The organism is Streptomyces sp. NPDC031365, from assembly GCF_055569765.1.
On record NZ_JBVIIM010000010.1, the window covers coordinates 146,709 to 254,486 of the forward strand.

Consider the following 107,778-nt stretch of genomic DNA (forward strand, 5'->3'; position numbering starts at 1 on the left):
CTGGACCTCTTCCGGCGTGCTGTTGTCCGAGGTCTCCTTCTGGATAGCGGCGTTGGCCGACTTGATCTTCGCGGCCTGCGGCTGCACCGAGTCGCAGACCTCCTTCGCCCAGGCGTCGAGCTTCTCGTCGCTGTCGTCGCCGCCGCATCCCGTCAGCGCCAGTACCAGTACCGCACCGCCGGACAGTGCGACCGCGAGCTTCTTGTTCACCGGATTGGTCCCTTCCATGGCTCTCGGCCCCGGAACATACACGCCAGATGGACTACATCCACCCGTCGAACGTCCGTTAAGACACTTTTGAAGCCATTTGAACCAAGCGAGAGAAGGCTCACGGAAGAGGCACGGAGACCGTGCTGAGGGCGGACGGCACGTCAGCACGCGCCGCCCGCCACCAGCCTGACTTGGTGTTCGCGCTCCGCTCCTAGGAAACCACCGCCGGATCAACCGACTTGGGCTCCGGTTCGGGGTCGTCGTCATCGTCGTCCATGGCGATCCCGCGCCGCTTGGACACGTACACCGCGCCGACGATCACGAGCAGTGAAAGGACCGCGATGAGCACCCGCATCCCGATGTTCTTGTCGGCGCCGTAGGAGAACTGGATGACCGCGGGCGCGATGAGCAGCGCCACCAGGTTCATCACCTTCAGCAAGGGGTTGATCGCGGGTCCCGCGGTGTCCTTGAAGGGGTCGCCGACGGTGTCGCCGATGACGGTGGCCGCATGGGCTTCGCTGCCCTTGCCGCCGTGGTGGCCGTCCTCGACGAGTTTCTTGGCGTTGTCCCAGGCTCCACCGGAGTTGGCGAGGAATACCGCCATCAGGGTGCCCGCGCCGATCGCGCCCGCGAGGAAGGCGCCCAGGGGGCCGACGCCGAGCGTGAACCCGATGAAGATGGGCGCCGTCACGGCGAGCAGTCCGGGCGTGGCGAGTTCGCGCAGGGCATCCCTGGTGCAGATGTCGACGACCTTGCCGTACTCCGGTTTCTCCGTGTAATCCATGATCCCGGGCTTCTCGCGGAACTGCCGCCGCACCTCGTAGACCACCGAACCCGCCGACCGCGACACCGCGTTGATCGCCAGCCCCGAGAAGAGGAAGACGACCGCCGCGCCCGCGATCAGACCGACCAGGTTGTTGGGCTGGGAGATGTCCATCATCAGGCTCAGCGGTGCGCCCTCACCACTGAGTTGTTCACCCACGTCCCGCGCGCCGGTGGTGATGGCGTCCCGGTACGAGCCGAACAGCGCGGCCGCCGCCAGTACCGCCGTGGCGATCGCGATGCCCTTGGTGATGGCCTTGGTGGTGTTGCCGACCGCGTCCAGGTCGGTGAGCACCTGGGCACCCGCGCCCTCCACATCGCCGGACATCTCGGCGATGCCCTGAGCGTTGTCGGAGACCGGGCCGAAGGTGTCCATCGCGACGATCACACCGACCGTGGTGAGCAGTCCCGTGCCGGCCAGCGCCACCGCGAACAGCGCCAGCATGATCGAAGCACCACCGAGCAGGAACGCCCCGTACACGCCGAGACCGATCAACAGGGCGGTGTACACGGCGGATTCGAGACCGAGGGAGACACCGGAGAGGATGACGGTGGCCGGGCCGGTGAGCGATGTCTTGCCGATGTCCCGCACGGGACGCCGGGTCGTCTCCGTGAAGTAGCCCGTGAGCTGCTGGATCAGGGCCGCGAGCACGATACCGATGCCCACCGCGACGAGTGCGAGGATCCGCGGATCGCCGCTCCTGCCCAGGATCGCCGTGTCGGTGACGCCGTCGAGACCGGCATACGACGACGGCAGATAGACGAACACGGCGATCGCGACCAGGATGAGCGAGATCACCGCGGAGATGAAGAAGCCCCGGTTGATCGCGCTCATGCCGCTGCGGTCGGTGCGCCTCGGTGCCACGGCGAAGATGCCGATCATGGCGGTGAGGACACCGATCGCCGGAACGAGGAGCGGGAACGCCAGCCCGGCGTCACCGAACGCGGCCGAGCCCAGGATCAGCGCGGCCACCAGCGTCACGGCGTACGACTCGAAGAGGTCGGCCGCCATGCCCGCGCAGTCGCCGACGTTGTCGCCCACGTTGTCGGCGATGGTCGCGGCATTGCGCGGATCGTCCTCCGGAATGCCCTGCTCGACCTTGCCGACCAGGTCGGCGCCCACGTCGGCGGCCTTGGTGAAGATGCCACCGCCGACCCGCATGAACATCGCGATCAGCGCGGCCCCGAGACCGAACCCCTCGAGCACCTTCGGCGCGTCGGCCGCGTACACCAGCACCACGCAGGAGGCGCCCAGCAGGCCGAGGCCCACGGTGAACATGCCGACGACGCCACCCGTACGAAAAGCGATCTTCATCGCTTGGTGCGAAACGGCGGTGAGATCCTTTTCCGGCTCACCCTCGGCCGGAGTGGCTTCGCGCGCCGCCGCCGCGACCCGCACATTGGTGCGTACGGCGAGCCACATACCGATATAGCCGGTGGCTGCCGAGAACGCCGCTCCGATCAAGAAGAACACCGACCGTCCGGCACGCTGATTCCAGTCGTCCGCGGGCAGCAGCATGAGCAGGAAGAACACGGCGACAGCGAATACGCCGAGCGTGCGCAGCTGACGGGTCAGATAGGCGTTGGCACCCTCCTGGACCGCCGCGGCGATCTTCTTCATGTTGTCGGTGCCCTCGCCGGCCGCGAGTACCTGGCGCACCAGGGCTCCCGCGACCACGAGCGCTGCCAGCGCGACGACCCCGATGGCCACCACGAGCAGGCGGTTCTCGTCGGTCAGCACGGCAGCTGCGAGGGATGTGGGTTGGCCCGACTGATGTGGGATGGAAAGCCCCGCCATTCGTCCTCCTTGACGCTTGGGCTGAGCTCAAGATGTGGACGGGATTGTAGGTACCGGAACCTGATCAAAACAGAGCACGGGAAATGTAAATGGCTTGCATGCACTCTTCCACGATGATCGCCGGGTGGCCAGTCACCCGAAGTCGGTAATGCCTTTGAAGCATTCACGTGATCGCATTTCCAGGGCGCGGATCGATCGTGAACGAATTCACGCGATCAACCGCACGAGACCACTGTAAGGGCGGTCACCGACACCCGCACATGACGAAGGGCCCCACAAGGGGGCCCTTCGTCGAAAGAGTCGCCGTCCGGGTGAACCGGGTCAGGCGAGGAGGGTGGCCGGCGGCACGGTGGGCCACCTCATGCGGATCGATCCGCCGTGTTTCCCCGCACTGACCTCGACGTCGTCGACGAGGCCGCTGATGACCGCGAGGCCCATCTCGTCCTCCTCGGTCTCCACGTCGGTGTCGGGCCCGTCACCGGACGCACGTCCGCCCGGGGGCGTATGAGGCGCCTCGTCGCCGACCTCGATGGAGAACTGCTTCTCCTCCTCGATCAGCAGCACCTTCACGGGTGCCGAGATGCCGCCGTGCTGGTGCAGTCCCACGGCCCTGCTGCACGCCTCACCGACGGCGAGCCGGACCTCGTCGAGGACGGCCTCGTCCACTCCGGCCCTGCGCGCCACCGCCGCCGCCACGAGACGGGCGGTCCTGACATGCTCGGGCAGCGCGCTGAAGCGGAGTTCAACGGTGGCCATGCATCCCCCTCGCAACTACGGGCGTGCTGTGGAGAGGCCGGGCCGCCGAACGCCCGGCCCTCCTCATGTTCCTCTTCTGCCGCCCGGACACCGCGGCCCGGGAGCGGGGCGGTCAGTCTGTGGCCGCGACCGCTTCCTCGACCGAGGTGTGAATCGGGAACACCTTGGTGAGGCCGGTAATACGGAAGATCTTGAGAATGCGCTCCTGGTTGCAGACCAGGCGCAACGAGCCCTCATGGGCTCGCACACGCTTCAGGCCGCCGACCAGCACGCCGAGTCCGGTGGAGTCGAGGAAGTCCACACCTTCCATGTCGACGACAAGGTGGAAACTGCCGTCATTCACCAGCTCGACCAGCTGCTCGCGCAGCTTGGGCGCGGTATATACGTCGATTTCGCCACCGACCCTGACGATCGTGCGATCGCCCATGGTCTCGGTCGACAGGGACAGGTCCACGGATCCTCCAGCACCTAGCTATCGAGCGGTCGCCCTTGGGGCATCTCGGCTCAGCCCCCTGGACGGTTCGCCAGCCGCGATGGCATTCAATCACTTACCGGCAGGCGTGCACGACGCCTTGGCCCCATTGTCCGTCACGCCAGTGACACACTCGGTGCCGATGGCCGAGAATCACCGATCCGATCGACCCCCGACGGACACCCCGTCCAGGACCACGCCGGGCATGGTCCTGGACCGGCTCATGTCCGGGCCGAGCCGGGCTTCGCGCGTTACTCATACGGAGCACTTGCCCCCGCGCGCGGGTCGCCATGCCGTCTGGCCGGACCGGATCCGCGCGGAGGTCGTCGCCGCCGTGCAGGCCGCGGGCATCGACCACCCGTGGGCCCACCAGGCACGCGCCGCCGAGCACGCCCTGGACGGCGAGTCCGTCGTGGTCGCCACCGGTACGGCGTCCGGCAAGTCCCTGGCGTATCTCACGCCCGTCATGTCCACGCTCCTGGACGGAGCCGAGGCGCCGAACGGCCGCGGGGCGACCGCCCTGTATCTCGCGCCCACGAAAGCCCTCGCCGCGGACCAGTGCCGGTCCGTGAAGGAACTTTCACAACCGTTGGGCCATTCGGTGCGCGCGGCGGTCTACGACGGGGACACGCCGTTCGAGGAACGCGAGTGGATCCGCCAGTACGCCAACTACGTCCTGACCAACCCGGACATGCTGCACCGGGGCATCCTGCCGTCCCACCCCCGCTGGTCCTCCTTCCTGAAGTCGCTGAAGTACGTCGTCATCGACGAGTGCCACACCTACCGGGGGGTGTTCGGCTCACATGTCGCTCAGGTGCTGCGCCGACTGCGGCGCCTGTGCGCCCGCTACGGCGCCTCCCCCGTGTTCCTGCTGGCCTCGGCGACCGCCGCCGAACCCGCGGTCGCCGCCCGCCGCCTCACCGGCCTTCCGGTGGTGGAGGTGGCCGACGACGCCTCACCACGCGGTGAACTGGTGTTCGCCCTCTGGGAACCGCCGCTCACCGAGCTGCACGGCGAGAAGGGCGCCCCCGTCCGCCGCACGGCCACCGCGGAGGCCGCCGATCTGCTGACCGACCTCACCGTGCAGGGCGTCCGCTCGGTCACTTTCGTGCGCTCCCGGCGTGGCGCCGAGCTCATCTCCGTGATCGCCCAGGAGCGCCTCGCCGAGGTCGACCGCTCCCTGGCCCGGCGTGTCGCGGCGTACCGGGGCGGCTATCTCCCCGAGGAGCGCCGCGCTCTCGAGCGCGCCCTGCACTCCGGCGAGCTCCTCGGCCTGGCGGCGACGAACGCCCTCGAACTCGGCGTGGACATCTCCGGTCTGGACGCCGTGGTGATCGCCGGCTACCCCGGCACCCGGGCCTCTCTGTGGCAGCAGGCCGGCCGCGCGGGCCGTTCCGGGCAGGGTGCCCTCGCCGTCCTGGTCGCCCGCGACGACCCCCTGGACACGTTCCTCGTCCACCACCCCGAGGCCCTCTTCGACCAGCCGGTGGAGTCCACCGTCCTTGATCCCGACAACCCCTACGTGCTTGCCCCGCATCTGTGCGCGGCGGCCGAGGAACTGCCCCTGACGGAGGAGGACCTGGCCCTGTTCGGCCCGGCCGCCGGGGAGCTGCTCCCGCAGTTGGAGGCCGCGAAGCTGCTGCGCCGGCGGACGAAGGCCTGGCACTGGACCCGCCGCGAGCGAGCCGCCGATCTGACCGACATCCGTGGCGAGGGCGGCCGCCCGGTGCAGGTCGTCGAGGCCGGTACGGGCAGACTGCTGGGCACGGTCGACGCGGGCGCCGCGCACACGAGTGTCCACGAGGGCGCGGTCCATCTGCACCAGGGCCTCACGTACCTCGTCCGCTCCCTGGACCTGGAGGACTCCGTCGCCCTGGTCGAGCGGGCCACCCCGACCTACACGACGGTGGCCCGGGACACGACGTCGATCTCCGTGCTGGAGACGGACACCGAGATCCCGTGGGGCGACGGCCGCCTGTGCTACGGCTCCGTCGAGGTCACCAACCAGGTGGTCTCCTTCCTGCGCCGCCGCCAGATCACCGGTGAAGTGCTGGGTGAGACGAAGCTCGACCTCCCTCCTCGTACGCTGCGCACCCGCGCGGTGTGGTGGACGGTCACCGAGGACCAGCTGGACCGGTCCAGGATCAACCCGGAGATCCTCGGCGGTGCCCTGCACGCCGCCGAGCACGCGTCCATCGGCATGCTGCCGCTCTTCGCGACCTGCGACCGCTGGGACATCGGTGGTGTCTCCATCCCGCTCCACCCCGACACCCTGCTGCCCACGGTCTTCGTCTACGACGGCCACCCGGGCGGCGCGGGCTTCGCGGAACGGGCCTTCCACACCGCCCGCTCCTGGCTCACGGCCACCCGCCAGGCCATCGCCTCCTGCGAATGCGACGCCGGCTGCCCCTCCTGTATCCAGTCCCCCAAGTGCGGCAACGGCAACGACCCTCTGCACAAGCGGGGCGCGGTACGGCTGCTCACCGTGCTGCTGGACGGCGCACCGGCGGAAAAGACGGGGGAGACGGAGGTGGTCGGCATGGCCGAGGAGTCCTCTGCTGCGGAACCCGGGCGGCCACCGGCGGCCGAGGCGGACTCCGGAGCCGAGGGCTGATCCGGGCCCCCGCGAGCCAAGGCCTCCCGAGCCGGGACCTCCCCAACCAGAGCCTCCCGAGCCGGGACCTCATCCGGATCCCGGGTCGACATCGGCGCCGGGGCCGGGGCGGACTCCCGGGGCTGGGCGCGCACTGACGCCGGCGCCGAATCCGCACCCTGCACCCGGGTCCTCATCCCCATCCGGAGCCGGCCGGCCCGGGGCACCCGGAGCCCGCCCGGGACGGGAGTCGGCTCCGGGGCACGCCCCGCCGGGAACCGGGTCCGACTCCATGGCCCCGACCGTCACGGGCACGAAGCCGGCCCCAAAGCCCCGGCCAACCGCGCCCCGGCCCGAGGGCCGCCTCGGAACCACGACCGGATCCTGGGCCGGAACCTCCGTCGGCGGTTCCACTCCGCCGGCGGGCCCCGCCCTCGCCCTCACCTCCACCGCGAACGGCCCTCCGCTCGAAACCACCGACACGTCCGAGACCTCCCCGGTGATCGCGCACCGCACGAGCCGCATGTCCCGCGCTCGGGCCACCCGCTCCGCCCGCTCGCAGGCAGCCGTACCGCCCTCCATCCAGTGGTCGGCCGCCGCGAGCGCCGCCAGATCCGCGCCCCCTGCCGCCCGGTGCCGGACCACGACGGCGTGTCCGAGGGCGAGAACGATGCCGAACACCACACACAGCACGGCGATCGCACCGACACTCCACACCGTCGCCGATCCTCGGTCGGAGCCCCGCGCGCGCCTCAAGAAACCGCGCTTCCCGCCCTCACGACCGGGCCTGTCACTGGACACCCCGTGGACGGGGTCTTCGGGCCGCTGCCCGGCCGGCCTCCGGCCGGTGCCGCGAGCAACCCCTCGGCCCTCCACGGGCCACCGCTCGCAGGACCGGGATCTCACGCTCCCACCCCCACCGTCTCCTCCACCGCCGCAACGGCCTCCTCCCGCAGTTCGAACGGCAACCCGTGCAGCACCGGGGGCCTGGCCACGACGACCACCCGGACGTGCTCCGCCCCCCGGCTCACCGTGACCCGCGCGCCGGGCGGTGCCGCCTCGCGGGTCACCTCGACCACCGCGTCGGGCGGATCCTGCCGGGCCGCCGCGCGGGCGCCCGTGTACGCCGCGTCCACGCACTGGATCCGCGCGGCGACCACCAGCAGGCCCCAGACGAGTGCCATCGCGAACATCACCAGGACGGGCAGCACCATGGCCGCCTCCGCCGTCACGAACCCACGGTCCGCGCGCCGCTCACATCCGGCCATCAAGTGCCTGCTGCACGATGTTCCGCAGTGCCGTGCTGACCGGTCCGCTGTTGACCACCTTGTAGAGCACCACGGCGAAGGCCACCGCCGCCACGATTCCCATGGCGTACTCCGAGGTCACCATTCCGGCGTCGCTCCGTGCCGTACGCACCTTCCACACCAGGGCACGCAGTCGTGCCCGTACCGCCTGATACATCTCAACCCCCGTAAGGAGAAAGTCGCATTGATCCTGTGGGTACTGCTCGTTCTGCCGGTCGTACCTCCCGTCACACACCACCTCCTTCCAGAACTCCACCCGCGAGCCCGATCACCACGGGCACCACACCGATCGCGATGAACGCGGGCAGGAAGCACAGCCCCACCGGGGCGCTGATCATGACGGCCGCCCGCCGTGCCCGTGCCGTCGTCTCGCGGCTCCACTCCGCGCGGGCCTCGGCGGCGAGCCGGCCAACGGGGGTGGCCAGGGGAAGCCCTGACACATCGGCCCGTTCCAGCAACCGGGCCAGCCGCAGGGCGCCCTTCAGCACACCCAGCCGGCACCACGCCGCACCCGGTTCGCCGCCGAGACGCACCTCCGCCGCGCCCCGCGCCAGCGCGTCCCCGACCGGCCCGCCCAGGGCCTCCCCGACGGCCTGCGCCGCCAGGACCGGCCCGGCGCCGGCGGCGATACAGGCAGACAGCAGATCGGCGGCCAGGGGGAGTTGACGTGCCGCCTCGGCACCGGGGGTCTCCCCTGCGCGCACAGCGGCCGCTGTCTGCCGCAGCCGCCACCGCCACAGCCCGGCCGCGGCGGCCAGTCCCACCACCCATCCGGCGAGGCCGCCCACCAGCCCCCACCCGGCACATGCCACGCCCACGAGCGGCAGCGCACTCCGCGCAGCCCTGAGCAGCCCTGCGCGAGAAGCAGTCACCGTCCGTGCCGGTGGCAGGACCTCGGCCAGTCGTCGCCGTGCTCTCCGCTCGCACCGCGTGCGCTGCCACCACCCCGCCGACCAGGCGAGCGCCGACATGATCCCCACAACGGCCCCCAGCCTGTGGACGACGTCCCCGCTCATGCCGTCACCTCCTCGGCACTCCGCATGATCCGCAGCGCCCACCACAGCCCCAGGCCCTCCAGCGCCCCGCCGGCCGCCAGACAGGCCAGTCCCGACGGCGTGTGCAGGAGGATGCGCAGTGGGTCCGCACCGAGCGCCGCGCCGAGCGCCAGGCCCACGACCGGGAGCCCGGCGAGCATCACCGCCGTGGCGCGGGCACCGGCCAACTGCGCGCGCAGATCGGCCCGCTGGTCCCGTTCCGCGCGCAGCGCCGCCTCCAGCCGGTCGAGGCCTGCGGCGAGCCCGGCTCCCTGGTCCACCGCCACCCGCCAGCACGCGGCGAGTCCCCGCAGCCCTTCGGCACCCGAGCGCCGTGCCGCCGCCGCGAGCGCGTCCGGAACGTCCCCGCCGAATCGCGCCGCCGCCAGTACGGCCGCCTGCGTATCACCCAGCCCGCCGGAGTCCCGCGCGGCCGACAGCAGAGCCTCACCCGGCTGCCGCCCGGCACGCACCTCCCCGGCGAGCGCTCCGCACAACGCGATCACCGCATCCCCACGCTTCTCCCGGGCCCGGCGCTCCCCGGCGGCCCGCCGCACCCGCCGCAGCAGTGGCACTCCGGCCGCCCCCGCGAGGAGCGGCAGCACCGACGTGCCCAGCGACGCCAGCACCACCCCGGCGGCCAACGACCACCACTCGCCCCGCAGCCGCCCTCGGACCCGGCCCCACTCACGGATCACCCAGGGCCACTCCGGCGGCCCGCTCCCCACCGTGCCCGCACCGGCCAGCAGCAACCGAGCCCGCCTGGCCCCGGCATTCCCGCCGCTCAGCAACCAGGCTGCGGCCACCAGACAGGCGACAGCCGCGGTCATCGATACCTCGGTCGTCCCGTTCATCCCCCGGCCTCCTGCCAAGGTCCGCCACCACTCGCGTCGCGGAGCAGTTCCCGCAGCCGCTCCCAGCCCCGCTCGCGGACGAACGCCTCCGGTCCCCAGCGCAGCGCCGGCACCGTCCGCACCAGTCCCGACGGGTCCCGCTCCAGCACATGAACCTCCGCGATCCGCCGTCGGCCGCTGCGGTCACGAACGAGATGCAGCACCACCGAGAGAGCGGCCGCGAGCTGACTGTGCAGGGCGAACCGATCGAGTCCCGCGGCCGTACCGAGCGCCTCCAGCCGGGCCGGCACGTCGACGGCGGCGTTGGCATGGACCGTGCATGCGCCGCCTTCATGGCCCGTGTTGAGGGCGGCCAGGAGATGGGCCACCTCGGGGCCGCGGACCTCGCCCACGACCAGCCGGTCCGGTCGCATCCGCAGCGCCTGCCGTACCAGGTCCTCGAGGGTGACGAGTCCCGCACCCTCCTGGTTGGCGGGCCTGGTCTCCAGACGCACGACATGGGGATGGTCCGGACGCAGTTCCGCCGAATCCTCGGCCAGGACGATCCGTTCATCCGGCCCGACCAGTCCCAGCAGCGCGCTCAGCAGGGTTGTCTTGCCGCTGCCGGTCCCCCCGCTCACCAGGAACGACAACCGTGCGTCCAGCAGTGCCCGCAGCACGCGGTCCCCGCCCGGCGGCACCGTCCCGGCCGCCACCAGTTCGCCGAGTGTGAAAGCGCGCGGCCGTACGACCCGCAGCGACAGGCAGGTGCAACCCACTGCCACCGGGGGGAGCACCGCGTGCAGCCGTGTCCCGTCGGGCAGCCGTGCGTCGACCCACGGCCGGGCGTCGTCGAGGCGCCGACCGGCCACGGCGGCGAGCCGCTGAGCCAGGCGCCGGACGGCCCTCTCGTCCGGGAAGGCGACCTCGCTGAGCTCCAGCCCGCCGCCCCGGTCCACCCAGACCCGGTCCGGCGCCGACACCAGAACGTCGGTCACCGACGGATCAGCCAGCAGCCGTTCGAGCGGACCGCTGCCGACCAGCTCGGACCGCAACTGCTCGGCGGCACCCAGAACCTCGGCGTCCCCGAGCACCCGGCCCTGGTCGCGCAGCGCCTGCGCCACCCGCGCCGGTGTCGGCTCGGCCCCGCTCTCTGCCAGCCACCGCCGCACCCCGTCGAGCAGACCCGGTGCCATCGCCGCCCCGCTCACCGCCGGTCCCCTCATACCGCCCTCGCCTCCACCAGCGCGCGCTCCCAGAACTCCCTGCAGAAGCGGGCCAGCGGGCCCCTGCCGGACGCCCCGGGGGGTCGTCCCGTGTCGTACGGGCGTTGCAGGGCGGGCTCGACGGGCACGTCTCCAGCAAGCGGCAGTCCCAGCAGCCTGGCCACCTCACGGTCGTCCAGGCCCGGTGCGTAGGGCCCGCGTACCGCCACCCTCAGGTCGCGCAGCACCATGCCCATGGCGGAGGCGACACGGCCCGCCGCCGCGAGTGCGCGCAGTTCCGCGGGGACCACGAGGAGGCCGAGGTCGAGTTGGGCGAGGACTTCGGCCACCCCGTCGTCGACGCGGCGCGGCAGATCGACCACGACGGTCCCGCCCCCGCGCCGGGCCGCGGCGAGCACCGCCCGTACGGCCCTGGGCGGTACGGCGAGGCAGTCGCCGCGGTCCCAGCTGAGGACCCGCAGCGAGTGCAGTTCCGGCAGTGACTCTTCCAGGGCCCCTCCGCCGACCCGCCCGCGTGACGCGGCGAACGCGGGCCAGCGCAGTCCTTTCGCCGTCTCCCCGCCGAGGGCCACGTCGAGTCCGCCGCCCAGGGGGTCCGCGTCCACGAGCAGCGTGCGCAGCCCCTCTCGCGCAGAGGTGACGGCGAGCGCACACGCGAGCGTGGACGCGCCGGCGCCGCCTCTGCCGCCGATGACTCCCACGGTCAGCGCGGGCCGGCCGACACCTTCGGCCACGTCGGCGATGCGGTCGACCAGCCACTGCTCACCGTCGGGCAGCATCAGCACATGGTCGGCGCCGATCTCGACGGCCCGCCGCCAGACACCGGAGTCGTCCTGGTCGCGCCCGACCAGCACCACTCCGGGCCTGCGTGCCGCCCCGCGCACTCGTCGTGCGGCGTCATCGCCGACCAGGACGAGCGGTGCCGCCTCCCAGCTGCCTCTCGACTCCGGCAGCCCATGATGGACTTCCGGTGTGGCGCCGGCCGCCGCGCACAGGCGCAACAGGTCGTCGAGGAGTCCGGCGTCCTCGGTGACGATCAGCGGTGCGCCCTGCCGGCCTCCTCCGGAGGCGGGCGGCGGGTCGTACGTGATGGTTCCGTTCATGTTCGTCCCCCTTTGCTGTATCTCTCGCGCAGCCTCTGCGGCCCCGCGGTTCGCAGGTGTGTGAAGAACCGGCGAGTGGTCTTCCGATGAGCGGCCGGCGGAAACCGGCCCAGCACGACCCGGCAGTCCGAACCGGGCATGAACTCGCGGCGAGCGTCGTCGCGCTGGAATCACGGTGCAGCGATCCGGAAAAACATGTGGATCTTGGTGGATTTCTGTGGACGGGGCAGCCGCTGTGAATATCGCGGTCACCCATACCGGTGAGCCCTACGCACCCTTTGCGCGAGCTCCGCCGAGCAGCCCCACGGCTACCATGAGTGACTTAGCGTGCGCATGACAAAGGACCCCACAGACGCGGTCAACGGCGCCTGAAGCGCGGGCTGAGTGGAGAAAATGCGTCCGGACATGCGACGACCCCCGCCGGGGGGGAGAGCGGGGGTCGTCCCCACGGCCGACTCGGGGGGGGAGGAGTCGGACCGGGTTAGACACGGTCGCGAACGATCCGTGACTTCCATGGTGTACCCGAGAGCTCTCTCAGGCAAACCCACACGCCCCACCTTACGCCGAATGGGCTGCGCCTATGCTCAGGGATGTGGAAAACCACTCCTTGCCCCGCGCAGCCGCCTTCTTCGACCTGGACAAGACGGTCATTGCGAAGTCGAGCACGCTCACGTTCAGCAAGTCGTTCTACCAAGGCGGTCTGATCAACCGCAGGGCGGTCCTGCGTACCGCTTATGCCCAGTTCGTGTTCCTCGCCGGCGGCGCGGATCACGACCAGATGGAGCGGATGCGCAAGTATCTGTCGGCCCTGTGCCGCGGCTGGAACGTCCAGCAGGTCAAGGAGATCGTCGCCGAGACGCTGCACGACCTGATCGACCCGATCATCTACGACGAGGCGGCCACCCTCATCGAGCAGCACCACACCGCGGGCCGCGATGTCGTGATCGTGTCCACGTCGGGCGCCGAGGTGGTCGAGCCGATCGGCGAACTCCTCGGCGCCGACCGGGTGGTGGCCACCCGCATGGTGGTGGGGGACGACGGGTGCTTCACCGGCGAGGTCGAGTACTACGCGTACGGCCCGACCAAGGCCGAGGCGATTCGGGAACTGGCCGCGTCCGAGGGCTACGACCTGGCCCGTTGCTACGCCTACAGCGATTCGGCGACCGATGTGCCGATGCTGGAGTCCGTGGGCCACCCGCACGCCGTGAACCCGGACCGCGCGCTGCGCCGCGAGGCTCTCGCGCGCGAGTGGCCGATCCTCGAATTCCACCGGCCGGTACGCCTCAAGCAGCGCTTCCCCGCGTTCTCCGTACCACCCCGCCCCGCACTGGTCGCGGCGGCCGCGATAGGAGCCGCAGCGGCCACCGCGGGCCTCGTCTGGTACGCCAGTCGCCGCCGCGCACCGGCGGCCTGAGCGCCTGCCCACGGGCCGCGCGGACGGCCGGCGGACCTACTCGCCATTCCGCGCAGGGCGCCGCGCGGACGGCCGGCGGATCTGCTCGCCATTCAGCGCCCGTTCGGCCGTTCGGCGCGCCTTTGAACGTAAAAGTAAAGAAGCAGGGCTGGGACTTCCGCTTGCTTCGAACCCGGAGTACAAAGGACGTAACGGCCCGCGAGACCAAGGACATCCGAGAGGATCACCTTCACAACGCATTCGGCCCCACGGACCGCGCATGAACACCGGGCACCCACGCGACGTCGACCCGTCGAATACGGGCCAGCCGCACCAGGAGACGGGCAAAGTTCCCGGCCTGATGGGCATATATCGAGGACGCTTGGTAACGCGGTGAACATGCCAGCGGCGGTACGAGTATTCGTACCGCCGCATCTCCGCGCAGCCCGTTGTGCGGCCCTTCGCTCACGCCGCCCCGCGCTGTAGTGCCTCGCACACCGCCATCGACTCGCGTGCCCCGAGCCCGATCGCCCGCCCGCAGTGGGCGATCCACGCGGCCACTCCCCCGGGGGTCCCGGAGACATAGCCCTCCAGCGCCTGCAGATAGGCCTCCCGCCCCAGTTCGGCGTGCCCGACCTCGGCGGCACAGACCGACTTGGGATCGAGCCCGCTGCCGACCAGGACGATGCGTTCAGCCGTACGCGCGACCAGACCGTTGTGGGAGGTGAACGGGCGCAACGCGAGGAGCTCGCCATGCACGACGGCGGCCGTCACCAGCGCCGGCGCGGAACCGCCCGAGATGATCAGTTCCGACAGCCCTTCCAGCCGGCCGTGCGCCTCCGCCGCGCCCGGCAGCGGGAGTCCGATCAGCGGCTCGTCGACCGGCTCGGCCTCGCGCCGGGGCCGCCCGACCTGCTCGGTGTTGTCGGCCGCCGCGACCAGGTGCAGCCGGGCCAGCACCCTCAGCGGCGACTGCCGCCAGATGGACAGCAACTGGCCCGCCTCCGCGGTCAGGCGCAGGGCCGCACCGATCGTGCGCGCCTCGTCGTCGCCGCTGAAGTCACTGCGTCGGCGCACCTCCTCCAGTTCCCAGTCCGCGCCCGACAGCGCCGCGGAGCCTCGGGCGCCGCGCAGCGCCGCCTCGAAGGTGATCTCATTGCTGCGCCGCCGCATGACCCGGTGCCCGTAGACCCGGTCCACGGCCTTGCGCACGGACTCCACGGAGTCGGCCACACCGGGCAGGGCACCCAGGGCCGCGAGCGGGTCGGCGGTCGCGCCTGTCGTACTCATGAGTACGACATTACGCACCCTGGGAGCCCACCCCACGGTGGAGTGGTCTTCTTCACGCCCGGCGGGCACTCATGGTCACTCGTTCATCACGTCTGGTGAGGAGGCGGGAGAGACCGGGGGTCGGCCTGGCAGCCAGGTCGACCCCACTTCCGTGCTCGGCGAGAACGTCACGGCGCCCGCCTGACGCTCACTCCTTCGCCGCCGGGGACCCCGGTGCCCCCTTGGGAGCCGGGGCGGGGCCGCCGGGCAGGAAGGACGTCCAGTCCTTCGCCGGGGCCTCACCGACGCCCAGCGTGCGCAGTTTCGCCAGGGTCGCCGGGTTCTGGGCGTCCAGCCAGTCCACCAGCTGCCGGAAGGAGACACAGCGCACATCGGACTTGTTGCACACTCTCTCGATGACCTCCTCGACGGCCCGCATGTAGGTGCCGCCGTTCCAGGACTCGAAGTGGTTGCCGATGATCAGGGGCGCCCTGTTGCCCTGGTAGGCCCGTTCGAAGCCCTGCAGCAGGCCGTCCCGCATCTGGTCGCCCCACAGCTCGTGCTTGGCGGGGTCGCCCTGGGTGGTGGTGCCGGACTGGTTGACCATGAAGTTGTAGTCCATGGTGAGCTGTTCGAAGGAGTGCCCGGGGAAGGGCACGAGCTGCATCGACAGGTCCCACAGTCCCTTCTTCTTCTTCGGCCACACCTGGTTGTTGACTCCGCTGGTGTCGTAGCGGAAGCCCAGTTCACGGGCGGCCTTCATGAAGTTCTTCTGCCCTTCCAGGCAGGGAGTGCGGGCGCCGATGAGCTCCTTGTCGTAGTCGAAGGGCAGGGGCGCCGAGTTCTTCATTCCGGCGTTGGTCTTCCAGGTCTTCACGAAGCGCTTGGCCTGGGCGATCTCGTCCTTCCAGTCCGCCACCGACCATTCACCCACCCCGCCTGCGCTGCCGCAGAAGTGCCCGTTGAAGTGGGTGCCGATTTCGTTGCCCTCCAGCCAGGCCAGCCGCAGTTGCTTCACGGTGTCGGCGATGCCCTGCTGGTCGTTGAAGCCGATGTCGGAGCGGCCCGGGGAGTGCTGCGGCGGTCTGTACAGGTCACGCTTCTCCTCGGGGAGCAGATACACGCCGCTCAGGAAGTACGTCATGGTCGCGTTGTTCTGCTTGGCGACCTTGCGGAAGTGGGAGAAGAGCTTCTGGCCGTCTTCGCCGGCACCGTCCCAGGAGAAGACGACGAACTGCGGGGGCTTTTCGCCGGGCTTCAGCGGCTCGGGCCGGGGCAGGTGGGGCTGTGACCCGGTGTACGCGGTGGATCCGTCGCCGATCAGCCGTACGACGTTCTTCGGTGCGGGCGCCGGCTTGGCCTTCTCCCGGTCCAGCGCCGGTTCGCCGGCGCTGTCGGTGCCGGTTCCGCAGGCGGCGAGCGAGGCGAGGCAGACCGCGGTGATCACGGTGCCCGTGGCGATCCTGTGGGTGGCGGCCATCCGCCCACCTTCTTCCTTCTCTCGGGCCGAGCTCGACGAGGGCGTTGTCTGGTGCTGTGCCGGTCCATGCCGACAGCGCCGTCAACGTCGCACGGAATGAAGAAGGAATTAATACGACAAGCCGATGAAATGGCCACTTCACTCGCTGGAGTGATTGACTCCTCCATTTGCCCGGAAAGTCTATGCCAGCACTTTACTCGGAATTACGATCTGTTTACTGATTGTTGTCACTTCCCACCGTTCTGGGGCCGTGCCCCACGGTCGCGACCGCCCCGCCGTCGAGCGGGGCCGCCCGTCACGTGACCGCCCAGACCTGAAGGAGACGGGACACCGTGTCAGCCTGCGTTCCCGCCCGCGCCGCCGATTCGAACCACACCGAGCGCGCCCACCCGCCCCACAGCCCGCCACCGCCCGGACCCCGGCGTTTCCGCATCGCGAGCGCCGATGTGTCGGCCGCGGTCGCGGTCTTCCTCATCACCCTTCCGCTGTCCCTCGGCATCGCCCTCACCACCGGCGCGCCGCTCCGGGCCGGACTGGTCGCCGCCGCCGTCGGCGGACTCGTCGCCGGGCGGATCGGCGGCCCTCCAGGTCAGCGGTCCGGCCGCCGGACTCACCGTCGTCACCGCCGACCTCATCCAGCACTACGGATGGCGGACGACCTGCGCCATCACCGGCCTCGCGGGCCTCACCCAGCTCGGACTGAGCTGCCTGCGGGTGGCGCGCGGCGCGCTCGCCGTCAGCCCGGCGATCGCACACGGCATGCCCGCCGGTATCGGCGTCACCATCGCCGTCGCCCAGCTGCCCATCGTCCTCGGCGGCACCCCGCAGAGCTCCGCTCGGCGGCACCCCGCAGAGCTCCGCCCCCGACAACCTCCGTGCCCTTCCCGCCCAGTTGGCGAACTCGCACCCCGCGGCGCTCTCGGTGAGCCTGCTGACTCTGACCCTGCTGCTGCCCACGAGTCGGTGGCCCGGGCGCTGAAGGACGGGGCACTGGAGCTGCACGGGCTGTACTTCCATGTGGGGAAGGCCCAGGCCTACCTCCTCACGAGCGGGACGATGCACCAGTCTTCGACCGGGTCCGGGACGCGGACCTGGTGATGTGAGAGGCGCGCCCGGCTGTGAGGGGCGACACCCTTTGAACCGGCTTGCTCCGGGGCCCGTGGGAAGGAGTGATACACATCGCGCCATGCGATCCCGACAGGTCTAAACCAATTTTCCGTCGGCCCTTGTCAGCGCACCCTCGGGTCTGATGAGCTGTGGCCTGGGACACAACGGACACCCTGGGAAAGGCAGATGCCGTGAGCAATGAAAGCCTGGCCAACCTTTTGAAGGAGGAGCGTCGCTTCTCGCCCCCCGCCGACCTGGCCGCGAATGCCAACGTCACGGCGGAGGCGTACGAACAGGCCAAGGCTGACAGGCTCGGCTTCTGGGCCGAGCAGGCCCGCCGGCTGACCTGGGCCACCGAGCCCACCGAGACCCTGGACTGGTCGAACCCGCCGTTCGCCAAGTGGTTCAAGGACGGCGAGCTCAACGTCGCCTACAACTGCGTGGACCGCCATGTGGAGGCCGGGCACGGCGACCGGGTCGCCATCCACTTCGAGGGCGAGCCGGGTGACAGCCGCGCCCTCACCTACGCCCAGCTCAAGGACGAGGTGTCCAAGGCCGCCAACGCCCTGCTGGAGCTGGGCGTGCAGAAGGGCGACCGGGTCGCCGTCTACATGCCGATGATCCCCGAGGCCGCCGTCGCGATGCTGGCCTGCGCCCGGATCGGCGCCGCGCACTCCGTGGTCTTCGGCGGCTTCTCGGCGGACGCGCTGGCCACCCGTATCCAGGACGCCGACGCGCGTGTCGTCATCACTGCCGACGGCGGCTACCGGCGTGGCAAGCCCTCCGCGCTCAAGCCGGCCGTGGACGAGGCCGTCGCCCGTGTGAAGAGCGTGGCGCACGTCCTCGTCGTCCGCCGCACCGGCCAGGACGTCGCCTGGACCGAGGGCCGCGACGTGTGGTGGCACGACATGGTGGAGCGGCAGAGCGCCGAGCACACCCCGGAGGCGTTCGAGGCCGAGCACCCGCTGTTCATCCTCTACACCTCGGGGACCACGGGTAAGCCGAAGGGCATCCTGCACACCTCCGGCGGCTTCCTGACCCAGACGGCGTACACGCACTGGTCGGTGTTCGACCTCAAGCCCGAGACCGACGTGTACTGGTGCACGGCCGACGTCGGCTGGGTCACCGGGCACTCCTACATCGTCTACGGCCCGCTCGCCAACGGCGCCACCCAGGTCATGTACGAGGGCACCCCGGACACTCCGCACCAGGGCCGCTTCTGGGAGATCGTGCAGAAGTACGGCGTGACGATCCTGTACACGGCGCCCACCGCGATCCGGACGTTCATGAAGTGGGGCGACGACATCCCCGCGAAGTTCGACCTGTCCTCGCTGCGGGTGCTGGGCTCCGTCGGTGAGCCGATCAACCCCGAGGCGTGGATCTGGTACCGCAAGAACATCGGTGCGGACCGCACCCCCGTGGTGGACACCTGGTGGCAGACCGAGACGGGCGGCATCATGATCTCCCCGCTGCCGGGTGTGACCGACGCCAAGCCGGGCTCCGCCCAGACCCCGCTGCCCGGCATCGCCGCGACCGTCGTCGACGACGAGGCGAACGAGGTGCCCAGCGGCGGCGGCGGTTACCTGGTCCTGACCGAGCCATGGCCGTCGATGCTGCGCACCATCTGGGGCGACGACCAGCGGTTCATCGACACGTACTGGTCGCGCTTCGAGGGCAAGTACTTCGCCGGTGACGGTGCCAAGAGGGACGACGACGGCGACATCTGGCTGCTCGGCCGGGTCGACGACGTGATGCTGGTGTCCGGGCACAACATCTCCACCACGGAGGTCGAGTCCGCCCTGGTCAGCCACCCGTCGGTCGCCGAGGCGGCCGTGGTGGGCGCAGCGGACGAGACGACCGGCCAGGCGATCGTCGCCTTCGTGATCCTGCGCGGAACGGCGGCGGAGACCGAGGACCTCGTCGGCGAACTCCGGAACCACGTGGGCACCACACTCGGCCCGATCGCCAAGCCCAAGCGGATCCTGCCGGTGGCCGAGCTGCCGAAGACCCGCTCCGGCAAGATCATGCGCCGTCTGTTGCGCGACGTCGCGGAAAACCGCCAGCTCGGAGACGTCACCACGCTGACGGACTCCACGGTCATGGACCTCATCCAGGCCAAGCTGCCCCAGGCGTCCGCGGAGGACTGAGCGGACCCGGCTGATCACGAGGCGGGCATCCGGCGCACCCGTGCGCCGGATGCCCCGGGCCTGCTGATGCCCCGGGACCGCCGGTGCGGCTCCGGGGCACGTTGGCTAGGGTGGGCTGAAAGCTGTTGTCTCATGGAGCGCCGGGAAGTCTGGTCGGCACACGATTCGTGCTGCCCGTCGACCAGAGGAACACTCCGTGACCGCGCCCCGCACCCCCGGCCCCCGCAAAGCCTTCGGGCATCTCTCCCTGCCCGAGCGGTCGTACGTCGCGGACGCACTGCGCACCGAGACGGTCGGCGGTGTCCTGCTCCTCCTCGCCGCCGTAGCCGCGCTGGTCTGGGCGAACATACCGGCAGTGCACGACAGCTACGAAAGCGTCAGCGACTTCCACTTCGGCCCCACGGCCCTCGGGCTGAACCTGTCCGTGGCGCACTGGGCAGCCGACGGGCTGCTCGCGGTCTTCTTCTTCGTCGCCGGGATCGAGCTCAAACGCGAACTCGTCGCCGGCGATCTGCGTGATCCCAAGGCCGCCGCGCTCCCCGTCGTCGCCGCCCTGTGCGGCATGGCCGCACCGGCGCTGGTCTACGCGGTCACCAGCGGCATCGGCGGCGGCTCCCTGGCCGGCTGGGCCGTGCCCACCGCCACCGACATCGCCTTCGCGCTCGCCGTGCTCGCCGTCATCGGCACGTCCCTGCCGAGCGCACTGCGCGCCTTCCTGCTCACCCTCGCCGTCGTCGACGACCTGTTCGCGATCCTGATCATCGCGGTCTTCTTCACCTCCGACCTGAACTTCGTGGCGCTCGGCGGCGCGGCCCTCGGCCTGGCCCTCTTCTGGCTGCTGCTGCGCAAGGAGGTACACGGCTGGTACGTGTACGTGCCGCTGGCGCTGGCCGTGTGGGGGCTGATGTACAACAGCGGCATCCACGCCACCATCGCCGGTGTCGCCATGGGCCTGATGCTGCGCTGTCACCGTCGCGAGGGCGAGGAGAACTCCCCCGGTGAGCACATCGAGCATCTCGTGCGGCCCCTGTCCGCGGGTCTCGCGGTCCCGTTGTTCGCCCTGTTCAGCGCCGGTGTGGTCGTCTCCGGCGACGCACTCGCGGAGGTGTTCACCCAGCCCGAGACGCTCGGCGTGGTGCTCGGCCTCGTCGTCGGCAAGATGCTCGGCATCTTCGGTGGCACCTGGCTGACAGCTCGATTCACCAAGGCCTCACTCAGCGACGACCTCGCCTGGGCGGACGTGCTCGCGGTGGCGACCCTGGCCGGTATCGGTTTCACCGTCTCGCTGCTCATCGGTGAACTCGCCTTCGAGGGCGACGCGACGATGACGGACAGCGTCAAGGCCGCCGTCCTGACCGGATCGCTGATCGCCACCGCCGTCGCGACCGTCCTGCTGAAGCTACGGAACGCCAAGTACCGCAGGCTGATCGAGGAAGAGGAGCGCGACGAGGACCTCAGCGGCATTCCCGACGTCTACGAACAGGACGACCCGGCGTACCACCTGCGCATGGCCGACATCCTTGAACGCAAGGCCGCCGAACACCGGCGACTCGCCCGGGAGAAGGCCGCCGAGCAGGACGCGCTTGCCGAAAGGGCGGGCGGGGCAGGCGACGGGCACGACGGTCCGGCATGATCTGACGAGACGGTACAAAAGACTGGACCGTACGCGCAGGCACGAGGAACGTACGCCAGACGTACGCAGGAGAGGGAGACCGCGATGAGCGCACCCGACGGCAGCCCGGTCGGCGCCGAACGCAGCATCGGCCAGCTGTTCGCCTCGGCGACAGCCGACATGTCGGCGCTGGTGCACGACGAGATCGCGCTGGCGAAGGCGCAGCTCAGGCAAGACGTCAAGCGGGGTGCGACCAGTGGCGGCGCGTTCACGGCGGCCGGAGTGCTGCTCCTGTTCTCCCTGCCGATGCTGAACTTCGCCCTCGCCTACGGAATCCGCACCTGGAGCGGCTGGAACCTCGCGCTCTGCTTCCTGCTGTCCTTCGCGGCGAACGTGCTGATCGCCGCGGTCCTCGCACTCATCGGCATCACCTTCGCCAAGAAGGCCAAGAAGGGCCGCGGCCCGCAGAAGGTCGCCGCCTCGATGAAGGAGACGGCGGGCGTCCTGCAGAAGGCCAAGCCGCACCCGCGTCCCGCCCTGCCTCAGGACCGGGTCCCCCAGGGCATCGAGGCTGTGGCACGCTCGTCCTCATGACGGACCCCGCCACCACCCCTTCGGCGCACCCCTCTTCGGCCGTACGCCTCGACATCCCCGGCGGCACGGGGCTCATCCACCGGGACGTCGCCGCCAACGGCGCACGTTTCCACATCGCGGAGCTGGGCGACGGCCCCCTGGTGCTGCTGCTGCACGGCTTCCCCCAGTTCTGGTGGACCTGGCGGCACCAGCTGCCGGCGCTCGCCGACGCCGGTTTCCGGGCTGTCGCCATGGACCTGCGGGGCGTCGGCGGCAGCGACCGTACGCCGCGCGGTTACGACCCGGCCAACCTCGCGCTGGACATCACCGGGGTGATCCGCTCCCTCGGCGAGCCGGACGCCGCGCTGGTCGGACACGACCTGGGCGGATACCTGGCGTGGACGGCGGCGGCGATGCGCCCCAAGCTCGTACGACGGCTGGCGGTCACGTCCATGCCGCATCCACGGCGCTGGCGGTCGGCGATGCTCTCCGACGCCAGGCAGTCGGCCGCTCTGTCCCACATCTGGGGGTTCCAGCGGCCCTGGATCCCGGAGCGGCAGCTCACCGCGGACGACGGGGCACTGGTGGCGAAGCTCATCCAGGACTGGTCCGGGCCGCAGCCGCCCGACGACAAGGCACTGGAGATCTACCGGCGGGCCATGTGCGTCCCCTCCACGGCACACTGCTCGATCGAGCCGTACCGCTGGATGGTGCGCTCCCTGGCCCGCCCGGACGGCATCCAGTTCAACCGCAGGATGAAGCGGCCGGTGCGGGTGCCGACGCTGCATCTGCACGGCTCGCTGGACCCGGTCGTCCGCACGCGCAGTGCCGCGGGTTCCGGGCAGTACGTCGAAGCGCCGTACCGCTGGCGGTTGTTCGACGGGCTATGCCACTTCCCGCACGAAGAGGACCCGGTCGCCTTCTCCACAGAACTGATCAACTGGCTGAAGGATCCCGAGCCCGACCGGTAACCGGTCGGACGCTCTCCGTGCGGCTTCCGGTCCCCGCATTCTGAACACTTGTCCGACGAACGCCAATTGCCTGCCGCATAGGCCAAATGCAGGCCCCTGAGGCGGTTATCGACCATGAGGCGGGGGCAAACGTCGGGGTATGGGCTGGACGCACGACTACAGTGACGCAAGCCGCAATCGCCGTACGGCGGGCGGTGTGGGTTCCCATCAGCGAGGCGGTGCACCACAGATGGCGGCAACGGACCTCAGGGTGGGAATCCCGCGCATCCTCCGTCGCCGGGCCCGCTGGGTGTCCGTACGCCTGCGTCATCCCCGCGGCTGACGCCCACTCACCTCACAGCGCGCAGCTGTCGCTGTCCACCTGCCGGTTCACGGTACGTCCCTTGGCGATGTCCTCCTGGATCTCGTCCACGGTGAGCGCGTATCCCGTCTCGGCATTGTCGCGGGACTTGGCGAAGACCACGCCGTAGACCGTGCCCTCGGTGCTCAGCAGCGGGCCGCCGGAGTTGCCCTGACGGACGTTCGCGAACAGGGAGTACACATCGCGCCGGACCGTGCTCCGGTGGTAGATATCCGCGCCGGTGGCCGTGATGCGGCCGCGTACGCGGGCGGCCCGCACGTCGTACGCCCCGTTCTCGGGGAAGCCGGCGACGATGGCGCCGTCACCGCTGCTCGCGTCCTCGGTCGCGAACCGCAGTGCCGGTGCCTTCATGTCGGGGACGTCGAGGACGGCGATGTCGCGCTCCCAGTCGTAGAGGACGACCCGTGCGTCGTACTTCCTTCCCTCGCCGCCTATCTGCACGGTCGGTTCGTCGACGCCGCCCACGACATGCGCGTTGGTCATCACGCGGCGGTCGGCGAAGACGAAGCCGGTGCCCTCCAGGACCTTGCCGCAACTCTCGGCGGTGCCCATGACCTTGACAATGGAACGCTGCGCGCGGTCGGCCACGGGACTGCTCGCGAGAGCCTGGTCCGGCGGCCGTACGTCGTTGATCGGCTCGCTGGCGAACGGGCTGAAGACCTGCGGGAATCCGTTCTGCGCGAGGATGGAGGAGAAGTCGGCGAACCACGTGTCGGCCCGGTCGGGCAGCACCCTGGAGACCCCGAGCAGCACTTTGGAGCCGCGGACCTCCCGGCCCAGTGTGGACAGTGTCGTACCGGCGAGGGCCGAGCCGACCAGCCAGGCGACCAGGAGCATCGCGACGACGTTGACCAGGGCCCCGCCGGTGGCGTCGAGAGCGCGGGCCGGCGACCAGGAGATGTAGCGGCGCAGCTTGTTGCCGAGATGGGTGGTCAGGGCCTGGCCGACGGAGGCACAGACTATGACGACGACGACCGCGACGACGGCGGCGGTCGTGCCGACCTCGGCACTGTCCGTCATGGCGTCCCAGATCACGGGCAGCACATACACGGCGGCGAGACCGCCGCCGAGGAAGCCGATCACCGACAGGATGCCGACGACGAAGCCCTGGCGGTAGCCGACGACCGCGAACCACAGGGCGGCGACCAGCAACAGGATGTCCAGCACGTTCACCGCTTCAAGCCTCGCCTCGTCGTACCCAGCACGGCGACCACCCTGTCATGACCCCCAGTCCAGGGGGACTCGCTTGTCCCGATCCCAGGGGCGCTCCCACCCGGCGAAGTGCAGCAACCGGTCGATGACCCCCGCGGTGAAGCCCCACACAAGGGCCGATTCGACCAGGAATGCCGGTCCCTGGTAACCGCTGGGATGGACCGTGGTCGCACGGTTGTCCGGATGGGTGAGATCGGCCACGGGAACGGTGAACACCCGCGCGGTCTCGTTCAGATCGACGGCGTCCACCGGACTGGGGACGCGCCACCAGCCCAGCACGGGTGTGACGACGAAGCCGCTGACCGGGATGTAGAGCTTCGGCAGTACGCCGAAGAGCTGGACGCCGGACGGGTCGAGCCCGGTCTCCTCCTCGGCCTCGCGCAGAGCCGCCCGCAGCGGTCCGTCACCCTGCGGGTCACCGTCCTCGGCGTCCAGGGCGCCACCGGGGAAGGACGGCTGGCCGGCGTGCGAGCGCAGAGAGCTCGCCCGCTCCATGAGCAGCAGCTCCGGACCGCGCGCGCCGTCACCGAAGAGGATGAGGACGGCCGACTGGCGCCCCGCACCGTTCTCCGGGGGCAGGAAGCGGCTCAACTGTCTCGGCGCCACCGTCTCCGCGGCGTGGGCCACCGGACCCAGCCAGGGAGGCAGCCCCTCCTGGCTGAGCGTCACCCGGCCGCCCTGGGCACCACTCGTCCGCGTCATCGCCACCCCCCTCGTCCGACCGCGTCCCACGGATCCAACGCCCGGCGACCCGGGGAACGTTCCGCCGGCCGCCACCGCGTGCGCCGCTCCGTCATCCGGCCCCCAGCGGCGGGGCGGGCCTGCCCCCGGCGTCGAGGTAGGACTGCGGGGGGTTCAGTCGCTGTCCCGGGAGGCCGCCCTTCTCGTACTTCAGGAGCTTCCGTGCCTTCTCCGGATCCGTCTCGCCCTCGCCGTACGCCGGGCAGAGCGGCGCGATGGGGCAGGCGCCGCAGGCGGGCTTGCGGGCGTGGCAGATGCGGCGGCCGTGCCAGATCACGTGGTGGGACAGGTCGGTCCAGTCACTCTTGGGGAAGAGCGCGCCGACGGCCGCCTCGATCTTGTCGGGGTCGGTCTCCTCGGTCCACTGCCAGCGGCGCACGAGACGCTGGAAGTGGGTGTCCACGGTGATGCCGGGGCGGCCGAAGGCGTTGCCGAGCACCACGAAGGCGGTCTTGCGGCCCACGCCGGGCAGCTTGACGAGATCCTCGAGCCGGCCGGGCACCTCACCGCCGAAGTCCTCCGTGAGCGCCTTCGACAGGCCGATCACCGACTTGGTCTTGGCCCGGAAGAAGCCGGTGGGGCGCAGGATCCCCTCCACCTCCTCGGGATTGGCCTCGGCCAGGTCCTCGGGGGCGGGGTACTTCGCGAAGAGGGCGGGGGTCGTCTGGTTGACGCGCAGGTCGGTGGTCTGGGCCGACAGCACGGTGGCGACGACGAGTTGGAAGGGGTTCTCGAAGTCCAGCTCCGGGTGGGCGTACGGGTACACCTCGGCGAGCTCACGATTGATCCGGCGCGCCCGCCGGACCAACGCGGTGCGCGACTCGGCCCCGGCCGGCTTGACCACAGCCTTCGCGGGGGCGGCCTTGACTGCCGCGGTCGCCTTCTTGGGGGCGATGAGCTGCTTCTTGGGGGGCGGGGCCTTCTTGATGGGGGTGACCTTCTTGGCGGAGGAGGTGGATTTTCCGGCGGAACCGGCCTTCTTGGCAGGCGTCGTCCTGCCCTCGGTCGACGTCCTGCGCTCGGTCGTGGCCTTACGGGCGGTCGTGGCCTTGTCCGCGGTCGCCGGCTTGCGGGCAGGCGCGGCCTCGTCGTTCGCGGCCTTCCCGGGCACGTCCTTGCCGGACGCTGCCTTCTTCGATGCCGCCTTCTTCGACGCAGCCCGCTCCCCCGGCGCACCCGTCCCGCTCACGCGGGCAGCCGCCGGCTTCGTCTCCGACTTGTTCTCCGGCTTCCTCGACGGCGACCTCTTTGCCGTTTTCGCCGTTTTCCTACCGCCATCGGAGCCCTGTTCGCCCACAGCGGAATCGCGACGTACCACCACTCGCGCAGCCCCCTCGGCCTGTGCTCTCACCGGCGATTTGGACACCCGGCCAGCCTACGACCCGGTACCGACATCCGCCCCGGCCCCTGAGGTCCGGCGTCCAATTGGACCCCTGCCGCATACCCCGACCGGCCCGTACGGCATCCTTGTGACAGATCACACTGTTTGGACCGTCCGGCAAAATGGGCACCACGGTCCCCTGGTACGTGGGGAACAAGATCCCCTGAGCAGGTCGACAAGGAGAGAACTCGTGGACGACGTTCTGCGGCGGAACCCGCTTTTCGCGGCGCTCGATGACGAGCAGGCCGCGGAGCTTCGCGCCTCCATGAGCGAGGTGACCCTGGCACGGGGCGACTCCCTGTTCCACGAGGGCGACCCCGGAGACCGCCTGTACGTGGTCACCGAGGGCAAGGTCAAGCTGCACCGCACGTCCCCCGACGGCCGCGAGAACATGCTCGCCGTGGTGGGTCCGAGCGAGCTGATCGGTGAGCTGTCCCTCTTCGACCCGGGCCCGCGCACCGCGACGGCCACGGCGCTGACCGAGGTCAAGCTGCTCGCCCTGGGCCACGGCGACCTCACGCCCTGGCTGAGCGCCCGTCCCGAGGTCGCCACCGCGCTGCTGCGGGCCGTCGCGCGCCGGCTGCGCAAGACCAACGACGCGATGTCGGACCTGGTCTTCTCGGACGTCCCGGGCCGTGTCGCCCGCGCCCTGCTGGACCTCTCCCGCCGCTTCGGCGTGCAGTCCGAGGAGGGCATCCATGTGGTGCACGACCTCACGCAGGAGGAGCTGGCCCAGCTGGTCGGCGCGTCCCGCGAGACGGTCAACAAGGCCCTGGCGGACTTCGCCCAACGCGGGTGGCTCCGCCTGGAGGCCCGCGCGGTGATCCTCCTGGACGTCGAGCGCCTCGCGAAGCGCTCGCGCTGACCTTTCGCACGACCCCGCGACGGAGCCCCGCTTCCCCGAAGGCGGGGCTCCGTCGCGTCCGCGTACGGGCCGAAAACAACGTGCCCCTGACGTCTCCGCGCGGCACAGTGACCCGTATGGCCGAAGCGGTGGAACGCCCCGGACTGGACGCGCGGGGGTACCTCAGGCGGGAGGGCTCCCTCGCGCGGGTGCCGCCTGTCTTCCGCCCCGTTGTGGCCGCCGCGCGGGAGCAGCTGACCGCCGTCTTCGGGACGCGGCTGAACGGCGCGTATCTCTACGGGTCCGTTCCGCGTGGCACCGCACACGTGGGCCGCAGCGACCTCGACCTGCTGGTCGCCCTGCACGGTGAGCCGACCGACCGTGACCGGGACGCCGCGCGTGCGGTGGAAGGACGACTGGACGGCGGGTTCCCGCAGATCGACGGCGTCGGCACACTGCTCTACGCCCGGGAACGGCTGCTGAGCGAGCGGGAGAGGTACGACCTGGGGTGGTTCGTCTCCTGCCTGTGCACGCCGTTGTCCGGCGAGGACCTCGCCGGGCTGCTGCCGCGCTACCGGCCCGACTCGCTGCTCGCCCGCGAGACCAACGGCGATCTGGCGCTGCTCCTCCCCCGCTGGCGTGAACGGATCGCGACGGCCGGCAGCACGGAGGACGCACGGCGGCCCCTCGTCCGTTTCATGTCCCGCCACCTCGTGCGCACCGGTTTCACCCTCGTGATGCCCCGCTGGAACGGCTGGACCAGCGACCTGACGGAGATGGCCGGTGCTTTCGGCGCGTACTACCCGGAGCGGGCGGCGCCGATGCGGGCGGCTGCCGCCCTCGGACGCGATCCGACCGGTGATCCCGTCGTCCTCGCCTCGTACGTCGACGATCTGGGACCTTGGCTCGCCGGGGAGTACGCGCGCGTACACGGCGTGAAGGCCCTCCGGCCTGGTTCACTCCCGTGACTCCAGCGGGCCCGGTTGCGCCGGACGCAGAGCCGGAACCGGAACCAGAACCGGAACCAGAGCCGGAGCCGATCCCGCACGCGGCCCAGGACCCGACCCGCGGACCCTCGGCCCGGTGACACCCTGGCCCGCCACGAACCCAATCCCCCGAGCGGAACCCGGACCCCGACCCGGAGTCAGACCTCAGGCCAGAATCCGAACCAATACCCCGGACCGAGACACCCCGGACCGAGACCCCGGACCGGAATACGGACCGGAATACGGACGCGGCCCCGAGCCCGGCCCCCTACCCTGGCGGGCTAGATGATGCCGTGCTCCCGCAGGTACTCCAGCTGGGCGCGTACCGACAGTTCCGCGGCCGGCCACAGTGAGCGGTCGACGTCGGCGTAGACGTGGGCGACGACCTCGGACGGAGTGCGGTGACCGTCCTCGACGGCCGTCTCGATCTGGGCGAGGCGGTGGGCGCGGTGGGCGAGGTAGTACTCGACGGCGCCCTGGGCGTCCTCAAGGACGGGCCCGTGGCCGGGGAGGATCGTGTGAACACCGTCATCGACGGTGAGCGACCTGAGCCGGCGCAGCGTGTCCAGATAGTCGCCGAGGCGGCCGTCGGGGTGGGCCACGACGGTCGTACCGCGGCCCAGGACGGTGTCACCCGTGAGGACCGCCCGGTCCGCCGGGAGATGGAAGCACAGCGAGTCGGCGGTGTGGCCGGGGGTCGGTACGACCCTCAGCTCCAGGCCGCCGACGGTGATGACGTTCCCGGCGGCCAGCCCTTCGTCGCCGAGCCGCAGCGCCGGGTCCAGGGCCCGCACCTTCGTGCCGGTCAGCTCGGCGAAACGCCCGGCACCCTCGGCGTGATCCGGGTGACCGTGCGTCAGCAGGGTGAGGGCGACACGCTTCCCGGCCCGCGCCGCCGTGCCGATGACGTGACGCAGGTGCCCGTCGTCCAGCGGGCCCGGGTCGACCACGACCGCCAGGTCGGAGTCCGGTTCCGACAGGATCCAGGTGTTGGTGCCGTCCAGGGTCATCGCCGACGGGTTGGGGGCGAGCACGTTGACGGCACGCGCGGTGGCGGGGCCGGATGAGACGCCACCCCGTGGCCGCCCGGGCAGGGTGCTTGCGTCCGTCATGCGGGGGCTCCCCCGGTCGGGATGTGCTGGGTGAACTCGTCATGCCCCGGCCAGGAGAGGACGATCTCTCCGTCCACCAGACGCGCGGTGGCCAGTACCGGTGTGAGGTCCCGCTCGGGAGCCGAGTCGAGCGCTTCCGCGGCCGTGGCGTACGCGGCGAGCTGGCGCAGGGTCGCGATGGTCGGGGGCATCATCAGCAGCTCGCCCCGGTCGTAGCCGTCGGCCGCCCCGCGCGGGGTGATCCACACCGTGCGGTCGGCCTCCGTGGAGGCGTTGCGGGTGCGCTGCCCCTCGGGGAGCGCGGCGACGAAGAACCAGGTGTCGTAGCGGCGGGGTTCGAACTCGGGGGTGATCCAGCGGGTCCAGGCGCCGAGCAGGTCCGAGCGCAGGACCAGCCCACGGCGGTCGAGGAACTCCGCGAAGGACAGCTCCCGCGCGACGAGCGCGGCCCGGTCCGCCTCCCAGTCCTCGCCGGTCGTGTCACCGACCACGGAGCCGGAAGCGGGCCCGGCGAGCAGCACCCCGGCCTCCTCGTACGTCTCCCGTACGGCGGCGCAGACGATCGCCTGGGCCCCCGCCTCGTCGACTCCGAGCCGGTCCGCCCACCACGCGCGTGTGGGGCCCGCCCAGCGGACGTGCCGGTCGTCGTCACGCGGATCGACGCCGCCTCCGGGGTAGGCGTAGGCGCCGCCCGCGAACGCCATGGACGTACGCCGGCGCAGCATGTGCACAGCCGGGCCGTCGCCGGTGTCCTTGAGCAGCATGACGGTGGCCGCCCGCTTGGGCGTGACCGGCGCGAGGCCGCCACCGGCGAGCGCCCGGATCCGCTCCGGCCACTCCGGCGGGTACCACTGACCGTCTGCCTGCGCGTTCGCCATGGCCGGAGGCTATCCCGTGACGCCCTGATGTTCGAGTGCCCACGGAACGGCCGGGGCGTACGGGCCTGGGGCGGGCGACGAGGGCAGGACGACGGGTGGCGGGGCTCGGCGGCTACGCCCGGCGCCCTGGCGCGGTGCGCAGCCGGCCGACGGGCCCCGCCACGCCGATCCACCGTGCGCCGGGACGGCACGCCCGGCCCAGGCCTACGCCTGGGTGAGCTCCACCTGGACCTCGATCTCCACCGGCGCGTCCAGCGGCAGCACCGCGACGCCCACCGCGCTGCGGGCGTGGACGCCCTTGTCGCCGAAGACCTCGCCCAGCAGCTCGCTCGCACCGTTGACGACGCCCGGCTGGCCCGTGAAGTCCGCCGCGGAGGCCACGAAGCCCACGACCTTCACCACGCGCGCCACCCGGTCCAGGTCCCCGGCGACGGACTTGACCGCGGCGAGGGCGTTCAGCGCACAGGTACGCGCCAGCTCCTTCGCCTCCTCCGCGGTGACTTCCGCGCCGACCTTGCCGGTCATCGGGAGCTTGCCGTCCACCATGGGCAGCTGGCCGGAGGTGAAGACGTACTGCCCCGACCGCACGGCCGGCTGGTACGCGGCCAGCGGAGGCACGACCTCCGGCAGGCTCAGGCCCAGTGCCGCCAGCTTCGCACCGACGGCGCTCATGCCTGCTTCTCGCGCTTCAGGTAGGCCACCATCTGCTCGGGGTTGTTCGGCCCGGGCACGACCTGGACGAGCTCCCAGCCGTCCTCGCCCCAGGTGTCCAGAATCTGCTTCGTCGCGTGGACAAGCAGCGGCACAGTCGCGTATTCCCACTTGGTCATGCGGCCGACTCTAGCCGCTGCCGCCGCCGGTCCCGGTGGCCGCACCACCCCGGCGCACCGGTCGGCCGAGGACCGCGTATCCGCCCGCCGTCGTCCCGGCGGCTCCGGGTAACTGCCACCCGGAGCCGCCGGGACGCACGGCAAGCATTTAGGCTCGAAGACGTGAGCAGGCTCCAGGTCGTCAGTGGCAAGGGCGGAACCGGCAAGACCACGGTGGCCGCCGCCCTCGCGTTGGCCCTGGCCACGGAGGGGAAGCGGACGCTCCTCGTCGAGGTCGAGGGCCGGCAAGGCATCGCACAGCTCTTCGAGACGGAGGCGCTGCCGTACGAAGAGCGGAAGATCGCCGTAGCACCGGGCGGCGGGGAGGTGTACGCACTCGCCATCGACGCCGAACTGGCCCTTCTGGACTACCTCCAGATGTTCTACAAACTGGGCGGCGCGGGCCGGGCCCTGAGAAAGCTCGGCGCGATCGACTTCGCGACCACCATCGCCCCCGGCGTCCGGGACGTCCTGCTGACCGGCAAGGCCTGCGAGGCGGTCCGGCGCAAGGACAAGACCGGCCGGTTCGTCTACGACTACGTCGTGATGGACGCCCCGCCGACCGGCCGCATCACCCGCTTCCTCAACGTCAACGACGAGGTCGCCGGGCTCGCCAGGATCGGCCCGATACACAATCAGGCGCAGGCGGTCATGCGGGTGCTGAAGTCGCCGGAGACGGCCGTGCACCTGGTGACGCTGCTGGAGGAGATGCCGGTCCAGGAGACCGCGGACGGCATCGCGGAGCTGCGCGCCGCGCGGCTGCCGGTGGGCAGGGTCATCGTGAACATGGTGCGGCCGCAGTTGCTGGACGACGCCGCCCTGGAACTCGTGGCGGCCGTCCCTCGTTCCACTGTCGCGCGGGCCCTGTCGTCCGCAGGCCTCGGCGGCGCCCGGCGCGGCGGCCACGCCGAACGGCTGGTGGAGCCGCTGCTCGCGCAGGCGGAGGAGTACGCCGAGCGGTACGCGCTGGAGGCGGAGCAGCGTGCCGTGCTGGCCGACCTCGACGTGCCGTTGCACGAACTTCCGCTGCTCGCGGAGGGCCTGGACCTGGCCGGCCTGTACGCACTGGCCAGGAATCTGCGCGAACAGGACGTCGCATGACCCACCGTGCCCGTGCGCCCCGGCCGTTGCCTCGCCCCCGCCACCCCCGTACCAGTACCAGCCCCGTCACGAGTCGGAAGCACCGGAAGCAGGGGAAGCCATGAGCCGTCGTCCGGAACCGGCGCAGACCCACGACCCGGCCCCTCACCACCTCTCCCCCACGCGCACGCTCGACATCGACCCGCTGCTCGAGGACCCGGACACCCGGATCGTGGTGTGCTGCGGCTCGGGCGGGGTCGGCAAGACGACCACCGCGGCGGCACTGGGCCTGCGCGCGGCCGAGCGGGGACGCAAGGTGGTGGTCCTGACCATCGACCCGGCGCGCCGGCTCGCCCAGTCCATGGGGATCGACTCGCTCGACAACACCCCGCGCCGGGTGAAGGGCATCGACGACTCCGCGGGCGGCGAACTGCACGCGATGATGCTCGACATGAAGCGCACCTTCGACGAGATCGTCGAGGGGCACGCGGACCCCGAGCGGGCCGCCGCGATCCTGGGCAACCCGTTCTACCAGTCGCTCTCGGCGGGCTTCGCGGGCACGCAGGAGTACATGGCGATGGAGAAACTGGGCCAGCTGCGGTCCCGGGACGAGTGGGACCTCATCGTGGTCGACACCCCGCCCTCCCGGTCCGCGCTGGACTTCCTGGACGCCCCCAAGCGGCTGGGATCCTTCCTCGACGGCAAGCTGATCCGGGTACTGCTGGCCCCGGCGAAGGTCGGCGGCCGCGCGGGGATGAAGTTCCTGAACGTCGGAATGTCGATGATGACCGGTGCGCTGGGCAAGGTGCTCGGCGGGCAGCTGCTGAAGGACGTCCAGACGTTCGTGGCCGCGATGGACTCGATGTTCGGCGGCTTCCGTACGCGCGCGGACGCCACGTACAAGCTGCTCCAGGCGCCCGGGACGGCCTTCCTGGTGGTGGCGGCCCCCGAACGGGACGCGCTGCGCGAGGCCGCGTACTTCGTGGAGCGGCTGGCCGCGGAGGACATGCCGCTGGCCGGTCTGGTGCTCAACCGCGTCCATGGCAGCGGCGCGGACCGGCTGTCGGCCGAGCGGGCGCTCGCCGCCGCGGAAAATCTTGAGGACTCCCGCATTGTGGATCAGGAGGGCGGGAAAGCTGGACTTCGTAACTCTCCCGAAACGTACGGCAGTTCAGAATCGCCCGCTTCATCCGCGACCGTCGGCACACCAGCTCAGGACGTCCCCGGGGAAGGCTCCCCCGCCACCGCGGACGACACGGAAGCAGCCGCGGCCCCGGACGCGGAGCGGTCCGTCGACCGGCTCACCGCGGGCCTGCTGAGGCTGCACGCCGAGCGGATGCGGCTGGTCTCGCGCGAGCAGCGCACGCGTGACCGCTTCACCGCCCTCCACCCCGAGGTGGCGGTGACCGAGGTGGCCGCGCTGCCCGGCGATGTGCACGACCTCACAGGGCTGCGGGACATCGGCGACCGGCTCGCGGCCGCCCGGCCGGAGCTGCCCGAAACGCCCTGACCGGGGCACCGGTCGTGACCAAGGACCCCCCGAGGGCCCTCAGCTCACCGCGGCGTAATTCTCGTACACCTCGTCGTCGCTGAGGGGCACGACACCCGTACCCCGCTCGTACTCCGAGCGCGCGGTCTCCAGCAGCCTGCGCCAGGAGGTCACGGTCGGCCGCCGGCGCAGCAGCGCACGGCGCTCACGCTCCGTCATGCCTCCCCATACGCCGAACTCGACGCGGTTGTCCAGCGCGTCGGCCAGGCACTCCGTACGCACCGGGCATCCGGTGCACACCGCCTTGGCCCTGTTCTGTGCTGCTCCTTGAACGAACAGTTCATCCGGATCAGTAGTGCGGCAGGCAGCCTGCGCACTCCAGTCGGTAACCCAGCCCATACCGGCGCCGTCCTCTCCCGAATCGAGGCTCCCCCACGGCGGCAGCGGCATATTCACCGCCGCCAGTTGAGGACGTTACGGAAGGTGGGCACAGCGCAACACCCCCAGCGGGCCCAATCTTGAATGGTCCGAACGGACTATGGGTAAGCGGCAGATCACCCGGGGGAGTGAGGGGGCGACATGCGTGACAAAGGGGGCGTTTCGGGTCAGTTCAGTTGCGCCACAACGGGCACCGCAGGACACACAAGGCGGTTCCGGACACGAGCTCAACACCCTTCAACGAAACTCATATGAAGAACATCGAAGAGATCCGGAACGATTCGGGGTCGCCGGACGTATTGATACGTGGCCTCACTGCTGTGACAGTTGAGTGCAGCTTAGGCCAAGGCATATACGCTTGTCCGGCGAATGAGAACGTAGGCTGCTCCCATGCCAAAGAAGCGCTCGGGCGGTGGTCTGTCCTCCACGCAGCAGGCCGCCAAGTTCCTCGGAGTCAGTGTCCTCGCGGGGGCCGTCATGGCCGGCATCGCGCTGCCCGCCGTGGGCGCGCTGGGCCTCGCGGCCAAGGGGTCGGTCGAGAGCTTCGACGAGCTTCCGGTCAACCTCAAGACTCCGCCGCTCAGCCAGCGCACCACCATCCTCGACGCCGACGGCGGCACGATCGCCACCGTCTACTCACGCGACCGCACGGTGGTCGACCTCAAGGACATCTCGCCGTACCTGCAGAAGGCGATCGTCGCGATCGAGGACTCGCGCTTCTACGAGCACGGCGCGGTGGACCTGAAGGGCGTGCTGCGCGCGCTCAACAAGAACGCGCGCAGCGGTGAGGTCTCCGAGGGCGCCTCCACGCTCACGCAGCAGTACGTGAAGAACGTCTTCGTCGAGGAGGCGGGCGACGACCCGACGAAGGTCGCGCAGGCCACCCAGCAGACCATCGGCCGCAAGATCGCCGAACTCAAGTTCGCGATCCAGGTCGAGGAGGAGCTGGGCAAGAAGAAGATCCTCGAGAACTACCTGAACATCACCTTCTTCGGCCAGCAGGCCTACGGCGTCGAGGCCGCCGCCCAGCGCTACTTCTCCAAGCCCGCCAAGGACCTCAACCTCCAGGAGTCCGCCCTCCTCGCCGGCCTCGTCCAGTCACCGAGCCGCTACGACCCGGTCAATGACGAGACGGAGGCGAAGAAGCGGCGCAATGTCGTCCTCCAGCGGATGGCCGCGGTCGGCGACGTCTCGCAGGAGCAGGCCGCCAAGGCCGCGAGCTCCCCGCTCGGCCTGAACATCAGCAAGCCGAAGAACGGCTGCATCACGGCGGTCAACGACGCGAGCTTCTTCTGCGACTACGTGCGCGAGGTGTTCCTGAGCGACCCGGTCTTCGGCAAGACCCGGGAGGCCCGGTCCAAAATCTGGAACCAGGGCGGTCTGACGATCCGGACCACGCTCACCCGGCAGGCGCAGGCGTCGGTTCACGACTCTCTGGACGACCACGTCAACAAGAGCGACTCGGTCGCCGCTGCGGTCACCCTGGTGGAGCCCGGCACGGGCAAGATCCTCGGCATGGGCCAGTCGAAGCCGTTCGGCTACGGCAAGAACGAGACCGAGATCAACTATTCGGTCGACCACGGCATGGGCGGATCCAACTACGGCTTCCCGACCGGTTCGACCTTCAAGCCCTTCGTCGCGGCGGCCGCGCTCGAGGAGGGGCGGCCGGTCACCCAGGAGTACTCGTCGCCGTACGAGATGCCCTACCCCGACCCGGTGCAGACGTGCAGCGGGAAGCCCTGGATGAACCAAGGCAATGAGACCGTCCCCAACGAGAGCAGGTCGGAGGTGGGCCCGTACCGGCTGAAGGAGGCGATGGCCCTCTCGGTCAACACCTACTTCGTGCAGATGGTCGCCGACATCGGCCTGTGCCCGGTGGTGAAGATGACCGACGGGCTGCACGTCGTGCAGGGCAACGGCGACAAGCTCCCGGAGGTGCCCGCCGTCTCCCTCGGTTCCAAGGGCATCTCCCCGCTGACCATGGCGAGCGCCTACGCCGCCTTCGCCTCCCGGGGCATGTACTGCACGCCGATCGCCATCGAGTCGATCACCCAGAAGATCGGTGAACGGAAGAAGTCGCTGGAGGTGCCGAAGTCGACGTGCTCACGGGCGATGAGCGAGAAGACCGCGGACACGGTCAACACCCTGCTGCAGGGTGTCGTCGACTCCGGTACGGGTCAGGAGGCCGGTCTCACGGACCGCGCCAACGCCGGTAAGACCGGTACCACGGACGAGCGCAAGAACGCCTGGTTCGTGGGCTACACGCCGAACCTGTCGGGCGCGGTCTGGGTCGGCAGTGCCACCCAGCAGGTCAAGATGGTCAACATCACCATCGGCGGTGTCCCCCACGCCAAGGTCTACGGCGGCTCCGTGCCTGGCCCCATCTGGCGCGACGCCATGACCGGCGCGCTGTCGGGCAAGGAGGCCCCGTCCTTCAACCTCGTGAACATCCCGGAACCCAAGGACCCCGACAAGGACCGTGACCGTGACGACGACGGCAACAACGGTGACGGCGGTCTCATCGGCGGCCTGATCGGCGGCGGCAACGGCAACGGGGGCGGCAACGGCGGAGGCGGCCCGGGTGGCAGCGAGCCGGACCCGACCTTCTCCATCCCGGAGGGCTTCATCCAGGGGCCGGGGAACGGGCCCGGAGGGCGCGACTGACCTGGCCGGTCCGACGGGGATACGTCGAACGGCCCCCGCAGCGCGCCACATGGGCGCACTGCGGGGGCCGTTCGACGTCGCACTCGCGGCGATGTGACCGGACGGGCCTCACCTTGGCCGTGCACGGCGACGCACTGGGAGGACCGGCCCAGCGACCGGCCCAGCTACCGGCATCCCGGGTACCGACCCGGCGGCCGTACGCGGTACCGACCCGGCGGCCCTACGCGGTACCGGCTCGGCGGCCCTACGCGGTATCGGCCCTGAAGGCGCCGGTTCTGCGGCCGGCGCCGCCGTACCGTCCGCTCAGTCGGCCAGCAGCTTCTTCACCGCGGCCGCCACGCGGCCGCCCTCCGCCTGCCCGGCCACCTTCGGGTTCACGATCTTCATCACGGCGCCCATGGCCCGCGGGCCTTCCGCCCCCGCCGCCTTCGCCTCCTCCACCGCCTGGGAGACGATCGCGTTCAGCTCCTCGTCGGACAGCTGCTGGGGCAGGTATTCGGCCAGCACCTCGCCCTCCGCCTTCTCCCGCGCGGACTGCTCGGGGCGCCCACCCTGTGCGAAGGCCTCCGCGGCCTCGCGGCGCTTCTTCGCCTCGCGGGTGATCACCTTCTGCACCTCGTCGTCGGAGAGCTCGCGCTTCTCCTTGCCCGCGACCTCCTCCTTGGTGATCGCGGCGAGCGTCAGCCGGAGCGTCGAGGAGCGGAGCTCGTCGCGCCCCCTGATCGCGGCGTTGAGGTCTTCCTGCAGCTTCGACTTGAGCGTGGTCATGACCTGATTGTCGCAGGTACGGGAGCAAGGACGCCTGCCCATTTAAGGCACCCCGAACCCACGCACCGGCCGTTCGGCGGGACCTCGGGAGTCTGACACGATGGACGCATGCGCGCGCGATACGGAATCCCCCTGGGAATCACGGCGGCCGGCGCCGCCGGACTGCTGTACGCGGCGGGTTTCGAGGCCCGCTCCTTCCGTCTCCGACGGGTGACCGTCCCCGTCCTGCCCTCCGGGCTGCGCCCTCTGCGCGTGCTGCAGGTCTCCGACATCCACATGGTCCGCGACCAGCGCAAGAAGCAGCGCTGGCTGCGTTCCCTGGCGGGTCTGCGCCCCGACTTCGTGATCAACACGGGTGACAACCTGTCCGACCCCGAGGGCGTCCCCGAGGTCCTCGACGCACTCGGCCCCCTGATGGAGTTCCCGGGCGCGTACGTCTTCGGCTCCAACGACTACTACGGCCCCAAGCCGCGCAACCCCGCCCGCTACCTGTTCGAGAAGGCCCAGGGCCGCCACGGCCTCAACGGCAACGCCCCGGTGGTCGGCGCGGTGCACAACCCGTGGGAAGACCTCCGGGACGGCTTCGACTCGGCGGGCTGGCTGAACCTCACCAACACCAGGGGCACGCTGAAGATCGAGGGCGCGTCGATCGAGCTGACCGGCCTGGACGACCCGCACATCAAGCGCGACCGCTACCCGGAGGTCGCGGGCGGCCCGTCTGCCTCGGCAGACTTCTCGATGGGCGTCGTCCACGCCCCCTACCTGCGCGTCCTGGACTCCTTCACCGCCGACGGCTACCCCCTGGTCCTGGCCGGCCACACCCACGGCGGCCAGCTCTGCATCCCCTTCTACGGCGCCCTGGTCACCAACTGCGACCTGGACACGGACCGCGTGAAGGGCCTGTCCGCACACACCTCGCAGGGCCGCTCGTCCTACCTCCACGTGTCGGCGGGCTGCGGCACCAGCCGCTACACCCCGGTCCGCTTCGCCTGCCCCCCGGAAGCGACGCTGCTGACCCTCGTCGGCCGCGACCAGGTCGGCGCCCGGTAACCCGTCCGGCCCACCCATATCGCCACACACCACACCTCCGCTCACCCTGGGGTGCATGACCGCCCCGATACCCCGGGACATCCCGGACCTCCCCGCCCTTCCGCGCACGAGGCCCCGGCTACTGCCCTCCGCCGTCCCCGCCCGAGCCGTCGTACCGCTGGTGCGGCGCCCGGTGGCGGCGGCGTACCGCCTGACCCTCGCGCTGGTGGCCACGGGCGCGGCGCTGACCGAGATCCTCCTCGGCAGCCCGGCCCGGGTCCTGAGCTACTTCGCGGTCCAGAGCGCGGTCCTGCTGGCCGTGGTCATGCTCGCCTCGGCCCGCCGCGCGTGGCTCGCCCGTCATCCCCTGCCGGGCGCCCTCACAGGAGCGGCCCTGCTGTACGTCGTCATGGCGGCCCTGGTCCACCACCTGCTCGTCGCCGACGCCACCCCCCACTTCTCGATGACGGCCGCCTCCGCAGGGCCTTCCTGGCCGGCTTCCCTCGCCGCCCACACCCTGCACACGGTGCTCCCCATCGCCGCGCTGCTGGACTGGCTGCTCCTCTCCCCACCGGCCCGCATGCACCTCCGCCGGGCCGCGACCTGGCTGCTGTACCCCCTGGCCTACCTGGCCTTCAGCCTCGCCCGCGGCGAACTCCTCCCCGGCTCCCCGGCCCGCTACCTCTACCCCTTCCTCGACGTCGCCCGGCACGGCTACAAGAGCGTCCTCGCGAACGCCCTCCTCCTCGGCCTCTCCTTCTACGCCCTGGCCGTCCTCCTCGTGGCCCTGGACCGCGTCCGCCCGAGCCCGGTCCGCCGCCCCTCGAAAACCGGATTTCGTCTCTAGCCACCGGTGGGCTAAAGTAAACGTCGTCGCCGCGACAGCAGCGACGATCGGGGTGTAGCGCAGCTTGGCAGCGCGCTTCGTTCGGGACGAAGAGGTCGTGGGTTCAAATCCCGCCACCCCGACAGTGAAGTACCAGGTCAGGGGCCTGATCCGCAGTGCGGGTCGGGCCCCTGAGTGGTTTCTGGAGATCGCTTGGGAGGAATCTGGGAGAAGATCTCGGTCGGCGTCTCCCAAGAGCAGTCTCCAGTGCCGCAGGAACAGCGGCGCTCGCGCGCCCGATGACCTGCGCATACCTCAACCTGGCGCCCGCCCCGCCGCGGCGACCCACCGCTCCTGGCACACCAGCCAGGTTTTCCGCGGCAGCCCACGCCCCGCCACGACGTCCTGATCGCCTGATCGCCGGCCGCGCACCAGTGGTAAGGAGTGCGGCACCGAGAGTATGGTCTTTTGTATGGCGACGAAGAAGGTAACCGTAACGATTCCCGCGGATCTCCTGGACGAGATCCGCGGGGACGTGGCAGAGCGGGGCCTGTCGGCGTACGTCGCCGAGGCGCTGCGCTTCAAGCGCGACCGGGACCGGCTCCTGGAACTGGTCGACTGGCTGCAGGAAGAACACGGCCCGGTTACTGAGGACGAGCGTATGGCAGCCCTCGACGAGTTGGAGGATCTCGACGCCGAACACGAGCGGCGCCGCGCCTCCGGACAGCGCAACGCCGGAGAGGCTGCGTGAAGAAGCGAGCCGGTGAGCACGGGCAGAGGCCGCTCCGTGTTTTCGTCCTGGACTGTGAAGCCCTGTCCCTGGCGGTGCGCGGTGATCGGAAGGTGATCGCCTGGCTCGATCTCGCGGCGCGAGGGGAGGCCGAGGTGGTGACGTCGCCGATGACTCTGGTCGAGGCATACGACGGCAGAACGACCGAACAGCGCTGGGACTGGGTGCTGTCCCGGCTCCAGGTCGCCGACATCGGGAAGGACGAGGCCCGCCAGGCGCGCCGGCTCCTGGCCGACACCAAGTTGCACGGCCACAAGTACGCGATCGACGCCGTGCTGGCCGTGATCGCGCGACAGCAGAAGGGACAGGTCACCGTCTTCACCTCAGACGTCGACGACCTGGAGAAGCTGGTCCCGGACACGATCGTCGTCAAGAAGGTGTGACCCGAACCCACGCCCCTCAAGGGCCCGCAGCCGGGATGGCACCAGCCCAGGAGTGGGACATCCGCACGGCTTCAGACCCTGGATCCTGGCCAGCCAGGACGGACGCGGCATTCGCCCTACCCAACCGGGCTCTCATCACTCAATGTCGCGACAGCCTTCGCGGCCTCGGACTCGGCGCGCTCCCGTGCGTCCTGCGCATGGTCTGCTGCCCTTCTGCTCACGGCCAGGAAACCGAAGAGCGCTGCCGTCAGGTGCCGTTGGTCTGCCGGCCGTTACTACCGGCGCCCTGGCCGAGGCTGTCGTGTGCGGAAGATCTCGAAGGTCCACCAGGAAGCGCCCATATCGGCTCCATGGACCGGGTCGGTGCGGCCGGCGACAACGCGGCAATGGTTTCGTCGGTGCCTCACCTGTTCCCTCTGCGTGTCTACCGGATCCCGCATGTCTGCGGCCGCTGAGGGTCAGTACCGGGGATTGCGTCCATGACCAGGGGTCCGGGCTGGAGCGTCTGGGTCGTTCAGCCGGTCTCTCGGTGGCTGACTTCCGGCGGACCGACTGCGATGCTACGACGATGGCGAACATCGGAGCGATCGTGATGAACGTGGCGGACATCCGCCGTGCGTCGAAGTTCTGGAGCCGGGCTCTCGATTATGTCCCTCGCGAAGGTGACGAGGCGGTGCTGGCACCCTCGAGCGGCGAAGGTCCACTTCTGTGGTTGGACGAGGAGGACCGGACGCACATCGAGCTGTGGACGGCCCATGCGGAGGAGCAGCGGGCCGAAGTCGAACGACTCATCTCGCTCGGCGCCAAGCGGGTCGACTGGACCTACCCGGATGATGCCAACTTCGTCGTGCTCGCCGATACCGAGGGCAACCTGTTCTGCGTGATCAACGCTGACGACAGCACGGCGTAGACCTCGCCCAGGACGGCATCGATGCGATCGCACGGCTGGAACTCGTGCGCCCACTGAGCGAGTTGGGCGCCCAACTGGGGGAGATCCGTCGACTGGCCGACGGGGGGACCATCCTGCACGCGCGAGGAGGGCGGACGGCACCCTCGGCGACACGGTCGGCCACATCATGCGGGAGACCGGGCTCGCCGCCCGGAGGGGGCCGCAGTGCCCATGACGCGGGTGCCCGTGCCGGTTCCCCGGCTCAGTGCATGCCGCGTTCTTCCAGGGCTGTCCTCAGGCTGCGCAGCGCGTAGTAGACGCGGGACTTCACCGTGCCCTGGGGGACGCCCAGGGCCGCGGCCGCCTGCTGGGTCGTGTGGTCGGCGATGTAGGTGGCCTGGAGGGCTTCACGATGTGCCGGGGTCAGGGCCAGAAGGGCGTCCCGGAGCACGATGGACGACAGCATGCGCTCGATGTCGTCCGCCTCGGCGCCCAGTTCGGCGAGCCAGGCCGCGCCGCCGATCTCCGCCGGCCGGGCGGCGCGGGAACGGTGCGCGTCGATGACGATGTTGCGGGCGACACGGAACATCCAGGGGCGTACGGCCATGCCCTCGTCGTCGACCAGGTTCTGCTTGGCCCAGCAGCGCAGCAGTGTCTCCTGGAGGACGTCCTCCGTGCGGTGTGTGTCTCCGCCCAGCATGCGCAGTACGTACGCGTAGAGCGCTGGGCCGTGTTCCACGTAGAGGTCGCGCATGGCCCGTTCCTCGGGCGAGGTGGCGCTCGCCGATCCGATGACCGTCACGTTCATGGTGTGCTCCTGCTCCTTGGGGTGACCGCATCCGGTCCTGTCGGACCGGATGCGGAGCCTCCGGGCGAAGAGTGTTCCTGGGAACGTTCCACATTCATTTGACGGGCGTTGTACAGCGCGTACATCGGGAGCGGGGCTCGGGCCGGTCGTGCCTTCTTCTGACGTCGTACCGTCGTGGTCGAGCCGCATGTTGGTGCTGTCCGGCGGGCTCGACAGTAGGCAACGGGCCGCGATACGAAGTGGTTCAAACCAGTGGGGCTACTTCTGTTCGCGGCCCGTACGGTCGTCGACATCCCTCTGTCGGGGCGGCGGGCCCCAGCGCCCCGGTCGGTGGCGACGGTGGCAGGAGCAGCGGCAGTGGCAGCGGCAGCGGCAGCGGCAGCGGAAGTTGAACCGTCCTCACCTGTCGCCCGTTGTACGGGTGCCTGGCCGCTGCCGCCCCCCGTGCGGCGGCCGGGCCCCGGTCGGAGAAAGCACAGGGAAGCGGAGGGAAGCGGAGGGAAGCAGACGGAGCAGAGAATGGACAAGGCAGGCTGAAGCAGGTCGACGGAAGAGTCAGTCGAGCCGGGCGAGTCGCTCACGGATCTTCTCGGCGTCCGCGTGGTCGCAGCCCGAGAAGATCGCCAGTGCCTCCGTCCAGCTGCTGCGTGCCGCCTCGGGTTCCCCGGCACCCATCTGGGCGTCGCCGAGGTTGCCGAGGGTGTGGCCCTCCCCTCCACGGTTCCGGGTGTCCCGGTGGGCCTTGAGCGCCTGGCGGTAGTAACCGACCGCCTCGTCGTAGCGGTGGAGGCGGCTGTGGGCCGTGCCGATGATGTCGAGAGCGACGCCTTCGACCCAGCGGTTGTCGTGGACGCGCAGGAGGGTCAGTGCCTGCTCCAGACAGCCGACGGCGTCGTCGAACCGGCCGAGCCGCTGGTACGCGTCGCCCAGATTGGTCAGCGTGATGCCCTCGCTCCACGCATTGCCGGTGGCCCGTGCGATGACCAGTCCCCGGCGCGTGTACTCGACGGCCTTGCGCAGGTGACCGGTGAGCAGGTACGCGTCGCCCAGATTGGCCACCGCCGACGCCCTGCCTCCGGTGTCCCCGAGTTCCCTGAAGAGGGCCATGGCCCGGTGCAGGGGGGCGATGGCCTCGTCCAGCCTGCCGGAGTCGCGCAGCGCCGCGGACGTGTCGGCGAGTCCCTGGGCCTCGCCCGCCCGGTCACCGGCGGCACGCGCGGCGGCCAGTCCCCTGGTGGTGGTGTCGAGCCAGTCGTGCTTATGGCTGCGGAGGTAGAAGAACCCCCACAGGACGGCGGGCAGTCGCCAGGCGATGCCCGGCTGCCCGGACGCCGCGGCCTGGTGGACCGCGCCCACCAGGTTGGCCCGTTCCGTCTCGCACCACTCCAGGGCCTCGTCACGCGTCGAGAACTCCAGCGGCCGGCACCCGGCAGGCAGCGGTTCGAGCGGGATGCGGCGGCGGTTGGGGGTGATGTGCGGGTACGCGGCGTCGGCGGTGTGCAGGTACCAGGCCAGCAGCCGTTCGACGGCCGCGTCCCGCTCCCGCGCCGTCTCCTCGGCCCGGGCCCGTTCCGCGGCGTAGACGCGCAGCAGGTCGTGCAGGGCGTAACGGCCGGGGAAGTGCTCCGTGAGCAGATGGGCCCGGGTGAGCTCGACGAGCACACCGCGGGCCTCCCGGGGCGGGATCCCGGTCAGCGCGGCCACGGCGTGCGCGGAGATGTCCGGCCCGGAGTTCAGGCCCAGCAGACGGAACACACGCGCGGCCGGGGCGGACAGCGCCTTGTACGACCAGGAGAAGACGGCACGTACATCGGTGGTGATGTCGTCGCCCCCGACGAAGGCGTCGAGGCTGCCGTGGCTGTCCCGTACCTCCTCGGCGACGGCACTGAGCGGGAAGCCGGGGCGGGCGCCGGCGTGGGCGGCGACGATGGCCAGCGCCAGGGGCAGCCGGCCGCACCGCGCGATGATCTCGCCGGCCGCCCGTGGTTCGGCCGCCAGCCGGTCGGTGCCGAGCCGGGCGGCCAGGAGCTCGAACGCCTCGGTGGGCGTCATCTGGTCCAGGGTCAGCGGATGCGCCCCCTCCCCGGCGACCAGGCCCGCCAGCCGGTTGCGGCTGGTGACGATGACCAGGGAGCCGCGGGAACCGGGCAGCAGCGGACGGACCTGCTCGGTGTCGCGCGCGTTGTCGAGCAGGACCAGCATCCGTCGCCGCGCGAGCATGCTGCGGTACAGCGCCACCTGGGCGTCGACACCGGCGGGAATCCGCATCGGTGGAACTCCGAGCGCGTGGAGGAAGATACGGACGGCTTCGTCGGGTCTCATGACCGAGCCGGTCGGGGCGAAGCCGCGCAGGTTGATGTGGAGCTGCCCGTCGGGGAAGCGGTCGGCGACCTCGTGGGCCCAGTGCACGGCCAGGGCGGACTTGCCGATGCCGCCCATGCCGCCGATCGCACTGATCACCAGCGTCGCCGGAGGACTGCCGTCCTGGGGCAGCAGGGCGCGCAGCCGGTCGAGTTCGGCCTGCCGGCCGACGAAGGCCGGCAGGTCGGCGGGCAGCTGCGCCGGCCGGGCGGCCGGGCGGCCGGCGACTTCGGGACAGCCCTGCCCGGCCGGGGCGCCCGGCGGCGAAGACGAGGGCCGGGCGGCGGCTTCATACGGAGCGGCAGCCTCATACGGAGCGGCGGCCTCATACGGGACGGCGGCCCGATACGGATCCGCGAGCCCGTGCGGGGCGGCGGCCTCGAACGGATCCGCGAGCCCGTACGGGGCGGCGGCCTCATACGGATCCGCGGCCGGTGGCGATCCGGGGAGCAGGGACCGGTCGGCCGCCAGGATGCGGTCGTGCAGATCCTGGAGCGAGGTGCCCGGTTCGACTCCCAGCTCCCTCGCCAGCGCACCGCGTGTCCGTTGATAGGCCGCCAGCGCCTCGGCCCGTCTCCCGGACCGGTACAGCGCCAGCATGAGCAGCCGACACAGTTGCTCGCGCAGCGGGTGCCTGCGCGTCAACGCGAGCAGTTCGGCAACCACGATGCCGTGACGTCCCCGTGTGACATCGATGTCGAGCCGGGTCTCCAACGCCACGAGCCGTTCCTCGTCCAGCCACGAGCACTCCGACTCCGCCAGCGGGCCGGGCAGTCCGGCCAGGGCCGCTCCCTGCCACGCGCCGAGCGCGGTGTGCAGCAGTTCGGCGGCGGCGGACAGCTCGCCTTCGGCGTACCGCTTCTTCGCCTCCGCGACCCCCTGCTCGAACACGGCGAGGTCCAGGGCCTCCTCCCGGATCCGGATCAGGTAGCCGTCGCCGACCGAGACGAGCAACCGGGGCGGCTCGCCCGGGTCCCGCCCCGCTTCCAGCACCTTGCGCAGGCGCGACACATAGGTCCGCACCACCGACACGGCGGCCGTCGGCGGCTCCTCACCCCAGACGGCATGGACGAGTTCCCCGAGAGCGAGAGGGCGCCCCCGGTTCAGCAACAGGGCCGCGAGTACCACACGTTGCTGCGGCGATCCCAGTTCCAGTTCCTGTTCACCGCGCCACGCCCGGACCGGTCCCAGCACGGAGAATCGAACCGAAGTTTCATCAGCAGGCACATTCGGACTCTATTGACCGGCCACTGCGCCGTAGCCGCTTTGCCGGAACGCACCGTTCCGTCCCGAACGTCGCCTTCATGGCTTCTGAGGCGTTTGCCGCAGGTCCCCTTGTCCCTCGTCCGTTGTTCCGGCAAGGGAGTTGAACCGCTTCCGTGTCCGCCCGTTGCGGTACGCGAATCCTCGGGACGCCTCGACGCCGCGATCCCCGACCCGCTGGACGGGTACGCACGCGACCGGGGCACATCCGTCCGCGGTCGGGGCCGTGGCAGCGGCGCCCCCGCGCTGAGGGGCAGGGGAGAGGGTGACGCGGGCCGGATTACGAAGAGCTGCCGGAGTGCCGTATGGTGCCGTCGGTCATGGCCCGCAGGAACACTCACATTTTGCAGGGGGACGGTCATGGGCGGCGCCGCACGCATGGGGCACACGCCGTTGCCGGGAATCGGTGTGCGGTACGACCTGGCCACGCGGGAGGGGCGGCGGCTGTCGGTGATCGCGCATCTCGACGGGTCCCGGACGCTGAGCACCTACCGCACGGACGATCCGGACGCCGCCGCGCTGTCCCTGCGGATGACCGCCGACGAGGCGGGGGCTTTCATCGACGCGGTGATGCCCGCCCACCACAGCCCGAACCTGCTGGCGACCGCCGAGCTGGGGCTGGTCGCCGAGCGGCTCGAGCTGCCCGCGGCGTCGCACTGGAACGGACGGCTGCTGGGCGACACCCGGATGCGTACGGAGACCGGCGTGTCCGTCGTCGCCGTACTGCGCCTGACGGAAGCGATCCCTTCCCCCGGGCCGGACTTCCGGCTGGCCGGCGGTGACACCCTGATCGTGATCGGCACTCATGAGGGTGTCGGGGTCGCCGCGGAGATCCTCGGCCGGAGCTGATCCCCTGCCCCGGCCGGAGTGCGCGGCGGTCAGGCGTCGGCATGGGCCGGTGCGGACCGGTCCGTGTCCAGGGGAGCCGGGGGCGGGGCGGCGGGCCGGCGGGTGAGACGGCTGGCCAGGGGCTCGGTCCAGCGGGCGGTGAGCGGGCCGATGACGACCAGGATCAGGACGTACGCCGTGGCCAGGGGGCCGATGCGGGGCTCGGCTCCGACGGCGAGACCGGCGATGACGATGGAGAACTCACCCCGCGCGACGAGGGTGCCGCCCGCGCGCCAGCGGCCCGCGCTCCGGATCCCCGCGCGGCGCGCCGCGTACCAGCCGGTGGCGATCTTCGTGAGCGAGGTGACGACGGCGAGGAGCAGGGCCGGCAGCAGGACGGGCGGGATGTCGGCGGGATCGGTGGACAGGCCGAAGAAGACGAAGAAGACGGCGGCGAACAGGTCCCGCAGTGGGGTGAGGAGACTGCTCGCGCCCTCGGCGACCTCGCCGGACAGGGCGATGCCGACGAGGAAGGCGCCGACGGCGGCCGAGACCTGGAGCTCCTGGGCGAGCCCGGCGACCAGGAGGGTCAGGCCGAGGACGACCAGCAGCAGCATCTCCGGGTTGTCGGAGGAGACCGCGCGGCTGATGAGCCGTCCGTGGCGCAGTGCGACGTAGAGGACGGCGCCGACCGTGCCCAGCGAGATCAGCAGGGTGACGGAGCCGCCGGCCAGGCCTGCGCCGGCCAGCAGGGCGGTGAGGATCGGCAGGTAGACGGCCATGGCGAGGTCCTCGATGACGAGGACGCCGAGCACCACGGGGGTTTCGCGGTTGCCGACCCGGCGCAGATCGCCGAGGACCTTGGCGATGACGCCGGAGGAGGAGATCCAGGTGACACCGGCCAGCGCGACGGCGGCCACCGGCCCCCAGCCCAGGATCAGGGCCGCCACGGCGCCGGGCACCGCGTTGAGGACGAAGTCCACCGCGCCCGAGGGGTATTGGGTCTTGAGGTTGGTGACCAGTTCGGAGGCGCTGTACTCCAGCCCGAGCAGCAGCAGGAGCAGGATGACGCCGATCTCGGCGCCGGTGGCGGTGAAGTCCTCGCTGGCCTGCAGGGGCAGGATGCCGCCGTGTCCGAAGGCGAGTCCGACCAGAAGGTAGAGGGGGATGGGTGAGAAGCCCACCCGTCCGGCGAGGCGGCCCAGCAGGCCCAGGGCGAGAATGATCGCGCCGAGTTCGATGAGCATGGCGGTGGTGTTGTGCACGGGCGTCGGTCCTCCGGGTCGGTGACGGCGGCGTCAGTGCCTTCAGGCGGCAGGGCGCGGCGGCGGGCGAGCGGGCGGATCGCGGCAGGCCTCTCGGCGGTGAGAAGGCGTTACCGGTGGGATGAGCTGGGGTGCCGTCGGCGTCCGGGCGGGAGAGGCCCGACATCCGGTGGGACGGGCCCGTACCGACTGCGCGGCGGTCCCGCGTCCGGGCGGGGAGCGCCTGCGTCGCGGGAGGGACCGGGGATCAGACGCCGAGTAGGGCGGGACCCGGTTCGGGGACGCTGTCGCGAGCGGTGTTGTCGATGCGCACGGGCCGGTTCATGTCACGTCGATGCATGTCACGCTCCCCCGTCGCATCCGGAATTCGCTTCCCACAAACTGAGCACTCGCCCGCTCAATGGAGCGGCAAGGCTCGGTAAAGTTTACCGCACGACAAAATACCTATACATCGCGTATGCAGGGTTATCCGTCGGAAACGCTCGGAGACCCCTGTTCACCGTGCCAGCGGGCCAGTTTGCCCTGACGGCCGATGGCACGCAGTCGGCGCTCCGTCGCATCGCGGGTCAGCGGCGTCGTGATGAGCAGGAGTTCGTCGCCGGCGCGCAGCACGGTGTCCCGGTCCGGGACGAGGGTGGTGCCGCCGCGAATGATCAGGGTGACGACGGTCGGGGACGGCAGACGCAGCTCGAAGACGGCGACGCCGTGCAGCCGGGAGCCCTCCGGAATACCGACGGTGAGCAGGTCGGCGTCCAGGACGTCGAGGGGAGCGGTCTCCACCTGGATCTCGCGCAGCGCGCCCGTACGGACCAGCCCCAGGCGCCGGGCGACGGCGGGCAGGGTGGGGCCCTGGAGGAGGGTGAACAGGACCACGAGGACGAACACGATGTTGAGGACGTCGCGGGCGCCGGCGATCCCCGCGACGATGGGGAACGTGGTGAGCACGATCGGCACCGCGCCGCGCAGGCCCGCCCAGGAGATGAACGCCTGCTCGCGCCAGGGGACGGGGAAGGGCAGCAGACAGAGCATGACCGAGATCGGCCGGGCGACCAGCAGCAGCACCGATCCGACGACGAGGGCCGGGACGATCGCGGAGGGCAGTTCGCTCGGATCGACCAGCAGGCCGAGCATGACGAACAGGCCGATCTGGGCCAGCCAGCCGACGCCTTCGGCGAAGGATCGGGTGGCGGCGCGGTGCGGCAGCTGGGTGTTGCCCAGCACCAGGCCGGACAGGTAGGCGGCGATGATGCCGCTGGCGTTGACCGCTCCGGCGGCCGCGAAGGCGATGATGCCGAAGCCGACCGTGGCCAGCGGGTACAGCCCCGTCGCGGGCAGGGCGATGTGCCGCAGCGCGGTGGCGCCCAGACGGCCGGTCAGCAGGCCGAGTGTGGCGCCGACCGCGAGCTGGTAGAGCAGGTTGAGCACCAGCGGCCCGGGACCGGGCAGGTCGGCCGTGGCGGTGGCGAAGACCATGACCAGGATGATGGTCGGGGCGTCGTTGAAGCCGGACTCGGCTTCCACCAGCCCGGTCAGTTTCTGTGGCAGCGGCAGGGCGCGCAGGACGGCGAACACCGCGGCGGCGTCGGTGGAGGAGACGATCGCCGCGAGCAGCAGTGCCAGCTGCCAGTCCATGCCCAGCAGCCAGTGCGCGCCGGCGGCGGTCACCACGACCGAGAGGGCCACACCCACGGTGGCGAGGACACCGGCGGGCGCCAGCTGGCGCCGGACGTCCTCCCACCGGGTGCTCAGACCTCCCTCGACGAGGATCAGCCCCAGTGCCGCGGTCCCCAGTGCCTGCGCCAGCTGGGCGTCGTCGAACTCCAGACCGAGACCGTCCTCACCGGCGACCACACCGACCGCCAGGAACAGCAGCAGGCTCGGCAGACCGACGCGGTGGGCGGTGCGGGCGGCGGCGATGCTGGCCAGCAGGACGGCGCCACCGATCAGCAGCGTCACATACAGCTCGGACAGCGTCATCGACCGGTCCCCGTGCCGTCCGCGGCCCCGCGTTCAGACGTCGCGCCGCGGCAGGGTGCGGCGGCTCCGCACACTGCGGTGCGGGTCGAACATCTCCCCGGCGACTCCGGCCAGGACCAGCCCGGCGGCGATGAGCAGCCCGTGGGCCAGGGCGATGCCGGTACCCAGCACGGCCAGCGCGACGGCGAGCAGCAGCCAGGCCCGGCTGTAGCGGTACTCGCGCGGCCGGCAGGGGCGGCCGTGTCCGAGGCCGCGGGCGAAGCGGGGATCCTCGTGGTGCAGACGGGCCTCGATCTCGTGGAGCCGTTTGTCATCCGGTCCGTCCATCGCCCTCTCCTCGGCCGCCCGCTCGCGGCAGGGGGCGGGGGGAAGGTGTCGTCGCGGTCGCCGGTGTGGTCCATCTGCTCTCCTTGCGCGTCCCGTGCCTCACGATCACACCAGGACGCAGTAGCGCAGCCACACATACGCGGCCGCGACGGTGACGGTGACCGCGGTGACGGTCAGTCCGTAGCGGCTGAACTGCCCGAACGAGGTGGGGTGGCGCTCGCGCCCGGTGATGCCGATGACCACGACATCGGCCGAGGACGCGATGATCGTGGCGCTGCCGCCGAGGTCCGCGCCGAACGCGAAGGCCCGCCACCGCGTCCCCGCCTCGTCGGCGCCGCCCGAGGAGGCCACGACCTCGCTGACGACCGGGCTCGCCGACGCGACGAAGGGGATACCGGCGGTGATCGCGGAGGGCACGGCGGAGCCGAGCACCAGCGCCCGCGCCGTTCCCGGCGGAATGCCGCCGGTGGTCTCCGCCGCCATGTCCCCCAGGTCACCGGTCACCCCGGTCCGCACCGTCGCGCCTGCCAGGACGAACAGTCCGGTGAAGAACGCCGGCGTTTCCCACTCCACGTCCTCGGCCACGCACCGGGGCTGAGCCGGGAGGCGGCCCGCAGCGGCCCGCAGCTGACGGCCGCCACCGAGGGCTCCGGATGCGGCACGGAGTGCGGCACGGTGCGCGGCACGATGCACGTCATCGCGGCGGCGATCACCACACCGCTGACGAGGGACGGCCGGACGCCCTTGACGGCTTCCCCGGGGTCCGGCTCCCTGACGGACACGGCGCGCTCGGGACCGTGGCGGAACGCCTTGCGGGACATCACCCGGATCACCGGGACGACCAGCACGCTGCAGGCGGCGAAGACCGCCACCGCCGGCGCGTGCCGTGATACTCACCGCGCACCGCTCGGCGCCGTTCCCACCCTTCCGGTGGCCTCGGGCCGTCGTTCCCACGCGGCTGCCGAACGACACAGCAACAGCGCCAGCGGGGCCGGGACGGACACCTCGTCGTTGCGGCCGGTTCGCTGCGTCGCTGCCTGCATCAGGGCGCGGGCTCCTCTCGTGATCCGGCAGCCCGCGCGGTCCGTTCTCGAGCGCTACCTCTGAGGCAGGACGGGGCGGGGCGGGCCGGGAAGTGTGCTCACCACACCCTCACCCGCCACAAGCCGTACGCACCATCGGGGACGACACCCAAATGGGGAGGGGGCGGACCCGTACGGGATGCGCGCATCGTGGGTGTTGTCCCTGACGTCCGCCCTACGGGGTGTGCGCCAGGCTAGTCAGCCGCCCGGCTCCCGTCCGCGCCGGCCGGAGTGGCCCACTCGACGAGCTGGACGACGATGCCGTTGGGGTCGGTGACCTGGAAGAGCCGCTCGCCCCACGGCTCCTGCCGCAGCGGCATGGTGATGGCAGCCCCCTGCTCCCGCAGGCGCCGCTCCTCGTCCTCGATGCCGGTGACGGTGAAGGCCAGGATGACCCCGGCCGCGTGCCGGTCGCGCTGGTCGGCAGGGAGCACCTCGGTACCGCGGCGCAGCAGGACGATGTCGACGGCGGCGCCACCGCGGGTCAGGGAGGCGAATCCGTCGGCGGCGGCGATCTCCTTGTATCCGAGGTGAGTGGTGAAGAACGCTTGCGAGGCGGGCACGTCGTCGACGGTGAGCGACACGGTGGAGACGGTGATCTGCACGGGCTTCTCTTCTCTCTCGGGACGGTCGGTTCTCTCAGGGGCGGGAGGGCGAGGTCGCATCGTGACGGCCGGCAGGGGAGGCGGGGGTTGCCGGTGCGGACAGTTCGCGCAGGATCCGGGTCAGGTGGGCCGGCGCGGCGGCGAGACGGACCGGAGTGCCCGCGTCGTCCAGTTCGGCCACGTGCCAGCCGCTCGGGATCGTGTCGGCGTCGTTGCCGCGGGCGCGGCGTACCCGCTCGAGGGTGAGTCGGGAGACCGGGACCGGGCGGGCCGCGAACCGGCCGGGACCGGAGTGCGGGACCACCGCGGGCGGGCCGTCGCCGCCCACGACGATGTGGGTGCCGAAGCGGTGCGGGTTGTAGTCGGTGACCTCCAGGAAGCGGGCCGGCAGGAACACCTCACCGTCCCCCTGCCCCGCGGGCCGTTTCCCGATCTCCCCGGCCGACCCGGTCGTCTCCCCGCTCACCCCGCTCACCCCGTTCTCCCCGCTCACCCCGTTCTCCCCGTTCTCCCCGGGCGATCGGACCAGGGTGGTGGCCCGCCATGCCCCTACCAGCAGCGCGAGCGTGGTCAGGGTGCCCAGCACCGTCCACGCCGTCGTCGTGGGTGAGGTGAACGGTGCCGTGGGGTGCAGGTAGCACAGGGGCAGGAGCCACAGTGCCGTGACGAGGAGTGCCCCGGCGAAGGGCAGGGCCGTCGGCAGCACCTCGTCGTCGGGGCGGTGCCGGCCGCGCACCTGGAGCAGTATCCGGGCGGCCGGGTAACCGGCGCCGAGGACCAGTCCGGCCGCGAGCATCACGAAGTCTCCGGCGCCGGCGGTGTGGTCGCGCCACACATGGCGATCCCCCGCGACCTCCTTGACCTGACCGCGCCAGAAGGTCAGCCGGATGCGGTCACCGGCGCGGAACTCCCTGGCCGCCTCCTCGGTCACCGTCAGCCGCTCCAGCGGGCGGTCGCCCGCGAAGTACAGCCGGCTGGGCTTCTTGGAGCGGTTCGGATCCGTACGTTCGATCACGGCCGGGACGTGGCTGAGACAGTCACCGCGCTCCGCCGCAGGCGTTCCGGGCGTGCAGGGAGCCGCCGACGCCCACGCCCGCTCCAACTCACCGGCGTCCGGTGCGGCCGCCAGGGCCAGGGCCGCGCCCGCCAGCAGCAGCACGCAGGCGGCGAGGGAGCCGAGCCGGCCGCGCCCCGTGGTGCGGCCCGAGATGACGGCGAGGCGGGCCGGCTCCGAGGTCCGGGCGGGACCGTGCCGGCGGTGCAGTGCGCGCAGCCCGCCCAGCGCCGCGTCGAACTCCCCGGTCCGAGGGGTCCAGGCGTGCGGCAGGGGCAGCTCCCAGCGGCGACCGTCCCGGAGCAGCACGCTGACGTGGTGGCTCTCCTCGCCGCGGGCCAGGTACGCGTACTTCACGCGTAAGCGCAGATCCGCGACCTCGGCCCAGGACACGCTGCGGCGGCGCAGCAGGGTGCGGGAGCTCAGCCCGTACGCGTCGCCGCGCACCCGGGCCGTGGCCCTGTACAGGGCGGCGAGGCCCGCCAGGGCGGACAACAGGCCCGGGAGCAGCCAGACATCCACACCTGTGGACGCCCGGAGCACCACCGCCGACACCGCCCCGGTCGCGCCGGTCCCGGACAAGAACCACAGGACGCGCGTCCACCGGGGGCGGCAGCTCACTTCCCGGACATCGCTCACACGAGAAGACTGTCAGCCGCTGTGCCACGCTCGCTTGTGCAGGGTGCGGCAGTGTTGCGGACGGTCACGTTGCCGACCGCCCTCACCGTCTGATGGGGTGGTTCGAGGGGCCGAGGCCAGGGGAAGGATCGACGACATGATCATTTTTGGTACCAAGGGGTATCTGCACCAGCTCGCGATACTGACGCTGGTGTGCGCGCAGTGCGGCAATCCCGCCGCGCACACGCTCAGGAAGCGGGTCACGAAGTTCACGCTCTTCTTCGTGCCGCTCTTCCCGGTCTCGACGAAGTACGCGACACAGTGCACCTTCTGCGGCGCCGAGCACAAGGTGACCGGGGAGCAGGCCGAGCAGCTCCAGGCGCAGGCCCTCGGCGGTGGCCGGGACGGGCAGGGACACGGCCGGCCGCACCAGCAGCAGCCCTACCAGTCCTAGCCGCGGTTCCGGCGCGTTCCGCCGTGTTCCGGCGCGTTCCGGCCCCGGTGCGGTCCTAGCCGTTCCACGCGTCGTCGTACGGGTCCGGCGGGGCCGGGACCGGTTCGGCGCGGGTGACCTCGATGTACGGCACCGGGCCACCGTTCACCGGGTCCTCCGTACGGCGGGGGGTGTAGGTGCCGGTGATCCTCAGCCAGGTGTCCGGCCGCAGGACCGGGGGGATCTCGCCGGTCAGGGCGATCTTGACCGGCTGGGCGTCCGCGGCGCAGCAGTTGAGGCCCATGCGGACCAGATACGGGGCGTCCGTGCCATTCGTGGCCACGAAACCGGTGATGCTGATGGGGCGGTCGGCGAGGTGTCGGCCGTCGTCGTAGACCGCGCGGGCCGCGTACTCCCCGACACCGAGGCGCAGCGGTCCCCGGGCGGGGAGGTCCGGGAAACCCAGGGGCTTTTCCAGCGCCGTACCGGTGTGGGTGGCGCTGTAGGAGCCGAGGGCCGGCGGGGCGACCAGGATCAGGGCGAAGAGGGGGAGGGTGAGGAGCCAGGCGATCCGGGGCTCCCGGTGCGACTCCCCCGGACCCGGCGGGCGCCGCCACTCGTACCAGACCGTCGCCGCCGCCGTCGCGATCAGTACCGCGCCCGACACCAGGAGCAGCGGACGCAGGCCCGCCTTGACGTAGCGCAGGTGGAGGTCGGTCAGGCCGGCGTGCAGCACGGTCGCGCCGAGCAGGAACAGCAGCGCCGCCTGGGCCTGGCCACTCAGCCGTGTCCTCACAGCAGCACCGCTCCCGTCAGGGCCGATCCCACGACGGCCAGGGCGAAGGTCGCGGGGGCGAAGCGCAGGGCGAAACCCCGGCCGAACGTGCCCGCCTGCATGGCGAACAGCTTCAGGTCGATCATCGGTCCCACGACCAGGAACGTGAGCCGCGCCGTCAGTGAGAACTGGGTCAGCGACGCCGCCACGAACGCGTCCGCCTCCGAGCAGATCGACAGCAGCACGGCCAGGGCCGCCAGCGCCAGGACCGACAGCACCGGATGGCCGGCCGCCGCGCTCAGCCACTGCGCCGGAACCACCGCCTTCAGCGTCGCCGCCGCCATCGCGCCGACCACCAGGAAACCGCCCGCGTGCATCACGTCGTGCCGTACCGACCCCCAGAACGCCGCCCCCTTGCTCTGGCCGTCGTACGACGAACGAGCGGGTGGGCGCAGCCAGTCCGTACGGCCGAGGCGCTGCCACAGCCAGCCCATCGCACACGCCACCAGCAGGCTCGCGACGAAACGGGCGAGGACCATCTCGGGGTTGTCCGGGAAGGCGACCGCCGTCGCCGTCAGCACGATCGGGTTGATCGCGGGGGCGGACAGCAGGAACGCCAGGGCCGCCGCCGGGGCCACTCCCCTGCGCACCAGCGCGCCCGCCACCGGGACGGACGCGCACTCGCAGCCCGGGAGCACCGCCCCGGCAGCACCGGCGACCGGCACGGCCAGCGCCGGCCGCTCGGGCAGGGCGCGGGCGAAGAACGACGGCGGCACGAACACCACGATCGCCGCCGACAGCAGGACGCCCAGCACCAGGAACGGGAGCGCCTGTACGACCACGGCCACGAACACCGTCATCCAGCTCTGCATCACCGGGGCGGCCAGCGCGCCGCGGACCGGGCCCTGGAACATCACGGCCGTGAGCAGGAACAGGGTGAGCAGGAGGGAGGAGTTGAGGTGGCGGGACTCCTCGGGCGGTGGCTCTTCGGCGGTCGCCCCGGGGGGCGGTGGGCCGGGCTCGGGTCCGCCGGTTCCGCGCGCGGGTGACGTGGTGGTGGCCACGGGCCGGATGCACCTCCCAGGACGCGCGCGAAAGAGCGGGGCCACTCGGGTCCCTGCCCCTTGGTACGGGAGACGGGGGGCGGGCGTTCAGGTGCCGCCTGGAACCACCCGGCGTGATGAGGCAGTCTCTTCGACCGTGGTGAGTCTCCTTCCGAACCCCGCCCCGCCGAGCGACCCGTCCGCGCACATGGTGGTGTGCGGCGACGACGGGCTCGCGCACCGGCTCGCCGCCGAACTCCGCGGTGTGTACCGCGAACAGGTGACCCTCGTCGTGCCGCCGGCCGCCCGCGGCGTACGACAGCCGATGGCAGGGCGGGCCCGTGCGGCCTCCGCGGCCCTGCTCGACCGGGTCGTAACCGCGGTCAACCGGGGCAACGGCGGGTCCGACGACACCCTGGTGCCCGGCGAACGGGTGGTGGAGGCCGCCGAGCCGGCCGAGGCCGTGCTCGCCGAGGCGGGCGTGGAGCGGGCCGCCGCGCTGGCGCTGGTGTACGACGACGACGAGACCAACATCCGGGCCGCGCTGACCGCCCGTCGGCTCAACCCGCGGCTGCGGCTCGTGCTGCGGCTCTACAACCGGCGACTCGGGCAGCACATCGAGGAACTCCTCGATCAGGCCGCCGCTTTGGCGGGCGGAACGGCTCCGGGGCGCGCGAGCGCGGGGGCCGACAACGCCACGACGGTGCTGTCCGACGCCGACACGGCCGCGCCCGCGCTGGTCGCCACCGCGCTCGTCGGCACGAACAAGGTCGTCGACGCGGAGGGGTTGCTGCTGCGGGCCGTGGAACGCCGGCCCCCGGGGCCGGGGGAGGTGGCCGACCCGGGCCTGTGCACACTGGCGTTGCTGTCCGCCACGAGCAACGACCCGGCCGGGGAAGAGGGTTCGGAGGACAGCGGCGAGCAGGGGCCGCGACTGCTGCCCGACGCGGCGGCGGTGGCGGCGGCCACCGGACGGGGCACCGTGGTGCTGGAGCAGTTGTCCTACTCCGGACCGCCGTTGCCGGTGCGGCGGGGCGGTCCGCCGTTCGCCTCACTGTTCTCGCGGCGGTTGCGGTGGTCGCTCACGGGGCTGGCGGCGGCGGTGATCGCGCTCGCCGTGGCACTGACGGTGGTGACGCAGGACAATCCGCTGCACGCCACCTACGTCACACTGCTCGACCTCTTCGCGATCAACGAGCCCGCCCATCACGAGTCGACCGGGCGGCAGGTGCTGCAACTGCTCTCCATGCTGGTCGGACTGCTGCTGCTGCCGGTGCTGCTGGCGGCGGTGCTGGAGGCGCTGGGGACGTTCCGTACGGCGTCGACCCTGCGGAAACCGCCGCGCGGGCTGAGCGGGCATGTGGTGCTGCTCGGACTGGGCAAGATCGGCACACGGGTGCTGACGCGGCTGCGGGAACTGCACATCCCGGTGGTGTGCGTCGAGGCGGATCCGGAAGCGCGCGGGATGGCGGTCGCGCGGCGGTTGCGGGTGCCGGTGGTGGTCGGGGACGTCACGCAGGAGGGCGTACTGGAGTCCGCGAAGATCCATCGCGCGGATGCGCTGCTCGCGCTGACCAGCGAGGACAGCACCAATCTCGAAGCGGTGCTGTACGCGCGGTCCGTACGGCCGGATCTGCGGGCCGTGCTGCGGCTGTACGACGACGACTTCGCGAAGGCGGTGTACCGGACGCTGCGGACGGCGCACCCGGGTGCGCTGACGCGGAGCCGCAGTGTGACGCATCTGGCGGCGCCGGCGTTCGCCGGGGCGATGATGGGGCGGCAGATTCTGGGGGCGATTCCGGTGGAGCGGCGGGTGCTGCTGTTCGCTGCGGTGATCGTGGACGGGCATCCGCAGTTGGAGGGGCGGACGGTGGCGGAGGCGTTTCGGGCGGGGGCGTGGCGGGTGCTGGCACTGGATACGGCGGTGCGGGGGGATGGGGGCCTCGCAGAGGCGCCGGGGGCGGGGCTGGTGTGGGATCTGCCGGACACGTATGTGCTGCGGGCGGGGGACCGGGTGGTGCTGGCCGCTACTCGGCGGGGGCTGGCGGAGGTGCTGGGGCGGCGGGCGCGGAGCGGTGCGTAGCGGGTGCCGGTCACTTGACCGGTGATTCTGCGGGCGCCCGGCGTGGGGCTGGGGCGGGGGTGGGTTCACTCACCCCCGCTTGCGGGGTGCCGGTGCGCCCAGCCGTGCCGCCCTGGGGGTACCTCCCAGGTCATTGAGGCACTGGGAGAGGCACGACTGCCGCAGCTGGGTGCGGGGTTACGCGGGGAGGTGTCTCGTGGCGAAGTCGAGTTCCAGGTGGATCTGTTTGATGCGTTCGTCGACGACCAGGGAACCGTGGCCCGCGTCGTAGCGGTAGACCTCGTGGACGGCGTTGCGGGACTCGAGGCGTTTGACGTAGTTCTCGATCTGCCGGATGGGGCAGCGGGGGTCGTTGACGCCGGCCGAGATGTAGACCGGGGCCTTGACCTGGTCGACGTAGGTGAGGGGGGACGACGCCTCGAAGCGGTCGGGGACCTCTTCCGGCGTGCCGCCGAGCAGCGTGCGGTCCATCGCCTTCAGCGCTTCCATCTCGTCGTGGTACGCCGTGACGTAGTCGGCGACCGGAACCGCCGCGATGCCCATCGCCCACGCGTCGGGCTGCGTGCCCAGGCCGAGCAGGGTGAGGTAGCCGCCCCAGGAGCCACCGGTGAGGATCAGCCGAGCGGGGTCCGCCAGGCCGGAGGAGATCGCCCACTCCCGCACCGCGGCGATGTCCTCCAGCTCGATCAGGCCCACCCTGTGCTTGAGGGCGTCGGTCCAGGCGCGGCCGTACCCCGTGGAGCCCCGGTAGTTGACGCGGACCACCGCGTAGCCGTGGTCGACCCAGGCCGCCGGGCCCGCCGCGAAGGAGTCGCTGTCGTGCCAGGTGGGGCCGCCGTGGATGTCGAAGACGGTGGGGAGCGGGCCGGTCGCGCCGGACGGCTTCTGCACCAGTGCGTGGATACGGCCGCCGGGCCCCTCCACCCACACGTCCTCCACGGGCACCGAGCCCGGCGACTTCATCCCGGGCGGGTCGAGGACCACTCCCCCCGCCGTGGAACGCACCGCCGGCGGCTGCGCCGCCGACGACCACAGGTACTCCACACTGCCGTCGGGGCGGACCGTCGCACCCGAGACCGCACCGCGCGGGGTGGGGATCTCCACCAGCCGGCGCTCGGTCAGGTCGTAACGGAACAGCTGGCCGCGGGCCTCGAACCCGTGTGCGATGAGCAGCCCCGTGCCGTCCGGGTACCACTCCGCGCTGACGTCGCCGGGCAGCTCCAGCTCCAGGTCCGTCTCCCGGCCCGTCGCCACGTCCCACACCAGGGGCTCCCAGCGTCCGCGCCGCTGATGGCCGATCAGCAGCCGGGTGTCGCCCTCGACCGGCGCGAAACCCAGCACCTCCAGGCCCAGCTCCTTCGTGCCGCCCGCGGTGTCGTCGAGTTCGGCGACCGTCGTCCCGTCGGGGCGCATCACGCGCAGTGCGGAGTGCATGGCGTCACCATGCTCGGTGTGCTCCACGGCGATCAGCGAACCGTCGTAGGAGAGGTCGCCGACGCCTGCCGACTCGCGGTGCCGGTACAGCTCCACCGGCGCCTCGCCGGTGCGGGCCAGGTGAATCGTCGTGCCGTCCTCGTCCGTGGAACGGCCCACGACCGCCGTACGGCCGTCCCTGCCCAGCGCGAGACCGGCGGGGTACGACGGGTCCAGGCCCGGGGCCGCGAGCTCGTCCTCGCCGCCGCTGAACCGCTGCCTGCGCCAGACACCGAACTCGTCGCCGTCCTTGTCGTCGAACCACCAGATCCACTCGCCGTCCGGCGAGAGCACGCCGTCCGTCGTGCCGTTGGGCCGGTGCGTCACCTGACGCTGTTCATCCGTCGACCGGTCCCACGCGTACAGCTCGTACGTCCCCGTCGCGTTCGACACGAACAGGGAGCGCTCCGGCGCGTCCTCGGCCCAGTCGGGCAGGGACACCCTGGGCGCCCGGAAGCGCTTCTCCCAGTCGGGCATGCCCGCGCCCTGTTCCACTCGCTCGTTCTGGTGGTCCGCCCGGCCCGGCGCGTCGGACCCGTTGCTCTCAGTCATGACCCCATACTGCCCGTCCGGCGGGCATTCCATCGACACAGTCTCCAGCCCTGTGGACAACCTCCACCGGATCTGTCACCGTCCCGGCACACACCGCCTCCCTTCGCAGGTCGGGGCCGATGAACCCGGCCGCCCGGAGTGATTGTCAGTGGCGGGGTGCACACTGCGCCCATGACCGATCTGCGAAAGAACGTCGAGCGCTTCTGGACCGCCGCCGAGGCCCGGGACTGGGCCACGTTCGCCGACACGCTGACCGAGGACGTCGTCTACACCTTGCCGCAGACCGGGGAGCGGATCAGCGGCCGGGAGCGGTACGTCCGGTTCAACCGCGAGTACCCGGGCGACTGGCATGTGCGGACCGAGCGTGTCGTCGCCGGGCCGGGCCAGGTGGTCACCTGGGTCCGGTGCGCGGTCGGCGCGGAGGAGGCGCATGCCGTCTCCTTCTTCACGGAGGACGCCTCCGGGCGGATAGCCACGATCACCGACTTCTGGCCCGAGCCGTACGAGCCGCCGGCGGGCCGCGAACATCTGGTCGAGCGGTCGTAGCGGCGGCGCGGGCGTCCACGCGCAGGGGCCGACCCCGCGGGCGGGCAACGGTCCGCGGACCCGTACCGTTGAGGGCGTGTACCGGTTTCTGCTGACGCCCCGCTGGTGGGGGATCAACGTCTTCCTGCTGCTGTCCATCCCCTTCTGCATCTTCATGGGGTCCTGGCAGCTGGGCCGGTTCGAGGACAGGGTGGACAGCCACCGCGACGCCGAGGAGCGGGTCGTCTCGGACCAGCGGGACGAGGCCGGGCCGCTGGACGGCCTGCTGCCCGTGACCAAGGCCACCTCCGGCAAGCAGACCACCGCGAGCGGCCGGTACGACACCCAGCTGCTCGTCCCCGACCGGGCGCTGGACGGCAGGGACGGTTACTACGTCCTGACCCTGCTGCGCACCGACACCGGCCGCGCGCTGCCCGTCGTACGGGGCTGGCTGCCCGGTGCCCCCGACCCGGCGAAGGTGCCCGCGGCGCCCACCGGCCGGGTGACCGTCACCGGTGCGCTCCAGGCTTCCGAGACTCCGGGGAGCAACGGCGTCAGTGCCCGCGGCGGTCTGCCCCAGGGCCAGACGGCCGCGATCAGCTCGGCCTCGCTGGTGAACCTGGTGCCGTACGACGTGTACGACGCCTGGGTCACGCTCAACCGCGGGGACTCGGGGATGCGAGCGGTACCGGCGTCCGCGCCGGACGGCACCGGCCTGGACCTGAAGGCGTTCCAGAACCTGGGCTACACCGCCGAGTGGTTCGCCTTCGTGGGGTTCGTCATCTTCATGTGGTTCCGTCTGCTGCGCCGCGAGGTGGAGCTCGCCCGCGACGCGGAACTGGGCCTGGCCGCGGAAGAGGATGAGGCCGGGGACACCGGCGACGACATCCCCCGTCAGCCGACGGGCGTCAGCAGCCCCGTCCAGTAGACCGTTCCCGCGCAGGCGTTGTCCACCGTCGCGGTGGCCGAGCCCGATCCGGTCGACGCCGTGTACGTCACCGCCACGCTGCCGTCGGCCCCGCCGTCCTCCTGGACCAGCTGGGTGTCCATGCCGGTGTCGGTGCCCGCGGACGCGCCGCTCGTCGTCGGCGGCGGGGTGCTGGGTGACGGGTCGGACGAGGGTCCGCCGGTGCCACCGCCCGTGGGGTCACCCGGGGTGGGGCACGTCTCGGAGGGCACCCAGGCGAACCGCACCTCGTAGGCCGCCCCCGGCCCGAGCACCGGCTGCGCCTCCTCCTGGGAGGGGTCGGGCAGACCGGCCGCCGCGTCCCCCGCCACATGCCGCGCCGCGCCCACCTTGGCGGTGGAGGCCGCACCCTGCGGAGTCACGCTCACGCCGCCGACCCCGTCTACCGTGCAGGCGGCGGTGGAGACGTTGGCGACCCGGAAGGAACCGTAGACGGCGCCCGTCGAGTCGGGAGCGGCACTGCTCGCGATCGCCGGGCCGAGCTGGGCGGCGGTGCAGGCGGGCGCGGCCGCGGGGGCACCCGCCGAGGGTTCGGCACCCTCGGTCGCACCCGTACCGGAGCCGGTGCTCGTGCCGCTCTCGTCCTCGTCCTTCTTGTCGCCCTTGGCGCCGCCGTCCACCTGGTCCGAGGAGCCGCCGGCGGTGCTCTCGCCGCCCTCCGGTTCCTCGCCCTGGCCGGTGCCGCCCTGCGCCTGCGAGGCGTGACCGACGGCGGACGGGTTGGCGTCGGAGCCGGAGGTGCTGGAGACGTGCACGAGGGCGGGGACGCCCGTGCCGAGGAAGAGCGCCGCGGCGGCCATGCCGACGACGGCCTGACGCTTGCGTGCCCGGCGGGCGGGGACGGCCCGGCGCAGGTGGTCCAGGGTGCCGTCGCCCGGCTCCACGTCGCGCACCGCCCGGTGCAGCAGGGTGCGCAGTTCCAGCTCGTCCGAGTCGAGCCCTTCGGGGCCTCGGTCGTCCAGGCCGTGGTTCACAGTTCCGTTCCCAGCGTGCGTGTGCTTCGGCTCTTGTTCCTGCGGCGCCACCAGCCCACGCAGCCGCGCAGGCCCGGCCTCGGTCCCCCGCCCGGCGTCGGACTCCCGAACGGCATCGGACCCCCTGGCGCCGTCGGACCCCCTGGCGCCGTCGGGCTCCCGTCCGGCGTCGTGCTCCCGTCCGGCGTCGGGCTCCCGTCCGGCGTCAGATTCCCGGGCGGCCTCGGACCTCCCGGCGCCGTCGGGCTCCCGAACGCCTTCGGGCTTCTGCCCGGTGCCGGGCGCACGGGAGCCCTCCGGCTCGCGCTCCTGGCGCCGCGCGTCCTCGCTGTCCGTCATGCCGACGCTCCCATGGCCAGACGCAGCGCCGCGATGCCGCGCGAGCCGTACGCCTTCACCGAGCCCAGCGAGATGCCGAGCGTCTCGGCGACCTGCGCCTCGGTCATGTCCGCGAAGTAGCGCAGCACCAGGACCTCGCGCTGGCGGCGCTGGAGGTTCTTCATCGCCCTGATGAGGGAGTCGCGCTCCAACTGGTCGTAGGCACCCTCCTCCGCGCTCGCCATGTCGGGCATGGGCTTGGAGAGCAGCTTGAGACCGAGGATGCGGCGGCGCAGAGCGGAGCGGGACAGGTTGACGACCGTCTGGCGGAGATAGGCCAGGGTCTTCTCCGGGTCCCGGACGCGCTTGCGGGCTGAGTGCACGCGGATGAACGCCTCCTGGACGACGTCCTCGCACGAGGCGGTGTCGTCGAGGAGCAGCGCCGCGAGACCCAGCAGCGAGCGGTAGTGCGCGCGGTAGGTCTCGGTGAGATGGTCGACGGTGGTGCCGGCCGCGACGGCGTCGTCCGCGCCGTCACGCTGACCTGGTATGCGGGCGGGACGCGCTGCGGGCATGGGCGCGATCACCGGCATGCCGCCGCCGGACACACCGGACGAGCGGGGTCGGAGGGCCTGGCGCGGCGGCCGGAAGGCCGTGCCACGCGGCGCTGTGAAGTCGAGTACCTCAGCCACGCCAGTTGGACGCGCTTCCCCCCGTAAGGGTTGTACGTACTGGGCGTCACTTTTGCGGCTGCCGGTACCAACGGCCGCCCGTCCCCGTCAGGCAGCACCACCGACAGCACGTCAAAAGCCCTCATGCGTCCCGCTCTTCCCCTGTGTTCCATATGAACGGGCGTCCCCACGCCCGGTTCCAGACGTCCCCACGTCTGAAAGGCAGCGTCCCCGCGCCCCGGAAAGGGTGACGACAAAGACGCTCCCCGCCCTCCGCTTGGTTGCGGAAGGCGGGGAGAAAATTTTCGTGCAATCCTCGGTCGCCGGACGTGCAGGTTTCAAGTGGTCCAGACCGAGAATCCGACTCACTAGACTTACACAGATCCTACAAACGAATCCCCTGTGATCCAGGGCTTTTACTGTTCAACCAGTATGAGTTCGGCGATCTGCGCGGTGTTGAGCGCCGCTCCCTTGCGCAGGTTGTCCCCGCACACGAACAGCTCCAGCGCCGTGGGGTCGTCGAGGGCCCGTCGTACCCGCCCGACCCACGTCGGGTCCGTGCCCACGACATCGGCGGGGGTGGGGAACTCCCCCGCGGCCGGGTTGTCGAACAGGACGACGCCGGGGGCGGTGGCGAGGATCTCGCGCGCCTTGTCGACGGTGACCGCGCCCTCGAAACGGGCGTGCACGGTGAGGGAATGCGTGGTGACCACGGGGACGCGTACGCACGTGACCGCCACGGGGAGCGTGGGCAGTCCGAGGATCTTGCGGGACTCGTCCCGGACCTTCATCTCCTCCGAGGACCAGCCGTCCTCGCGCAGCGACCCGGCCCACGGGACGACGTTCAGCGCGACCGGCTCGGGGAACGGCCCGGTGTTGTCCCCCACGGCCCGGCGCACGTCACCGGGGCCGGTGCCCAGCTCCGTACCGGCGACCAGGGAGATCTGCTCGCGCAGCGTCCGCACGCCCGCGTGTCCGGCGCCGCTGACCGCCTGGTACGAGGAGACGACGAGCTCGCGCAGGCCGAACTCGGCGTGCAGCGCGCCCAGCGCGACGATCATCGACAGGGTGGTGCAGTTCGGGTTCGCGACGATGCCGCGCGGGCGCCTGCGTACGGCGTGCGGATTGATCTCGGGCACGACGAGCGGCACGTCCGGGTCCATACGGAACGCGCCGGAGTTGTCGACGACCACCGCGCCCCGCGCGGCGGCGAGGGGCGCCCATCGCTCGGCGACCTCGTCGGGGACGTCGAACATCGCGACGTCGACCCCGTCGAAGGCCTCCTCGGTGAGCGCGACGACCTCGACCTCTTCACCGCGCACGGCCAGCTTGCGGCCGGCCGAGCGCGGGGAGGCGATGAGCCGGATCTCGCCCCAGACGTCCGCACGCTGGGACAGGATCTGGAGCATGACCGTGCCGACGGCACCGGTCGCTCCCACGACCGCGAGCGTCGGCCGCCCGGAACGTCCGGGTCCCGCTGTCCCGGCCATCAGCGGCCGGTGCCTCCGTAGACCACGGCCTCGTCGCTGTCGGAGTCCAGCCCGAAGGCGGAGTGCACGGCGCGGACGGCCTCCTCCACGTCGTCCTTGCGGGTGACGACCGAGATACGGATCTCGGAGGTCGAGATCAGCTCGATGTTCACGCCGGCGTCGCTGAGCGCCGTGAAGAAGTCGGCCGTAACACCCGGGTTGGTCTTCATACCCGCGCCGACCAGGGAGATCTTGCCGATCTGGTCGTCGTAGCGCAGGGAGTCGAAGCCGATGGCGCCCTTGTTCTTCTCGAGCGCGTCGATGGCCTTGCGGCCCTCGGTCTTGGGAAGGGTGAAGGAGATGTCCGTCAGGCCCGTGGAGGCGGCGGACACGTTCTGCACGACCATGTCGATGTTGATCTCGGCGTCGGCGATCGTGCGGAAGATCGAAGCCGCCTCGCCGGGCTTGTCCGGCACACCGACGACCGTGACCTTGGCCTCGGAGGTGTCGTGCGCGACACCGGAGATGAGAGCCTGCTCCACCTGCTTTTCCCCTTGCTGCTGTGTCTTTCGAGCGACTGGCTCGCTGCTGACCCACGTGCCCTGCAGTCCGCTGAAGGACGAGCGGACGTGGATCGGGATGTTGTACCGGCGGGCGTACTCCACACAGCGGTGGAGTAGCACCTTGGACCCGGAGGCCGCGAGCTCGAGCATGTCCTCGAACGCGATCCAGTCGATCTTCCGGGCCTTCGTCACCACGCGGGGGTCGGCGGTGAACACACCGTCGACGTCCGTGTAGATCTCGCACACCTCGGCGTCGAGCGCGGCGGCGAGCGCGACGGCGGTGGTGTCGGAACCGCCGCGGCCGAGCGTGGTGATGTCCTTGGAGTCCTGGCTGACGCCCTGGAAGCCGGCCACGATGGCGATGTTGCCCCCGTCGACCGAGGCCTTGATCCGACCCGGCGTGACATCGATGATGCGGGCTTTGTTGTGGACGGAGTCGGTGATGACACCTGCCTGGCTGCCGGTGAAGCTCTGGGCGTTGTGGCCCAGGTTTTTGATCGCCATGGCCAGCAGGGCCATGGAGATCCGCTCTCCGGCGGTCAGCAGCATGTCGAGCTCGCGCCCGGCAGGGATCGGGGAAACCTGCTCTGCGAGATCGATCAGCTCGTCCGTCGTGTCGCCCATCGCGGAAACCACGGCGACCACCTGGTGGCCGTTCTTCTTGGCTTCCACGATCCTCTTGGCGACGCGCTTGATGCCTTCGGCATCGGCTACGGAGGAGCCTCCGTACTTCTGCACGACAAGGCCCACGTGCGCTCCTCGCTCAGTCCGTCGTTTTCCACAGTCCGCACACATGGGTGTGCGCCGCGGTCGGTTTCAGTCTATCGAGCGTCCGAAAAACCCCTCTGCGATATCGCATGATGAGACTCCCCGGCGCTCTCGCAGGGGGGCTCATGCCCATCCCGGCGCGGACCACTCGGAAAAGTGCCCCGCGTCACACACGCGCCCAGTCGACGAGGTCCTTGCGGGGCTCGGTGCCGAGGGCCGTGTTCACGGGGCGGGGAACGTCACGGCGGCACCGAACGGCGGCTTTCCCCGGGGGCGGCACCGTCGGTCCCGGCCCGGCTCGACGCCCACCGCGCCGTACACGTACGCGGCGACGCCGGGTGCGGCGCTGGGTGTCGGCGCTGGTGTCGGCGCTGGGTGTCGGCGCTGGGTGTCGGTGCTGGGTGTCGGTGCTGGGTGTCGGTGCTGGGTGTCGGTGCCGCATGATCGGCCCATGACGGAACCGTGACCGTCGACCTGCTTCACGTTTTTGATCACGTGACCGGGCGCACGCCCAGCGGGACCCCGATTTCCTCGGCCATGACCTTGCCCGCCTCGAACTCCAGGGTGTCGTCGCCCACGCCCTGGTCGGTGTCGAGACCGTCGAGTGCGGCGAGGGGCTGGTTCAGGCGGACGTGCGCCACGACGGACTGGAGGGCGCGCAACGCCGCGGACGCCGTGGAGCCCCAGTTGGAGAAGTAGGAGAACTGCCACCACCACAGGGCCTCCGACGTGCGGCCTGCGCGGTAGTGGGCCATGCCGTGGCGGAGGTCGGTGATGACGTCGGTGAGGTCGTCGGAGATGCGGGCCGGGACGGGCGCCTTGCGGGGCTCGTACGGGTCGAAGACCTCGGAGTAGACGTCGATCGGTTCGAGCAGGCGGGCGAGGTTCTCCCGGAGCATGTCCACGTCGGGCTCGGGCCCCGGGTCGGGCTCGTAGCGCTCGTCGGGGACGATGTCCTCGTGGGCGCCGAGACGGCCACCGGCCAGGAGGAGTTGGGAGACCTCCAGGAGAAGGAAGGGGACCGCCGAGTCCGGCTCGTCGCCCTTCGCGACCTCGGTGACCGCGACCAGGAAGCTCTCGATCTGATCCGCGATCTGGACCGCGAAGTCGTCCGGGTTCTGGTCGGTCGCGTGCAGCGTGGCATCAGACATCTAGAAGTCGTCTCCCCTCGAAGGCGCGACCGAGGGTCACCTCGTCCGCGTACTCCAGGTCGCCGCCCACCGGGAGGCCGCTGGCCAGGCGGGTGACCTTCAGGCCCATGGGCTTGATCATGCGGGCGAGGTACGTCGCCGTCGCCTCGCCCTCGAGATTCGGATCCGTGGCCAGGATCAGCTCCGTGACCGTGCCGTCGGCGAGACGGGCCAGGAGCTCCCGTATCCGCAGGTCGTCGGGGCCCACCCCGTCGATCGGGCTGATCGCGCCGCCCAGCACGTGGTAGCGGCCCCGGAACTCACGGGTGCGCTCGATGGCCACGACGTCCTTGGGCTCCTCCACGACACAGATCACCGCGGGGTCGCGGCGGGCGTCGCGGCAGATGTTGCACTGCTCCTCCTGCGCGATGTTCCCGCAGGTCACGCAGAAGCGGACCTTCGCCTTGACCTCCATCAGCGCATGCGCGAGGCGCCGCACGTCCGTCGGTTCCGCCTGCAGGATGTGGAAGGCGATCCGCTGCGCGCTCTTGGGACCGACGCCGGGCAGCCGCCCCAGCTCGTCGATGAGGTCCTGGACCACGCCTTCGTACAACGGACTGCCGTCCTTCCTGGTGTTCCTTCAGTACGTACGGTAGAGGCCCGCGGGCCGTCTTAGAAAGGCCGGAAAGACCGGAAGGTCAGAAGGGGAGACCCGGGATGCCTCCGCCGCCCAGCCCCTGGGCGAGCGGACCGAGCTTCTGCTGCTGGAGGGCCTGGGCGTTCTCGTTGGCCGCCTGGACCGCCGCGACGATCAGGTCCGCGAGGGTCTCGGTGTCCTCCGGGTCCACCGCCTTCGGGTCGATCTTCAGCGCCCGCAGTTCGCCGGAGCCGGTGACGGTGGCCGCCACCAGACCGCCGCCCGCCTGGCCGTCCACCTCCGTGTGCGCCAGTTCCTCCTGCGCCTTGGCCAGATCCTGCTGCATCTTCTGGGCCTGCTGGAGCAGCTGCTGCATATTGGGCTGGCCACCACCGGGGATCACGATTCAGCTCTCCTTGGTCGGTTCATCGGTCCGTCGGTCCGTCGGTCCGCTTTTCACGGTTCACGGTTCACGGTTCTCACGGTATTGCCGTTCGGCACGAGCCTACGTGGTCGGGACAGCCGTCGCCCCAGCACTCTTTCGAGTGAGTCCCGGTAGAGGCCCTATACCTGATCACGGCCTCCTTCCGGGGGAAAGAGCGGCCGAACCCCCGACGCCGCCACCCATTGGGAGGTAGGAAGGGTCAGTCGCGGGAGCACACGGCGTCACACTCCATCTACGGAACGTAGGCGAGGCCGGTAGGGCTCAGCAGGGGTCGACGGGGTCGGTTCAGTAGGGAGATACCGGGTGGGTCAGCCGGAGATGCAGCCCGAGGGTCGGCCTCAGGACCGGCGGGACGAGGGGGCGGCCGGACCGCGGCCGGGTGATCCGGCCGGGCGGGAGTTCCCGCTCGGGAACTGGGGCGACCCGGCGGCACGGCTGGACGAGCTGTACCGGTGGGTGGAGCGCGGCGCGCTGGACACCGCAGCCTGGTATCTGGCGGACCGCGCGTGGAAGCGGCAGTGCGCGTGGGCGCTGCGGGCCGGTACGGCGGCGGGCGCGCTGACCGGGGCGGCCATGCCCCTGCTCGATCTGACCGGGGTGGCCGACGGGTCCGCGCCCTGGGGATATCTGGCACTGCTGCTCGCGGTGGCGTGTGTCGCCGGGGACCGGTTCTTCGGGATGACGTCCGGCTGGATGCGGGACGTGGCCACGGCGCAGGCCCTGCAGCGGCGGTTGCAGACGTTCCAGTTCGACTGGGCGTCGGAGTGCATCCGTGAGGTGCTGGGACCGGCGGAGGGCACGGCGAGCGAGGCGGCCGAGCGGTGTCTGACGGTGCTGCGGCGGTTCTCGGAGGACGTGACGGAGCTGGTGCGGGTCGAGACGGCCGACTGGATGGTGGAGTTCCGCAGCGGGGGCGCGCCACTGGGCGTGCAGACGGCGGTCGCGGGCGCCGGGCGTCCCGAGGGCACCCTCCCGCACGGCCGTTTCCCGTCGCCGCCGGGACCGGCCCGCCCGAACATGCCGAGGCAACGCCCACCCGAGCCGCGCTGAGCCCACCCACCCCGGCCCGACACCGCCACCCGGCCCGACACCGCTCGGCTTGGGCCCGTCCGACAGGGCGACCACCGGCGGTGATCCGTGCTCCCACTTCGTCCCCGCCGCCGCCAGCTCCCGGATGCCCGAGGTCGACCCGTGCGGGTCCACTTCAATGCGCGGGCCGTCCTGCGCGCAGTCCTCCTCGTACAGGTCGCAGCGCAGCTCGCCGAACGTTCCACCACGCGCTGTGAACGCGAACTCGACGCGGTCCGTCAGTCCCGGGTGTAGGTGAGCTGTTCGCCGCTGCCGGTGTTCACGCGCTGGAGGGAGCCGTCGGGGAGCAGGGTGACCCGGCTCGCGGCGCCCGGGGAGCAGGCACTGCGCGGGCCGACCGTGACGGAGGACGGGCCGAGGTCCAGCCGCCCGCCGGAACTGCCGGTGAGCCGGGCCTCGAAGACGCAGTGGTAGGTGCCGCTCCCGGCGGGCCCGTCGGCGACGAGGGACATCACCGTGTCGCCGACCTCGCCCTGCTGGACGGTGAGCCGGCGGCTGTGCTGCCCGCTCGCGCTGTCGATGGTGGCGGACCAGGTGCCCAGGAACTCCGCCGGGACCGTGCCGTCCGCCGGCGCGGAGGTGTCCGGCCCCTTCGTGCCGGGCGGCTGCTTGCCGTCCGGTGTGCCCGAGCCCGACGGCCGCGGCGCACTGCTCGGCGTGGACGTCGACGGACCGCCCCCGGAGCGGTCCCCGTCGGCGCCGCCGCTCATCATCGCGTACACGGTGCCGCCCGCGGCGAGGGCGACGACCAGCGCGATCACCACGAGCATCGCGGTGGAACGGCTGTCCCGGCGCGGCTCGGACGCCGGCCCGTAGGGCGGCGGGCCCTGCGCGTACGGCGGCGGCCCGTACGGCGGGGTCTGTCCTGCGCCGTAGCCGTTGTACGGGTAGCCGTACGCCGGGGGCTGCGGGTGCTGCTGTGCCTGGCCGTACGCGCCCGGCGCCGGGCCGGGGGGCGGGGTGGGGCCGTTCTGGCCGGCGACCAGGGTGGGGAGGTGGTTCACACCCGGCTGTCCCGGCGGGGACGGGGCGGGCGGGCCGGGAGGTGTCGTCGGAGGCGGCGGCGCGGCGGAGTCGTCGGCGGCTCGGGCGTGTTCGGGGGTGGCGGCGGGCGCGGGACCGGGGGCCGCGTCCGCGGCCGGGGCCGGTGAGGCCGCGGTCGGTGTGGGCTGCTGCGGCGCTTCCGGGTCCTCCGCGTCGAGCAGTCGCACCGCGTGGCGGCCGAGCTGGGCGACCAGGGCGCTGGGCAGCCAGGGGTCGCGGGAGCGGCCCCCGACGACGGTGTCCTCCGCGCCGGTGCGTTCCAGCACCTGGTCGAGCGTGGGCCGCGCGGCCGGTTCCTTGTGCAGACAGTCGCGTACGAGCTCGGCGAGCCCTTCGGGCACCCGCTCCAGGCCGGGTTCCTCCTGGGCGATGCGGAACATCAGGGCGTGCACACCGCTGTTGGCGGTACCGAAGGGGAGTTCGCCGGTCGCGGCGTAGGCGAGCACCGAGCCGAGGCAGAACACGTCGCAGGCGGGCGTGATGCGGTCGCCGCGCACCTGCTCGGGTGCCATGAAACCGGGTGAGCCGACGAGCGCTCCGGTGCGGGTGAGCCCGCCGTCGGTCACCGTCTCCAGCGCCCGCGCGATACCGAAGTCGATGACCCGCGGACCGTCGATGGTGACGAGCACGTTGGACGGCTTGAGGTCGCGGTGGACGATCCCGGCGGCGTGGATGTCCTTCAGCGCGTGCGCGAGACCGGCGGCGAGGATCCGTACCGACCGCTCGGGCAGCGCCCCATGATCGTGCCCTACCACCTGCTGGAGGCTGGGACCCGCGACGTATCCGGTGGCGACCCAGGGCACGGGCGCCTCGGTGTCCGCGTCCAGCACCGGCGCCGTCCAGTCGCCGCCGACCTGCCGCGCGGCCCGCACCTCCTGGCGGAAACGCGCCCGGAACTCCTCCTCCCGGGCCAGTTCCTCGCGGACCAGCTTCACGGCGACGGTGCGTCCCCGGTCGGAACGGGCGAGGTAGACCTGCCCCATTCCGCCGGCCCCGAGCCGCGCCAGCAGCCGGTACGCCCCGATGCTCCGCGGATCCCCGACCCCGAGCTCGTCCATCGCTGCGCCGCCTCCCCCTGCAGTGAGCAACAGATCGAGGATAGTGCCGGGCCGGTGCCGGGTGAGCTGGGCGTCGTCTACGGTTCCGTAACAGGCGGGCCGAGCCTGTCGAGCACCTCGGACAGCCGTTCCAGCGCCTGTATCGCCTGGGCCAGCTCCTCCTGCCCGTGTTCCTCCCCGTACGCCAGCGCCAGCCGCTCGGCGAAGGCCGCGTGGCCCGGGTCGATGCGGCGGACCGCGGCGCGGCCCTCGTCGGTCGGGGTGAGGAGCTTGGCGCGGCGGTGTGCGGGATTGGGCCTGTACTCGGCCAGTCCGCCGTCCACCAGCAGATCGGCGACGCGCTGCACGCTCTGCCGGGTGATGCCCATGGCCCTGGCGATCCCGGAGACCGGCAGCGGTTCGCCGAGGACCGCGCCGAGCACCTGCCACCGGGCGGCGGTGATCCCGGCGGGCCGGGCCAGCTCCTCGGCGACCGCGAGGAACTGGCCGTTGAGCCGGAAGGTGCCGAGCGCGCCCCGGCTGAGCAGGTCCTGGTGTTCCCGGCTCACCGGCTCAGCGCCTCCTCGTAAGCGGCGTACGCGGCCGGGTCCGAGTCGGTGAACAGCCGGTACCAGGCGTCGGTCACCTTCTCGTCGTAGGCGCCGAGCAGCCGGAAGATCTCGCGGGCGAAGGCGACGGGTTCGGTCGGTCCGGCGGTGACGAGGCCGCCGTCGGTGACCGCGTCGGCCTCGACGTACCGGCCGCCGCCCGCGTATCCGGTCATGGCGAGGTAGGGGGCGGCGCCACTGGTGTGCGCCCGGTCGTCGAGCAGGCCTTCCCGGGCGAGCCCGGCGGTGGCCCCGCAGATCGCGGCGACGGGCACACCGGCGTCGAGGAAGGCGCGGGCGGTGCGGGCGAAGGGGGCGAGCTCGTCGCCCTCGTCCCAGCGGGCGGCGCCGGGGAGGATCAGCAGCGAGCTGTCGTCGGGGTGCAGCTCGTCGAGCCCCAGGTCGGGCAGGACGCGGAGCCCGCCCATGCTGGTGACCGGCTCCCCGGCCGGGGTGACGGTGCGCACCTCGTAGCCGGCGAGCGCGAGATGCGCGGTGGCATGACCGGTCTCCCAGTCGGCGTAGGTGTCGTAGACGGCGAGGTGCACGGGCTTGCGGGTCATGACCGCTCCCTTGGGTGGGGGTACTGGGTCCGCCTTGCTGTGACAACAACCTGCCATGATGACAGCAAGCTGTCAATCAAGTCGCGGGGCCGCCGTCGACAACCTGTCGCGGAAAGTCCCCGACCGCAGACAGGCCGCCGATGTCGCGGCCCCGTCGGCGCCGCTTACCCTCGGCGGCATGACCCCTCAGCCGAACCCCGAGGCCGGCGCCGCCGTCAAGGCCGCCGACCGTGCGCATGTGTTCCACTCCTGGTCCGCGCAGGAGATCATCGACCCGCTCGCCGTCGCCGGGGCGGAGGGGTCGTACTTCTGGGACTACGACGGCCGGCGCTATCTCGACTTCGCCAGCGGGCTCGTCTACACGAACATCGGATACCAGCACCCGAAGGTCGTCGCCGCGATCCAGGAGCAGGCGGCGCGGATGACGACGTTCGCGCCCGCGTTCGCCGTCGAGGCACGTTCGGAGGCGGCGCGGCTGATCGCCGAGCGGACCCCCGGCGACCTGGACAGGATCTTCTTCACCAACGGCGGCGCCGACGCCGTCGAGCACGCCCTGCGCATGGCGCGGCTGCACACCGGGCGCCCCAAGGTGCTCTCCGCCTACCGCTCGTACCACGGCGGCACCCAGCAGGCCGTGAACGTCACCGGTGACCCGCGCCGCTGGCCCTCCGACAGCGGCACGGCCGGGGTGGTGCGCTTCTGGGCGCCGTACCTGTACCGCTCGCGCTTCTACGCCGAGACGGAGGAGCAGGAGTGCGCGCGGGCCCTCGAGCACCTGGAGACGACGATCGCCTTCGAGGGGCCGTCGACCATCGCCGCGATCATCCTGGAGACCATCCCGGGAACGGCCGGCATCATGCTGCCGCCCGCCGGCTACCTGGCCGGCGTCCGCGAGCTCTGCGACACGTACGGCATCGTCCTCGTCCTCGACGAGGTCATGGCCGGGTTCGGACGGACCGGGAAGTGGTTCGCGGCGGACCTCTACGGCGTGGTACCGGATCTGATGACCTTCGCCAAGGGGGTGAACTCCGGCTATGTGCCGCTGGGCGGCGTGGCGATCAACGGGGCGATCGCCGAGACGTTCGGGAAGCGGCCGTACCCGGGCGGACTGACGTACTCGGGGCACCCGCTGGCCTGCGCCGCCGCCGTCGCCACGATCAACGTCATGGCGGAGGAGGGTGTCGTCGAGAACGCGGCGGCGCTCGGCGCGTCCGTCGTCGGACCGGGGCTGCGGGAGCTGGCCGAGCGGCACCCCAGCGTGGGTGAGGTCCGGGGCGTCGGCATGTTCTGGGCGCTGGAACTGGTGCGCGACCGGGAGACCCGGGAGCCGCTGGTGCCCTACAACGCGGCCGGTGCGGCGAACGCCCCGATGGCGGCCTTCGCCGCCGCCGCGAAGGAGGGCGGCGTCTGGCCCTTCGTGAACATGAACCGCACGCATGTGGTGCCGCCGTGCAACGCGAGCGAGGCGGAGCTGAAGGAGGGGCTGGCGGCACTCGACGCGGCCCTGACCGTGGCGGACGGCTACGTGGAGTAACCGGGTGGGCGGCCGGCGTGACCCGGCCGGAGCGGACGCGGGGGCGGCCTTCTCCTCGCGTCCGTTCGAACGCTTCACGCCCCACCCGACGGCGTAAGGTGGCGTGCCCGTGACCATGTGCGTGCACGCCACTCGAACGCGATGAGGGAGACGCCCCGACCATGCCCGGCTTCAGTGGCCATGGCGCCGTGACCCGCAGCACCCTGCGGCAGCAGATCGTCGATGCGCTCCGTGACGAGGTGCTGGCCGGCCGGCTCCAGCCGGGGCAGGGGTTCACCGTCAAGGAGATCGCCGACCAGTACGGCGTGTCCGCCACCCCCGTCCGGGAGGCGCTGGTCGACCTGTCGGCGCAGGGACTGCTCGACGCCGACCAGCACCGGGGATTCCATGTGCACGAGTACTCCGTCGACGACTTCCGCGGCATGATCGAGGCCCGGGGCCTGGTGATCGACGGGATGTTCCACGCGCTGGCCGAGGGCCACCTGGCCCATCTCCGGCCGGACGAGCCCCGGGTCGCCGCCGCCCTCGCCGGGGTGCGCAGACGCGGTGAGGAGGCCCAGCGCGCGGCCCTCGCCGGCGAGGTCACCGTGCTCATCGGCTACGACCTGCGCTTCTGGCGCGAACTCGTATCCGTGTTCGGCAACCCGTATCTCACCGGCTTTCTGCACCGGCTCCGCGTGCAGGGGTGGGTGTTCGCGGTGCAGCATCTGCGACGGGTGCCCGATCTGCGAGGCCTGCTGTGGTCCGAACACACCGAACTGGTCGATGCGCTGGCGCGCCGGGACACCGATTCCGCCCGCGCGATCATCGAGGCGTACAACGCGCACTCGCTGTCCCTCATCGAGGGCCTGACGGCCGGTGGGATGGGTAAGGGACCTGCACAACGCTCCGCACGGGGGGAGCCGCCCGAGCCGGGCGTCGATACCCTTCCCTGACCAGGACGACCACCCCGACGACCGCGCGATGCGAGGAGCCCTCTTTTGGCCTGTGACCTGTGGCTGGTACCGCTCGTCGACGTGTTGTGCCACACGCCCGACAATCCGTTCGCCGAGGAACTCGCGCAGTACAACGCGGTGCTGGCCGAGGCAGGGCTGCCACCGGTGCCGGTGTACCAGTACATGCCCGGACTGACCGGCGAGGTGGCCCCGGTCGCGGGGTTCGACTACGACGCGCTGCACTTCCTGCGGCGCGTGTACCTGCTCCAGGTGTGCGGGCTGCCGGTCACGCCGGTGGACGAACTGGGCGGTGACTACGAGCAGTTGCTGGAAATGTTCGAGGCGACGGCCCAGCAGTCGCACCTGGTCTGGCACTACGACCACGCGGGCGCGTACGTCCCCGTCGACTTCCCGCACCCCCTCTCCAGCGACGGACTCCTCGCCGGTGGCGGCCCCTTGGGCTCCTCCCACGCGCTGCTGCGCGAGCTGGAGCTGGTCGCCCCGTCGATCGGCATCGACCCGGCGAACCCCCCGCCGGCTCCCGAGCCCCCGCGCGCCCCGACCGAACTGGAGGAGCCCGCCGTCCCGGCGCCGTACGACCCCAGCCCCTTCGCCCGCGAACGTCACGTCTGGCTGGGCCTGCACGCGGCGGCGACCCGGAGTCTGGCGCAGGGCTCGATGATCGTCTTCAGCTGAGGATCAGCGCAGCTCGGAGAGCCCCTTCCGCAGGTCCTCCGCGTTCATGACGGGGCACATCTCGACCTCGGCGTTCATGTGGGTGAAGAACGGCTCACCCACCGGGGGCACCTCCGAGCTGTCCCGCAGGTGAAGGACCAGCACCATCGCCCGCCGCCCGCCGCCCTGCGCGGCCACCGGCGCCCCGTCGAGGGGTGCCGGTGGCCGCGGCGGCCGGTCCTACAGGAACGAGTTGATCTCGATCGTCTCGGTGCGGCCCGGGCCCACGCCGATCGCGGAGACCGGGGCGCCGGACATCTCCTCCAGGGCCTTGACGTACGACTGGGCGTTCTTCGGCAGGTCGGAGAAGGACTTCGCCTTGCTGATGTCCTCGCTCCAGCCGGGGAGCATCTCGTAGACGGGCTTCGCGTGGTGGAAGTCGGTCTGCGAGTACGGCAGCTCCTCGACGCGCTTGCCGTCGATCTCGTACGCCACGCAGACCGGGATCTGCTCCCAGCCGGTGAGGACGTCGAGCTTGGTGAGGAAGAAGTCGGTGAGGCCGTTGACGCGGGTGGCGTAGCGGGCGATCACCGCGTCGAACCAGCCGCAGCGGCGGTCGCGGCCGGTGGTGACACCGCGCTCACCGCCGATACGGCGCAGGGCCTCGCCGTCCTCGTCGAACAGCTCGGTCGGGAACGGGCCGGCGCCGACGCGGGTCGTGTACGCCTTGAGGATGCCGATGACCCGGCTGATCTTCGTCGGGCCCACGCCCGCGCCCGTGCAGGCGCCGCCCGCGGTCGGGTTGGACGAGGTGACGAAGGGGTAGGTGCCGTGGTCGATGTCGAGCAGGGTGCCCTGGCCGCCCTCGAAGAGGACCACCTTGTCCTGCTCCAGCGCCTGGTTCAGCACCAGCACCGTGTCGGAGACGTACGGGGCGAGCTTGTCCGCGTACCCCAGCAGTTCCTCGACCACCTGCTCCACGGCGATCGCGCGCCGGTTGTAGAGCTTGGTGAGCATCTGGTTCTTGGCGTCGAGGGCCGCCTCGACCTTCTGGGTGAGGATCGATTCGTCGTACAGGTCCTGGACGCGGATACCGACACGGTTGATCTTGTCGGCGTAGGTCGGGCCGATGCCCCGGCCCGTGGTGCCGATCTTGCGCTTTCCGAGGAAGCGCTCGGTCACCTTGTCCACCGTCACGTTGTACGGCGTGATGATGTGAGCGTTTCCGCTGATCAGGAGCTTGGACGTGTCGACGCCGCGCTCGTTCAGACCGCTCAGCTCGGAGAGCAGGACCGACGGGTCGACGACGACGCCGTTACCGATGACCGGCGTGCAGCCGGGGGACAGGATTCCGGAAGGGAGCAGGTGGAGGGCGTACTTCTGGTCACCCACGACTACCGTGTGGCCGGCGTTGTTGCCGCCCTGGTAGCGCACCACATAGTCGACGGATCCACCGAGCAGGTCCGTCGCCTTTCCCTTGCCTTCGTCACCCCACTGAGCACCGAGCAGCACAAGTGCGGGCACGCGCGTACACCCCTTCCGGGCGGGGCATGTCCAAGGTCAGGGGCGCACGCGGAGGATCACCGTCGCGTGCACCGCGACCACCGTTGGCCGCCAACCGTCGGACCGGATGCCCCGGAATAGACGAAGCCCCTGGCGCAATAGCGCAAGGGGCTCTTGCACAAAGATGCTACCCGAGGAAGCGAGGCATGGCCGAGGTGGCGACTTCCAGGACCTTCTCCGCGACGTCCGATCAGCTCCTGGTGGTCATCGATCCGCTCGCCCGGCAGGCGGACGGCGAGTCGGTCCGGATCGCGAAGGACGTGCTCGGCGCGGGTGCCCCGGGCACGAAGGTGTGCCTGCCGGACGGCCCGGAGGAGTTCGCCCGGGCACTGGCCCGGCGCGGGTCGCGGCGGCCGGTGGTGGTCGGCGACGACCGGGCCCTGGTGCGGGCGGTGGAACTGCTGCACCGGCAGCGGGAGCTGGCCGCGTGCACCCTGTCCCTGGTGCCGGTGGGGGGTGCGGTCGCCCTCGCCCGGTCGCTGGGGGTGCCCACGGGGGCGGTGGCGGCGGCACGGGCCGTCCTGGAGGGGGCGGAGCGGCGGATGGACCTGATGGTGGACGACAGCGACGGGGTGGTGCTCGGCACGCTGCGGATCCCTCCGGTGGGGGGTGTGACACGCATGCGGGAGGCGGACGGCGGGGTGGGCCACCCGTGGCTGCGGACGTGCCGGTCGCTGGTACGGACCCTGGTGCCGGCGCGGCCGTCCGGAACCGTTTCCGCGCCCGAGGCGGGGCCGACGCGGCTGCGGGTGGAGGTCGACGGGGAGACGCTCGTCGATCTGGGGCAGCCGGTGGAGGGCGTCTCGGTCGTGCCCGGTGACTCCGGGAAGGCGCGGGTCGAGGTGCGTCCGGCGTCGGTGGGCGCGGCGGTGTCCCCGCTGTCGGCGGAGGGCCGCACGGTGACCGTGTCGGGCGCGCACTTCCGCTACCGGGCGGACGCGGTGGTGTCGGGGCCGGTGCGGACGCGGACGTGGGTGGTGCGGGAGGGGGCGTGGGGGCTCACGGTGCCGGTGCGGTAGCGGACGTGGGGCTCACGGTGCCGGTGCGGTAGCGGACGTGTCGAGTCGAGTCGGGGGGCCTTGAACTCGATCGTGTCCAGGACGCAGTCGAACGGCGCGGGAATCGGCAGCCCAGCCACCACTCGGCGCAGCGGATCGGCTACCCCTGCCCGAACCGCTCCTCCCGATGCGCCCGCCAGCGCTCCATCATCGCCTCGACCTCCTTCTCCACGAACTCGAAGAAGGCCAGCGTCTCCGCCAGCCGACGGCCCGCCGGGGTCTGCTCGCCCAGGCTGGCGACGCCCTCCCGGAGGGCGTCCTCCCAGCGGCGGATCACGACCTCGCGGTTGGTGAGGGCCTCATACCACTGGTCGCCGTGGACCCGGTACCGCTCCCGGCGGGAGCCGGGCTCGCGCTCACGGGAGACCATGCGCTGCTGCGCCAGGTAGCGCACCGCGCCGGACACCGCGGCCGGCGAGATCCTGAGCTGTTCGCCCAGCTCGGCGGAGGTCATGACCCCCGTGTCGGATGCGAGCAGGGCCGCGAAGACACGGGCGGGCATCCGCGGCAGCCCGGCTTCCACCAGCTGCGCCGCGAAGTGCTCCACGAACCGTGAGACCGCCTCCGGGTCCCGGTCCGTCCCGCGCGGTTCGGCCATGCTCCGATCATCTCCCCTGCTCAGACACCGTGGATCAGTCTAGTCAGCAGTTCATACGCTTCCTTAACTTCACAAATTTCTGAAGGAAGCGTACGTTCCGAGCATGACGAAGGCCATCACCGTGTCCGGACTGCACAAGTCCTTCGGCCGGACCCACGCACTGGACGGCCTCGACCTGAGCGTCGAGACCGGCGAGGTCCACGGATTCCTCGGGCCCAACGGCTCCGGCAAGTCGACCGCCATCCGCGTCCTGCTCGGCCTGCTGCGCCCCGACTCGGGCACCGCCCAGGTGCTCGGCCAGGACCCCTGGACGAACTCCGCCGAGCTCCACCGGCGCCTCGCCTACGTCCCCGGCGACGTGGAACTCTGGCCGGGCCTCACCGGCGGCGAGGCCATCGACCTGCTGGCGCGGCTGCGGGGCGGGCTGGACAGGAAGCGGCGGGCCGAGCTCATCGAGCGCTTCGACCTGGACCCGACCAAGAAGGGCCGCGCCTACTCCAAGGGCAACCGGCAGAAGGTCGCCATCGTCGCCGCGCTCGCCTCCGACGCCGAGCTGCTGCTCCTCGACGAGCCGACCGCGGGACTGGATCCGCTCATGGAGGTCGTCTTCCAGGACGTCATCGGCGAGGCCAAGGCGGCCGGCAAGACCGTCCTGCTCTCCAGCCACATCCTGGCCCAGGTGGAGAAGCTCGCCGACCGCGTGAGCATCATCCGGCTGGGGCGCACCGTCCAGTCCGGCACCCTCGGCGAACTGCGCCACTTGACCCGCACCACCATCGAGGCGGAGACCGAACGGCCGGCCACCGGCCTGGCGGGCCTGCCCGGCGTCCACGACCTGCGGACCGTCGACGAGGCCACCGGCCGGGTCCGCTTCACCGTCGACGGCGCCCAGGTCGGCACCGTGGTCCGCGAACTCGCCGAGTTCGGCGTCCGGGGCCTGGTCAGCCACCCGCCGACCCTGGAGGAACTGATGCTGCGCCACTACGGCGACGAGCTCGCCGCCAACGGGCACGGCACCGGGCAGGGCACGGACGGAGAGGCCCGATGACCTCCGCCACCGCAACCCCCGGCACCCGGGCGTCCGGCACACCGGTCGCGGGCGGCAACGCGCTGGCGGGGACCAGGACGCTGATCCGCTTCGCCCTGCGCCGGGACCGGATCCGGCTCCCGGTGTGGGTCCTGGCCCTGTTCCTCGGCACGCTCGCCACGGCGAACAGCTTCCGGACCCTCTACAGCGACCCGCAGGACCGCGCGAACGCCGTCAGCAGCGTGGACAGCCCGGCCGGCCTGGCCATGTCCGGCCCCCGCCACTACCTCACCGACGACGGCTTCGGCTCCATCCTGAGCCACCAGATGATCGGCTTCACGGCCGTCCTCGTCGGCCTCATGAGCGTGCTGGTCATCACGCGGCACACCCGCGCGGAGGAGGAGACGGGCCGCGCCGAACTGGTGCGCTCGACCGTCGTCGGCCGGCACGCCCACCTCGCCGCCGCCCTGTCCGTCGCCGTCCTGGCCAACCTCGCCCTCGCCCTGCTGCTGGCCTTCGGCCTGGCCGGCCTGGGAATGGAGGGCATCGGCACGGCCGGCTCACTGGTCTACGGCTTCGCCCACGCCGCCGCCGGCCTGGTCTTCGCCGCCGTCGCCGCGGTCACCGTCCAGTTCACCGCGCACACGCGCGGGGCGTCCGGTATGGCCCTCGCGGTCATCGGCGTCGCCTACGTACTGCGCGCCGCCGGCGACAGCGGCGAGAACGGCGCCCTGTCCTGGCTGTCCCCGATCGGCTGGGTGCAGCGCAGCTACCCGTACGTCGACAACCGCTGGTGGCCGCTGCTGCTGTGCCTGGTGTTCGCGGTGGCGTGCGCGGCGGCGGGGTTCTGGCTCTCCACCCGGCGGGACGTGGGCGCGGGCCTGCGCCCGGAGAAACTGGGCAGCCCCACGGCCTCCGCCGCGCTCACCACACCGGTCGGCTTCGCCCTGCGCCTGCACCGCGGCATGCTGACCGGCTTCGGCACCGGCCTGTTCCTGATGGGCGCGATGTACGGGTCGATCCTCGGGGACGCCGAGGACATGCTGGCGGGCATCGACGAGATCGAGGAGGCCCTGGAACGCCTGGGCGGGGCGAGTGTCGCCGAGTCCTTCGCCTCGATGGTCATGGTCGTCCTGACGGTCGTGGCGGCGGTGTACGTCGTCATGGCGGCCCTGCGGCCCCGTTCCGAGGAGACGGCGGGCCGCGCCGAGCCGCTGCTCGCCACCGGCCTCTCGCGCTCCCGCTGGGTCGGCGGCCACCTGGCCGTGGCCATGGGCGGCGGCACGGTGGTCCTGCTGCTGGCCGGGCTCGGCTTCGGTGTCGCCGGCGCGGCATCGACCGGTGACGCCGGGCTGGTGCCGGACCTGACGGGCGCGGCCCTCGCGTACGCACCCGCCCTGTGGGTCACCGTCGGTGCGGCCGCGGTCCTTTTCGGCTGGTTCCCGCGGGCGAGCCAGGCGGCCTGGATCGTGCCGGTGTACGCCTTCGTGGTCGGCTACCTCGGCCAGATCCTCCAGTTCCCGGACTGGATGAACAACCTCTCCCCCTTCGGCCACGTCCCCCGGCTGCCTGCGGCGGACATGTCCTGGACCCCGATACTGCTCCTCACCCTCGTCGCGGCGGGACTGGTGTGGCTGGGCCTGGAGGGCTTCCGGCGCCGGGACCTGGAGACGAAGTAGGAAGGGGCTTGACGACGTGACAGGACCCGTCAGTCCATGTACGGCTTGAGCTCCTCGGTGTCGAATTCGATGCCGACAGGGTTGGGAAGCACGACCCTCTTGCCCAACTGGCGCTTCTGGACGTTCCGGTAGCCGACCACCGGGTCCGGGTCACTGTGTACGAGGATCGAGCGACGGTCGCGGTCGATCAACAGGTAGACGGGGATCCCGGATTCGGCGTAGGCCTGGGGCTTCTCCACACGGTCACGATCGTGCGTGTCCGAGTCGAAGGAGGTGACCTCCACCGTCATCAGCACGCCTTTGGTGTCCGCCCAGTCCCCCTGCCCCGCGAAGTGGGCGACGGGTGCGAGCACCGCGTCCGGCAGGGCCCGGCCCTTGCGGTAGGACTCCACCTTCAACCCCTGTACCGGGCTGAGATCGAGTTCGGGCCTGGCCTGCATGCACAGACGGACCAGCCACATGATGATCGCGCCGTGATTGCCGTTGGTCACTTTCCTGAGCCCGATCCGTCCGTTGATGAACTCGAACCTGACGGTCTCGTCCTCACGCTCGGCGAACTCGGCAATCCGCTCGAACATGTCCACCGACAACTGTGATGACGCACGTTCTGCCATAACCGTCATGGTGCCTCCCTCCGCAGGCGGACACCAGCTTGACGAGTCCTCCACGTCCATCACCGGAAGTCGGCCGGTGATCATCTGAACGGGTGATCACCTCACGTCCACGGCCAGCCCCTCCAGTCCCCGGATCACGAAGTTCGGCTTTCTCTTCGGCTCCGCCGCGAGTCGCAGCCCCGGTGCTTTCTCCAGCAGCGCCGTCATCGAGGCCGCCAGCTCGATACGGGCCAGCGGCGCGCCGATGCAGTAGTGGAGGCCGGCGCTGAAGGAGATGTGCGGGTTGTCGGCCCGGGTCAGGTCCAGCCGGGACGGGTCGGTGAACACCGCCGGATCGTGGTTGGCGGAGCCGAAGAGCATCGCGATCTCCGCGCCCCTCGGGATCACCTGCCCGTCGATCTCGATCTCGTCCAGAACCCAGCGTTCGAACAGCTGAAGGGGGGTGTCGTAGCGCATCAGCTCCTCCACGGCGGAGGGCACGAGGGAGTGGTCGGCGCGCAGGGCGGCCAGCTGGTCCGGGTTGCGGAACAGCGCCCACCAGCCGTTGACCGTGGAGTTCACCGTCGCCTCGTGGCCCGCGTTCAGCAGCAGCACACAGGTGGAGATCATCTCCTGCTCGGTGAGCCGGTCGTCCTCGTCGTGGGCGGCGATCAGGCCCGAGACCAGGTCGTCGCCGGGGTTCCTGCGGCGCTCGGCGATCAGTTCGCGCAGGTAGTCCGAGAACTCGACCGACGCACGGACCGCCTTCGCCGCCGCGTCCTCGGACGGGTTCAGCTCGTACATTCCGCAGATGTCCGCCGACCAGGGGCGCAAGGGTGCCCGGTCCGCCTCCGGGATGCCCAGCATCTCCGCGATCACCGCGACCGGCAGTGGCTCGGCGACGTCCGTGAGCAGGTCACCGCCGCCCGCCTCGACCAGCGCCGACACCAGGTCCCCCGCGAGGCCCTCGACGTACGGCTTGAGGCGCTCCACCGTGCGCGGGGTGAACGCCTTCGACACCAGGCGCCGGATGCGGGTGTGGTCCGGCGGTTCGAGATCGAGCATGCCGTGGTCGTTGAGGGTGTGGAACGGCTCGTGCTCCGGCGGGGGCGGTGTGCGGCCGAACTCCTCGTGGGTGAAGCGGTGCAGGTACGTCCGTCCCAGGCGCCGGTCGCGCAGCAGCGCCGAGACGTCCGCGTGGTGGGCGACCAGCCACTGGTTCGTCGGCTCGAAGTACCGCACCCTGCCCTGCTCGCGCAGCTCGGCGTAGGCGGGGTACGGGTCGGCGACGAACGCCGGGTCCCACGGGTCGAAGGCGAGGTCGTCAAGGGCTGCCATGAACGGACGGTAGCCCGGAAGACGGCCTCTGACCAGGGGGTCAGCCCGGCGTGACCAGCCGTGCCTCGTACGCGAACACCGCCGCCTGGGTGCGGTCCCGCAGGCCCAGTTTCACCAGGATGCGGCTCACGTGCGTCTTGATCGTCGATTCGGCGACCACCAGCCGCCCGGCGATCTCCGCGTTCGACAGCCCCTGCGCGATCAGCACCAGCACCTCCGTCTCCCGCTCGGTCAGATCGCCGTACGCCGCCTGCGCGGACGGCATCAGCCGCGGCGCCTCGGACAGCTTGGAGAACTCGGTGATCAGGCGCCTGGTCACCGTCGGGGCGAGCAGGGCCTCACCGGCCGCGACGACCCGCACCCCGTCGGCGAGCTGACGGGCGGAGGCGTCCTTGAGGAGGAAGCCGGAGGCGCCCGCGCGCAGCGCCTGGTAGACGTACTCGTCGAGGTCGAAGGTGGTCAGGACGAGCACCTTCGCCGTGCCGTCGGCGGCGACGATCTCCCGCGTCGCCTCGATGCCGTTCATCTCGGGCATGCGGATGTCCATCAGAACGACGTCGGGGGCGAGTTCGCGGACCCGCTCGACCGCCTCCCGGCCGTTGACCGCCTCACCGACGACCTCGATGTCCGGCATCGCGCCCAGCAGGACCGAGAAGCCCTCGCGCACCATCATCTGGTCGTCCGCGATCAGGACGCGGATGGTCATGCGTCACCTTCGTTCACCGTGGCGACCGGCAGGAACACGGCGACCTCGTAGCCGCCGTCGTCCGTCGGACCGGCCGTCATCTCACCGTTCAGCATGGTGACCCGCTCCCGCATGCCGGTGATGCCGTGGCCGGCGCCCATCGGAGAGGGCGGGCGAAGCCCTCCTTCAGGGGTGGTGGCCGGGTGACGGGCGGGCTTCACCAGGTTCGGTGCGGGAGCCGGGCCGTTGACCACACGCACCCCGAGGCCGCCGAGGACGTACCCGATCTCGACGCGGGCGCTCGCGCCGGGCGCGTGCCGCAGGCTGTTGCTCAGCGCCTCCTGCACGATCCGGTACGCCGACAGCTCCACCCCCTGCGGCAGCTCCCGCACCGCGCCGGTCAGCACCTTCTCCACCTCCAGTCCGGCGCCGCGCACATTGACGAGCAGGGCGTCGAGGTCGGCGAGGGTGGGCTGCGGGGCATCCGGGGCCTCGTAGTCCTCGGCGCGGACCACGCCGAGGATGCGGCGCAGCTCGGTGAGGGCGGCGACCGCGTTCTCCCGGATGGTGACGAAGGCGCGCTCCAGCTCCGGCGGCGGGTTCTCCACCCGGTACGGGGCCGCCTCGGCCTGGATGGCGACCACCGACATGTGGTGGGCCACCACATCGTGCAACTCGCGGGCGATGGTGGTGCGCTCCTCCAGCGCCGTGCGCCGGGACCGCTCGTGCGCGGTGACCGTCTGCTGGGCGGTCACCTCCTGCTGGGCGGTGTGCCGGACGTGCCAGAGGGAGACCACCAGCAGGGCGAAGGCGGACGTCACCATCATGGGACCGGCGTTGGTGTAGTAGTACGAACCGCCGAAGAAGACGTCGGAGAGGAAGGCGTACGCGGCGGTCAGGACCCACATCCAGGCGGCGGTGCGCGGCCGGGTGCGCAGTGCCACGACCACCACCACCGCCAGGTGGCAGACGAACGCTCCGGGCATCCACGGCCAGTCGCCGCCCCCGTCGCCCAGGATCGCGACCACCGGGGTCACGGCGAGGGACAGCCAGAACGCGCCGATCGGCCGGACCAGCGTGGCGAGCACCGGGAGTGCGCACAGCAGACCGACCAGCAGGGCCGGTACGTCCCCGCCGGGCAGGCCGCTCGACAGGGCGCCGGCCATCAGGGCGATCAGCGCCACCGCCCCGACGACCGCGTGCGGGAGGTGCTGCGCGGCGGACCGCAGCCGTGCGGGCAGCCGTCGGACGAACGGGCCGTCCGTGCGCCGGGGCGGCAGCGGCCGGTAGGCGAAGGCGTCGTGGAACAGGTCATGGCGCAGTCCCCGCAGGGAGTTCTGGGCCAGCCGGTACTCCGGGCTGCGGGTCCCGGATCCGTCCCCGTCGCCGCGTGGGGCGCCCGGGTACTGCTGCTGAGTCGTCTCGGTCACGCTCACACGGTAGGCCGACCGGGTGATCCCGGTCGTCCCCGCTGAGACGGGTATCGGGGAGTCCGTCTCAGGTACTACGCAGGCCACGGCGGGTTACCTCTCAGTAGCCCGAGGTCAACGCCACCCCTCCCCGCCGCCGCCCGCCCGCTCATCGGGCCGGCCGGCAAGGGAAGTTACGGATCACCGCACGTAGTCCGCGTCCCACCGGGGGACTCACTCACGGGGTAGCTCTCAGGTACGAGGGGTCGTGAACAACTCTCGAGTAAGTGTCCATAGGTGTCTTTTAGGTGCCGTGAGTGATGTACATTCTTGCGCATGAACCTGACGGAATGGGCACGCGCACAGGGCATTGCGCCCGGGAACCCAGCGCATCCAACACCGTTCGGGATGCGCGCAGTTCCGGGAGCTGGCGTCAGATGTCACTCCTGGACACTGTTTAGGAACGGTATGACATGCCCCCACCCGACGGGACGTCACCAGGCGAGCTGGGCGATCTCCTCCGCCACCACCGCACACGCGTCGGCCGCCGGATCGATCAGCGGGAAGTGCCCGACGTCCTCCAGCAACGTCACCCCCACCACCTCCCCCGCCTTCGCCGCCGCCTCCGCGTACGCCTCGGCGACCGCCTGCGGGACATCGACGTCGGTACGGCCCTGCACCAGGGTCGTAGCGATCCCGGTGGGCAGCAGCAGCGCCGGATCCGCGTGCGCCCGCCGTTCGGCGAAGTGATCGTCACCGCCGAGAAGCTGCCGCACGGCACCCCCGCACACGCCGAGCTCGTCCGCGACCGCGAAGTCGGCGATCGGGGCGAGCGCGACAACACCCCGCAGTGGTGCGGGACCATCGGTGCGCCAGGCGGCGCCGGCCGGAAGGAGATGCCGCGCGGCGGCCCACAGCGCCAGATGCCCGCCCGCCGAGTGACCGGTGAGGACGACGCGCCGCGGATCGGCCTGCGGCAGATGCTCCCGGATCAGCGCGGGCAGGGCGTCCAGCGCGGCAGCCACGTCGTCGAACGTATCGGGCCACCGCCCGGCGACCGCGTCACCACCGCCCGCCTCCTCCGCACCGCGCCGGTATTCGACACTGGCCACGGCAAAGCCCCGGCCGGCCAGAAAGGCCGCGAAGGGGCTGATGTGGCGCCGGTCGTACGGCGCGCGCCAGGCACCTCCGTGCAGGACGACCACCACGGGCGCGGGCCCCGGCCCGCCCTCACCCCGCGGCACATGGAAGTCGATCAGCTGATCCGGGTCGTCGCCGTAGGCCGCCGTGACATCCGGGGCCACGGGCGGGTGGGAGAAGGCCGACTCCTCCTCGGCGGCGGTCCGGGCGGCTGCGACGTCGTCCGTCATGCTCAACCTCTCAGCGATACAACGTAGGTGACGGACCGTGCAGGAACGCGGCCGTTTGGCCGGGACGGTATCAGGACGCCCACGTGCCCCGACATGGGGATGTCACGCTCGGTCAGCGACTTCGGGGAGCCGCCGGGGCGGCCCGGATCCGGGGAGCCGCCGGGGGCGGCGGCCCCGTGCACGACATCGCCGCCCGCCGGGGGCGGCGGCTCCGTACACGACATCCCCGCCCGCCGGGGGCGGCGGCTCCGTCCACGACATCCCCGCCCCCGGCCCTCGCCTACGCCAGCACCTCCGCCAGCACCCGCGCCGCCCGCTCCACATCCGCGAATCCGACGTACAGCGGGGTGAAGCCGAAGCGGAGGACGTCCGGGGGGCGGAAGTCGCCGACCACGCCCCGACCGATCAGCCGCTCCATCACTTCCCCGGCGCCCTCGCAGCGCAGCGCGACCTGGCTGCCCCGCTCCGCGTGCGCGAGCGGCGTCACGCACTCGACCCGTCCCTCGGGCGCGTACGCCTCGACGCACTCCAGGAAGAAGTCCGTCAGCGCGAGGGACTTGGCCCGGACCGCGCCGACCGTCACGCCGTCCCAGACCTCCAGCGCCGCCTCCAGGGCGAGCATGGAGAGGATGTCCGGGGTACCGACCCGTCCCCGCACCGCGCCCGCCGCCGGCTCGTAGTCCGCACGCATGCCGAAGGGCTCCTCGTGGGAGTTCCAGCCGGGCAGCGGGGAGTCGAAGCGGTCCTGCAGATCCGCGCGCACATACAGGAACGCCGGTGAACCGGGGCCGCCGTTCAGGTACTTGTAGGTGCAGCCGACCGCCAGGTCCACGCCGTGCCGGTCCAGCCCGACCGGAAGCGCGCCCGCGCTGTGGCACAGGTCCCAGACGACGTACGCTCCCGCCGCGTGCACCGCCGCCGTCAGCGACGGCAGGTCGTGCAGCCGCCCGGTGCGGTAGTCGACGTGGTTGAGCAGCACGGCGGCCGTACGGTCACCGAGCACTCCGGGGACCTCGGACGGCGCGACCGGACGCAGCGTGCAGCCCGTCATCCGGGCCGCCGACCCGGCGATGTACCCGTCCGTGGGGAACGTGGTCGCGTCGACCACGATCTCGTCCCGCCCGGGATCCGTCAGCCGAGCCAGCCGCACCGCGCCCACCAGCGCCTTGAGCACATTGACACTGGTGGAGTCGCCGACCACGACCTGCCCGGCCGCCGCGCCGACCAGCGGCGCGATCCGGTCGCCGACCCGCTCCGGCGCCGTCCACCAGCCGCCCTCCGTCCAGGACCGGATGCGCAGTTCGCCCCACTGCCGGCGCACCACGTCCTCGACCCTGCCGGGAACGGCCACCGGCAGCGCGCCCAGCGAGTTGCCGTCGAGGTACACCACCTCGTCGAGCACGAACTCGGCCCGCTTGGCGGCCAGTTCGTCGGAGGCGTCCAGCTTCTCCGCCTTCGCCGCGAGCTCAGACATACGACCGCGCCGTCCACAGCTCGGGGAACACGCTCTTCTGCGCCCGCTTCTCCAGCCAGGCCACTCCGGCGGAGCCGCCCGTTCCGGTCTTGGCTCCCATCGCGCGGCGGGTGGCGACCAGGTGGTCGTTGCGCCAGCGCCACACCAGTTCGGCGACGTCGGTCAGCACCTCGCCGAGGCGGGCCACCTCGTCCCGCTCGTCACCCGAGTAGACGGCCGTCCAGACCGACTCCACCTCGGGCGAGGGCTCGTACTTCCGCGACACGTCGCGCCGCAGCACGTCCTCCGGGATCGGGTGCCCGCGACGTGCGAGGAACCGCAGCACCTCGTCGTACAGGCTCGGCTCGTGCAGCGCCTTCTCCAGCTCGGCGTGCACCCGCGGCGCGCCCCGGTGCGGGACCAGCATGGAGACGGACTTGTCGCCGAGGAGGAACTCCAGGCGCCGGTACATCGCCGACTGGAAGCCGGAGCCTTCGCCGAGCGCGCCGCGGTAGGAGTTGAACTGCGCCGGGGTGAGCCCGATCAGGGGCTTCCAGGACGCGTTCAGCGCCTCCAGCTCCCGCACGGACCGCTTCAGCGCGTCGGTCGCGGTCGGTACGTCGTCCCCGCGCAGCGCCTTCGCCGCGGTCTCCCACTCGTGGACGATGACGGTGAACCACAGCTCCATCACCTGGGTGGTGACCAGGAAGACCATCTCTCCGGGATCGTCGGAGAGGGTGTGCTGGAGGTGGGTGAGGACGTCGGCCCTGACGTAGTCCTCGTAAGGGGTCGTTCCCTTGAAGTCGAGATGCGGGGTCTCCGGCTCATGAGCCTCGTGGGACATCGCTGTCTCCTGTACATGTACTCCGGGTAGCGGTCCGCCCCTGCCGTTACCGGCACGGGGGCCCCGGTCCCCACGGTGCATCCTGCGCAATCGTCCCCCGAAACCGCAAGGCCCGCCCGCTCACGGGCGGGCCACGGAAATACCGGCAGGTCAGCCCAGGACCTGGGCCGCCGCGGGAGAGGAGTCCTCCAGGAACCGCGCGCAGCGCTCGTACTCCTCCTGCTCGCCGATCGCCTGCGCGGCGCGGGCGAGGGCGTGCAGGGCGCGCAGGAAGCCGCGGTTGGGCTCGTGCTCCCACGGCACCGGGCCGTGCCCCTTCCAGCCGTTGCGGCGCAGCGCGTCCAGGCCGCGGTGGTAGCCGGTACGGGCGTACGCGTACGACTCCACGACGCCGCCCCGCTCGAAGGCCTCGTCGGCCAGCTGGGCCCAGGCCAGCGAGGAGGTGGGGTACTTGGCGGCGACATCGGCGGACGAGGTGCCCGACGCGAGCAGTTCGCGCGGACCGGGGTCGTCGGGGAGGTGGGTCGGGGGCGGGCCCCCGAGGAGGTTCTCGTGAATCGACATGGGACCAGTCTCGTACATCAGCGGGGCAGGCTCCCGCGCTCCTCCCCCGGGCCGGGCCCCGCCCCCGCCTCCAGCGGCGGCACCGCCACGCTGCCGTGTGTGCGGCACTGCGGCCTGCGGCAGTCAGGACCGGGCCGGCGTACGGTCGCGAAGGCGATGGCGGAGCCCACCACGAGGACGCCCGCGCACAGGACCATCGCCCGCTGGAACGCGTCGTCGAAGGCGTCCGGCACCCGGTACGCCTCCGGTCCCATCCCGGCGAGCAGCGGCAGCGCCGCCACCGCGACCAGGCCGGCCGCACGGGCGGCGGCGTTGTTGATGCCGCTGGCCAGGCCCGCCCGCGCGGTGTCCACGGCGGCGAGGACGGTCGCGGTCAGCGGCGCCACCAGGCTGACCATGCCGAGGCCGAGGACCAGCAGAGCGGGCAGCACCTCGGTGGCGTACGAGGCGTCCGGCCCGACCCGCAGCATCAGCAGCATCCCCGCCGCGGACAGCAGTGGTCCGACGGTGAGCGGGATGCGCGGGCCGATCCGGTCGCCCAGCTCACCCGAGCGGGCGGAGAGCAGCAGCATCAGCGCGGTCGTGGGCAGCAGCGCCGTACCGGCGGCGAGGGCGGACCAGCCGACGACGACCTGGAGCTGGAGCGCGGCGAGGAAGAAGAAGCCGCCGAAGGCCGCGTACACGCACAGCGTGACCACGTTGACCGCCGAGAACTGGCGGGAGGCGAAGATGTCCAGCGGCATCATCGGGGCCGGGTGGCGCTTCTCGACGAGGACGAACGCGACCGCGGCGGCCAGACCGGTGACGGCCGAGACGACGACCGGCAGGGACCCCTCCTCGGCCTCGATCAGCGCGTACGTCACCAGCGCGAGGGCGACCGCGCCGAGCGCCGCGCCGAGGACGTCGAACCGGCCCTCGGCCTTCCGGCCGGACGACTCCGGCACATGGCGTACGGCGATGGGTGCGCAGAGCACGGCGAGCGGCACGTTGAGCAGGAACACCCAGCGCCAGCCGGGCCCGTCCACCAGCCAGCCGCCGACGAACGGGCCGACCGCCGCGCCGATCCCGCCGAACCCGGACCACAGGCCGACCGCGCGGCCCCGGTCGTCCGGGTGGAAGGACGCCTGGATGAGGGCGAGCGAGCCGGGGGTGAGCAGCGCGCCGCCGACGCCCTGGAGCGCGCGGGCCGCGACGAGCAGACCGGCGTTCGGGGCGAGGCCGCACAGCAGCGAGGCCGCGGCGAACCACAGCACACCGACGACGAACACCTTGCGCCGCCCGAACCGGTCGCCCAGCGCCCCGCCGAGCAGGATCAGCCCGGCCAGCGTGACCATGTACGCGTTGACGGTCCACTGCAGTGCGGCGAGGTCGGCGTCGAGGTCCCGGCCGATGCGCGGGAGGGCGATGTTGACCACGGTCGAGTCGAGCAGGGCCATGCCGGAGCCGAGCACCGTGGTGAACAGGATCCACTTGCCCTGCGGGGAGGACAGCCGGACGTCGGGCATACGGCGAGCATACGGAAGAGCCCGGCACCTGAGCGGGTGCCGGGCTCGACGCGTACGAGCGGGTTACTTGATCCGGGTGCCCGTCGAGCGCAGGTTCTGGCAGGCCTCCAGGACACGGGCCGACATGGACGCCTCGGCCAGCTTGCCCCAGGTGCGCGGGTCGTAGGTCTTCTTGTTGCCGACCTCGCCGTCGACCTTCAGGACGCCGTCGTAGTTGCGGAACATGTGGTCGGCGACCGGGCGCGTGAACGCGTACTGCGTGTCGGTGTCGATGTTCATCTTCACGACACCGTTCTCCAGCGCGGTGAGGATCTCCTCCGGGGAGGAGCCCGAGCCGCCGTGGAAGACGAAGTCGAACGGCTGGGAGCCGGCCGGCTTGCCGTACTTGGCGGCGACGCCCTCGTTGAGCTCCTTCAGCAGCTCGGGACGCAGGACGACGTTGCCCGGCTTGTACACACCGTGCACGTTGCCGAACGACGCGGCCAGCAGGTAGCGGCCCTTGTCACCCAGACCGAGGGCCTCGGCGGTGCGGACGGCGTCGTCGACCGTGGTGTAGAGGGAGTCGTTGATCTCGTGCGTGACGCCGTCCTCCTCACCGCCGGTCGGGGTGATCTCGACCTCGAGGATGATCTTCGCGGCGCGGGCGCGCCCGAGGAGCTCCTGGGCGATGGACAGGTTGTCCGCGAGGGTCTCCGCGGAACCGTCCCACATGTGGGACTGGAAGAGCGGGTTGCGGCCGGCCTTGACACGCTCCTCGGACACCGCGAGCAGCGGGCGCACGTACCCGTCGAGCTTGTCCTTGGGGCAGTGGTCGGTGTGCAGCGCGATGTTCACGTCGTACTTCTCGGCGACGATGTGCGCGAACTCGGCCAGGGCGACCGCGCCGGTCACCATGTCCTTGCTGTGCTGGCCGCCCAGGAACTCGGCGCCGCCCGTGGAGATCTGGACGATGCCGTCGCTCTCCGCCTCGGCGAAGCCGCGCAGTGCCGCGTGCAGGGTCTGCGACGACGTGACGTTGATGGCCGGGTAGGCGAACTTCTCCGCCTTCGCCCGGTCCAGCATCTCGTTGTAGACCTCGGGAGTTGCGATGGGCATCTGTCCGCTCCTTAAGCGTGCGGTGTGGCGTACTGCGTGCTGTCGGCCCTGACCTGGAACCTTGGAAGCGACGTCATTGTCGCGCCCATCCTTCCAGACTCGGCCGCAAGGTCCATCCCGCCGTCCGCCCACTGGGCGGCGGCCGGCCCGTCAGTCGAGGCCGAGCTCGTCCTTGGCGTAGGCGAACAGGTACGGGACCCCGGCGCCCTCCTGGATCTTCTCGGCGGCACCGGTCGCCCGGTCGACGATGGTCGCGACGGCCACCACCTCCGCGCCGGCCTCGCGCACGGCCTCGACGGCGGTCAGCGGGGAGCCGCCGGTGGTGGAGGTGTCCTCGACGACGAGGACCCGGCGGCCCTCGATGTCCGGGCCCTCGACACGCCGCTGCAGCCCGTGTGCCTTGGCGGCCTTGCGCACGACGAACGCGTCCAGCTTCCGGCCCCGCGCGGCGGCGGCGTGCAGCATGGCGGCCGCGACCGGGTCGGCGCCCATGGTCAGCCCGCCCACCGCGTCGAACTCCAGCTCCGCGGTCAGGTCCAGCAGCACCTGCCCGACCAGCGGGGCGGCCTCGCCGTCGAGGGTGATGCGGCGCAGGTCGACGTAGTAGTCGGCCTCCAGACCGGAGGAGAGCGTCACCTTGCCGTGCACCACGGCCTTGTCCTTGATCTGCTGCAGCAGCGCGCCGCGTGTGTCCGTCATGCGGGTCAGCTTAAAGGCGGGTCCAGGTCCAGGTCGTCGAGGCCTCCAGCGGCTCCAGGGGGGTGACCAGGCGCGGATGGGTGTTCAGCCCGTCGGGCGGCCCGGTCTGCGGCTCCACGCAGACGGCCTCGCGCTGCTCGTCGTACACCACGACCCACTCCTCGCGGCTGGTCACCTTCAGCTCCAGCTGCCCCGGCCAGGTGAGGGTGACGTCGACGCCGCCGGGCATCCCGAAGCAGTCGTCCCACGGCCCCGGCCCCGGGTCGACGCGCCGCCCCGTCGGCAGGTGGTCCTCCCCCCGCTCCTCCTGCCAGGCGGGCGCGAAGCCGATCGCCACGTCCTCGCCTCCGAGGTCGCGGTTGAACCACGGGTGCCAGCCGATCTGCGCGGGGAAGGACGACTCGTACGTCTCCACGCCCATCGTCAGCGTCAGGGACCCCTCGGTGAGCGCGACCTGCTGCGTGACACGGCCCGGGTACGGCCACGGCTCGACGAGGTCGTACGTGAGGACGGCCTCGTCGGTGCTCTTGCGGGCGGTGTGCCAGGCGGCGTCGCGTGCGGTGCCGTGGATGGCGTGCGGCGGGGCGTTGAGCGGCATCTGCCGCACGGTGGCGCCGTCCCGGAACCGTCCCTCCCGGATCCGTCCGCACCAGGGCACCATCGGGAAGCATCCGAACCGCTCCCCCTGCCGCAGCAGTTCGACGCCCCCGACCCGCAGCCCACCGACCCGCCCGCCGTTCCCCGGCAGCACGTCCACTTCCGCGTCTCCCGCGGTCAGCGTGATGTGTTCGTTACTCACGTAACGACCCTACTGGGACGATCAAGAGGGCGTTGACCGCGCGCGAGCACCGTGGGCGGGCGCCGGGGGCACCGTGGACGGACGGGGACGCGGCGGGCGCCGGGGGCACCCCGGACGCCGTGGCACCACCGGGCGCCAGGGGTGCGGGCCTCGATGATCTGGGTCGGACCACGCGCGTGGCCACCGCGACCCGCCCGCCCGGCAGGGCTCAGTGGCGTCGGCGGAGGGCCCGGATCGCCACGACCGCCGAGGCGACCGCCAGGGCCGCCGCCGGGGCGGCCCAGCGCAGCGAGGCGGGGGACGAGGTCGTCTGCGGCGCGGGCACGGGGGCGTAGCGGCCACGGGGCGGGGCGTGGTCCACCTCCTCGGCGCTGCGGCCGATCATCGTCCGCCGGGCGTGGGCCGCCTCCGCGACGGAGTCCTCGTCGGCCTCATGGCCCTCGTCGTCCTCGTCGTCCTCGTCACCCTCGACGTCGTCAAGGGAGGGCGGCGGGATCTCCGCGTCGAGGAGGGGCACGCCGTCCGCGTCGGGGGCGGGCTCGTCCGGTGCGGGCGAGGAGGGCGGGGCGTCGTCCGCGTCCGGGGTGGTTTCGAAGTCGTTGGTGGCCTGAGGCTCGAAGTCCCCCGTGGACAGCAGTTCCGGGGACTCCGGGCCGTCGACGGGCCCGGACGACCGCTGCTCCGAGGGGGCCGCCACCTCAGGGGCGGAAGGTGCGTCCGGGCCGGGCGCCGCCTCCGGCCCAGGGGCCGTCTCCGGGCGGCCGCCGGTGGCCGACTCCGGTGTTCCGGCGTCCGGTCCCGGCCCGGACGGCTCCGCCGCCACCCGTCCCAGATTCTCCGCGAAACGGTTCAGCAGGCGGGTCACCGCCGCCGCCACCGCCTCCGGAGGCAGTTCCGTGACGCGGCCGTCGGCCGTCGCCGTGCCGGTGACGGCCAGGGTGCTGCCGGCGTCCGCGGGCCCCGGCCTCAGCCGGAGCGCCAGCGTCACCGCACCGCTGCCCCGGGCCTCCGACGCCTCGCCCTCGACGGCGTAGGAACCGTCGTCCCGCGCGGACACCCGTACGGCCCCCCGGTAGGTGACGGAGTGGCTGCCGACGCGGACCTTCAGGCGGCCGGCGACGGGCTCCGCGCCGGCGTCGTGCTGAAGCCCGGGCACCGCCCGGGCGACCCGCGCGGGGTCGTCCAGCACCTCCCTGAGCCGCTCCTCCTCGACCGGAACGAACACCTCGTGCTCCATGAGTGCGGAGCCTACCCAGACGACGCCGGGCTGCACCCCCGTCGGCGGGAAGTCGCGGCGCGTCGGTCCGTAGCGCGGTAAGGGCTCAGCCGGTGTACCGCGGGTGGATCAGCGTGGACGCCGGCAGACCGCGGACCCGGGTGTCCTCGGCGGCCCGGACGTCCGCCGCGAGGGAGGAGTCGGTGAGCGTGCGCGGGCGTGGCCCGGAGGGGTCCAGGCTCGGCTCGCGCGGAAGGTGGCGGGAGGCCAGCACGAACCCCCAGTCGTGGTGGACCTGGGCGGCGTCGACGGGGCCGCGGTCGGGCCCGGCGGCGAAACCTGCCCGGCGGCCGCGCACGCGGTAGGTGTCGGTGTGGAAGCCCGCCGCGCGGAGCGTCGCGTCCACCGTCCAGAAGTCCCGGGTGCGGGACGCCACCGCGCCCCCGTGCACCACGAGCCGCCCGCCGGGCGCCAGCACCCGCCGGGCCAGCCCGTAGAACTCCTGCGAGTACAGTTTCGTGCTCGCGGTGATCCCGGGATGCGGCAGATCCGAGACCACCACGTCGTACGCCGCCGGGGGCGCTCCCCGCAGCCAGTCGAAGGCGTCCGCGGTGGTCACCCGCACACGCGGGTCGTCGAGTGCGTGCGCGTTCAGCGCGGACAGCGCCGGGTCGTGGCGGGCCAGCCGCACCACGCCCGCGTCGAGTTCGACGACGTTCACCCGGCGCACTCCGGTGTGGCGCAGCACTTCGCGCACCGCCAGCCCGTCACCGCCGCCGAGGACGAGCACCCGCGGGTGCGGCCCGTTCATCGCGGGATGCACCAGCGCCTCGTGGTACCGGAGTTCGTCCCGGCCGCTGACCCGCAGCCGCCCGTCGAGGAACAGGTTCAGCGGCCGTCCGTCCCGGCCGCCGGTGAGCAGTACCTCCTGCACGTCCGTGTGCAGGGCCACCCGTACGTCCGAGCCGTACATGGCGTGCCGGGCGGCCCGTTCGAAGTCGTCGACCAGGACGGCGGCGGTACCGAGGATCGCGAGCACGCACACGTTGGCGGCCACCAGCAGCCGGCGGGCTCCGCGCGTGAGGTCCTGCCGGAACAGCCCGAGCACCAGCGCGCCGCCGACGACCGCGTTGACGGCGCCGGTGATCAGCGCACCGGTCAACTGTCCCAGCAGCGGCAGGAGGAGAAAGGGGAAGGCGAGCCCTCCCACCAGCGCGCCGACATAGTCCGCGGCGGACAGATCGGCCACCGCGCCCCCCGCGTCCTGCCGGCGGATCCGCTGGATCAGCTCCATCAGCAGCGGTACCTCGGCCCCGATCAGCAGCCCGGTGGCCAGCGAGAAGGCGACCAGCAGCGTGCGCGGACCGTTCGCCCACACGCCGCCCCAGTCACCCGTCCAGGCGAACACGGCGTACAGGGCCATCGCACTGCATCCGCCGACCAGCGCGAGGGCCGCCTCGACGGCGCCGAACCCGGCCGCCGCGTGCCGCCGCAGCCGCTTGGCGGCCAGGGAGCCGATGCCCATGGCGAAGACCATCACGGACAGCACGACGGAGGTCTGGGCGACCGAGTCACCCATCAAGTACGAGGCCAGCGCGACCAGTTCCAGCTCATACACCAGCCCGCAGGCCGCACAGACGAACACGCCCGCCAGGACCAGGAACCGTCCGGTGTCCTGCCGCACGGGCAGCCGCAACGAGCTCCCCCCGTCGCCGCCGGACCCCTCCCGGGACTGCGCGGAGCCGGACGGAGCGGGGGCCTGCGGTTCGATCACCCCAGCGACGTTACGTCACTGCTCCACCGCGCAACGTCACCCACACGCGTGATATTTGTTTACGGCCGCACCGCACCGGAACCAGCCAACGCCCGCACGCCCACCTTCGACCGCGTGGCCACCAGCTGCCCCTCCTGCGGGTACGCGTGCCAGGTCCGCCAGTGGACCTGGCCCTCGTGCCACTGGGCGAGCATCGCCGTGAACGCGTGCGGGCTGCCGGGAAAGACACCGGCCAGGCCCTGCGGATGGTCGGAGACCAGGGCGAGCAGCTCCTGGGCCCGGCCCGCGAACGACCCCGGGGTCAGCACCTCCACCCGCGCGGCGAACTCGTACTCCCAGTCGCCCGCCCGCTCGGCCACACCCAGGGGAAGCGGCGTACTGCTGCCCGGAATGCACGCCACCGTCTCCGAGCAGAGGCCCCGCTCCTCCTCCACCAGCACCTGGTGGGACGCGCCGAGCAGCCGCAACTGGAGCTTGACCCCGGCCAGTTCTAGATCGAGCGTGGCCAGCGCGGGTAGCGGCTCACGCCCCAGGGCCCAGGCGAGGTCGGCCGCACGCGTATCGGAATAGGCGGTGTTCAGGGTCGTGAGCATGGATCGGCTCCGCAAGCACACAAGGAGAGGGAGGAAGGGGTCCGCGCGCCCCGGTCACATCGGGGAACTCGGCGCGACAGCCCGGTCGCCCGGCTGGAAGAAGGGTCCGCGGGGGTCCGGGGGCTGCGCTGGTGATTTATAGGGAATCATGAACTGTGGCGCCACCACAGCGTTTTTACCCAACTTCGTGGGCTTTCCATCCCCGCGGGGGCTCCCCAGCTCAACTGTTCAACCCCTGAGTACGCCCTCGAGTGACGGCGTACGCCCTCTTCACGCACCGGCCCCGCACTCAACCGGAAGCGGAGGCCCCACCCCCGCACCGCACCCGGCGGGGCCCGCCCCAGTGCGGACCCCGCCGACGCGGACGCGCCTTCCCCCGAAGCGGAGGCGAGCTGCCCCGTGTCAGCCTCCTCCACCGCCGCATCCGCCGCCTCCGCCGCCTCCGCAGGACGACCCGCTTCCGCAGGACGAGCCACCGCCGGAGGACGAGCCGCAGCCGGCCCCGCCGCTGCCCCCGCCCTCGTTGTCGGACCACCAGCCGCCGCCGTTCCTGCCCCGCCGCCCCCTGGACGGGCCGGCGGCCCTGCGCCTGCTGGCCACACCGGACCCGACGAACAACAGGACGAGTACAGCCAGGATGATGCCGAAGGTCATGGCGCCACCCTCCTTTCGAATCCCCCGTGATCCCCCGAAGCAGCCCCCCGTGGGCGCCCCGCTCACGTGTGTGACCGGGAGATGCCCCCCGCCCGCGCGGCCCAAAGCAGAGTTGAGGAACTCCAGAGGTTGGGCGCAGGATGGCCGGCATGACCTCCAGCGCGCGTCCCCTCCTGAACCGCCGACTCGCCGAGTTCGGGACGACGGTCTTCGCCGAGATGTCGGCCCTGGCCCTGCGGACCGGAGCCATCAATCTGGGCCAGGGCTTCCCCGACACCGACGGACCCGAGGAGGTCAGGGAGGCCGCCGTACGGGCCCTGCGCGACGGCCGCGGCAACCAGTACCCGCCGGGCCCCGGCGTCCCCGAGCTGCGCACCGCCGTCACCGCCCACCAGCAACGCCACTACGGCCTCTCCTACGACCCCGACACCGAGGTCCTGGTCACCGCGGGCGCCACCGAGGCGATCGCGGCCGCGCTGCTCGCGTTGCTGGAGCCCGGCGACGAGGTGATCGCCCTCGAGCCGTACTACGACTCCTACGCGGCCTGCATCGCCATGGCCGGCGGCACCCGCGTCCCCGTCACGCTCCGCCCGCGCGAGGGCCGCTTCCACCTCGATCTGGACGAACTGCGCGACGCGGTCACCGACCGCACCCGCCTGCTCCTGCTCAACACCCCGCACAACCCGACCGGCACGGTCCTCACCCGCGAGGAGCTGACCGCGATCGCCGAGCTGGCGGTGGAGCGGGACCTCCTCGTGGTGACCGACGAGGTCTACGAGCACCTGGTCTTCGACGACGCCGAACACATCCCCCTGGCCACCCTCCCCGGCATGCGGGACCGCACGGTCACCATCTCCAGCGCGGGCAAGACGTTCTCCTTCACGGGCTGGAAGGTCGGCTGGGTCACATCGACGCCTGACCTGGTCACGGCCGTACGCTCGGCCAAGCAGTACCTGACCTACGTGGCGTCCGGGCCGTTCCAGTACGCGGTGGCGGAGGCACTGACGCTCCCTGACAGTTACTTCAGCGCGTTGTGTGAGGACATGCTGGCCAAGCGGGACCTGTTGTCGACGGGGCTTCGGGAGGCGGGCTTCGAGGTCTTCAGTCCCGCGGGTACGTACTTCATCACCACGGACATCCGCCCTCTCGGCGAGACGGACGGCTTCGCCTTCTGCCGGGCCCTCCCGGAAAGAGCCGGTGTGGTCGCGATCCCGAACGCGGTCTTCTACGACCACCGCGAGCAGGGCGCCCCCTTCGTCCGCTTCGCCTTCTGCAAGCGGACAGGCGTACTGGAGGAGGCCGCGCGCCGCCTCAAGACACTGGGCGCATAGGGCCCTGGGCCGTTGGGCTATTCAGTGTCCTTCGGGTGTCGCGGAGAGGCGTACACCAGGATCGCAGTCGAGGTGTCCGGGCTGACCAAGTAGCGAACCCGGCCGCCGCTGGTGATCTCGTACTCCCACTGCTCCAGCTCGGAGCCCTTCCATTCCCTGGTGGCGTGCCTGCCGCGGAGCTGGTGCCGACGGTTCCAGTTGGCCCGCGACAGCGGGTCTGTGCGAAGGGCTTCCAGGCAGCGATGCGCGTTCGGCAACGCCACCCGGCACAGCTCCTCCCAACCGGTCGCGGCCTCCGTCGTCCCGTGGATGACGTTCCAGCCACTCAGCGGAGGGACACTGACCCGATCGCCTTTCTTCGGGCTCACCCGTGCACCTCGACCGGGCCGAGGTCGACGTCACCGAGCGGACGGAGTGCTTCCCTGAGCTGGTCAGGGTCAGCGTTGATGCGGGCAGTTGCCCGCCACGAGACGATCGCTCGGTGCACAGCCTCCCTGGCACCCAGCTCAGCGGCGTCGGACAGCGCGTCCAGGAGCTCGACGGTGAATTCCCGGACTTCTTCGTCGTCCAGGTGACGCACCCACGGGAACACCTCAGGGAGCGCGAGCAGAAGCGACCTGGCGCCACCGTCCTGCTTCATCAGGGCAAGGAACAGCCGGGACGCCGTGGTCAGGTTTTCCTCGCTGCGCTCTGCGTGTATGGCCGTGGTCAGCACCATGTCGGGCGCGTCTCGGTGCGTGACACGCAGACACCCCAGGGCGGCGGCCCTCGCGGCGACCGCCTTCGGGTTCCGGGACAGATCGGTGAACGCGGTTGGCAGCCACGACGGGTCTTCCCTGCCCGAACCGCGGATCGATCACGACGGGGACGGACTCCGGGTACTGCCTGAGTCGCAGGCTGGTGGGGAAGTCGTCGTCGGGCCCCCAGTTCAGGTAGCGGAGGTACTCGGAGACCACCTCGTGGATGGGAGCCTGCCCGTCCCGGGCTCTGCGGAGATCCCCCAGCCCATGCTCGACGAAGATGTCCACGCCGTCCGTCGCGATCCGCTTCGACACAAGGCCGTAGGGAGTGTCGAAGGCGTCCCGTACGGCGGTGGCCGCTTCCCTGATCTCGCTCATCCGCAGTCCCAGGGTGCGCAGGGAACGGAGGACATGCGCCTCGGCCACCGCGATGAACGGCACCGAGGGCTGTCCCTTGCGCAGCGGTTCCACCTGGTGGACCAGCGGCGCCCCGGCGGCCCTGCTCTTCAGCCATGAAAGGAGCGTCGACTGCGGAATCTGCAGGTGAGAGGCTGTCTCCGTGGGGGTCAGAAGCCCGTCATCGAACCGATCAACCATGCCCCACCTCCTCCGTCTGTCATGTCCGCCAGCGGATCTCGTATCGTCCCACATCAAGTCTCCCGTCCGGCGAGCGATCACACACCCTCCGATCCGCTCAGCCGGCCGCACGAAGGAGACCTCCGACGAGCCGGCCTCGGCAGTCCCGGCAGCGTCCGGGTTCCGGTGCTCGGAAGGCGCGCTCGCAGCCGTCGCAGGTCTGGAAGGGCGGCACGGCCGAGCGGGCGGGGAGCGGCGAGAGGGAGGCCGGGGGTGGCGCGGGCAGCGGTGTCTCCCGGAGACGGAAGGCGAGGATGCCCACCGGACGGGTCAGGAACGGGTCCGGGAGTCCCGCCGTGAGCGATGTCCTGATCTGGGAGGGGGAGACGCCGGCCGCCAGCCACGCGGTGACGGCCGGTGCCAGACGCGCGGCCTCCCGCTCGGAGAGGACGAGACGTGGATCCACGCGGCGGAGGGAGGCCAGTACGGCGACTGCCCGAGGGTCGGCGTCCGCGAGCGCGGCCGGTTCTTCCGGCTGGTCCGGGGCGGGTACGGGAGTTGCCTGCGCGGCCGCCGAGGAGGGGACCGGGCGCTCGGCCGCGGACGGCTTGCGGGGCCGGGGCGGCCTCGGTGGCCCGTCCGGGTCCGGGTCCCTCCGCGGATCGCCGCCCGGTACGTCATAGAAGTACGTCCGGGTGCGGATCTGCCCGGTGGGCAGGCGTTCGCGGCGGCGCTCCAGGTATCCGGCGGCTTCCAGTTCCCTCAGTGCCCGGGAGATCAGGATCTCGCCCTCGGTGAAGTGCCCGCACAGGGCGGCGATGCTCACGGGGGTGCCGGTGGGCAGGGAGGCGATGTAGACCGCGACGCCGATGGTGACCGCGCTGCCGCGCCGCTGGGCTAGGGCGTTGGCGATCACGGTGAAGTCGGCCGTGAGGCGGGTGCGTACGTGGATCACGCCGGAGGTCGGAACTCCGGCGTCGGCGCGCAGGCGCGCGTTAGACTGCGAGTCAGCCATCGGGAAGGGGTTCTGCTTCCTGATCGGTGAGGCCCTCGTTCGGGATGCCAGTCCCGGCCGGGGGCCGTATCTGTTTGCGGTTGTCGAGCTTGTTTCGGCGAACGTAGCCGTCCGCGTCCCGCGCCTGCAAGCCGGTCACTCGCACGAGTGACGCGGGCCGTCCGACGGGGAGGGTGGGCGGGCGGGTAGTTCTTTCTCCCGGTTCTTTAGGGAGGTCAGCGGCCCACCGGACCCTCGCGAACGAGGAACCGGCGGGCCCGGAAGACGGACGGTGACCGGGGCCCGGCCTACTCAGGCACGGTGGTGTTCGGCCTTCAACTCACCATGAAGGCGGCCCAGGACGCTGCTTCGAAGGACAGCACCGGGCCGTGCGGGACCTTGCTGTCACGGACGGGGACGACGGCCCGGAACCCGTCGGCCACCTCCACGCAGTCGCCGCCCTCCTGATTGCTGTAGCTGCTCCTGCGCCACACGACGCCGTTCAGATCGGGACGGGACGTTCGCTCCACGATGGTTGTCCTCCCTCACGGATCGGATCATGTCGAGCGACATGAGTGGGGGCAGAGCTGCCGCCCGCAGCCGATCGTAGGTCAGCGCGAGACTCCTGACCTCGTCCGGTTCCTCGATGAGTTGCCCGTAGACGCGGGCGGCAGCTTCGAGGCGGCGGCGTCCGCGACCTCGACCCGGACCAGGCCTGCCCCCTCGTCGAGGATGAGTCGCAGGCTGAAGTGGTGTCCAGGGAATGGACACGCATCCTAGCCCTGCGCCGGGTTGCTGTTCAGCTTGCGCCGCTCCCAGCGGTTCGGGTGACGGACGACCACTCCCGCCACGCCGCCGGACCCGGTGAGCCGGATCAGCGGGGTTCCCGGGAGCCGGTCCGACGTGGTCTTGTCCTTCAGGCCGCCGAAACCGGGGTCCATGGCGCTGGTGTCCACGGCCCAGCCGTCGGGGAGGACGATCGTGACACCGGCCGCCTCCCCGTACGCCTCCACCATGACCTCCGTGAGGCGGCACTCGACCCGGGTGAAGTCGATCTTCACCCCCGCCATGCCGCCGTGAGCGATCACGTGCGCGGGGACCTCCCAGCGCCCTGGGCCCCGGGACGCTCCGTGGAGGCCGCCCTTGAGTACCAGGGGCGGCCGGTCCCCGGCGGACTCCTGCCCCGGCAGATCGGCGGTGAGGACGGCCAGCTCGGCGTAGGTCTTGGACGTGAGCGCCTGCTCCAGGCGGGCATCCAGCTCGTCGAGATCGATGCGCCCCTCGGCTGCCGCGTCGCGCAGCCGCTCCACCACCGCTTCCCGGTCGTCGTGGGAGGCGCGGAGTTCGCCCGAGGGAGCGGGGCGCGAAAAGGGCTCCGGAGGCTGGGCTGTCATGGCCACAAGAATAAGCAGCCGGCGGACCGAACGGGCCGGGACCGCGGGCCGGGACCGCAGCCGGGATCCCGGCCGCGGCACGAGAAAGCCCGCCCCCCGGGACCGGCCGTGGTGCGGCCGGTGTCAGGGGGCGGGCTCTCCCCGCATGCGGCGCGTACCTGCCGGCACCCGCCGAAACGTCCTGCTCGGAGACGGACTACTCGTCGTCCCCGGGCTTGTCCGCCTCGTTGACGTCCTGCTCCAGGCCGAGCTGCTCGACGAGCCACTTGTCGAACTCGATCGCGGCCCGCACCCAGCTGACCGTCGAGGAGACGAAGTGCTCCAGGCTGACGCCCATGCCGATCAGCATCTGGGCCTCACCGATGAGGCGGACCGTGCCGTCGTCGTGGGTGTGCGTGTAGACCTTGGGCCACAGGGTGCGCCGGTTCCAGTCGTCGATGGACTCGAGCAGCTGGGGCTTCTCGTCGATCTGGTGCGGCCGGTCGTAGAACGTCCGGACGGAGAAGATCTGCTGGTCGTCCTCCCCACGGAACATGAAGTAGGTGCGGAACTGCTCCCACGGCGCCGCGAGGTCACCCTCGTCATCGACGACGTACTTCAGCTCCATCTGGTCGAGGAGCTGCTTCACGAGGTCCTGATCCGGGACGACGGGGCCCGCCGGTCCTTGCGGCTGCGGCTCGGGCTGGCCCCCGAAATTCGGAATCGAGGACGGGTCGATGGTCATACTGGGACACTCCTACGTCGTCTGGCGTCCGGCCGTCGCTGAGACCAGACGTACTCCCACCCTCTCTCTCTTGCCCCGTGCCCGGCAACCTGCCCCGGCCGACAGCGACGATCGGAATCGGCCGTCGGCACGAACGGCCGCGTCCCGCCCCGGCCTCCTGGCCGGAGCGGGACGCGGGAGCTACAGCGTCTTGCCCGTCGCCGGTCCCACCAGCAGCCCGTCCTCGACGCGGTCCACGCGGACCGTGTCGCCGTCCTTGATCTCGCCGGAGAGGATCTCCTTGGCGAGGCGGTCGCCGATGGCGGTCTGGACGAGGCGGCGCAGCGGGCGGGCGCCGTAGGCGGGGTCCAGGCCCTCCTCGGCCAGCCAGGCCAGCGCCTCGGGGGTGACGTCCAGGGAGAGGCGGCGTTCGGCGAGGCGGCGGGAGAGGGACTCCAGCTGGAGCTTCGCGATGCGTTCCAGTTCGGGCTTGGTCAGGGCGGAGAAGACCACCAGGTCGTCGAGGCGGTTGAGGAACTCGGGCTTGAAGGAGGACCGGACCACCTCCAGGACCTGTTCCTTCTTCTCCGCCTCGGTGGTCATCGGGTCGACCAGGTACTGGCTGCCCAGGTTGGACGTCAGCACCAGGATGGCGTTGCGGAAGTCGACGGTGCGGCCCTGGCCGTCGGTGAGGCGGCCGTCGTCGAGGACCTGGAGCAGGATGTCGAAGACCTCGGGGTGGGCCTTCTCGACCTCGTCGAGGAGCACGACGCTGTACGGGCGGCGGCGGACCGCCTCGGTGAGCTGGCCGCCCTCCTCGTAGCCGACGTAGCCGGGGGGCGCGCCGACCAGGCGGGCGACGGAGTGCTTCTCGCTGTACTCCGACATGTCGATGCGGACCATCGCCCGCTCGTCGTCGAAGAGGAAGTCGGCGAGCGCCTTGGCGAGTTCGGTCTTGCCGACGCCGGTGGGGCCGAGGAAGAGGAAGGATCCGGTGGGGCGGTCGGGGTCGGCGATCCCGGCCCGGGAGCGGCGTACGGCGTCGGAGACGGCGCGTACGGCCTCGGTCTGGCCGATGAGGCGCTTGCCGAGTTCGTCCTCCATGCGGAGCAGCTTCTGGGTCTCGCCCTCCAGCAGGCGGCCGGCCGGGATGCCGGTCCAGGAGGCGACGACGTCGGCGATGTCGTCGGCGCCGACCTCCTCCTTGACCATGGTGTCCACGGCGACCTCCTCCTCGGCCTCGGAGGCGGCCACCAGGTCGCGTTCCACGCCCGGGATCTCGCCGTAGAGCAGCTTGGAGGCGGTGTCGAAGTCGCCGTCGCGCTGGGCGCGTTCGGCCTGGCCGCGCAGTTCGTCGAGCTTTTCCTTCAGTTCGCCGACGCGGTTGAGGGACTGCTTCTCCTTCTCCCATCGGGCGTTGAGGCCGCGCAGTTCCTCCTCCTTGTCGGCGAGGTCGCGGCGGAGCTTGTCGAGGCGTTCCCGGGAGGCCGCGTCGGTCTCCTTGCCGATGGCGAGTTCCTCCATCCGCAGCCGGTCGACGGCGCGCTGGAGTTCGTCGATCTCGACGGGCGAGGAGTCGATCTCCATGCGGAGGCGGGAGGCGGCCTCGTCGACGAGGTCGATGGCCTTGTCGGGCAGGAAGCGGGAGGTGATGTAGCGGTCGGAGAGGGTGGCGGCGGCCACGAGGGCGCTGTCGGCGATCTGGACCTTGTGGTGGGCCTCGTAGCGGCCCTTGAGGCCGCGGAGGATGGCGATGGAGTCCTCGACGGACGGTTCGGCGACGAGGACCTGCTGGAAGCGGCGCTCCAGCGCCGGGTCCTTCTCGATCCGCTCGCGGTACTCGTCGAGGGTGGTGGCGCCGACCATGCGCAGTTCGCCGCGGGCGAGCATGGGCTTGAGCATGTTGCCGGCGTCCATGGCGGAGTCGCCGCCGGCACCCGCTCCGACGACGGTGTGCAGCTCGTCGATGAAGGTGATGATCTGCCCGTCGGAGTCCTTGATCTCGGCCAGGACGGTCTTCAGCCGCTCCTCGAACTCGCCGCGGTACTTGGCGCCGGCGACCATGGCGCCGAGGTCGAGGGCGACGAGCCGCTTGTTCTTCAGCGACTCGGGGACGTCGCCCTTGATGATGCGCTGGGCGAGGCCTTCGACGACGGCGGTCTTGCCGACGCCGGGCTCGCCGATGAGGACGGGGTTGTTCTTGGTGCGGCGGGACAGCACCTGCACCACGCGCCGGATCTCCTGGTCCCGTCCGATGACGGGGTCCAGCCTGCCTTCGCGGGCGGCGGCGGTGAGGTCGGTGCCGAACTTCTCCAGGGCCTTGTACTGGCCCTCGGGGTCAGCGGTGGTCACCCGGCGGGCTCCCCTCGTCTTCTGGAAGGCGTCCTGCAGTTTCTTCGCGGTGGCACCCTGCTTCGAAAGCACCGCGCCGGCGGCTCCGCCCTTGGCGGCGATGCCGATCAGGAGGTGCTCGGTGGACAGGTACTCGTCGCCGAGGTCGCGGGCGCGGGACTGGGCGTCGGCGATGACGGCGAGCAGCTCACGGTTGGGCTGCGGCGGCGCCACGGTGGACCCGGTGACGCTCGGCAGGCCGGCGAGGGCCCGCTCGGCGCCGGCGCGTACGGCGGCCTGGTCGGCGTCGACCGCGGCGAGCAGGTCCGTGATGTTCTCGTTCTCCTGCCCGGCGAGCAGGGCAAGCAGCAGATGGGCGGGGGTGAGGTCGGGGTGCCCCTCGGTCACGGCCCGGTTTCCGGCTGCGTTGATCGCGTCCCGGCTCCGGTTGGTCAGCTCGGCGTCCACGTGTCCGTTCTCCTCCTTGGCGGCCTTCGGTGACCCTCAGCGTGGCCCTCTGCGGGCTCCGCGGCTGACTCGGTCAACGTACACAAACTTGAGTCTATTCCACTCAAGGTGGTGGGTGGGAGTGCGGCAGGGGCTAAGTTCCGGGGTCATGGCCCTCACGTATTCGGTGGATCCGGGCGATCCGGACGCGTCGTACCTCAGCTTCTGGCGCGAGCGGCACCTGTGCACACTGACCACCCTCCGTCCGGACGGCACCCCGCACCTGGTACCCGTCGGGGTGACCTACGACCCCGGGGCGCGGCTCGCCCGGGTCATCACCAACGGGACGAGCGCCAAGGTGCGCCACGTGCTGGCGGCGGGGGCGGAGGGCGCGCCCGTCGCGGTCTGCCAGGTGGACGGCAGGCGGTGGGCCACGCTGGAGGGGCGCGCGGTGGTCCGTGCGGAGCCGGAGCGCGTCGCGGAGGCGGTGCGGCGGTACGCGGAACGCTACGGACGGATGCCGTCGCCGAATCCGGCCCGGGTGGCCATCGAGATCACGCTCACCCGCGCGATGGGGCGCGGATGAGGCGGGCGGTGCGGTTCGCACCGCCGAGCGATGGATTCCGGCCGTCGAACACGCGCACTCGCGACCGCGACAGCCGGAAATATCCCGCAAAACTGCAGCGGGGGGGGGGGGGGGGGGGGGGGGGGGGGGGGGGGGGGGGGGGGGGGGGGGGGGGGGGGGGGGGGGGGGGGGGGGGGGGGGGGTGGGGAGCGGGCGGGGGGGGGGGGGGGTAGTGG

General features: G+C 71.5%; 101 protein-coding genes, 1 tRNA gene and 3 pseudogenes (1 of these 105 cut by a window edge). 35 read left to right on the forward strand and 70 right to left on the reverse strand.

Annotation, left to right across the window (positions count from 1 at the left end):
* From ACZ5C2_RS17400 to bldG, 4 genes are all read right to left on the reverse strand, one after another.
* A protein-coding gene (locus ACZ5C2_RS17400; RefSeq protein ID WP_468791267.1) for a small secreted protein crosses the window boundary here: on the reverse strand, positions 1-228 show its start. Its footprint begins 363 nt before the window's first position; the window shows 228 of its 591 coding nt (coding positions 1-228); it begins with the start codon at positions 226-228; the stop codon falls past the left edge of the window.
* A gap of 193 nt (positions 229-421) precedes the next feature.
* Complete coding sequence (locus tag ACZ5C2_RS17405) at positions 422-2,830, reverse strand: sodium-translocating pyrophosphatase (protein ID WP_468791269.1); 2,409 nt, start codon at positions 2,828-2,830, stop codon at positions 422-424.
* 321 nt (positions 2,831-3,151) lie between these two features.
* Positions 3,152-3,586, reverse strand: a complete 435-nt coding sequence (locus ACZ5C2_RS17410; RefSeq protein WP_468791271.1) for an ATP-binding protein — start codon at positions 3,584-3,586, stop codon at positions 3,152-3,154.
* A gap of 112 nt (positions 3,587-3,698) precedes the next feature.
* Positions 3,699-4,040 (reverse strand): anti-sigma factor antagonist BldG, encoded by a 342-nt coding sequence (gene bldG, locus ACZ5C2_RS17415; protein ID WP_003991900.1) that lies wholly within the window; start codon positions 4,038-4,040, stop codon positions 3,699-3,701.
* Positions 4,041-4,119: 79 nt separating this feature from the next.
* Here bldG and ACZ5C2_RS17420 point away from each other — a divergent pair, with 79 nt between their 5' ends.
* Positions 4,120-6,672, forward strand: a complete 2,553-nt coding sequence (locus ACZ5C2_RS17420; protein ID WP_468791273.1) for a DEAD/DEAH box helicase — start codon at positions 4,120-4,122, stop codon at positions 6,670-6,672.
* A 381-nt stretch (positions 6,673-7,053) separates the two neighbouring features.
* On the opposite strand, the pseudogene ACZ5C2_RS17425 reads toward ACZ5C2_RS17420, so the two are convergent.
* The 7 genes and pseudogenes from ACZ5C2_RS17425 to ssd form a co-directional block, all read right to left on the reverse strand.
* A pseudogene (locus tag ACZ5C2_RS17425) lies at positions 7,054-7,407 on the reverse strand (Rv3654c family TadE-like protein); the annotation flags it as partial.
* Positions 7,408-7,553: 146 nt separating this feature from the next.
* On the reverse strand, positions 7,554-7,919 hold the full coding sequence (locus ACZ5C2_RS17430) for a TadE family type IV pilus minor pilin (protein ID WP_468791275.1): 366 nt from the start codon (positions 7,917-7,919) through the stop codon (positions 7,554-7,556).
* On the reverse strand, positions 7,906-8,115 hold the full coding sequence (locus ACZ5C2_RS17435) for a DUF4244 domain-containing protein (RefSeq protein WP_468791277.1): 210 nt from the start codon (positions 8,113-8,115) through the stop codon (positions 7,906-7,908). The genes ACZ5C2_RS17430 and ACZ5C2_RS17435 overlap by 14 nt, the downstream gene beginning before the upstream one ends.
* A 70-nt stretch (positions 8,116-8,185) precedes the next feature.
* A complete protein-coding gene (locus ACZ5C2_RS17440; RefSeq protein WP_468791279.1) occupies positions 8,186-8,974 on the reverse strand; it encodes a type II secretion system F family protein in 789 nt (262 codons plus the stop codon).
* Complete coding sequence (locus ACZ5C2_RS17445) at positions 8,971-9,846, reverse strand: type II secretion system F family protein (RefSeq protein WP_468791281.1); 876 nt, start codon at positions 9,844-9,846, stop codon at positions 8,971-8,973. The genes ACZ5C2_RS17440 and ACZ5C2_RS17445 overlap by 4 nt, the downstream gene beginning before the upstream one ends.
* Entirely contained in the window at positions 9,843-11,051 is a 1,209-nt protein-coding gene (locus ACZ5C2_RS17450; RefSeq protein ID WP_468791283.1) for a TadA family conjugal transfer-associated ATPase, read from the reverse strand. Before ACZ5C2_RS17450 ends, ACZ5C2_RS17445 begins: the two co-directional genes overlap by 4 nt.
* Positions 11,048-12,154 (reverse strand): septum site-determining protein Ssd, encoded by a 1,107-nt coding sequence (gene ssd, locus ACZ5C2_RS17455; RefSeq protein WP_468791285.1) that lies wholly within the window; start codon positions 12,152-12,154, stop codon positions 11,048-11,050. Before ssd ends, ACZ5C2_RS17450 begins: the two co-directional genes overlap by 4 nt.
* 580 nt (positions 12,155-12,734) lie before the next feature.
* Here ssd and ACZ5C2_RS17460 point away from each other — a divergent pair.
* Positions 12,735-13,568, forward strand: a complete 834-nt coding sequence (locus ACZ5C2_RS17460) for an HAD family hydrolase (protein ID WP_468791287.1) — start codon at positions 12,735-12,737, stop codon at positions 13,566-13,568.
* Between the two features lie 444 nt (positions 13,569-14,012).
* On the opposite strand, the gene ACZ5C2_RS17465 is transcribed toward ACZ5C2_RS17460, so the two are convergent.
* Both ACZ5C2_RS17465 and ACZ5C2_RS17470 read right to left on the reverse strand, forming a co-directional pair.
* Positions 14,013-14,837 carry a Fic family protein gene (locus ACZ5C2_RS17465; protein WP_468791288.1) on the reverse strand — a complete coding sequence of 275 codons (825 nt, stop codon included), beginning with the start codon at positions 14,835-14,837 and terminating at the stop codon, positions 14,013-14,015.
* A gap of 187 nt (positions 14,838-15,024) precedes the next feature.
* Positions 15,025-16,296, reverse strand: coding sequence for a polysaccharide deacetylase family protein (locus tag ACZ5C2_RS17470; RefSeq protein WP_468791290.1), 1,272 nt, complete (start codon positions 16,294-16,296; stop codon positions 15,025-15,027).
* Positions 16,297-16,628: 332 nt separating this feature from the next.
* On the opposite strand from ACZ5C2_RS17470, the pseudogene ACZ5C2_RS17475 reads away from it, so the two are divergent.
* The 6 genes and pseudogenes from ACZ5C2_RS17475 to ACZ5C2_RS17500 all read left to right on the forward strand — a co-directional run.
* A pseudogene (locus ACZ5C2_RS17475) lies at positions 16,629-17,272 on the forward strand (SulP family inorganic anion transporter); the annotation flags it as partial.
* Positions 17,273-17,594: 322 nt separating this feature from the next.
* Positions 17,595-19,550, forward strand: a complete 1,956-nt coding sequence (acs, locus tag ACZ5C2_RS17480) for an acetate--CoA ligase (RefSeq protein ID WP_468791292.1) — start codon at positions 17,595-17,597, stop codon at positions 19,548-19,550.
* A 196-nt stretch (positions 19,551-19,746) separates the two neighbouring features.
* Positions 19,747-21,183, forward strand: coding sequence for a Na+/H+ antiporter NhaA (nhaA, locus tag ACZ5C2_RS17485; protein WP_468791294.1), 1,437 nt, complete (start codon positions 19,747-19,749; stop codon positions 21,181-21,183).
* 84 nt (positions 21,184-21,267) lie between these two features.
* Positions 21,268-21,756: a phage holin family protein gene (locus ACZ5C2_RS17490; protein ID WP_468791297.1), complete on the forward strand. Its 489-nt coding sequence runs from the start codon at positions 21,268-21,270 to the stop codon at positions 21,754-21,756.
* A complete protein-coding gene (locus tag ACZ5C2_RS17495; RefSeq protein ID WP_468791300.1) occupies positions 21,753-22,706 on the forward strand; it encodes an alpha/beta fold hydrolase in 954 nt (317 codons plus the stop codon). The genes ACZ5C2_RS17490 and ACZ5C2_RS17495 overlap by 4 nt, the downstream gene beginning before the upstream one ends.
* Before the next feature lie 139 nt (positions 22,707-22,845).
* Positions 22,846-23,028 (forward strand): hypothetical protein, encoded by a 183-nt coding sequence (locus tag ACZ5C2_RS17500; protein ID WP_468791303.1) that lies wholly within the window; start codon positions 22,846-22,848, stop codon positions 23,026-23,028.
* 12 nt (positions 23,029-23,040) lie between these two features.
* Here ACZ5C2_RS17500 and ACZ5C2_RS17505 read toward each other — a convergent pair whose 3' ends face one another.
* The 3 genes from ACZ5C2_RS17505 to nth all read right to left on the reverse strand — a co-directional run bounded on the left by ACZ5C2_RS17505 (position 23,041) and on the right by nth (position 25,948).
* Positions 23,041-24,240: a MarP family serine protease gene (locus tag ACZ5C2_RS17505; RefSeq protein WP_468791306.1), complete on the reverse strand. Its 1,200-nt coding sequence runs from the start codon at positions 24,238-24,240 to the stop codon at positions 23,041-23,043.
* Between the two features lie 45 nt (positions 24,241-24,285).
* Complete coding sequence (locus ACZ5C2_RS17510) at positions 24,286-24,981, reverse strand: NUDIX hydrolase (protein WP_468791309.1); 696 nt, start codon at positions 24,979-24,981, stop codon at positions 24,286-24,288.
* Between the two features lie 91 nt (positions 24,982-25,072).
* Positions 25,073-25,948 (reverse strand): endonuclease III, encoded by an 876-nt coding sequence (gene nth / locus ACZ5C2_RS17515; protein WP_468791546.1) that lies wholly within the window; start codon positions 25,946-25,948, stop codon positions 25,073-25,075.
* A gap of 643 nt (positions 25,949-26,591) precedes the next feature.
* Between nth and ACZ5C2_RS17520 the strand changes: the two genes are divergently transcribed.
* A complete protein-coding gene (locus ACZ5C2_RS17520) occupies positions 26,592-27,266 on the forward strand; it encodes a Crp/Fnr family transcriptional regulator (protein ID WP_030863242.1) in 675 nt (224 codons plus the stop codon).
* A gap of 116 nt (positions 27,267-27,382) precedes the next feature.
* Positions 27,383-28,213: a nucleotidyltransferase domain-containing protein gene (locus ACZ5C2_RS17525; protein ID WP_468791313.1), complete on the forward strand. Its 831-nt coding sequence runs from the start codon at positions 27,383-27,385 to the stop codon at positions 28,211-28,213.
* 299 nt (positions 28,214-28,512) lie between these two features.
* Here ACZ5C2_RS17525 and ACZ5C2_RS17530 read toward each other — a convergent pair whose 3' ends face one another.
* The 4 genes from ACZ5C2_RS17530 to ACZ5C2_RS17545 form a co-directional block, all read right to left on the reverse strand.
* Positions 28,513-29,343, reverse strand: a complete 831-nt coding sequence (locus tag ACZ5C2_RS17530; protein ID WP_468791316.1) for an MBL fold metallo-hydrolase — start codon at positions 29,341-29,343, stop codon at positions 28,513-28,515.
* Positions 29,340-30,221 (reverse strand): NUDIX hydrolase, encoded by an 882-nt coding sequence (locus ACZ5C2_RS17535; protein ID WP_468791319.1) that lies wholly within the window; start codon positions 30,219-30,221, stop codon positions 29,340-29,342. The genes ACZ5C2_RS17530 and ACZ5C2_RS17535 overlap by 4 nt, the downstream gene beginning before the upstream one ends.
* 204 nt (positions 30,222-30,425) lie before the next feature.
* A complete protein-coding gene (locus tag ACZ5C2_RS17540) occupies positions 30,426-30,893 on the reverse strand; it encodes a RidA family protein (protein WP_468791322.1) in 468 nt (155 codons plus the stop codon).
* Positions 30,890-31,051, reverse strand: coding sequence for a DUF4177 domain-containing protein (locus tag ACZ5C2_RS17545; protein ID WP_361163645.1), 162 nt, complete (start codon positions 31,049-31,051; stop codon positions 30,890-30,892). The genes ACZ5C2_RS17540 and ACZ5C2_RS17545 overlap by 4 nt, the downstream gene beginning before the upstream one ends.
* A gap of 162 nt (positions 31,052-31,213) precedes the next feature.
* On the opposite strand from ACZ5C2_RS17545, the gene bagA reads away from it, so the two are divergent.
* The gene (bagA, locus tag ACZ5C2_RS17550) at positions 31,214-32,191 is read left to right on the forward strand and encodes an ATPase BagA (protein WP_468791325.1); all 978 of its coding nucleotides are present in this window, start codon (positions 31,214-31,216) and stop codon (positions 32,189-32,191) included.
* Positions 32,192-32,291: 100 nt separating this feature from the next.
* Positions 32,292-33,680 (forward strand): ATPase BagB, encoded by a 1,389-nt coding sequence (bagB, locus tag ACZ5C2_RS17555; RefSeq protein WP_468791328.1) that lies wholly within the window; start codon positions 32,292-32,294, stop codon positions 33,678-33,680.
* Positions 33,681-33,719: 39 nt separating this feature from the next.
* On the opposite strand, the gene wblA is transcribed toward bagB, so the two are convergent.
* Positions 33,720-34,058, reverse strand: a complete 339-nt coding sequence (wblA, locus tag ACZ5C2_RS17560; protein ID WP_468791331.1) for a transcriptional regulator WblA — start codon at positions 34,056-34,058, stop codon at positions 33,720-33,722.
* 429 nt (positions 34,059-34,487) lie between these two features.
* Here wblA and ACZ5C2_RS17565 point away from each other — a divergent pair, with 429 nt between their 5' ends.
* A complete protein-coding gene (locus ACZ5C2_RS17565; RefSeq protein ID WP_468791334.1) occupies positions 34,488-36,761 on the forward strand; it encodes a transglycosylase domain-containing protein in 2,274 nt (757 codons plus the stop codon).
* 303 nt (positions 36,762-37,064) lie between these two features.
* Here the strand turns inward: ACZ5C2_RS17565 and ACZ5C2_RS17570 are convergent, their stop codons facing one another.
* Positions 37,065-37,529, reverse strand: a complete 465-nt coding sequence (locus ACZ5C2_RS17570; RefSeq protein ID WP_468791336.1) for a GatB/YqeY domain-containing protein — start codon at positions 37,527-37,529, stop codon at positions 37,065-37,067.
* 108 nt (positions 37,530-37,637) lie between these two features.
* On the opposite strand from ACZ5C2_RS17570, the gene ACZ5C2_RS17575 reads away from it, so the two are divergent.
* From ACZ5C2_RS17575 to ACZ5C2_RS17605, 7 genes and pseudogenes are all read left to right on the forward strand, one after another.
* Complete coding sequence (locus ACZ5C2_RS17575) at positions 37,638-38,579, forward strand: metallophosphoesterase (protein WP_468791339.1); 942 nt, start codon at positions 37,638-37,640, stop codon at positions 38,577-38,579.
* A 55-nt stretch (positions 38,580-38,634) separates the two neighbouring features.
* The gene (locus ACZ5C2_RS17580; RefSeq protein WP_468791342.1) at positions 38,635-39,405 is read left to right on the forward strand and encodes a Pr6Pr family membrane protein; all 771 of its coding nucleotides are present in this window, start codon (positions 38,635-38,637) and stop codon (positions 39,403-39,405) included.
* A gap of 48 nt (positions 39,406-39,453) precedes the next feature.
* Positions 39,454-39,527, forward strand: a tRNA-Pro gene (locus tag ACZ5C2_RS17585).
* A 170-nt stretch (positions 39,528-39,697) separates the two neighbouring features.
* Positions 39,698-39,793, forward strand: a pseudogene (locus ACZ5C2_RS17590) (phosphorothioated DNA-binding restriction endonuclease); the annotation flags it as partial.
* A 63-nt stretch (positions 39,794-39,856) separates the two neighbouring features.
* Entirely contained in the window at positions 39,857-40,135 is a 279-nt protein-coding gene (locus tag ACZ5C2_RS17595) for a CopG family transcriptional regulator (RefSeq protein WP_468791345.1), read from the forward strand.
* Positions 40,132-40,557, forward strand: coding sequence for a PIN domain-containing protein (locus ACZ5C2_RS17600; protein WP_468791348.1), 426 nt, complete (start codon positions 40,132-40,134; stop codon positions 40,555-40,557). Before ACZ5C2_RS17595 ends, ACZ5C2_RS17600 begins: the two co-directional genes overlap by 4 nt.
* Positions 40,558-41,125: 568 nt before the next feature.
* Complete coding sequence (locus ACZ5C2_RS17605) at positions 41,126-41,467, forward strand: VOC family protein (RefSeq protein ID WP_468791351.1); 342 nt, start codon at positions 41,126-41,128, stop codon at positions 41,465-41,467.
* 241 nt (positions 41,468-41,708) lie between these two features.
* Here the strand turns inward: ACZ5C2_RS17605 and ACZ5C2_RS17610 are convergent, their stop codons facing one another.
* Together ACZ5C2_RS17610 and ACZ5C2_RS17615 are read right to left on the reverse strand one after the other, a co-directional pair.
* Complete coding sequence (locus tag ACZ5C2_RS17610) at positions 41,709-42,254, reverse strand: sigma-70 family RNA polymerase sigma factor (RefSeq protein WP_468791354.1); 546 nt, start codon at positions 42,252-42,254, stop codon at positions 41,709-41,711.
* A gap of 555 nt (positions 42,255-42,809) precedes the next feature.
* On the reverse strand, positions 42,810-45,842 hold the full coding sequence (locus tag ACZ5C2_RS17615) for an AfsR/SARP family transcriptional regulator (RefSeq protein WP_468791357.1): 3,033 nt from the start codon (positions 45,840-45,842) through the stop codon (positions 42,810-42,812).
* Positions 45,843-46,256: 414 nt separating this feature from the next.
* Between ACZ5C2_RS17615 and ACZ5C2_RS17620 the strand changes: the two genes are divergently transcribed.
* Positions 46,257-46,727: a cation:proton antiporter regulatory subunit gene (locus ACZ5C2_RS17620; protein WP_468791549.1), complete on the forward strand. Its 471-nt coding sequence runs from the start codon at positions 46,257-46,259 to the stop codon at positions 46,725-46,727.
* Positions 46,728-46,756: 29 nt separating this feature from the next.
* On the opposite strand, the gene ACZ5C2_RS17625 is transcribed toward ACZ5C2_RS17620, so the two are convergent.
* The 4 genes from ACZ5C2_RS17625 to ACZ5C2_RS17640 all read right to left on the reverse strand — a co-directional run bounded on the left by ACZ5C2_RS17625 (position 46,757) and on the right by ACZ5C2_RS17640 (position 50,860).
* A complete protein-coding gene (locus ACZ5C2_RS17625) occupies positions 46,757-47,971 on the reverse strand; it encodes a cation:proton antiporter (RefSeq protein WP_468791360.1) in 1,215 nt (404 codons plus the stop codon).
* A gap of 465 nt (positions 47,972-48,436) precedes the next feature.
* Entirely contained in the window at positions 48,437-49,948 is a 1,512-nt protein-coding gene (locus ACZ5C2_RS17630; protein WP_468791363.1) for a potassium/proton antiporter, read from the reverse strand.
* Between the two features lie 33 nt (positions 49,949-49,981).
* Positions 49,982-50,275 carry a DUF3040 domain-containing protein gene (locus ACZ5C2_RS17635; RefSeq protein WP_468791366.1) on the reverse strand — a complete coding sequence of 98 codons (294 nt, stop codon included), beginning with the start codon at positions 50,273-50,275 and terminating at the stop codon, positions 49,982-49,984.
* Positions 50,276-50,380: 105 nt separating this feature from the next.
* Complete coding sequence (locus ACZ5C2_RS17640) at positions 50,381-50,860, reverse strand: SLC13 family permease (protein ID WP_468791369.1); 480 nt, start codon at positions 50,858-50,860, stop codon at positions 50,381-50,383.
* A gap of 90 nt (positions 50,861-50,950) precedes the next feature.
* On the opposite strand from ACZ5C2_RS17640, the gene ACZ5C2_RS17645 reads away from it, so the two are divergent.
* Positions 50,951-51,382 (forward strand): hypothetical protein, encoded by a 432-nt coding sequence (locus ACZ5C2_RS17645; RefSeq protein ID WP_468791372.1) that lies wholly within the window; start codon positions 50,951-50,953, stop codon positions 51,380-51,382.
* 169 nt (positions 51,383-51,551) lie between these two features.
* On the opposite strand, the gene ACZ5C2_RS17650 is transcribed toward ACZ5C2_RS17645, so the two are convergent.
* Both ACZ5C2_RS17650 and ACZ5C2_RS17655 read right to left on the reverse strand, forming a co-directional pair.
* Positions 51,552-51,962, reverse strand: coding sequence for a VOC family protein (locus ACZ5C2_RS17650; RefSeq protein WP_468791375.1), 411 nt, complete (start codon positions 51,960-51,962; stop codon positions 51,552-51,554).
* Between the two features lie 34 nt (positions 51,963-51,996).
* Positions 51,997-53,655: a PH domain-containing protein gene (locus ACZ5C2_RS17655; protein WP_468791378.1), complete on the reverse strand. Its 1,659-nt coding sequence runs from the start codon at positions 53,653-53,655 to the stop codon at positions 51,997-51,999.
* Positions 53,656-53,791: 136 nt separating this feature from the next.
* Here ACZ5C2_RS17655 and ACZ5C2_RS17660 point away from each other — a divergent pair, with 136 nt between their 5' ends.
* Complete coding sequence (locus ACZ5C2_RS17660; RefSeq protein ID WP_468791381.1) at positions 53,792-54,088, forward strand: zinc-ribbon domain-containing protein; 297 nt, start codon at positions 53,792-53,794, stop codon at positions 54,086-54,088.
* Positions 54,089-54,143: 55 nt separating this feature from the next.
* On the opposite strand, the gene ACZ5C2_RS17665 is transcribed toward ACZ5C2_RS17660, so the two are convergent.
* The gene (locus tag ACZ5C2_RS17665) at positions 54,144-54,851 is read right to left on the reverse strand and encodes a TIGR03943 family putative permease subunit (RefSeq protein ID WP_468791553.1); all 708 of its coding nucleotides are present in this window, start codon (positions 54,849-54,851) and stop codon (positions 54,144-54,146) included.
* Positions 54,852-54,859: 8 nt separating this feature from the next.
* Entirely contained in the window at positions 54,860-55,786 is a 927-nt protein-coding gene (locus ACZ5C2_RS17670; protein ID WP_468791556.1) for a permease, read from the reverse strand.
* 307 nt (positions 55,787-56,093) lie between these two features.
* Here ACZ5C2_RS17670 and ACZ5C2_RS17675 point away from each other — a divergent pair, with 307 nt between their 5' ends.
* A complete protein-coding gene (locus ACZ5C2_RS17675) occupies positions 56,094-57,968 on the forward strand; it encodes an NAD-binding protein (protein ID WP_468791559.1) in 1,875 nt (624 codons plus the stop codon).
* Between the two features lie 177 nt (positions 57,969-58,145).
* Here ACZ5C2_RS17675 and ACZ5C2_RS17680 read toward each other — a convergent pair whose 3' ends face one another.
* The gene (locus ACZ5C2_RS17680) at positions 58,146-59,993 is read right to left on the reverse strand and encodes a S9 family peptidase (protein ID WP_468791384.1); all 1,848 of its coding nucleotides are present in this window, start codon (positions 59,991-59,993) and stop codon (positions 58,146-58,148) included.
* A 171-nt stretch (positions 59,994-60,164) separates the two neighbouring features.
* Between ACZ5C2_RS17680 and ACZ5C2_RS17685 the strand changes: the two genes are divergently transcribed.
* Positions 60,165-60,539 (forward strand): nuclear transport factor 2 family protein, encoded by a 375-nt coding sequence (locus ACZ5C2_RS17685; protein WP_468791387.1) that lies wholly within the window; start codon positions 60,165-60,167, stop codon positions 60,537-60,539.
* A 76-nt stretch (positions 60,540-60,615) separates the two neighbouring features.
* Positions 60,616-61,446 carry an SURF1 family protein gene (locus tag ACZ5C2_RS17690; protein WP_468791390.1) on the forward strand — a complete coding sequence of 277 codons (831 nt, stop codon included), beginning with the start codon at positions 60,616-60,618 and terminating at the stop codon, positions 61,444-61,446.
* Here ACZ5C2_RS17690 and ACZ5C2_RS17695 read toward each other — a convergent pair.
* The 7 genes from ACZ5C2_RS17695 to ACZ5C2_RS17725 all read right to left on the reverse strand — a co-directional run bounded on the left by ACZ5C2_RS17695 (position 61,413) and on the right by ACZ5C2_RS17725 (position 68,418).
* Positions 61,413-62,798 (reverse strand): hypothetical protein, encoded by a 1,386-nt coding sequence (locus ACZ5C2_RS17695; RefSeq protein ID WP_468791393.1) that lies wholly within the window; start codon positions 62,796-62,798, stop codon positions 61,413-61,415. The genes ACZ5C2_RS17690 and ACZ5C2_RS17695 overlap by 34 nt on opposite strands.
* A complete protein-coding gene (locus ACZ5C2_RS17700; protein WP_468791562.1) occupies positions 62,795-63,370 on the reverse strand; it encodes a SigE family RNA polymerase sigma factor in 576 nt (191 codons plus the stop codon). The genes ACZ5C2_RS17695 and ACZ5C2_RS17700 overlap by 4 nt, the downstream gene beginning before the upstream one ends.
* 494 nt (positions 63,371-63,864) lie before the next feature.
* Positions 63,865-64,938, reverse strand: a complete 1,074-nt coding sequence (locus ACZ5C2_RS17705; RefSeq protein ID WP_468791396.1) for an aspartate-semialdehyde dehydrogenase — start codon at positions 64,936-64,938, stop codon at positions 63,865-63,867.
* Positions 64,938-66,230, reverse strand: a complete 1,293-nt coding sequence (locus ACZ5C2_RS17710; RefSeq protein WP_468791399.1) for an aspartate kinase — start codon at positions 66,228-66,230, stop codon at positions 64,938-64,940. Before ACZ5C2_RS17710 ends, ACZ5C2_RS17705 begins: the two co-directional genes overlap by 1 nt.
* A 509-nt stretch (positions 66,231-66,739) precedes the next feature.
* Positions 66,740-67,399 carry a DUF5063 domain-containing protein gene (locus tag ACZ5C2_RS17715; protein WP_468791402.1) on the reverse strand — a complete coding sequence of 220 codons (660 nt, stop codon included), beginning with the start codon at positions 67,397-67,399 and terminating at the stop codon, positions 66,740-66,742.
* Entirely contained in the window at positions 67,392-67,991 is a 600-nt protein-coding gene (gene recR / locus ACZ5C2_RS17720) for a recombination mediator RecR (protein ID WP_468791405.1), read from the reverse strand. Before recR ends, ACZ5C2_RS17715 begins: the two co-directional genes overlap by 8 nt.
* An 85-nt stretch (positions 67,992-68,076) precedes the next feature.
* Positions 68,077-68,418, reverse strand: coding sequence for a YbaB/EbfC family nucleoid-associated protein (locus tag ACZ5C2_RS17725; protein WP_468791408.1), 342 nt, complete (start codon positions 68,416-68,418; stop codon positions 68,077-68,079).
* Positions 68,419-68,763: 345 nt separating this feature from the next.
* On the opposite strand from ACZ5C2_RS17725, the gene ACZ5C2_RS17730 reads away from it, so the two are divergent.
* Complete coding sequence (locus ACZ5C2_RS17730) at positions 68,764-69,510, forward strand: SLATT domain-containing protein (RefSeq protein WP_468791411.1); 747 nt, start codon at positions 68,764-68,766, stop codon at positions 69,508-69,510.
* A 257-nt stretch (positions 69,511-69,767) separates the two neighbouring features.
* Here the strand turns inward: ACZ5C2_RS17730 and ACZ5C2_RS17735 are convergent, their stop codons facing one another.
* The 3 genes from ACZ5C2_RS17735 to ACZ5C2_RS17745 form a co-directional block, all read right to left on the reverse strand.
* The gene (locus ACZ5C2_RS17735; protein ID WP_468791414.1) at positions 69,768-71,651 is read right to left on the reverse strand and encodes a serine/threonine-protein kinase; all 1,884 of its coding nucleotides are present in this window, start codon (positions 71,649-71,651) and stop codon (positions 69,768-69,770) included.
* A 77-nt stretch (positions 71,652-71,728) separates the two neighbouring features.
* On the reverse strand, positions 71,729-72,199 hold the full coding sequence (locus ACZ5C2_RS17740) for a MarR family winged helix-turn-helix transcriptional regulator (protein WP_468791417.1): 471 nt from the start codon (positions 72,197-72,199) through the stop codon (positions 71,729-71,731).
* Positions 72,196-72,801 (reverse strand): type 1 glutamine amidotransferase family protein, encoded by a 606-nt coding sequence (locus ACZ5C2_RS17745; protein WP_468791420.1) that lies wholly within the window; start codon positions 72,799-72,801, stop codon positions 72,196-72,198. Before ACZ5C2_RS17745 ends, ACZ5C2_RS17740 begins: the two co-directional genes overlap by 4 nt.
* Positions 72,802-72,979: 178 nt before the next feature.
* Here ACZ5C2_RS17745 and ACZ5C2_RS17750 point away from each other — a divergent pair, with 178 nt between their 5' ends.
* The 3 genes from ACZ5C2_RS17750 to ACZ5C2_RS17760 all read left to right on the forward strand — a co-directional run bounded on the left by ACZ5C2_RS17750 (position 72,980) and on the right by ACZ5C2_RS17760 (position 75,966).
* Positions 72,980-74,335: an aminotransferase class III-fold pyridoxal phosphate-dependent enzyme gene (locus ACZ5C2_RS17750; protein WP_468791423.1), complete on the forward strand. Its 1,356-nt coding sequence runs from the start codon at positions 72,980-72,982 to the stop codon at positions 74,333-74,335.
* Positions 74,336-74,496: 161 nt separating this feature from the next.
* Entirely contained in the window at positions 74,497-75,270 is a 774-nt protein-coding gene (locus ACZ5C2_RS17755; protein ID WP_468791426.1) for a GntR family transcriptional regulator, read from the forward strand.
* A gap of 45 nt (positions 75,271-75,315) precedes the next feature.
* Positions 75,316-75,966 carry a hypothetical protein gene (locus tag ACZ5C2_RS17760; RefSeq protein WP_468791429.1) on the forward strand — a complete coding sequence of 217 codons (651 nt, stop codon included), beginning with the start codon at positions 75,316-75,318 and terminating at the stop codon, positions 75,964-75,966.
* Between the two features lie 3 nt (positions 75,967-75,969).
* Here ACZ5C2_RS17760 and ACZ5C2_RS17765 read toward each other — a convergent pair whose 3' ends face one another.
* Both ACZ5C2_RS17765 and ACZ5C2_RS17770 read right to left on the reverse strand, forming a co-directional pair.
* Entirely contained in the window at positions 75,970-76,143 is a 174-nt protein-coding gene (locus ACZ5C2_RS17765; protein WP_468791432.1) for a hypothetical protein, read from the reverse strand.
* 42 nt (positions 76,144-76,185) lie between these two features.
* Positions 76,186-77,469 carry an adenylosuccinate synthase gene (locus tag ACZ5C2_RS17770; protein WP_468791435.1) on the reverse strand — a complete coding sequence of 428 codons (1,284 nt, stop codon included), beginning with the start codon at positions 77,467-77,469 and terminating at the stop codon, positions 76,186-76,188.
* A gap of 185 nt (positions 77,470-77,654) precedes the next feature.
* On the opposite strand from ACZ5C2_RS17770, the gene ACZ5C2_RS17775 reads away from it, so the two are divergent.
* Positions 77,655-78,527: a diacylglycerol kinase family protein gene (locus ACZ5C2_RS17775; RefSeq protein WP_468791438.1), complete on the forward strand. Its 873-nt coding sequence runs from the start codon at positions 77,655-77,657 to the stop codon at positions 78,525-78,527.
* Between the two features lie 139 nt (positions 78,528-78,666).
* On the opposite strand, the gene ACZ5C2_RS17780 is transcribed toward ACZ5C2_RS17775, so the two are convergent.
* Positions 78,667-79,164, reverse strand: a complete 498-nt coding sequence (locus tag ACZ5C2_RS17780; protein ID WP_468791441.1) for a GbsR/MarR family transcriptional regulator — start codon at positions 79,162-79,164, stop codon at positions 78,667-78,669.
* Between the two features lie 103 nt (positions 79,165-79,267).
* On the opposite strand from ACZ5C2_RS17780, the gene ACZ5C2_RS17785 reads away from it, so the two are divergent.
* Entirely contained in the window at positions 79,268-80,212 is a 945-nt protein-coding gene (locus ACZ5C2_RS17785) for an ABC transporter ATP-binding protein (RefSeq protein WP_468791444.1), read from the forward strand.
* Positions 80,209-81,870 (forward strand): ABC transporter permease, encoded by a 1,662-nt coding sequence (locus ACZ5C2_RS17790; RefSeq protein ID WP_468791447.1) that lies wholly within the window; start codon positions 80,209-80,211, stop codon positions 81,868-81,870. The genes ACZ5C2_RS17785 and ACZ5C2_RS17790 overlap by 4 nt, the downstream gene beginning before the upstream one ends.
* Before the next feature lie 29 nt (positions 81,871-81,899).
* Here the strand turns inward: ACZ5C2_RS17790 and ACZ5C2_RS17795 are convergent, their stop codons facing one another.
* From ACZ5C2_RS17795 to ACZ5C2_RS17870, 16 genes are all read right to left on the reverse strand, one after another.
* Positions 81,900-82,493, reverse strand: a complete 594-nt coding sequence (locus ACZ5C2_RS17795; RefSeq protein ID WP_468791450.1) for a Uma2 family endonuclease — start codon at positions 82,491-82,493, stop codon at positions 81,900-81,902.
* Between the two features lie 87 nt (positions 82,494-82,580).
* The gene (locus ACZ5C2_RS17800) at positions 82,581-83,801 is read right to left on the reverse strand and encodes a cytochrome P450 (RefSeq protein ID WP_468791453.1); all 1,221 of its coding nucleotides are present in this window, start codon (positions 83,799-83,801) and stop codon (positions 82,581-82,583) included.
* Between the two features lie 40 nt (positions 83,802-83,841).
* Positions 83,842-84,507, reverse strand: a complete 666-nt coding sequence (locus ACZ5C2_RS17805) for a response regulator (RefSeq protein WP_468791456.1) — start codon at positions 84,505-84,507, stop codon at positions 83,842-83,844.
* The gene (locus ACZ5C2_RS17810) at positions 84,504-86,003 is read right to left on the reverse strand and encodes a sensor histidine kinase (protein ID WP_468791459.1); all 1,500 of its coding nucleotides are present in this window, start codon (positions 86,001-86,003) and stop codon (positions 84,504-84,506) included. The genes ACZ5C2_RS17805 and ACZ5C2_RS17810 overlap by 4 nt, the downstream gene beginning before the upstream one ends.
* Before the next feature lie 386 nt (positions 86,004-86,389).
* On the reverse strand, positions 86,390-87,265 hold the full coding sequence (locus ACZ5C2_RS17815) for an alpha/beta hydrolase (protein WP_468791462.1): 876 nt from the start codon (positions 87,263-87,265) through the stop codon (positions 86,390-86,392).
* Between the two features lie 280 nt (positions 87,266-87,545).
* Positions 87,546-88,739, reverse strand: coding sequence for a kynureninase (kynU, locus tag ACZ5C2_RS17820; protein WP_468791465.1), 1,194 nt, complete (start codon positions 88,737-88,739; stop codon positions 87,546-87,548).
* The gene (locus ACZ5C2_RS17825) at positions 88,732-89,562 is read right to left on the reverse strand and encodes a tryptophan 2,3-dioxygenase family protein (protein ID WP_468791468.1); all 831 of its coding nucleotides are present in this window, start codon (positions 89,560-89,562) and stop codon (positions 88,732-88,734) included. The genes kynU and ACZ5C2_RS17825 overlap by 8 nt, the downstream gene beginning before the upstream one ends.
* Positions 89,563-89,712: 150 nt before the next feature.
* Entirely contained in the window at positions 89,713-90,126 is a 414-nt protein-coding gene (locus ACZ5C2_RS17830; protein WP_468791471.1) for a DUF3151 domain-containing protein, read from the reverse strand.
* Positions 90,127-90,143: 17 nt separating this feature from the next.
* A complete protein-coding gene (locus ACZ5C2_RS17835) occupies positions 90,144-91,631 on the reverse strand; it encodes an MFS transporter (protein WP_468791474.1) in 1,488 nt (495 codons plus the stop codon).
* 63 nt (positions 91,632-91,694) lie between these two features.
* Complete coding sequence (gene fbaA, locus ACZ5C2_RS17840; protein WP_468791477.1) at positions 91,695-92,726, reverse strand: class II fructose-bisphosphate aldolase; 1,032 nt, start codon at positions 92,724-92,726, stop codon at positions 91,695-91,697.
* A gap of 150 nt (positions 92,727-92,876) precedes the next feature.
* Entirely contained in the window at positions 92,877-93,425 is a 549-nt protein-coding gene (gene pyrE, locus ACZ5C2_RS17845) for an orotate phosphoribosyltransferase (protein WP_468791480.1), read from the reverse strand.
* Positions 93,426-93,435: 10 nt separating this feature from the next.
* Positions 93,436-94,224 (reverse strand): aldose epimerase family protein, encoded by a 789-nt coding sequence (locus ACZ5C2_RS17850; RefSeq protein ID WP_468791483.1) that lies wholly within the window; start codon positions 94,222-94,224, stop codon positions 93,436-93,438.
* Positions 94,225-94,432: 208 nt separating this feature from the next.
* Positions 94,433-95,461: an SRPBCC domain-containing protein gene (locus tag ACZ5C2_RS17855; RefSeq protein WP_468791486.1), complete on the reverse strand. Its 1,029-nt coding sequence runs from the start codon at positions 95,459-95,461 to the stop codon at positions 94,433-94,435.
* Positions 95,462-95,546: 85 nt separating this feature from the next.
* The gene (locus tag ACZ5C2_RS17860) at positions 95,547-97,214 is read right to left on the reverse strand and encodes a polyamine aminopropyltransferase (RefSeq protein WP_468791489.1); all 1,668 of its coding nucleotides are present in this window, start codon (positions 97,212-97,214) and stop codon (positions 95,547-95,549) included.
* A gap of 59 nt (positions 97,215-97,273) precedes the next feature.
* The gene (locus tag ACZ5C2_RS17865) at positions 97,274-97,807 is read right to left on the reverse strand and encodes a DUF2617 family protein (protein ID WP_468791491.1); all 534 of its coding nucleotides are present in this window, start codon (positions 97,805-97,807) and stop codon (positions 97,274-97,276) included.
* A gap of 402 nt (positions 97,808-98,209) precedes the next feature.
* Positions 98,210-98,461, reverse strand: a complete 252-nt coding sequence (locus ACZ5C2_RS17870) for a hypothetical protein (RefSeq protein ID WP_468791494.1) — start codon at positions 98,459-98,461, stop codon at positions 98,210-98,212.
* 140 nt (positions 98,462-98,601) lie between these two features.
* Between ACZ5C2_RS17870 and ACZ5C2_RS17875 the strand changes: the two genes are divergently transcribed.
* Complete coding sequence (locus ACZ5C2_RS17875) at positions 98,602-99,792, forward strand: pyridoxal phosphate-dependent aminotransferase (protein ID WP_468791497.1); 1,191 nt, start codon at positions 98,602-98,604, stop codon at positions 99,790-99,792.
* 17 nt (positions 99,793-99,809) lie between these two features.
* Here the strand turns inward: ACZ5C2_RS17875 and ACZ5C2_RS17880 are convergent, their stop codons facing one another.
* The 8 genes from ACZ5C2_RS17880 to clpB form a co-directional block, all read right to left on the reverse strand.
* Positions 99,810-100,160, reverse strand: coding sequence for a hypothetical protein (locus ACZ5C2_RS17880; RefSeq protein ID WP_468791500.1), 351 nt, complete (start codon positions 100,158-100,160; stop codon positions 99,810-99,812).
* Positions 100,157-100,504 carry a prevent-host-death family protein gene (locus ACZ5C2_RS17885; RefSeq protein ID WP_468791565.1) on the reverse strand — a complete coding sequence of 116 codons (348 nt, stop codon included), beginning with the start codon at positions 100,502-100,504 and terminating at the stop codon, positions 100,157-100,159. The genes ACZ5C2_RS17880 and ACZ5C2_RS17885 overlap by 4 nt, the downstream gene beginning before the upstream one ends.
* Positions 100,386-101,183 (reverse strand): hypothetical protein, encoded by a 798-nt coding sequence (locus tag ACZ5C2_RS17890; RefSeq protein WP_468791568.1) that lies wholly within the window; start codon positions 101,181-101,183, stop codon positions 100,386-100,388. The genes ACZ5C2_RS17885 and ACZ5C2_RS17890 overlap by 119 nt, the downstream gene beginning before the upstream one ends.
* Positions 101,184-101,226: 43 nt before the next feature.
* A complete protein-coding gene (locus tag ACZ5C2_RS17895; RefSeq protein WP_468791503.1) occupies positions 101,227-102,123 on the reverse strand; it encodes a hypothetical protein in 897 nt (298 codons plus the stop codon).
* Between the two features lie 314 nt (positions 102,124-102,437).
* Positions 102,438-102,632, reverse strand: a complete 195-nt coding sequence (locus ACZ5C2_RS17900) for a DUF397 domain-containing protein (RefSeq protein WP_468791506.1) — start codon at positions 102,630-102,632, stop codon at positions 102,438-102,440.
* 246 nt (positions 102,633-102,878) lie between these two features.
* Positions 102,879-103,496: a DUF1707 SHOCT-like domain-containing protein gene (locus tag ACZ5C2_RS17905; RefSeq protein ID WP_468791509.1), complete on the reverse strand. Its 618-nt coding sequence runs from the start codon at positions 103,494-103,496 to the stop codon at positions 102,879-102,881.
* A 196-nt stretch (positions 103,497-103,692) separates the two neighbouring features.
* Positions 103,693-104,220 (reverse strand): type III secretion system chaperone family protein, encoded by a 528-nt coding sequence (locus ACZ5C2_RS17910; protein ID WP_360400463.1) that lies wholly within the window; start codon positions 104,218-104,220, stop codon positions 103,693-103,695.
* 180 nt (positions 104,221-104,400) lie between these two features.
* A complete protein-coding gene (clpB, locus tag ACZ5C2_RS17915) occupies positions 104,401-106,998 on the reverse strand; it encodes an ATP-dependent chaperone ClpB (RefSeq protein WP_468791513.1) in 2,598 nt (865 codons plus the stop codon).
* Between the two features lie 148 nt (positions 106,999-107,146).
* On the opposite strand from clpB, the gene ACZ5C2_RS17920 reads away from it, so the two are divergent.
* The gene (locus ACZ5C2_RS17920; RefSeq protein ID WP_468791516.1) at positions 107,147-107,563 is read left to right on the forward strand and encodes a pyridoxamine 5'-phosphate oxidase family protein; all 417 of its coding nucleotides are present in this window, start codon (positions 107,147-107,149) and stop codon (positions 107,561-107,563) included.
* Positions 107,564-107,778 lie beyond the last annotated feature (215 nt).

Coding starts and splice junctions, on each gene's coding strand:
- ACZ5C2_RS17405 (WP_468791269.1), bottom strand. CDS start 2,830: ATGGCGGGGCTTTCCATCCCACATCAGTCGGGCCAACCCACATCCCTC.
- ACZ5C2_RS17410 (WP_468791271.1), bottom strand. CDS start 3,586: ATGGCCACCGTTGAACTCCGCTTCAGCGCGCTGCCCGAGCATGTCAGG.
- ACZ5C2_RS17420 (WP_468791273.1), top strand. CDS start 4,120: ATGGCATTCAATCACTTACCGGCAGGCGTGCACGACGCCTTGGCCCCA.
- ACZ5C2_RS17430 (WP_468791275.1), bottom strand. CDS start 7,919: ATGGCCGGATGTGAGCGGCGCGCGGACCGTGGGTTCGTGACGGCGGAG.
- ACZ5C2_RS17435 (WP_468791277.1), bottom strand. CDS start 8,115: ATGTATCAGGCGGTACGGGCACGACTGCGTGCCCTGGTGTGGAAGGTG.
- ACZ5C2_RS17440 (WP_468791279.1), bottom strand. CDS start 8,974: ATGAGCGGGGACGTCGTCCACAGGCTGGGGGCCGTTGTGGGGATCATG.
- ACZ5C2_RS17445 (WP_468791281.1), bottom strand. CDS start 9,846: ATGAACGGGACGACCGAGGTATCGATGACCGCGGCTGTCGCCTGTCTG.
- ACZ5C2_RS17450 (WP_468791283.1), bottom strand. CDS start 11,051: ATGAGGGGACCGGCGGTGAGCGGGGCGGCGATGGCACCGGGTCTGCTC.
- ssd (WP_468791285.1), bottom strand. CDS start 12,154: ATGAACGGAACCATCACGTACGACCCGCCGCCCGCCTCCGGAGGAGGC.
- ACZ5C2_RS17460 (WP_468791287.1), top strand. CDS start 12,735: ATGCTCAGGGATGTGGAAAACCACTCCTTGCCCCGCGCAGCCGCCTTC.
- ACZ5C2_RS17465 (WP_468791288.1), bottom strand. CDS start 14,837: ATGAGTACGACAGGCGCGACCGCCGACCCGCTCGCGGCCCTGGGTGCC.
- ACZ5C2_RS17470 (WP_468791290.1), bottom strand. CDS start 16,296: ATGGCCGCCACCCACAGGATCGCCACGGGCACCGTGATCACCGCGGTC.
- ACZ5C2_RS17490 (WP_468791297.1), top strand. CDS start 21,268: ATGAGCGCACCCGACGGCAGCCCGGTCGGCGCCGAACGCAGCATCGGC.
- ACZ5C2_RS17495 (WP_468791300.1), top strand. CDS start 21,753: ATGACGGACCCCGCCACCACCCCTTCGGCGCACCCCTCTTCGGCCGTA.
- ACZ5C2_RS17500 (WP_468791303.1), top strand. CDS start 22,846: ATGGGCTGGACGCACGACTACAGTGACGCAAGCCGCAATCGCCGTACG.
- ACZ5C2_RS17510 (WP_468791309.1), bottom strand. CDS start 24,981: ATGACGCGGACGAGTGGTGCCCAGGGCGGCCGGGTGACGCTCAGCCAG.
- ACZ5C2_RS17525 (WP_468791313.1), top strand. CDS start 27,383: ATGGCCGAAGCGGTGGAACGCCCCGGACTGGACGCGCGGGGGTACCTC.
- ACZ5C2_RS17530 (WP_468791316.1), bottom strand. CDS start 29,343: ATGACGGACGCAAGCACCCTGCCCGGGCGGCCACGGGGTGGCGTCTCA.
- ACZ5C2_RS17535 (WP_468791319.1), bottom strand. CDS start 30,221: ATGGCGAACGCGCAGGCAGACGGTCAGTGGTACCCGCCGGAGTGGCCG.
- ACZ5C2_RS17540 (WP_468791322.1), bottom strand. CDS start 30,893: ATGAGCGCCGTCGGTGCGAAGCTGGCGGCACTGGGCCTGAGCCTGCCG.
- ACZ5C2_RS17545 (WP_361163645.1), bottom strand. CDS start 31,051: ATGACCAAGTGGGAATACGCGACTGTGCCGCTGCTTGTCCACGCGACG.
- bagB (WP_468791328.1), top strand. CDS start 32,292: ATGAGCCGTCGTCCGGAACCGGCGCAGACCCACGACCCGGCCCCTCAC.
- wblA (WP_468791331.1), bottom strand. CDS start 34,058: ATGGGCTGGGTTACCGACTGGAGTGCGCAGGCTGCCTGCCGCACTACT.
- ACZ5C2_RS17565 (WP_468791334.1), top strand. CDS start 34,488: ATGCCAAAGAAGCGCTCGGGCGGTGGTCTGTCCTCCACGCAGCAGGCC.
- ACZ5C2_RS17570 (WP_468791336.1), bottom strand. CDS start 37,529: ATGACCACGCTCAAGTCGAAGCTGCAGGAAGACCTCAACGCCGCGATC.
- ACZ5C2_RS17575 (WP_468791339.1), top strand. CDS start 37,638: ATGCGCGCGCGATACGGAATCCCCCTGGGAATCACGGCGGCCGGCGCC.
- ACZ5C2_RS17580 (WP_468791342.1), top strand. CDS start 38,635: ATGACCGCCCCGATACCCCGGGACATCCCGGACCTCCCCGCCCTTCCG.
- ACZ5C2_RS17595 (WP_468791345.1), top strand. CDS start 39,857: ATGGCGACGAAGAAGGTAACCGTAACGATTCCCGCGGATCTCCTGGAC.
- ACZ5C2_RS17605 (WP_468791351.1), top strand. CDS start 41,126: ATGGCGAACATCGGAGCGATCGTGATGAACGTGGCGGACATCCGCCGT.
- ACZ5C2_RS17610 (WP_468791354.1), bottom strand. CDS start 42,254: ATGAACGTGACGGTCATCGGATCGGCGAGCGCCACCTCGCCCGAGGAA.
- ACZ5C2_RS17620 (WP_468791549.1), top strand. CDS start 46,257: ATGGGGCACACGCCGTTGCCGGGAATCGGTGTGCGGTACGACCTGGCC.
- ACZ5C2_RS17630 (WP_468791363.1), bottom strand. CDS start 49,948: ATGACGCTGTCCGAGCTGTATGTGACGCTGCTGATCGGTGGCGCCGTC.
- ACZ5C2_RS17635 (WP_468791366.1), bottom strand. CDS start 50,275: ATGGACGGACCGGATGACAAACGGCTCCACGAGATCGAGGCCCGTCTG.
- ACZ5C2_RS17660 (WP_468791381.1), top strand. CDS start 53,792: ATGATCATTTTTGGTACCAAGGGGTATCTGCACCAGCTCGCGATACTG.
- ACZ5C2_RS17675 (WP_468791559.1), top strand. CDS start 56,094: ATGGTGGTGTGCGGCGACGACGGGCTCGCGCACCGGCTCGCCGCCGAA.
- ACZ5C2_RS17680 (WP_468791384.1), bottom strand. CDS start 59,993: ATGACTGAGAGCAACGGGTCCGACGCGCCGGGCCGGGCGGACCACCAG.
- ACZ5C2_RS17685 (WP_468791387.1), top strand. CDS start 60,165: ATGACCGATCTGCGAAAGAACGTCGAGCGCTTCTGGACCGCCGCCGAG.
- ACZ5C2_RS17695 (WP_468791393.1), bottom strand. CDS start 62,798: ATGACGGACAGCGAGGACGCGCGGCGCCAGGAGCGCGAGCCGGAGGGC.
- ACZ5C2_RS17700 (WP_468791562.1), bottom strand. CDS start 63,370: ATGCCGGTGATCGCGCCCATGCCCGCAGCGCGTCCCGCCCGCATACCA.
- ACZ5C2_RS17705 (WP_468791396.1), bottom strand. CDS start 64,938: ATGGCCGGGACAGCGGGACCCGGACGTTCCGGGCGGCCGACGCTCGCG.
- ACZ5C2_RS17715 (WP_468791402.1), bottom strand. CDS start 67,399: ATGTCTGATGCCACGCTGCACGCGACCGACCAGAACCCGGACGACTTC.
- ACZ5C2_RS17735 (WP_468791414.1), bottom strand. CDS start 71,651: ATGGACGAGCTCGGGGTCGGGGATCCGCGGAGCATCGGGGCGTACCGG.
- ACZ5C2_RS17745 (WP_468791420.1), bottom strand. CDS start 72,801: ATGACCCGCAAGCCCGTGCACCTCGCCGTCTACGACACCTACGCCGAC.
- ACZ5C2_RS17750 (WP_468791423.1), top strand. CDS start 72,980: ATGACCCCTCAGCCGAACCCCGAGGCCGGCGCCGCCGTCAAGGCCGCC.
- ACZ5C2_RS17755 (WP_468791426.1), top strand. CDS start 74,497: ATGCCCGGCTTCAGTGGCCATGGCGCCGTGACCCGCAGCACCCTGCGG.
- ACZ5C2_RS17775 (WP_468791438.1), top strand. CDS start 77,655: ATGGCCGAGGTGGCGACTTCCAGGACCTTCTCCGCGACGTCCGATCAG.
- ACZ5C2_RS17780 (WP_468791441.1), bottom strand. CDS start 79,164: ATGGCCGAACCGCGCGGGACGGACCGGGACCCGGAGGCGGTCTCACGG.
- ACZ5C2_RS17785 (WP_468791444.1), top strand. CDS start 79,268: ATGACGAAGGCCATCACCGTGTCCGGACTGCACAAGTCCTTCGGCCGG.
- ACZ5C2_RS17790 (WP_468791447.1), top strand. CDS start 80,209: ATGACCTCCGCCACCGCAACCCCCGGCACCCGGGCGTCCGGCACACCG.
- ACZ5C2_RS17795 (WP_468791450.1), bottom strand. CDS start 82,493: ATGACGGTTATGGCAGAACGTGCGTCATCACAGTTGTCGGTGGACATG.
- ACZ5C2_RS17800 (WP_468791453.1), bottom strand. CDS start 83,801: ATGGCAGCCCTTGACGACCTCGCCTTCGACCCGTGGGACCCGGCGTTC.
- ACZ5C2_RS17805 (WP_468791456.1), bottom strand. CDS start 84,507: ATGACCATCCGCGTCCTGATCGCGGACGACCAGATGATGGTGCGCGAG.
- ACZ5C2_RS17815 (WP_468791462.1), bottom strand. CDS start 87,265: ATGACGGACGACGTCGCAGCCGCCCGGACCGCCGCCGAGGAGGAGTCG.
- kynU (WP_468791465.1), bottom strand. CDS start 88,739: ATGTCTGAGCTCGCGGCGAAGGCGGAGAAGCTGGACGCCTCCGACGAA.
- ACZ5C2_RS17825 (WP_468791468.1), bottom strand. CDS start 89,562: ATGTCCCACGAGGCTCATGAGCCGGAGACCCCGCATCTCGACTTCAAG.
- ACZ5C2_RS17830 (WP_468791471.1), bottom strand. CDS start 90,126: ATGTCGATTCACGAGAACCTCCTCGGGGGCCCGCCCCCGACCCACCTC.
- ACZ5C2_RS17835 (WP_468791474.1), bottom strand. CDS start 91,631: ATGCCCGACGTCCGGCTGTCCTCCCCGCAGGGCAAGTGGATCCTGTTC.
- fbaA (WP_468791477.1), bottom strand. CDS start 92,726: ATGCCCATCGCAACTCCCGAGGTCTACAACGAGATGCTGGACCGGGCG.
- pyrE (WP_468791480.1), bottom strand. CDS start 93,425: ATGACGGACACACGCGGCGCGCTGCTGCAGCAGATCAAGGACAAGGCC.
- ACZ5C2_RS17855 (WP_468791486.1), bottom strand. CDS start 95,461: ATGGAGCACGAGGTGTTCGTTCCGGTCGAGGAGGAGCGGCTCAGGGAG.
- ACZ5C2_RS17865 (WP_468791491.1), bottom strand. CDS start 97,807: ATGCTCACGACCCTGAACACCGCCTATTCCGATACGCGTGCGGCCGAC.
- ACZ5C2_RS17870 (WP_468791494.1), bottom strand. CDS start 98,461: ATGACCTTCGGCATCATCCTGGCTGTACTCGTCCTGTTGTTCGTCGGG.
- ACZ5C2_RS17875 (WP_468791497.1), top strand. CDS start 98,602: ATGGCCGGCATGACCTCCAGCGCGCGTCCCCTCCTGAACCGCCGACTC.
- ACZ5C2_RS17890 (WP_468791568.1), bottom strand. CDS start 101,183: ATGTGGGACGATACGAGATCCGCTGGCGGACATGACAGACGGAGGAGG.
- ACZ5C2_RS17895 (WP_468791503.1), bottom strand. CDS start 102,123: ATGGCTGACTCGCAGTCTAACGCGCGCCTGCGCGCCGACGCCGGAGTT.
- ACZ5C2_RS17905 (WP_468791509.1), bottom strand. CDS start 103,496: ATGACAGCCCAGCCTCCGGAGCCCTTTTCGCGCCCCGCTCCCTCGGGC.
- ACZ5C2_RS17910 (WP_360400463.1), bottom strand. CDS start 104,220: ATGACCATCGACCCGTCCTCGATTCCGAATTTCGGGGGCCAGCCCGAG.
- ACZ5C2_RS17920 (WP_468791516.1), top strand. CDS start 107,147: ATGGCCCTCACGTATTCGGTGGATCCGGGCGATCCGGACGCGTCGTAC.